This is a genomic window from Levilactobacillus spicheri DSM 15429, from assembly GCF_001435095.1.
In the GTDB taxonomy this organism is placed as follows: Bacteria; Bacillota; Bacilli; order Lactobacillales; family Lactobacillaceae; genus Levilactobacillus; species Levilactobacillus spicheri.
On the sequence record NZ_AZFC01000035.1, the window covers coordinates 57507 to 172489 of the forward strand.

The following is a 114983-nucleotide window of genomic DNA, read 5'->3' on the forward strand; positions in this document are numbered from 1 at the left end:
GTCGGCCCGCATCCCCAAGATACTGTCGGCCGGTCCGGTCATCCCCACCTCGGTCAGAAAGGCTGTCTGATGGTCCAGAACCTGCGCGTCACTGGTCTGCACGTGCGTGTGGGTTCCCACGACCGCCGACACGTCACCGGTGAACCGCATGGCAAAGGCCCGCTTCTCGCTGGTCACTTCGCCGTGGAAGTCCACGAACACGAAGGGCGTGTCCAAGTCGGGTAACAGGTCCTGCATCATGGCAAACGGATCATCGACCAACTGGTTCATGAAGACCCGGCCCTGCAGGTTCACCACGGCCAACGTTTGCTGGTTGACCTTGACCTTCGTCCACCCCTGGCCCGGGGTCTGCCCCGGGAAGTTGGCCGGACGGACCAGGCGATTCGCGTCGTCGATAAAATCGAACAGCTCCGCGTTGTCCCAGGTATGGTTCCCCATGGTGACCACGTCGGCGCCGTCCTTTAGGAGTTGCTTATAGATCTTGTAACTAATGCCTCGACCGACCGGCGTCGAGTTCTCACCGTTGACAATGGTGACCTGCGGTTTTAGGTCCCGCTTCAGTTGCGGGAGGTACTCGTGAATCATGTCCATCCCTAAGTCGCCTACCACGTCACCTACAAAAAGAAGTCGCATCTTCGTTCCCCTATCTTGGCCCGTCCCTTTGTCGCGGACGGCGCCACATAAATACTCTCTATTTTAACATGATTGTTCTGACTTGACGTAAAAAAGCTAGAACCCTAAGGCCTAGCTTCTCTGACTTATTTCGCATATTCAACTGACCGGACTTCCCGAATGACGGAGACCTTGACGTGACCTGGATAATCCAAGTCATCTTCGATCTTCTTCTTGATGTCGCGTGCCAAGACGACGGCATCCGTATCGGAAATCTTCTCGGGCCGCACGATGACTCGAACTTCACGCCCCGCTTGGATGGCAAAGCTGTGGTCGACCCCGTCAAATTCATTGGCGATGGTCTCCAGCTTATCCAACCGGTGAATGTAGCTTTCTAGGGAGTCTGAGCGTGCACCCGGCCGGGTCGCCGAAATCGTATCGGCAGTCCCGACCAGTTCCGCAATCACGGATTGCGAAGCCGTTTGATCTGCTTGCGCGGCAATAGCGTTGACCACGGTGGAACTTTCCCGGTACTTCTTCGCCAGTTCGGTTCCAAGCGTGATGTACGAACTATCATCCTCGTGTTCTGCAGCGCGGCCAATATCATGTAATAATCCTGCACGTTTTGCTAACGTAACATCCTCACCGAGTTCAGCGGCCAAGACCCCAGTGATCTTCGCCACTTCAATTGAATGGGCTAAAGCGTTTTGCCCGTGGGAAATCCGGAAATTCAACCGCCCGACCAACTTGATCAGTTCGGGATGCATCGAATGAATTCCTAAATCGAAGGTTGCTTGTTCGCCAAGTTCGCGGACGTGTTCGTCCAGCTCTTTCTTGGCCTTGGCGACCATCTCTTCAATCCGAGCCGGGTGAATCCGCCCGTCTTGAATCAACTTCTCCAGCGCAATCTTCGCCACTTCCCGCCGTAACGGGTCGAAACCGCTCAAAACGACGGCTTCAGGCGTATCGTCGATAATCAAATCGATTCCGGTCAAGGTTTCCAAGGTCCGAATGTTGCGACCTTCGCGCCCAATGATCCGCCCCTTCATGTCGTCGTTCGGTAACGTGACCACGGTAATCGTGGTTTCGGTCACCATATCGGCGGCACTCCGTTGAATGGCGGACACAATCAGGTCCTTGGCCCGCGCCTGGGCCGTTTTTTGCGCCGTTTCTTCGCTTTCCTTAATCATTTTTGCCCGTTCCCCTGCCAAGGCCGTTTTGGCCTCGGACAAAATCAGGTCCCGTGCATCGTCCTGGGATAGGGCGGCAACGGTTTCCACCGCCGCCTGCCGTTTTTCAATCAGTGAGTCTGCTTGCTGTTGCTTCTTGGTCAGGTTCTGCTCTTCAGCACTCAGCTTCTTGTCCCGCCGATTTAACGAGTTCTCGCGCTTCTCCAAGGAACTGTCCTTGCGATCCAACGTTTCTTCGCGTTGAATTAACCGGTCCTCTTGCTTTTGGACTTCGGCCCGGCGCTGCTTCAGCTCTTGTTCAACCTCGGCACGATACTTGTGGCTATCTTCCTTAGCCCCTAACAGGGCCTCCTTGGTAGCCGTCTCGGCTTGCTTGTGTGCTTCCGCCAGCACACCCTTGGCGGTGTACTTAGCAGCATCTAACTTGCGTTCGTGAACGGATTTACGTAAATAATAACCACCCACGACACCAACAACGATAGCGATGATTGCGAGGATTATAATCGGAACACTCATGATTCCACCTCCGCATCATCAAAAATGACTAATTTAAAATCAGACTTTTCAAGATGTTTGTATGATAACTGACACAAATTCAATTTTAATAGTTGCCATGAAGCCTGTCAACTAAACTCCCCAGAATCACGCGCTAAGTTTCTAATTTGGCGTGCCAAGTGACCCAACTGGGCCCTGACAGAACCACCGTTAATCCCACGATGAAACGCGTGCTGCCCCAACTGTCTGCGGAAGGCCGGTTGCGCCCGCCGTCATTCAGCAAACAAAAGAAGCCCGAGACTTCTGTCCCCGGCTCCTAGCTGTTACGTGTCTTATTTGTGTTGATTGGGTTGGATCACCGTGGTACCCGGCGTGGTATCCTTCGTGCCGGTATCCAGTTCGGTTTGCTTGGCCGTCGTCGCCTTATCAGCGGACTTATCGGTCTTTGCACCCTTGGTGGCCTTGTCGTCACCCTTGGCTTTATCTGGTTTCTTCTCGGCAGCGGCCTGTTCGTCCTCATCGGCCACACCGTAAGCGATCCGGACCCGCCGGTTCACTTCGGCCATCATGTCTGGATGATCCGCCAGGTATTGCTTAGCGTTCTCCCGACCTTGACCAATGCGGTCTTCACCGTAGGAGTACCACGAACCACTCTTGTCAACGATATCCTTTTCAACCGCCATATCGAGCAATTCACCGGTCTGGGAAATCCCGTGACCGTACATGATATCCACTTCCGCCTTCTTGAACGGCGGCGCAACCTTGTTCTTCACGACCTTGATCCGGGTCCGGTTCCCAATGACGTCCGTCCCGTTCTTGATCTGTTCGGCCCGGCGAACTTCCAGCCGAATAGTGGCGTAGAACTTCAGGGCCCGACCACCAGGCGTCACTTCGGGGTTCCCGAACATGACACCGACTTTTTCCCGAATTTGGTTAATAAATAACGCAATCGTCTTGGTCTTGTTAATCGTTCCGGAGAGCTTCCGCAACGCCTGCGACATCAACCGTGCTTGGAGACCCACGTGGGCGTCCCCCATCTCGCCTTCGATTTCTGCTCGCGGTACCAGGGCCGCTACGGAATCGACAACGACAATATCGACCGCACCGGATGAGACCAGTGCATCGGCAATTTGCAGCCCTTGTTCACCGGTATCCGGTTGGGACAACAGCAAGTTATCAATGTCGACACCCAGTGCCGTGGCGTAAGCTGGGTCCAGGGCGTTTTCCGCATCAATATACGCAGCGGTGCCGCCCCGCTTCTGGACTTCTGCGACCGCATGTAATGCGACCGTGGTCTTCCCTGAAGATTCGGGCCCATAAATTTCAACGATTCGACCGCGGGGATACCCCCCTACGCCCAAGGCCACGTCTAGTGCCAACGAGCCGGATGGGACCGTCAGAATCTGCGTCTTGGTATCATCGCCCATCCGCATGATTGATCCCTTACCGAAGTCTTTTTCAATCTTTTTCAGCGCCTTATCCAGCGCCGCTTGTCGTTCGTCAGCCATCTAAATCCTCCTTTAGTTGCTCTCATTTCCAAGTAACACTATACCGATTTAGCGAACAAAAAGCAAGTAAAAATAGAACAAAAGTTCCCCTATTTTTGACCAGCATCCAGCGTCCGCCGGACCCAATCGAGACCGGCCATCACCGAGCGCATCCGAATATCTGCCCGGTTACCGGTCAGGTGCAACAGCTTGGCCTGCGGGGCTTGGCCCCGTTGTGCGAGGCCCAACCAGACGGTGCCTGCCGGGTGACCCTCCAGGCTATCGGGCCCGGCTACCCCGGTGAAGCTCAGGGCTAGGTCGGTATCCAACAGTTGGCGAGAGCGTTCCGCCATCTGCTGCGCGGTGGCCTCGCTCACGACCCCGTCATGGTCAATAATTTCCTGGGGAATCCCCAAAAGCGTGTGCTTCGCGCGATTGGCGTAGGTCACGAAGCCACCCGGAAAGACAGCCGAGACCCCCGGGACCGACCCAATCGTACTTTGAAATTCGCCGGCGGTCAGGCTCTCGGCCCCGGTAATCGTGAGCTGCCGGTCAATCAACTCGTGGACCACCACGCTGGCCAGACTGTTCTCGTCCCCGTAACCGTACAGGTACGCCCCGACCCGTTCTCGAATCGTGGCTTCCAGCTGATTCAACAGCTGGGTCGCCGCCGCGGCCGTCGTGGTCTTGGCCGTTAGCCGCAACGTGACCTCGTAGCGCTTGGCGTACGGCGCAATCGTGGGATTGGTCTGGTGATCGATCAGGTCGCTTAACTGGGTCACCAACTGACTCTCCCCAATGCCGAAGAACCGCAGCACCCGGGACGTCAGGTACTCGTCTCGCTGGTAGGCCGCCCGAATCAGGGGCATCGCCTGGTGCGCCATCATCGGCCGCATCTCACTCGGTGGCCCCGGCAGCAGGACCACGTCAGCCCCACTAGGCGCCCGGTAGAACGAGCCAACGGCCATCCCCGTCTCATTCTTCAAGGGACGGCTTCCCGCCAGGTACAGGGCCTGTAACCGGTTATTCGGCGTCATCTGCCGGCCGGTCGTGGCAAAGAACGCGGTGATTTTGGCCATCGCGGCCGAATCCTCGACCAACTTCACCCCGAGTAAGTGGGCGACCGTCTGCTTGGTCAGGTCATCCTTCGTGGGGCCCAGGCCCCCGCTGATCACGACCAGGTCGCTGCGTGAGCGCGCTTGATTCACCAGCGCCGCCAACCGGGTCGCGTTATCGCCCACCAACGAATGGTAGTAGACCTCGATACCTGCATCCGCTAAACGCCGCGCAATGTACGCCGAGTTGGTATCGGCCACTTGCCCCAGTAATATCTCGGTTCCTACCGCAATCACTTCTGCTTGCACGTTTTTTCCTCCCTTGGACGTCCACCGTTAACTCCGCAAACGTCCGTCTTTATTTTTTATCTTACAATACTTTGTGGTCAGACAACATTATTTTGACCAGGTAACGGCCGACGACCCAAAAAGGCCTGAGACTTTTGTCCCAGACCTCCGTTAATTCCATTTTATTCGGCCGAAGACTCCGCGAAGACCTGCCGGTTCTGGACGAAGTAGTCGATTCCCGAGTAGATCGTGAAGAACAAGCAGATGTAAAAGAAGATCAGCGCCATTGGCACGTGGATTGTCCCAAAGCCGATGTTGTTCAACAACAACAGGATGATCCCCACCATCTGCGTGGTGGTCTTGATCTTCCCTGGCCAGGCCGCCGCCAACACGCGGCCCCCAGTCTCCACAACGATCAGCCGCAAGCCCGTCACGGCCAGTTCCCGGCAGACGATAATGGCCACGCCCCACGCGGGGGCGGCCCCCATCGCAACCAGCAAGATAAAGGCCGTCATCACGATCATCTTATCCGCCAGCGGGTCCGCAAATTTCCCGAAGTTGGTCACCAGGTGTTGCCGCCGGGCAATCTGCCCGTCCAGAAAATCGGTGATCGACGCCACGGCAAAGATTACGGCGCCCAGCACCTGGGTCACCGGGATCTCGGTCCCTAACCAGGTCACCGTGCCCCAATCCAGGGGCAATACCAAAATTAATAAGAAGATGGGAATCAAGATGATTCGCATGATCGTCAAACGATTTGGGACGTTCACAACTAACTCCTCCTTAGACACCATTTATCCAATAAAAAAGCGGTTCGGCCGTCAGGGACCGACCCGCTTAAAGGCTTACTTAAATTCCAACGTCACGTCTTGAACCTGGGTGGACGTGGTCGTACTGCTAGAGCTCGTCCCCGTCGTATCCGTGGTCGAACTGCTGCTGGAAGCACTGCTGGTCGCCGTCGTCGAGTTGAAGTTGAACTTCTTCCCGTCGATCTTGACCGCCGTTGCGGGTGCGTTCCCGAACTTAAAGGTCATGCTGGTCGTACCACTTGGGACCGTCAACGAGTGGGAAGTCGACGAAGACAGCGTCCCTTGCCAAGTCGTGGTTCCACCGATGGTCACCGCGACCCACGCACTACTGGTGGCGGATAACGTGACCTTTGGCTTACTGGAGGCGTTCTTCATTTCCCAAGTCGACCCACTGCTAGTGGTGCTCAGTTGCTTAAAGCTGGCAGTCTTCGAGGACGCCTTCTTGGAAGAGGATTTCTTCGAAGCCGACTGACTCGAGCTAGACGAGCTGCTGGAGCTGCCCGAGACGCTCACGGAACTGCTGTCGACGTTTTGCTTGACCGTTGACCGACTACTGTGCGCCGCAGCGACCCAGATACCGATCAAGACGGCCAGCACCACGACCACGATCCCGGTCAGCGGGATCAACCGGCGTAACTGCAAGGAACGTTCGTCGACCTTGCGTTGTTGCGACCGTGTTTCGGGGTTGGTCTCATTCACCTTATCCACGTATTCTTGGGTCTGGGTACTTGGGAGGGCACTGTCAAATTGCTTTAACAGTTCTGCCCCATCAAGATCGACCATGTCAGCGTATTGTTTGATGAAGGCCCGGACGTAGAAATCTCCCGGAAGTTCGTCAAATTGCTGGTCTTCGATCGCAATCAGGTAGCGCTTTTGAATCTTGGTCGCCTGTTGCAGATCATCCAGCGTAAAGCCCTTCGCGATTCGCGCATCCTTTAATGTTTTTCCCAGCGTAATTTTGTTCTCACTCATTTTTTAACTCTCCACCTATTTAAGATTTCTCTATTGAAGTATAGCATAGGCGCCCCCGCATTTTCAGCCACAGCGTCCAGAATTCTGGATTTAATCGTTTCTTAAACCTTCGGGGAGAATCGTCGCCACCGTTTGCACGCTGTGGTCCCAAAAGGCGTGGGCCACCGGCAACAGGTCCTCGAAGCGCAAGTCTTCCAAAACGGTTAATTCGTCAAACAGCATGGTACCACCAAACAAGGGGCCGGAATACTGATTGGCAATGGCTTCTGGCGAGTTAATTGCCCCAATTAACCGACCAATCGCTTCACGTTTAACCAGGTCAAACTGCGGTTCGGCCGCCTTCAGTTGGGTGAACACGTCGGCCAGGATCGTCTGAAACTCGCTGACGAACAGCTCGGGCTGGTCGGTGTCCCCGGCCAGTTGTCCGAAGTGCGCGCCCCGTTGGACCTGGAAGTCGTACCCAAAGCTGTCGTCGATCACGTTGGCATCGTACAGCCGCAGGTAATTGTCGCTGGTGTCGTTAAACAACAGGTCAAAGATCAACGAGACCGCCACACTGTACGTCAGGGCCGCCCGCCCCGTGGGCACGGTGTCAAAGCCCCGAATTCCCAGGCTGACCTTGGGACGGGTCACGGACAGGTGCCGGGTCGTCTGCCGAATCACCTGATCCGGCTGGGTCGCCGGGCTGGCGATGCGCTGAATGGGCGCACTCGGCGTAAACGTCTTGCGGGCCTGATTGGTCTCAATCCAGTCCAGCGTCTGTTCGGGATCCAGCTTGCCCGTCAATACCAGGCTCATGTTGCTCGGGTGGTAGAAGGTCCGGTACGCCGCGTACAGGTCGTCCGCGGTGATCTGGTCGATCGAGTCGACCGTCCCCGCGATGTCGATCGACAAGGGTTCCTTGGGATACAGGTTGCCGATCATGCCGAAGTAGCTCTGCCAGCCGGGATCATCGTCGTACATCTGGATCTCTTGGCCGATGATGCCCTTTTCCTTATTGACCGTCGCCGACGTAAAGTAGGGGTCCTGCACAAAGTCTAGGAGAATGTCCAGATTTTCGTGCAGGTGGTTGGTCGTGGCGAAGAGGTAACTGGTCTGGGTAAAGCTGGTGAAGGCGTTCGAACTGGCCCCGAACTGGCCAAAGAGATCGAAGGCATCGTGATCCTTTTTTTCAAAGAGTTTATGTTCCAGAAAATGGGCGATGCCGTCGGGAAACCGCACAGCCGCCGTTTGGCCCCGCGGAACGAAGACATTATCGATGGAGCCGTAGTCCGTGGTCATAATGGCAAAGGTCTTGTGGAACCCGGCCTTGGGCACCAGAATCACCTGCAGCCCGTTACTGAGCGTGGTCCGGTAGACGGCCTCCCCCAATTGCGCATAGGTCTGTTTATTCAGCATGGTCAACACCTCCGTGAAGACAGTAAGTTGCTTGGAGCCGCGCCCGTTGCGCCACCCGTTGGACGTCCGCCACCGTGACGGCCTGTAAGGCGTGCGTCCAGTCGTCTAGTGACATGGTGACGTGTGTGAGTTGGGCGCTGAGCCGGGCGTTCAGCAGGCGTTGTGGACTATCCAACGCCGATAAACGGGCGTTCAAAAGGCTCGCCTGGACCTCGGTCAACAGCTGCTCATCGATGTTTCCCGCCTGAACGGCCGCTAGCTGCTCCTGGATAATCGCTTGGACCCGAGCCTGATTTTGGGCCTGAATCCCGGTCTGCACCGTCATGGTCCCGGTAAACGGGCTGTAGTTGCTGCTGGCGTAGTAGGCCAGGCTCGCCTTCTCCCGCACGTTCGTGAAGAGTAAGGAGAGCGGTGTCCCGCCAAACAAGGCGTTGAAGACCACCGCGGCCATAAAGTCCGCATCGTTGCGGTAGACCGGCAGCTGGTACGCGAGGTTCAACTTCGCTTGGACCACCGGTGCCAGGTCATCGCCGACCTGCAACTGGTCTTGGGGCGTCCAGCGGTAGTACGGGTCCTGGTCGGTCACCTGCCGGGGTGCCAACGGCCACTGCGCCAGGGCGGCCGTGACCCGGTCAAGCGTCACATCGCCGATCACGGCCACGTGCACCGCGTCGTGCGCCAGCATATCGTGGTAGGTCGTCAAGATGTCGGCCGCCGTAAGCTCCCCTAACGTGGTGATATCCCCCAGGGCACTCATGGCCTGGGTCGGCTGACCCGCAAACAGGATCTCTTGCAGGCGCCGGTTGGCCAGGTACTGCTTGTCATCGTCCAAGGACTTAATGGCGGTCAACAGGTTCTGGCGTTGTTGGGTAAAGGTCGTCGGGTCGAAACTCCCGTGGGGGAGCAACGGGTCGAATAGGACCGCCCGTAACAGGGCCATCCCGCGCTCAAAGAGCGGCTGGGCGTCCTGATAGGCGTCGAGGGTCTGCTCATCGACCACCGAGCAGGTCAGCCGCACGATGTGTTGGGTTCCGACCTTCAACACGGTGATGCCGAAGCTGGCCCCGTACATCAAGGACAGTTGTCGGGCCAACGCCGTTTGCGTCGGATAGGCCGCCGTACTGGTCTCCAGTACCTGCGCTAACAGGGCCCGGGCCGTAATTGCCGTCGCCCGTAACGGGGTCACAAAGTCCACCTTGATCCCAATAGTTTTAAATTGTTTGGTGGGTAACAGGTCTAGCGTTACCCCATCCTTTATCCGTACGTCCACACGCGTGGCCTCCTTAATAAATGACTAACGGTGTTTAATGATAAGGGAAATTGCCCCCAAATACAAGCCGGGACGCCGTTCACCCGGGGAGCTCTTCGTCAGCTCCGGAGCCCCCTCGTCCGTGACCGGTCAGCCGCTTCGGCCCACCCGTAACGACCCAAAAGGGCCCAGGACTTTCCGGTCCCGGACCCCACTGATTGCTTATTTTAACAGCGGCGTATCCACGTTACTGCCAAACCACTTTTCATTGATTTTCTGCAACGTGCCGTTGGCAGCGAGGCGCTTCAATCCGGCGTTGATCTTTCGCCGCATGGTCACGTCGCCCTTCCGCAGGCCCACGGCAAATTCTTCCTTGGGGAAGCTTCCCGTGATGACCCGGTACGCCCCGGGGTCGGCCTGGTGCTTGATGTAATAGTTGGCGTAGGTACTGTCGATCAGCAACCCCTGGATTCGCCCGGCGTTCAGGTCGATAAAGGCGTTGGTGAACGAATCGTACTGAATCGCGCTGTGATTCTTGATTCGGTTCTTCAGGACCTTGGGGTAGGCATCAATGTCGTTATACCCGGACGACCCGCTTTGGGCCCCCAGGACCTTCCCCTGCATCCCCGCAAAGGACGTCACGTGGTCGGCCTTCTTGGTGACTAAGACCTGGTCATTGTTCAGGTAGGTGTCGGAAAAGGCCACCTTTTTCGCCCGTTCGGGGGTGATCGAGTACCCGTTCCAGATCAGGTCGATGGTTCCGTTGTGCAACTCGGTCGCGTTCATCGACCAGTCGATGGTTTGAAAGTCGACCTTGATGCCGTACAGCTTAAACACGGCGCGGGCCAGGTCGATATCGTAGCCGACCAGCTTGCCGCTCTTTTGGCGGAAGCCCATCGGTACGAAGCTATCGTCCAAGCCGACGACAACGCGCTGGCGCTTCTGGATGGTCGACCACGTGTCCTGAGTATCCGCCCGTTGGGTCACGCTGCTGCACCCCGCCAGGCTACCGCCGAGGACCAGCAGGAACGCCAAGGCGACGCCCCACCGCCACATTCGTTTTAACTTCATCGCTGGTTCTCCCTTCTACGCTTGCTTCGGTTCCACCCGCAGCATCTGATCGGCGATTGCCTTGGCAAACGGCATATCGTGGGTCACGACGATCTGGGTCATGCCCTCCTGCTTCAACGTCAAGATGATCTGCTCAACTTCCTTCCGCAGGTCCGGATCCAGCGCCGAGGTGGGTTCGTCGTAGCACAACAGCTTGGGGTGCATGGCCAGCGCCCGCACGATGGCGACCCGTTGTTTCTGGCCCCCGGAAAGCTCGTAGGGGTACAGGTCCGCCTTGCCGTCCAGGTTCAACCGTTTCAGCAGGGTCCGTGCCTCGCTTTCGGCATCTTGGCCCGACTTCTTCAGCACCATCGTCGGCGCCAGGGTCACGTTCTGTAAGACCGTCAGATTCGGAAATAATTGAAAGTCCTGGAAGACGACCCCGATAACGGCGTCGTTATCCCGGTTGGTGGCGGGGTCAAAGGACTGACCGTCTAATAAAAACTGGCCGCCGTCGACCGTCGCCAAACCGCTGATACACCGCAACAGCGTCGTTTTCCCGGCACCGGACGGCCCAACGATCGTCAGGATCTGCCCATCGGCAACGGTGAGGTTGACGTTATCCAGGATCACCTTGTTACCAAATTTTTTCATAATTCCTTTAAGTTCAAGCATCTGCTTCCCGTCCTTTCATTTACCGCCAGTAACTGTAGTGCTTTTCCAAGCGTCGTAAGGCCACCGTGCAGACCGCCGTGAGCAGCAGGTAGATGATTCCCACTAAGACCAGCGGCAAGAGGGTCACGTCGCGGGCCATTGCCACGTTGCCGGCCCGTAAGAGGTCGCCCAGGCCAATCACGTAGACCAGCGAGGAGTCCTTGATCAGGTTGATGACTTCGTTCCCAATGGACGGTAACACGATCTTGACCACTTGGGGAATCACGATGCGCCGTAACGTCTGCCACTTGGTCAGCCGCAGGACCCGCGCACTTTCGTACTGGCCATTCGGGATGGCCTGCAACCCGCCCCGGAAGATCTCCGCAAAGTAGGCCGTGTAGTTCAGGATAAAGGCAAACAACGCTGCGTCGTACCGTTGGAAGACCACGCCGATGATCGGTAGCCCATAAAACACGAAAATTAATTGCAATAACAATGGCGTGCCCCGCATCAGCCAGACGTAGATGTTGATCACCCAGGTCAGGGGTTTAAAGTTCGTCGTCATGCCCAACCCCACCAAGATACCGAGGGGAATGGAAACGATCACCGTCCAGAAGAAGATGGACAGGGTCATGCCGGTCCCGGAAATCAACGAGGGTAAAATCTCACTCACATAGTGCATCATTATCAGGTTCCTCCTTCTCATTTAAAACCAGTTGTCGAATGATTCTGAAACAAATCGTTCACCCGTGGGAACGCAAAAACGCCCCCTTGGCTCAGTGCCAAGAGGACGTTTACGCGCGGTTCCACCTCAATTTTCGACGGGCTCACGCCACGCCGACTCAGGGAGTTCCCCGCAACCGAAACCCGGCCGATAAAAAAAATCGTCCCCTCAGACCCATTACCGGGTCTAAGAGGACGATCACATCGTGGTTCCACCTCTGTTCGCCAACCTATCACTAGATTGACCTCAGTGAGTTGCAAGCAACTCCAGCGATAACGGGCTAACCCGAGTCATCCTACTGATTTCAGACAACCAACTCACAGATGTGGTTCGATTCATCGAGGCCACCCGCTTCCATCCGCCGGGCTTTCTGTTGACGCTCAATCAATCTACTCTTCCGTTCAACGTTTTGTTTCATTGCCAACATACTACGATTTTTTAGTGGCGCCGTCAAGCGTTAAATTCAACCTTTATCGCCAAGAGCGGTTCCGGTGGCTCCTAGCCCCGGTGAAACCAGTTGCTGACGCGGTGCCAGAACCCGGGTTCTTCCTGGTCTTCCAGCTTCATCAGCGGAACCGTTTCGCCCTCTAAGCGCCGAGCCACGTTCCGGTACCCCTGCGAAGCGGGGTTATCGGTCTGCATGACGATGGGTTCCCCCTGATTCGACGTGGTGATCACCGCGTCGTCATCAAAGATGATGCCCAACAATTCGATGCCCAGGTGGTGCGTGATTTCATCGATGTCCATCATCGACCCATCCTGCATCATGTTCCGGCGAATCCGGTTGATCAATAATCGTGGCGCTTCGGTCAAGGGGTGCTGTTCCAGCAGGCCCACGACCCGGTCAGCGTCCCGCACGGCCGAAATTTCTGGCGTGGTCACGACGATGGCCGCATCGGCGCCGGCTACCGCGTTCATGAAGCCTTGTTCGATGCCGGCTGGGCAATCGATCAGCACGTAGTCGTAGTCCGGCTTGAGCTCATCCACGATGGTCTTGACCTGGTCCGGCTCCAACGCGGTCTTATCCGTGTTTTGCGCCGCGGGCAACAGGTAGAGCTTGTCGTCGAACCGCTTGTCCTTGACCAACGCCTGGGGCAGCTTGGCCCGCCCGCTGGCCACGTCCACGATATCGTAAATGATACGGTTGTCGAGCCCTAAGACGACATCCAGGTTCCGCAACCCGATGTCCAGGTCCATCAGGCAAACCCGCTTGCCCATTAAGGCCAACGCGGTCCCAATGTTGGCACTGGTCGTCGTTTTACCAACGCCACCCTTACCAGAGGTGATCACAATTGCTTTTCCCATTTCTAAATTCCTCCGATCTGGTTATAGAGCTTGGGATTAATCTTTTTAAGTTGATTGAGATTGCCGTAAGACAACACATGCAGGTCGTTTACGTAAGCGACCGTTTGTGCTGAGGCCTCAAGGTCATCCGGGTCAATGATATCAAACTGTTCGGCAATGCGAATCTGCTGAGCAGTTTTCAAATTTCCCATGACTAATTTTGATTCATCATCGGGATAGCCCGCCTGCAAGATACCGGCGACGTTCCCCATCGAGAAGATGTTGCCCGTCGTCTGTAATTTACCGCCTTCGTGAATCGTGCCCAAAAACAGCACGTCCCCCGTCATATCGACCTCTTGCCCGTTCCGGATCACTTTGCTGAGCAGGTGTACGTTCTCCCGCTCCTTCATCTGAACCGCGTCGGCAATGGTCATGACGTTGGCCGCAATCTTATGAATTTCGAACCGCGGGTACTGGCCCACCAGTTGTTCGATCTGTTGCCGTTCCTCGGCCGTTAGGATTCGGTCCTCGGTCAGCACGTCTAACGACACCTTGGTCGCCTCTTGTGCCTGGGGGTCAATCTTCAGATTCTCTAATAATGTTTTTAAGTCAACTAAGATCTGATCCAGACTTGCCGATTGCTTAAGGACCAAATCATAGCCGTTTTGCGTTCCACGTAATACGGCAGCTTGCATAGCGTTCTTTCCCTCCACCTATTTTAACCAATTATACACCCCACGGATGGGGAAGTATAAGACCACAAATAATGCCAGGTTCAAGGCCAGCGTGGGCCCCAGCGTGGTGACTAAAAAGGCGCTCCCCGCCATACTGGTCAGGTGAACCATCCGACTCGCCAGGTAGCTTAATGCCTCGACGAGGGTGATATCGATAAAGTAGATCAGCAACCCACTCAAAAAGTTGGGACTGATGTAATTTACCAATACCCGGGTCAGATAGACCACCAACGGAAAAATAAAGATTTCAATTCCAAAGATCCCCGTGTAGTACAGGTCGAAGACGGCACCGGCCACCGCCGCCCAGCGTGCCACGGGAATGTCGAAGCGGTCTTCAAACAGGACCGCGCAGACCAGCCACAGCACCACTAGATGGCTCACCATGGTGGCCGACGTCCGAAAAAGGTGCGTACTAAAGACCTGACTGATGGACCCGTCCAAAAACAGCATCAGGAAGAGCCCAATCGGGAAGCCAAAACGTAACTTGGATAAGCGATACACGCGACATCCCCCCTACTGCTTCGTCACGGCGACCGTGACGATGTTCAAATCACTGAGGTCCGTTGCGGGTGTGATATACAACTTCGTGGATAGACCGTAGTCGTCCCCACTGGCCTTGGCAACCTTGCCGACGTACAGGCCCTTGGGCGTGACGCCGCCCAGACCACTGGTGACGACCTTGTCGCCCTTGCTGATCTTGGCCTTGGTCGTGATATTGTTCATGGTGATCTGACCACTATCCGCGTTAAAGCCGCTCAAGACCCCGTTGACCGTCTTGCCCGACTTGGTAGTGATGGACACGGCAAAGCGGTTGGCGGAATCGTTGTTATCAGTGATCAGTTCCACCTTGGAGTTGGTCTTGTTAACTTCCGAGATTCGCCCAATCAGGCCGGAGCCGGACATTACGGGCATGTTCTTGATGACCCCTGCCGAAGACCCCTTGTTGATGATGACCTGGTTTTGCCATGAGGATGGTGTCCGGGTGATCACCGCGGCCGAAATGGCGGAATAGTCGGTCAAGGAACTGTTCAGGCCAACTTCCTTCTTCAATTGCTTATTTTCTTTCGCCAGTGTCTGGTCCCGCACTTTCGTTTGGGCCAATTCACTGACTTGTTTCTTTAACTGCTGATTTTCTTGGTAGGTGTTCAGCAATTCCGAGACGGAACTGACGGACCCCTTTAACCCGTTGGCTGGCAGGGCCACGACCCGGTCAGCCAAGCCCACGATGTCGTTGCCGAACTGTTGAATCAACGGTGGCGTCGATCGTTTGTTACGGATGGCGACGGACAACGTCATCAAAGCAAAGCTGACAATCAAGCAGACAATAATGATGACCAGCCGCCGATTGAAAGAAAATTTCTGCATGTTTGACCTCCATCTAGTTCGGTCTGCTAACTTCCCAGACCGCTAAACAATAAAGAAGCGGGAAGCTGCCTTCCCGCTAATCCTTATTTCTTCTTCATGACATCGATACTCTTTAAGGATTCGCCAGTACCAGCCGCGACACAATCCAATGGGTCGTTCGCAATCGAAACCGGCACTTTGGTTGCATCAGCAATCACTTCAGATAAGTTTTTCAGTAACGCGCCACCACCGGTCAAAACGATCCCGTGGTCAATCACGTCGGCGGCAATTTCTGGTGAGGTTTCTTCCAGCGTTTCCTTGATCGCCGTAATCACCGCTTGAACGGGTTCTTGAATGGCCTTGGCCACGTCGATAGCGGAGACTTCGACCGCCTTTGGTAAACCAGTTACCAGGTCACGCCCACGAATCGTGGCGCCTTCGATCTTTTCCGCGTCCTTGATGGAAGCCGAACCGATGTCCATCTTCAACTTTTCAGCCGTCCGTTCCCCAATCAAGAGATTGAAGTTCGACCGTACGTAAGTCGAGATGGCGTCGTCCAGCTTATCACCAGCGATTCGGATGGAGCGGCTCGAAACGATGCCCCCTAAGGAAATCGTGGCAACGTCGGTGGTCCCACCACCCATGTCAACGACCATGCTCCCGGTTGGGTCCATAACGGGCAACCCGGCACCAATCGCTGCGGCAAATGGTTCTTCAATTACATAAGCGTCACGGGCGCCGGCTACCCGGGTCGCATCGATCACGGCCCGCTTTTCAACTTCCGTGACACCGCTTGGGACACAAACCATGACGTAAGGCTTGCCACCTGAACGGCCAACGGTCTTTTCGATGAAGTACTTCATCATGGCAACCGTGGTATCGTAGTCGGCAATGACCCCATCCTTCATCGGCCGAATGGCCACAATACTTGCGGGTGTCCGTCCAATCATCGCGCGTGCGTCTTCACCAACGGACACAATTTCCCCAGACTTTGTGTTCTTGGCGACAACGGAAGGCTCGCGGAGGACGATTCCCTTACCGTCAACGTACACAATCGTATTGGCGGTACCCAAATCGATTCCAATATTTTTCGTTCCTAATCCGAACACTGTGTTTCATCCCTTCATTGTCAACAAAATATTAATGGATTTTTGTCTTATTCATTGATAGACGTATTATAACATACCTATACGTGAGAACACGTCGTCAACGTTAAGAATACCGAACTTTTAGGCAGAAAGAAATACCTAAAGATGATTTTAATTAGATTTTAAGGGTTCCCCCCGGTTACCCGGTCAGGCCACCGGCCGTTAACCGGTCAAATCCCTGTCATACCGGGGATTGTCCCCTTATCACTCAGCCGCGTCGTCCTTAAAGTAGTGCCGGACTTCGGAAATAAAGTAGAGTGACCCAGTTAACAAAAGCAGGTCTTCCGCCGACATGGTGCCTAGGGCCTGCTTGAGCGCGGCCGGCCAATCCGCGGCCATGGTGATCCGGTCGTGCTGGGGAACCGCCTCCTCTAAGGCCAGCGGGGTCGCCGCCGCGCGCTTGCCGGGGCCCGCAAACTGGGTGACGATCAGGTGGACGTTCGGGACCGTTAGCAGGGTCTGCACCATCTGGGTGTACTGCTTGTCTGCCAACACCGCCAGGACGATGTAGACCTCGTTGGTCGCAAAGTGTTGCCGCAACAACTGGGCCATTTCGACCATCGCCGGCTCGTTATGGGCCCCGTCGATGGCAATCAGCGGTTGGTCATTTAACCGTTCAAACCGCCCCGGCCAGGCGGTGTGGGCCAGTCCGTTGCGCACCGTGGCCGCGTCGATGGCGGCGTGCCGCTGGGATTGGTAGGTCACGAAGGCCGTCAGGGCCGTGGCCGCGTTATCGACCTGGTACTGCCCCAGCAGATCTTCTTGCAGATGGGACCAGTGCCACTCTTGGTACCGGTAGTCGAACCGTTCTCCCCACTGATCAGTGGGCTGGCGCGTCACCTGAAAATTCCGGTCTAAAGCCGCGACTTGGGTGGCTTGCCGGGCCGCCGTCTGGTCCATGACGGCCAGCGCATCGGCCGTCAAGCGACCGCAGACCACAGGTACGTGCGGCTTGATGATTCCCGCCTTTTGCGCCGCAATCTCGGGAATCGTGTCCCCCAGTAACCGCATGTGATCCATGCCGATGGTGGTGATGACGGAGACCGCGGGGGTGATGATGTTCGTCGAATCGAACAGTCCCCCGAGGCCGACCTCGACCACGACCGTGTCGACCGGGTGCGCGGCGAAGTAGCAAAACATCAGGGCCGTGTCGATCTCAAATTCCGTCGGTCCCTTCTCCGCCAACTCCTGGTCCAGCTGGGCCACCACCGGTTGGACCTGGTTGACCATGGCGACCAGGTCGTCGTCACTGATGGGGACCCCGTCACGGCTGATGCGCTCGTTAAACCGGGTGATGAACGGCGACGTGAACGTGCCCACGGTCTGTCCATCGGCCATTAACAGGTCGCGCAAGAAGGCCACCGTGGATCCCTTGCCGTTGGTGCCCGCCACGTGGATCATCGACAGGTGTTCCTGCGGGTCACCCAATAATTTCATAAAATAACGCATGCGTTTAAGGGTCGGGGCCTTCTTGAACCGGTCCCGCCCGTGAATAAAGTTTAAAGCTTCGGTATACGTTGCAACCAAGATGCCAACCTCCCGCAATCTTCCGCTGATCCTGGTTAAGTCGGATTCAGCAGAGTTTTTCTAGTATTTACTAAGCACCCTGCCAGTGACCTGTCATGACCACCCATTGACTGCTAAAACCAGTCCCAGCAAGATGTTTTTCCGTCAAAGAGACCGGTCTCCGCAGGCACACACTAGCCTCACAGAGAGCCGCGGCCGCCGAACGAACAAGTCTCGATCCGCGTGCCGATAGCCGTTATGTGAAAATCAGCAGCTACTTAAGCGGAACAGAGACGACTTGATAGCCCTCGTGAAATGGGAGAGTTAGCTAGCGTTTTCTGCTAGCTTACACCCAGGCTTCGGAGTCGTGCCCACTGGGGCTATCTTGCTCGCCGGCGTGGAGCGCCCACTATCGACTGTCTCACCCGCGTCCTAAATTTTAGTGTAGCAGATTTTTTCGTTTTCGGGTAACGCAAAAAGCCGAACCCCTGTGAGGAGGGATTCGGCTTTCCGGGCGTCGTGCATCGGTCAAACACAACGACGAGTCAGGCTTAAAGTTGCGCCTTGATTTCGGCTAACCGTTCTTGCGTAGCGGCCAGCTTCTTTTGGTTGTCTGCTTGTTTTTCACGTTCGCCGGCAACCACGTCTTCGGGGGCGTTTGCCACGAAGCGTTCGTTGCCCAGCTTCTTGGTTGCCCGGGCAACCTCGGCCGTGTATTTAGCGACTTCCTTGTCCAAACGAGCGGCTTCTTCCTTCAGGTCGACCAATTCGGCCAACGGAACGGAAATTTCCGCGGAGGTGATCACCGCCGTCATGGCCAGCTTCGGTGCGACCAGGTCGGCCCCAATCTCCAGGTTCTTCGGGTGCACGAACCGGTCGATGTAGTCCCGGTTGTTCTCGAAGACGGCCTGCAGCTTCGCGTCGCCGGTCTTGATCTGTAAGTCGATCGGCGTGGACATCGGTGCGTTGGCCTCGGCCCGGATGTTCCGGACAGCCTTGATCAGGTCGATCAGGCTAGTCATGTCGCTTTCCGCCGTGGCGTTGTCGAATTCGGGGTGGTCAACCGGGTAAGCTGCCGTGACCAGGGATTGTCCCTCGTGTGGCATGGCTTGCCAGATGGCTTCCGTGACGAACGGCATGATCGGTTGCAAGAGTCGTAACGTCTGGTCTAAGACGTAGGCCAACAGGTCCTGCTTAACGGCCTTAGCGGCTTCGTCGTCACCGGTCAAGACACTCTTACTCATTTCGATGTACCAGTCACAGAAGTCGTTCCAGATGAAGTTGTACAGGGCCCGGCCCGCTTCACCGAAGTCGAACTTGTCGAACATGGTCGTGACGTGCTTGACCGTTTCGTTCAAGCGACTCAGAATCCAGCGGTCAGTCAGGTCCCACTTCTCTTCGGCAGGAACGACCGGCTTCGTGTTGTCTCCCAGGTTCATGATGACGAACCGGCTGGCGTTCCAGATCTTGTTGATGAAGTTCCACGCCGCGTCCATCTTCTTGTAGCTGAACCGGACGTCTTGACCGGCCGTCGAGCCCGTGGACAGGAACCAACGTAGCGCGTCGGCCCCATACTTCTTGATCACGTCCATCGGATCGATCCCGTTGCCCAGGGACTTGCTCATCTTGCGACCCTCTTCGTCCCGAATCAGCCCGTGCAGCAGCACGTGTTTGAACGGCCGCTTGCCGGTAAATTCAAGGCTTTGGAAGATCATCCGGGAAACCCAGAAGAAGATGATGTCATACCCCGTGACCAACGTGTCGGTTGGGAAGTAACGCTTAAAGTCGGCGCTGGATTCGTCCGGCCAGCCCATGGTCCCAAATGGCCACAAGCCACTGGAGAACCAGGTGTCCAAGACATCCGGATCGCGGTCCCAGTTTTCGGGATCCTTCGGGGCCTCTTCACCCACGTAGATTTCGCCGGTGCCCTTGTGGTACCACGCCGGAATCTGGTGACCCCACCAGAGTTGCCGGGAGATGACCCAGTCATGGGCGTTGTCCATCCACTGCATGAAGGTGTGCTCGAAGCGCTTCGGCACAAAGTCCACCGCGTCGTCGCTCTTTTGATTAGCCATCGCCATCTCGGCCAACGGCTTCATCTTCACGAACCATTGGGTGGATAACCGAGCTTCGACCTGCACCCCGGTCCGTTCAGAATGGCCCACGGCGTGCACGATTGGGTCGACCTTCAGGAGCAACCCCAGCTTGTCGAGATCCGCCACCATGGCCTTCCGGGCCTCGAAACGGTCCATGCCGTTGTACTTGCCGGCCTTTTCGTTCATGGTCGCGTCTTCGTTCATGGTGTTGATCCGTTCCAGGTTATGCCGGTTACCGACCTGGAAGTCGTTCGGGTCGTGGGCTGGCGTGATCTTGACCATCCCGGTCCCAAACTCAGGGTCGACGTATTGGTCGGCGATGATCGGAATCTCACGGTTGGCCAACGGCAGGATAACCTTGGTCCCGACCAATTCCTTGTAGCGGTCATCCCCAGGGTTCACGGCCACCGCCGTGTCCCCCATCATGGTTTCTGGCCGGGTCGTCGCGATTTCAATGTAGTGCTTGCCGTTAAAGGTCTGATTCTTGTCGGCAAACGGGTACTTCACGTGGTAGAAGGCCCCCTTGTCATCCTTATGAATGACTTCGATGTCGGACAGCGCGGTCCGGGCTTGCGGATCCCAGTTGATGATGTACTCACCCCGGTAGATCAAGCCCTTCTTGTACAGCGCCACGAAGACCTTCTTGACGGCGTCGGAGAACCCCTTGTCCAGGGTGAACCGTTCGCGTGAGTAGTCTAAGGACAGGCCCATCTTGGCCCATTGCTTGTGAATGGTGTCGGCGTATTCGTCTTTCCATTCCCAGACTTGGTCGATGAACTTCTCGCGGCCCAGGTCGTAACGGGAAATGCCCTGCTCTCTGAGCTTGGCTTCCACCTTGGCCTGCGTGGCGATCCCGGCGTGGTCCATCCCGGGTAACCAGAGCGTATCGTAGCCCTGCATCCGCTTTTGCCGGATCAACATGTCTTGGAGCGTGGTGTCCCAGGCGTGACCTAAATGCAGCTTCCCGGTCACGTTCGGTGGCGGTAACACGATGGAATAGGGTTTTGCTTGGGGATCCCCACTGGGTTTAAAAACCCCTTCGTCGAGCCAAGTCTGATAACGACCCGCTTCGACGGCGGTCGGATCATACTTGGTCGGCATATCAATTTGCTTATCTGCCATGGTTGTTCAAGTCCTTTCTTCTAAAAACGCCGGAACACGGTGAAACAAAAAAGACCTCATCCTAATTACTTAGGACGAAGTCTCTTCGCGGTACCACCTAAATTGGGCGTTCAAGCCCCACTTATCTTCGTTGTTAACGGAGCGTGCTCCGGAATCGACCTACTCCGTTCAGTCGACCAGCTCACAAGTTACCTTCCCGTGAGGACGTCGACCGGCTTCCAGCGACCCGGCTCTCTACGACGACATCCTCACGGTACTCTCTTGCTCACAGCTATTTACTCTGTAGTTTAACCAATTTTGGGTTAAGCGTCAACTCGTGGCACCAACTTTTCGAGTGCCGTCAGGGCTGCCAAGTAATCGGGCTCTTCCGATTGTTCGATCACGACTTGGCGGTAGACGATTTTCCCCGTCTCATCGATGATCCAGATGGACCGTGCCAGGTTGCCGGCGTTCGGCACGTACAGACCGGTCTCGTACCCGAAGGACAGTTCCTCATCGGATAAAAGATCCACGTTTTGGACCCCTTCGGCGGCACACCATCCGGTCTGTTCCGCCACGGAGTTGTTCGATACCGTGTAGAACTTGGCCGCCGGATAATGGTCGGCCTGTTGCGTAAACTTCCGGGTCTGAATCGTGCAAACGGGGGTATCCAAATCGGGCACAACGCTGATCAAGGCGACCTGACCAATCAGGTTGGCCGTCTTCACCTTGTTGTTCTGCTGATCAAATAATTTGAACTTGGGTAATGACTCCCCCACTTCGGGCAACTTGCCCGCCAGTGCCATCTTCTTACCGAGTCTCGTGACTTCCACACCGATCACTCCTTCAAGATTGTCTCGCCGGCCACCGCCGGCTATTCTCTTAATTATGACGCAGACCCCTAGTTAAAAACAAGTAATTTGAAACGAGAATTCAGATAATTTTACCGGAGGTCGTTCATCTCTGCCGTGCCCCCGCTTTGCTAAGGTCACCGCTTGAGGATACCGAGTTGGTACGGGGCCACTAAAAAAAGTGAGTCCGGAAAACATCCCAGGCCCACTCTCGTTAAAATTTATAGTAATTCCGCAAAAACGTCTTCGTTTTGATTCAGGTAATTGTCGTTGGGCCGAATCTCGGTAATCGTGATGCCGTCCAGCGCTTCCTTCATCAAGCCTTCCACGTCGATGTACTGTTCGTACTTCCGCGACTTTTCCAAGTCCGGCCGCGTCTTCGGTGCGGGTGGCGTGAAGATGGTGCAGCAATCCTCGTAAGGCAGGATCGATAAGTCGTAGGTGTCGATGTCCTCGGCAATCTTGATGATTTCCGTCTTATCCATCGACAACAGCGGCCGCAGGATTGGCATGGACGTCACGTCGTTGATGGCTGCCATGCTTTCCAGGGTCTGTGAGGCCACTTGCCCCAGAGATTCCCCGTTAAAGATTCCCTTGGCGTGCCGCATCTCCGCGACCGCCACGGTCAACCGCAACATCATCCGCCGCTGAATCGTCATCAGGTAGCCCTCCGGAACCTTTTCCTTGATGGTCTCCTGAATCTTGGTGAACGGGACCTGGATGAACTGGATGCCGCCCGAGTACTTGGCGAGCTTGGCCGTCAGTTCCTTGGCCTTGGCCAACGCCTGTTCGGACGTGTACGGCGGACTGAAGAAGTGGACCATGTCCAGCTTGACGCCCCGGCGCATCGCGTAGTACGAGGCCACGGGTGAGTCGATTCCACCGGATAACATCATCACGGCCTTGCCCCCGGTTCCCACGGGCAGCCCACCGGCCCCCTGAATGGTTTCCCCGGAGACGAAGACCCCGTTTAACCGAATCTCGACCCGAATCGTCAGGTCGGGTTGCTTCATTTTGACTTGGATGCCGGGCAGGCCCTCGAGGACCACCCCACCCAAGATATCATTTAATTGGTACGTATCGTAGGCGAACTCCTTGTCCTGCCGCCGGGCGTTGATCTTAAAGGTCATCCCCGGTCGGTAGACTTCCTTCGCCAGAGCGAGGACCGTGGCCTTGATGGCGTCCAGGTCCTTGTCCGTCTTCACGGATGGCGAGAAGTTTTCGATGCCGAACACGCCCTTGAGCCGGTTCATGACGGCTTCTGAGTCCGCCCCGTTCAAGGTCACGTGCAGCCGGTCGTGTTGGGCCCGAACCTCCAGGCCGTCAAACTCGTTGAGCGCCTTGCGGACGTTGTGCCCCAACTGCTTAATAAAGTCTTTCTTGTTCTTGCCCTTCGTCGACAGTTCGCCGTACCGGACCATAATTTCGCTATATTCCATGGCGCGACCCCTTTCGTGCGTTAGCGTAATTTTGCAAATTGTTGATAAAGTTGGTCAAAGACCCGATTGAATTCGTCGGCTTCGGCCATGGTATTGTGCTCATCTAACGAGATGCGCACCGCGCTGGTGGCGATGTCACCGTCAACGTGCATGGCTTGCAGCGTACTCGATTCCACGTGCTTCTTGGAGGAGCAGGCACTGGTCGTCGAGATGTAGATGTTGTGCTCTTCGAACGCGTGCACGATGGTCTCTCCCCGGACGCCTTCGATGGCAAAGCACAGGATGTGCGGCGCAAAGACGGGCAGGTCCTTGGAAAAGATCGTCACGTGGTCAAAGGTGGCAATGTGCTTCAGAATGGCCAAACGAATGGCCCGTTGTTGCTGCACCTTGGCGTCCTCATCCGTGAGCAATAGCCGTAAAGCCTTGGCCATGGCGGCGATAGCGGGCAGGTTTTCGGTCCCGGAGCGCAGGTTCCGTTCCTGACCCCCACCAGCCATCAGCGGCGCAATCTTGCGGCCCTGACGCTTGTACATGAAACCAATGCCGCGGGGGGCATGGAACTTGTGGCCGGAGAAGGTCACAAAGTCGACCCGGTCATTAAAGATCAGGTCGTGCAGGCCCTTACCGATGCCCTGAACGGCATCGATGTGCCAGTGAATCTTTGGGAAGTCGCGCATCACGTCGGCAATTTCCGCCAACGGTTGCACGGCCCCGATTTCGTTGTTGACCGCCATGGTCGAGACCAGGATGGTGTCTGGGCGAATCGCGGCCCGTAAATCGGCAGCGGAGACCCGGCCATTGTCGTCCACCGGCAGGTACGTCACGTCATAGCCCAGTTGTTTCAACTGCTCCATGGAGTTGTGCACGGCCGGATGTTCGACCGCCGTCGTGATGAGGTGCTTGCCAAAGGCGCGTTTGGCCATGGCTGTGCCCTTAATGGCCCAGTTATCACCCTCGGTCCCACCGCTGGTGAACAGGATTTCGCTCAGCTTGACGCCAAGCAGATCGGCAATTTGTTGCCGGGATTGTTCGAGGAGGTTGAAGGCCTGTTCCCCAAAGTTGTGCAGACTAGATGGGTTGCCCCAGTAGTTGGCACTGACCTTGGCGTAGGTATCGACAGCTTCCGGTGCGGCCTTAGTCGTCGCACTATTATCAAAATAAATCATGCTGAACCCTCTTATCTCTTTTCTATTGGTTCGACTCCGATAGAAATTCTCACCCATTATAAACGCCTTCTGGCTTTCTCACAAGTCCAGCTACCCGTTTCAGTCGAAAAAGAGTTGGGAACAAAACCCTCAAGCACGCTTGATTCTTCGACTATCCGGTGCCGAAATATGCGCCAAACGGCGGCCGGTTCCGCTTAACCGCTTGGCGCCCTTGGTCCCACTCTCAAGCAAAAAACGCCCGGGATTTTCATCCCAGGCGCTTAACCACTCATTATTTGACTTTGGATGTTTCTGCGGCCGCTTCGTCCTTGGGATTCTTCCGGCCCTTTCGCTCGTAATAGGCGTCCTCAAGGCGTTTGTACGACCCCGGTTCGACCTGGTCCAGGACCGTGGCGATGGTCTCTAAGGCCTGGGCGTACTCGTGTTGGTTCTCGAACAAGTCCGCCGCCGTCTTGCTGGCCTGAGCCACGTCGTCATGGCTGGTCTGGTAGCGGTTGGCGTACTGAATCAGTTGTTCGGCCAACTCGGCACTGTCCATGAGGTCGTTGGTCTTTTCCTCTAAGGTGTCCAGATCCGTCTGAATGATCAACAACTGCTTGGTGATGCGCTCCATATCGATCTGGGGTTGGTCCATGTCGGTCGCCAGTTGTTCCACTTCGTCCCGGACCACGAAGAAGTAATCCAGGTAACTCTGGGGCACCCCGGGCAAATTCAGGTTCTCAATCTGTCGGCGGAGACTATGTAGTTTGAAGTCAAACTGACGGAGCGTTTCGCGGGCCTGGCGCTCCTCGTCGGCCAAACCGGCCACACTCTTCAGGATCTCGCCCTGCTGTTCTTCGATCTGATGCAGGTCCTTTTGCTGCTTTTCCTGGTGCGCCAACACAATGGAGTAGGTCGCCGTCTTGCCGGTCAGGTCCTGCACATCCCGTTGATAAGTGCCATCGATGGCCCGTAACTGCTCGTTTAACTCGCGGGCCGTTTCCAGTTCCTGGTGGTCCAACGTGTAGTTCTGGCTGAGCCGGTTCAGTTCATTTAACAACGTATGGTTCTGATTCTGGGCATGGGCGATGAACTTCGCAACGCCGTCCAGGTTCTTTTCGACCGGTCCCTTGGCGTCGATTTCCGTCTGCATCAGGCCGTACAGAACGTCGATCTGCTTGGCGATGCGGTTGTTGATCACCTGGGCGTCCTGTGGCCGTAAGGCGGCCAGGGTGGCCAGGTTATCCTTCACCTGATCGGTAACTTCTTGGATGGCTCCGGGGATGTCGTGGTCACCGAACTGGAAGTGCTGGGCGGTCAATTGCGCATATCCCGTCTTCAGTTCGGTCAATTGATCGGGATAAATCGCGGTCAGGTCCTTGTACAGTGGGGGAATCGCAGTCAGGAGGTCTTCTAACTGCTTGGTATCCGACTGAAGTTGGCCTAAAACGTCACTGGCCCGTTCGTGGTCCCCCTCCTGGGTCAACTTGGTAAAGGTGTCGAAGTTGTCCTCCAGGTGGCTCAGCTGTTCCTCTAATCCGTCGATGCTGGGGCCAAAGGCGAAATTTTTGGCCAGCAACGTCTTGCGCAGCCCCTGGTACTTCTGTTCGAGGTCGTGCACGGCTTGCCGGTGCTGCTTATCGATAGCCTGTAGTTCGGCCAGCTTCGATTGGACCGTTTGCACAAGTTGGTCCGTCTGGTCAACCAGGGCCGTGGCCTTGGTCAGGTCCTGCCGCAGTTGCAGGAGATTCATCCCCCGCGACGCCTCTTCCAGCTCCTGCAACTGATCATCGATCCGCGGCAGGCGATTTTCGGTAATCTCGCCGTAGTCACTTTGAAGTTGTTCAAATTGTTCCAGGGACTGGCCCGTGAGACTCAATTGCCCCACCAGCTTCAGCTCATCGGCTAAAGGAATCTTCAGCAAAGACGCCTTTTTATCCGCCAACGCTGCGACCTGTCGTCGAATGCGTTGTTGATAAGCGAGAATGCCTAGGTAGACAATAATCGCAATTATAACGATTCCAATTAGCACAACATACATGATTGACCCCATCCTTCATCCACATTTCAACCGTTAACGAGTTGCAAAACAACCCGGTTCATTTTACAATTTAATCTAATTTCGATTATAGCATAAGTCCCACGTGCGCTTCACTAGGTTTTCTGTTTCCGCTTGCATTTTCTACTTATCTTAATCCCTAAAATTTCCTTTCAGGAGGTCTCACAAGATGTCAGAATCGATTAATCCCTTAATTACCGAACAGTTAGATGCTTTACTCCATGGTGAAACCAACTTGATGGCGAACCTCGCGAACGCCTCCGCGCTCCTGATGCAAACGATCCCCGATATCAACTGGGCCGGCTTCTACCTGTATCAACCGGCCAGCGATGACCTGATTCTCGGTCCCTTCCAGGGCAACGTGGCCTGCATGCACATCGAAAATAACCGGGGCGTCTGCGGTACGGCCCTCGCGACCCAAACGGTCCAGCGAGTCGCCGACGTCCACCAGTTCGCCGGCCACATCGCCTGCGATTCGGCCAGCAACGCCGAAATCGTGGTGCCGTTGACCACCGCTCAGGGCAAGCTGGGCGTCCTGGACATCGACTCCCCGTCGACCGACCGGTTTTCCGCCGAAGACCAACGCGTCCTGGAGGAATTTGCCCGGGTTCTGCTCACACATGTTGACAACGCCTAGGGTTTCTGGTTATACTGGTCGTTGTGTAAAATAATGCAGCAATGGGCGGTAAGCTCGTCAACAGATCATTGCGTTTGAAAGCTCAAGGAGTAACCTGCGGCTGCAAGGGTGAAACTTGCAAAATGATCTGCACGAATACTAAACCCATAAATGGCTTATTTTACTCCAAATAATATTTATTGGAGGACATTTATTTATGTCACGTTATACTGGCCCAAGTTGGCGGATTTCTCGTCGTTTAGGGGTTTCCCTTTCCGGCACTGGTAAAGAATTAGCACGGCGTCCTTACGCCCCTGGTGATCACGGTCAAGGCCGTCGCCAAAAGCTTTCCGAATACGGAACGCAATTACGCGAAAAGCAAAAGCTGCGGTTCACCTACGGCTTAACGGAACGTCAATTCTACAACTTGTTCAAGCGCGCTGGTAAGATCAAGGAAGGTACCCACGGGACCAACTTCATGATCTTGCTCGAACGTCGTCTGGACAACGTGGTTTACCGTTTAGGTTTGGCAACGACTCGTCGTCAAGCTCGTCAATTGGTTAACCATGGTCACATCACTGTTGATGGCAAGCGTGTGGACATTCCTTCATACGAAGTCGAAGTTGGCCAAGTGGTCAGCGTTCGCGAAAAGTCCAAGGACTTAGCCGTTATCAAGGGTGCCGTTGAAGCCGTTGTGGGTCGTCCACAATACGTTGACTTCGACGCTGACAAGTTGGAAGGTTCCTTGACGCGTCTTCCTCAACGGGAAGAACTCGATGCAGAACTCGACGACTCCTTAATCGTTGAATACTACAACCGTTAAAAAGACCTTTTACCGGTTATCAAAAAAGCTTGCCGTTATTGGCAAGCTTTTTTGTTGTCCTCAATTAGTTCAGCAGTTCGCGGTAGACCGGCAGTAACGCCCCCACGGTCGCCTGAATCGTCGCCAGTTGATCCGCGGCCGTCCCCGTGAAGAAGGCACTTCCCCGCAAGAAGTCGCGGCCCACCTGCCATTCGGCGTGTTTCCGCCGGTGTTGGTCGGCCAAGAGGGCCTGGTAGGTGGCCGTCGTCAGCGGCTGGGGCGCCCGTTTATCGGTATGGTCGTTAGCACACTGAAAGGCCGCCGGTAATTGCGTCACGGTGCTTAATGCCACCCCATCGGCCAAGGCGACCCGGTTCGTGGCCTCATCCAGCAGGTTCAGCCAGATGTACAGCCGGTCATCCCACAGACCAATTTCCAGGTGTGGCAGGCGTTTATAGCCCCGCTTGGACGTACTCAGCGCGACCCAGGTATCCGGCGGCGGATTCTTCGTGCGCCGCCGATGCAGCGCCACGTGGGGATACAGCGGTTGCCCCAGTTCGGCCAGCGTGGGCTGTAAGGCGGCGACCGTCTCCTCGAACTTAGGATCCAGGATCTGCCGGATCTGGCCCAGACGGCCCGCTAACGTCGGGTCCGCAAAAATATCGAAATCTTGATTGACGTACATGGTCTCACCCCTTTATTCACGGTCGTTTCCATTCCATGTTATACTAATGCCACTACGTTGGAAAGAGGGATTTAAATGACTGAGAAAAGTCCAATGGAAGAACATTTACAGACGGCCATGTACGGAACGCCCAAGATCAATCCGGACGAACAACGTCACTACCTGGGCACCTTCCGGGAACGGGTCTCTTTGACCATGACCATCGCCGAGGTCGTTGACCGGCAGAACCTCTCGCCGTTCATCACCGAGATCACGGCGCACCCCGACTACCAGGTCATCCTGAACGGCCATATCGACCAGGCCGACCTGGGCCCCTACCTGAAGGTCGCCAGCCAGCACAACGTGAAGTTCATCATTCGTCAGGACACCATCTACGGCGTCAACGACAGTGACCTGGGACTCGTGGTCGCCAGCGACACGGCCATCAACGTGGCCCCCGTGGCCCTGAGCAAGAAGTACCCGGCCCCGAGCGCGACCGACGCACCCACCCAGCCTAAAAAGGAAGGGTGGCTCAGCCGCCTCTTCCACGACGAATCCTAAATCTAGAAAGGAGTCTTCACTTTTGGCACAACCCTTAGCCTACCGGATGCGCCCCCAACGGTTGGAAGACATCGTCGGCCAGCAAGACTTGGTCGGCCCCGGCAAGATCATTCGGCGCATGGTGGCGGCTAAACTGCTCTCCTCCATGATCCTCTACGGACCCCCGGGCACCGGCAAGACCAGCATCGCCAGCGCCATCGCCGGCTCCACCAAGTACGCCTTCCGCAAGCTCAACGCCGCGACCGATTCGAAGAAGGATCTGCAGGTCGTGGCCGAAGAAGCCAAGATGAGCGGGACGGTCATCCTCTTGTTGGATGAAATCCACCGGTTGGACAAGACCAAACAGGACTTCCTGTTGCCCCACCTCGAGAGTGGCCGGATCATCTTGATCGGCGCCACCACCGAGAACCCCTACCTGAACATCAACCCGGCCATTCGGAGTCGAACACAGATCTTCGAGGTCCATCCCCTGACTCACGACGACATCATGACCGCCCTCAACCGGGCCATCACCGACGCCGACCGGGGACTGGGCCAATTACCACTGACCGTTGATCCGGACGCCCTGGCCTTCATGGCCGACGCCACCAACGGCGACCTGCGCAGTGCTTTGAACGGCCTCGAACTGGCCGCTCAGTCCACGCCGCCGGACGCCCAAACGGCCGAGATTCACGTCACGCTGGCCGTGGCCGAGGAATGTTTTCAGCGCAAGGCGTTGATGGGTGACAAGAACGGTGACGCCCACTACGACGTCATCTCGGCGTTTCAAAAATCGATTCGGGGCAGCGACACCGACGCCGCCCTCCACTACATGGCCCAGCTCATCGCTGCCGGGGACCTGCCGTCGATCTGTCGACGGCTCCTGGTCATCGCCTACGAGGACGTGGGGATGGCCAACCTACCCGCGGCGGCCCGGACCGTGGAGGCCGTTCAGGCGGCCCAGCAACTGGGGCTGCCCGAGGGGCGAATCCCGCTGGCCGACGCGGTGATCGAACTGTGCCTCTCACCGAAGTCCAATTCGGGCATCGCGGCCATCGACGCGGCCTTGGCCGACGTCACCGGCGGCCACAGCGGCATCGTTCCCGACCACCTCAAGGACGCCCACTATGCGGGAGCTAAGAAGTTGGGGCACGGGACCACCTATAAGTTCCCCCACGACTACCCCAACGACTGGGTCCAGCAACAATACCTGCCCGACACCCTGCGGCACGCGCAGTACTACGAACCCAAGACCAACGGGACGTTTGAGCAACGTCTGGCCGACCAATATCACCGATTACGCCGGGCCAATTATCACGATAATTGATATTTAAAAGTTAATATGCTACGATACAGGTGTTCTAAGGTGTACGCGTTGTCTCACTACAAGTTGCCGATCAAGTAATATTGAAACGGGATTGCTAAACGATGTCGAAGATGACAGGCCTTTTCATTTGGAAGTCAGACGCCTCATCCGGCGATCCCCCCTGCATTGTCATCGCGGGTCAACATGACTAGACAATTAACGGCACCACTTAGATCGACCAAAGCCTTGTGCTTTGCGGGCCATTCCTTTGAATGGCCCTTTTCTTTTGCCCACATTGACCGGTAACCCTACCACATTGACCGGGCATTTGGTAGAATAGAGGGTCATCACCTACCATTCAGTTAAAGACGTTAAGGAGGAACTTTTTCCCATGGCCATCACAATTCTCATGATCATTTACACGCTGCTTTCCTGCGGGATTGGCTGGTACTTCTTCAGTCACCGCCGCAAGCCCTTTTTGCTTTTCCATCCCGAATCTTCCCCCGAACTGAGCCGGGTGCTCACCGTCGGCGGAATCCTGCTGATGGTGATTGGCGTCTTCTCGGCGGCGGCCACCATCGTGAACAACACCATCTTCATTTCCGTGATTTTACTGGTCGGCGTCATCGCCATTATCAGTCTGCAATTGATTCTCCTCCATTGGTTCCCTAAGGGGTAACCGGTTCCAATTTTTCCCTGATTTTTTGCCATTTTACTTTTTATTTCATCAAAAATAACGTATGATGAAAGTATCAAGTAATGAGAGGTGAATAATATGTTACAACAATACAAGCACATTTTAGTTCCCGTTGATGGGTCTTACGAAGCTGAATTAGCCTTCAAGAAGGCCGTGGCGGTAGCTAAGCGTAACGATGCTGATTTACATCTCGTTCACGTTGTCGATACCCGCGCTTTCCAAAACATCTCGAGCTTCGACACCAGCATGGTGGAACAGGTGACCGAGACCGCTAAGAAGACGCTCGACAAGTATGTCGCTGACGCCAAGGCGGATGGCTTAGACAAGATTGACTACGCTATCGAATACGGTGCGCCCAAGACGATTATCGCCCGGGACGTTCCGCGGGATAACGACACGGACCTCATCATGATCGGGGCCACCGGGTTAAACGCGGTCGAACGGCTCTTAATCGGTTCCGTGACCGAATACGTCACGCGCACGGCGGTTTGCGACGTCATCGTTGTTCGGACTGACCTGAACAACCAACCCGCTAAGCTCACCAAACCAGAAAATTAATTTGCTATTATTGAAGAGCCTGGGACAAAAGTCTCAGGCTCTTTATTGTCTCCAAATAGTTGGTGGCGAAACGTGCGCCAAAAGGCAGCTGGTTCCGCTCTCTTTTGGGAGAATGCTTCAGACTAAAGGGCGTTTCCCGCTTGCCTCGGGAAACGCCCTATTTTGACACCAGTTTGAATTAGTCGACCACCGTGGCCTGCGTGGCCAACCGTTGTTGTAACGCCACGTTATGGGTCACCAGTGCCAGCGTCTTCGCGATGCTAAAGCTGCGCTTGGCGGCCGGTGCGGCCAGTAACGCCGTCTCGGCCTCCCCCTTCAACTCGTACAACACGTCGATCAGGTACAGGGAGGCTTGTTGTTTGACCACGCGCAACGCGGCCTCGGCGTTTTCATTCACCAACTGGGGTTGTTCCAGTTGTAAGTACAGTTGGGCAATCCGGTAACGGGCCCAAATCAAGCGGCAAAATTCTTCCTTCTCGTGCCACTCGTAATTGTCTAAGTAGGTCATGGCTTCCCGGAGGTAATAGTGGGCCTTCTCATACTCTTTCCGCTCCAAATAAGCCGCCGCCATCCCCACGTTCCCGACGATGGCGTACAGATCCCACGGCATCCGGTAAGACCGGTGCAGCAACAGGTTAAAGTGAAAGATGGCTTCGTCCGGTTGCTGGTGCGCGCCTAACTCCACGAAGCCCCGGTAATAGTGATACCGTTCCCGGTCAAAGGCGTTCTGAACACTGGCCATGTTCAATTGATCCAACAACCGACTCGCGTCCGCATAGTCCCCGGACCGGACCGCCCGCGAGATGCGGTCAAATTGCTCGTCTAAACTGCTGCCCATCCCCGCCAAGATGTCGCCGAGGGACACGTTCAAACGGCGACAAATCTGAAGGATGATCTTGATACTGGGTACCTTATTCTTCTTTTCCATGAGGCTGACGGTGGCTTGTGTGCAAATCCCCTCGGCCAACTCCTGCTGCGATAAATTCTTTTGCTTGCGGTATTGTTTAACCTTATCCCCTAATAAGCGCATCTAATTTCTCCTTGTCAATAGCCCTGTTGATTTCTGTCAAAACAGATAAAAACCGAACATTGGTCGACGGCGTCTGATTTTTCACTAAACTAACCAGCAACCCAAGTCGCCGATGGCTTCTCCCCAAGCCCTGCCGATATCTTTATCTTTATTTATAATAATAAGTGATTCAACGGGAAACACAAGCAATATGCCGCTTTATTAAGGAACTTTAATCTGTCTATACCATTCTTTCATTTTAATATAACGCTTTTTATCGTCGGAATATTATCATTAAATATTTTAGTATAGTTCGTATTTAACCGGGTTAGGGACTAATCGATAAATTCAAATATAGCTTAAAACAAAGTTCATCACCACGGCCCACCAAGCCTGGCGGGTGGGTTGGGCCACCACCCGCTGAAGCCGGGAAAGTTCATTGGTGATCTGGCCGTCCGCACCCAGGGCCCACAGTCGGGTCATGGCCGCCGACGAATCGGGCGTCCACAGGTAGGCCGGCGCGTGGGCGGCGTGCGCCGCTGCGACGAACTGGTCACTCACGGATAACCGCTGAAACGAGTAAAAGTCCGCGGGCACCGAACTCGGGGCGACCCAGTTGAACGGCGTGATGTAGCCCACCCGCAGCGCGGGCACATCCCGGCGCAGTTGGGCAACGACCCGGTAATCCAGTGAATGCACGGCCGACTGATCCCGGGTCAAGCGGCGTCCGTAAGCCCGCGCAAACCGCCGGACCATCCCCGGTGAATCCTGTGGCGTGGTCTTTAATTCGACCAACAGGGGCTGCCGCAAGGCCTCCGCTGTCCGCAGATAACGGTCCCACCCCACCAGTCGGGCGGATTGCCCGTTCTCCCGGACGGTCAGCCGTTCCAGCTGGCGCAGGGTCAATTGGTGCGGGGTCACGGAACGACCCGCCAACCGTTGCAGGTTTTCATCATGCAGGACTACCCAGCGGTGATCACGGGTCTCGTGGAGGTCCATCTCCACGTAGCGGGGGTGTTCTTGGTGAACGTGCCGCAACGCCCCCAGGGTATTCTGCACGCCAACGCCGTGATCCACGCCCCGGTGGCTGATCGTCACGGTGGCCTGAAAGCGGTCCGGCTGACGGACCGTCTGCGCCACCACCGCACCGCTGATGACTAGCCAGCTCACGACCAGCCCCCAGAAGGGCCACCGTAGGGCCCAGTGCGGATGGATTGGCCGCTGAATCGGTTGACCGCACCAGCTCCAAATCAGCGTCACGGCCCCGAGCAGCGCGGCCAGCGTGAAGCCAGCCAGAATCACCAGGAGCGAGCCGCGCGTTACCCAGCGAACCACCTGGGTGCTAAAACAGCGGTCGGCCAGCCGATTAACGGCCACCACCGCCAGACTCATCGCAAACCAGCTCGCCAGCAGGCCGACCTGAACGCCGAGGCCGCTGAGCATCTGCCACCCCGTCCCCCGGTGTCCCGTCGTCGTGACGGGCAAATGCCGTGGCCCCCAGATCAATCCCCAGAGGACCAGTGCCAGGTAGAGCAAGCCACTCACCACGAGCACCGGCCGCCGGTTCAACGTGACCCAGTTCACCAGCGTGGCCGGCATGGGCAGCCGGACCCAGAAGCGACTGCTGAGGCCCCACAGACCCCACGGCAGGGCCAAGATGCCGCCAGTCAACCCTAAGCCCGCCCAGGCCAAGACCCGGCGGCCACCGTTAGGCGTCGAGCGGAAATCACCAGGCGCCTGGGTCAGTAGTGCTCGGCCGACCCGCCAGAGCTGCCGCCCCATCAACCCAATGACCAGCAGGGCCAGACACCAGCCTACCAACGACTGACCCGGTCGCCGGCCCCACCAGCGCAATGCTCCCAGTCCCAGGATCACCCCGGCCCAACCCGCGGCCAGTCTTGGGGCCAGCAGGCCATGGACCCACGCGCTTCTCAATTGTTGTCCCCATCGTTGCATCCTTTCAACTCTCCTTTTCCCACAAAAAAAGCCGGCGGGTCTCCCCTACCGGCTCACACGAGCGTTATGCTTGTTTCGGCTTGTACGTTGAAGCCGCCGAATTGTCACTCAGCGGAATAAAGTCGTAGGCCAATTGATCCTGGCGCTTGAACTCATCAATTCCTAAGGTGATCAACTCGTCAATCAAGTCCGCGTAGCTCAGACCCGATGCTTCCCACAGTTGCGGGTAGAGGCTGATGTTCGTAAATCCAGGTAAGGTGTTGACCTCCCCCACGTACGGGACGCCATCCTTGGAGACCAGATAGTCGATACGGGCCATCCCGGTCAATCCCAGGGCCGCATAGGTCTGCAGCCCCATCTCGGTGATCTCTTGCGTCAGTTGCTCGTCCAACTTCACGGGCACTTCGAAGGTCACCCCACTGGCGTCCACGAACTTGTTGTTGTAGTCGTAGAAGACATCCTGCTTAGGAACCCGAATGGCCCCCAGCTTAGACGCCTTGGGCTGTTCGTTCCCCAGAATGGAGATTTCCACTTCTTCCGGCCCGGCAATCGTCTCTTCGACCAGCACCTTGTAGTCGTAGCGGAAGGCGTCGGCCATTCCGTCCACGTACTCTTGTTCGTTGCTGGCCTTGTGAATCCCAATGGAAGACCCTTGGTTCGCCGGCTTGATGAAGACATCCGTCCCGAGTTCTTGCTTGATCTTCGCGTAGTCGTACGTTGCCCGGTTAGCGGGCGTTACCACCACGTACTTGGTGTTGCGGATGCCATTTGCGGTCAAGACCTGCTTTGTCCGATCCTTATCAAAGGACGTTGCTGATGCCAAGACGCCACTCCCCACGTAAGGTTTTTTCAATAAGCGGAAAAGCCCCTGGATCGTACCGTCTTCGCCCAAATTACCGTGGATAATTGGGAAGAAGACATCGATGTCCTTTGCCTGGGATAGGTTCCAAATGGGTGCCAATGGATTCGAAGCGTCTACTTTCGCCTGTTCCTCAGCCGCAACGGTCGCTTCGTCTTCGCCGTCGAAGACTCGCCGGGAAGCCGCGTCACTTAACACGAACCCATCACGCGTTAGTAAGAATAAACTGACGTTGTAATGGGACTTGTCCATCGCGTCGTAAATGTTGTGAGCCGAACGCTTAGAAACGTCGTGCTCCGAGGAATTGCCACCGAATAGTAAACCGACGTGTAATTTTTTATTTTCCATGATGTCACTCATCCTATCGTATAGTTTTCGGTTAGCCTTCAGTATACCATTTCTTCTTCAGAATACCTATACAACTAAGCCAAAAAATCAATCGCCGCCGTTAAATAGGCCCGAATCTGCGGTGAAAGATCCCGATGAAGCTGCATGGCGTCCAACAGCCGCTGCCGGTTATAGTAGCGGTTCCACCCGGCGGCCGTCTCGACCGACCGCCGTCGCATGGCGACCTGGTGCCGCCAGCGTTTCAAGGCCTGCAAGCAGGCGTCCTCGTACAGGGGATGCCGGTTCGTCAGGGCCACCAGGTAATTGCCCATCCGGTCGGTCTCCCCGTAGATCAACGGCGTGGTCAGGCGTTTGAACCGCTCAAAGAAGGCCGTCATCAAGAAGAGCTTGTCCGCCCGCGGCAACGCCGGACTATCGTTGAGGGCCGTCAGCAGGGCCGTCACGGACGTAAAGGCGTGCGCCCACCCCTGACCATTGATGAAGCCGCGGGTGTCCGTTTCCAAGCAGAGATAGGTCGCGACCTGTTGGACCAGCCGCGGGTAATCGATGGTCACCCGCTCCGGATGGTCGTTGCCGTAATGGACCAGCGTCGCTAAAAATGAAATGGCCGCTGACCGGCCAAAGACGGCTTGGTTGGCCGGTTCCAAGACGTGGTCGAAGAGCCGCTGATCGCTGAGCAACTGGTCCATCAGCCAATTCAGCTGGTTCGGGGGAAAGACCCCCGCCTCCAACGCATCGTACAGGGTAAAGTGGACCCCCGTGTACCGCACGCGCGGATCGACCGACCGGAGATGTTCCAACAACGTCGCCAATTCCGCCAGGGAGACCGTCGCGGGCTGCGTTCCCGCCAGCCGCTGGTGGATGGCATCCAACAGGTCGTTGACCTGGTCATCTTCCGTGGGCAGGTCGATGGGCGTCCGCCGGTGCCGCCGCACCCCGTCGATGAGTTGCCCCATCCGGGGACCCAGTGACTGGTACACGGTTCCCTGATGCAATTGTTGCTGTAACGCCCGTAAGTTCTGTTGTAACATTCCGATCTGCTCGTCCATCAAAAATCCTCCATGTGTATTATGACTCGACCTTCCCCGTATTGATCACCGGTTGCGAGCCCCGTTCGTTGATAATCGACACCATCATGTTATTGATCAGTTGCAGCTTTTGGTTATCCGTAAGTTCCAGGTCCGTTTCGTCCGCTAGGCGGCTAATGGCGCCCTCGGTGATGGACACGGCCCCCTCGACGATGATCTTCCGCGCCGACAGGATGGCCTGCGACTGTTGCCGCTGCAGCATCGCCGAGGCGATTTCCGTTGCGTAGGCCAGGTGCGTCAGCCGCGTTTCGACGATTTCGACCCCTGCGACGTCCAGCCGTTCCTGCAGCTCCTCGGTCAGGTGGTTCGAGACCTCGGTCGGATTGCTCCGCAGGGTCAGGGCCTTGCCATCCCCGAAGTTATCGTAAGCGTATTCAGAAGCAACGTGCCGAATAGCCGATTCGCTTTGAATCTCCACGAATTGTTCGTAGTCCTCCACCGCAAACAGCGCCTTACTGGTATCCACGACCTTAAACACGATGACCGCGGCGATCTCCACCGGGTTCCCCTGCAGATCGTTGACCTTCAAAATCGCGCTGTTAAAGTTCCGGACCCGTAGCGAGACCGTCGCCTTATTGGTCAGCGGGATGGTCAGGTACAGCCCGGCCTCCCGGATGGTCCCCACGTAACGGCCGAAGAAGGTCAGGACCTTCGACTGGTTGGGGCCGATGATGGTCAGACTACTCCCAGCCAACGCGGCCAAGATGACCAACAAGAGGCCCACGATGAAGAATCCGTTGGCCTGCCACATCATGAACCCCCCGCCGATCAGCAGGGCTAAGACAATCAACAATCCCAAATACCCGTTAATATGAAACACATTTTTCTCCTGCATACGCCCACTCCATTTCTATACACGATTAGCTAAGAGATTCTCTAACTCCCATTATACCCGACAATCCGCCGTGAGCCTAAAAAACCGGCTAAACTCCGCAGAGTTTAGCCGGTTCAGCGGTTACCTTAAGCTTCTTGCACGTCGACGAACCAAGCAGCGTCCGTATCGGTGCCGTTTAAGGCGTCGAAACTGTCGTCTAAGGCTGGGTTGACCGCCGTGACCTTGCCCGTTACGGGGCTCGGAATGTCAGAAACCGCTTTGTCGGCTTCCACGCTCAGCAGGTTGTCACCCTTCTTGACCTCATCGCCGACCGTTGGCAACTTGGCGAACTTGACCGTTCCCAGTTCGTCTTGTCCCTCGGTCGTTAAGCCAATGCGGGTCCCGTCATTGGTAGCCTTCGTCCAGAAATACTTCACCATTTCACTCATGATTCATGATCTCCTTTATTTAAACGACTCGTTACGACTGAACATGTAACTCTTATAATGATACCGCATTGACATGATTAATCCAATTCCAATCAAATTTCCAATCAATGCCGACCCCCCTTGACTCACGAAGGGTAACGGAATCCCCGTCAGCGGTAACAGCCCGATGCTCATCCCGATGTTTTCGAACACGTGGAAGAGGATCATCATGATGACCCCGGTCGAGATGTAGGCGTAAAACACGTTCTTGGTATCGAACGTGACCCGAATCATTTGGTAGATCAACAGGAAGTACAGGAAAATCAGCACACAGCCCCCGATGAACCCGAAGTTTTCCCCGATGACGGAGAAGATCATATCGGATTCCCGCACGGGGACGTACACGTGCGAAACGTTAAAGCCCGTCCCGAAGATGCCCCCGGAACCGACGGCCTTCATACTCTGCCAGAGTTGGTACCCCTGGTTCGACGTATCCGACGCGGGGTGCAACCAGGTGTCGACCCGGGAGAATTGGTAGGCCTGAAAGCCGACCTTCTCCAGGATCTTCCGCCCGCCGGTGGTGGTGACCAGCGCTAGCGCGGTCCCCCCGACGACCCCCACGATGGAGAACGCGGGCACCAGGATCTTCCAGGTAATCCCGGAGACCAGGATGACCCCCCCGGCGATGGCGAAGAACACCAGCATGGTCCCGAAGTCATTTTGCAGCTTCAAGCCCACGGCCACTGGCAGCGTCCAGAGAATGATCTTCCCGATCAGCCGCCAATCGGAGTTCATGGTGTGGACCGGAAAATTGTTGTTGTGGTCGGCCACGACCCGCGCCAACATCAGGATGAAGGCGGGCTTCATGATTTCGGACGGTTGAAACGTCAACGGCCCGATGGCAAACCAACTCCGGGCACCGGTACTGGCGTAGTACGCCCGGCTATAGAAAATCAACACGGACAGCAGCAGGAAGAGCCCAATGCCATACAGCAACGGGGCCACCTTCCACAACTGTTCCGAGTCAAACTGCATAATAATCACAATCGCAACGGTCCCAATCACGTACCAGACCAGCTGCGAAACAACGGCCGACGTCACGCTGGTGGCACTCGAATCGTGGGTCGCCGCCACGTAAATCGACGCAAGGCCAATCAAGGCCAACATTAACACGCAAAAGATGATGCCCCAGTCAATCCGGGAGTCCACCTCATCTTGTTGCCTTGTCGCATTTTTTGCCACAATGATTGCTCCTTAATCAAACTAGATTTTACCCTTATTATAAAGGCCGGAGTGGAATTGAAACGTTCCGCTCCGGCCAACTTTACGAAAAATTATTATCCCCGGTGCAGGTGGTAGTCCCGCAGCAACAATTCGACACCTTCGTCAACGGTCTTGACGCGGTACACGTCGCCGTCCGTGAGTTGGGCCTCAAACCGGTCTTCCACGGGCTTGACCGTTCCGATCGTCGAATCGCCGATCTTCAAGGCTGACACCGTGGTGCCATCGGACTGTTTCTGTTCATCTACGGTCACCTGGACCGCCTTTTCTCGTTTGCTCATGCCAACGCTCCTCGTCTTTATTTAGTCGTCGTGTCTTGCTTATCCAGCTGCATTTCTGCGCGATAAGCCCGTTCGGCCGCCACGTTGCGTCGCAGGGTGAAGTGATCCGGTACCGGATCGACCCCGCCCCGCACGAAGGGGTGACAGCGTAAGATGCGGGCCAGCCCCATCAGGCCGCCCTTCAGCGCCCCATGCTTGGCCAACGCCTGCAGCATGTAGGTCGAACACGTCGGGTAGTACCGACAGGTCGGGGGAAACAGCGGTGAGATCCACCGCTGATACCCGCGAACCAGCTTCATTAATAACCACCGCATGTCCGCACCTCCTTGGGTCTTCGAGTGCCTAGTTGTTTTGCTTAGCAACCTTGGTATTCATGTGTTCCAACAGGACGCCGGCTCCCTTGGCCACGTTATCCAACGGGTCTTCGGAGATGATGACCGGCACCGTCAGCTTCTCAGAGAAGAGCTTGTCGATTCCGTCGAGCAGCGCCCCACCACCGGTCAACATGATGCCCCGGTCAATGATGTCCGCCGCCAATTCGGGTGGCGTCGTTTCCAGTACGGCCATCGCCGCAGCGATGATCTGGTCGACGGAGTCATGGATGGCTTCCTCGACTTCGGCCGCCGTAATCGTGACCTCCGTCGGCATCCCAGAAACGGAATCCCGGCCCCGAACGGCCATGGTCTTCTTCTCGTTACCGGGTTCTGGATAGGCCGTCCCGATCTTGATCTTGATGGTTTCCGCCGTCCGTTCCCCGACGATCAGGTTGTGCTTGTGCTTGAGGTAGTTGACGATCTCGGTGTTCATCCGGTCACCGGCCACGCGAATGGACCGGCTCGAAACGATGTCCCCCAGGGAGAGGATGGCGATGTCACTGGTCCCCCCACCCATGTCGATGACCATGTTGCCGCTTGGCTTGAAGATGTCCATGCCGGCACCTAAGGCCGCTACCTTGGGTTCTTCTTCCAGGTAGACCTTGGCACCTCCGGACTTCTCCGCCGCCTGAATGATGGCCTTGCGCTCAATCTCCGTAATGTTCGTCGGCGCGCAGATCATGATGTTCGGCTTCGAGAGGAATCCCTTCACACTGAGTTTGTTAATGAAGTATGACAACATGGCTTCAGTAATATCAAAATCGGAGATAACGCCGTCCTTCAAGGGACGAATGGCGCGAATATTCCCCGGTGTCCGTCCCACCATGCGGTAGGCTTCGGACCCCACCGCCAATACCTTATCAGTCTTCGTATCAATTGCCACCACGGATGGTTCGTTTAATACGATGCCCTTACCGACCACGTAAATCAAAACGTTCGCGGTCCCCAAATCAATACCAATGTCTTTCGCCATACTCTGGAATCCTCCTGATTTTAAATGCCAATTTTCAACGTTCAATTATACCACAATCGACCCCAACTCTAAACGGTTTGACAGGCCAAATAAAAAGGTGGCCTTACGCCACCTTCATCGTTCTCACTAAACTTCATTATCAACGCGCATGTTCTTTAAGACCACGGCATCGTTGTCGGGAACCGAAATCCGCTTGATCTCGGCACCCAGGGCCGCCAACTTCTTGTGGAAGTCGTAGTAGCCCCGGTCCAGGTACTTCAGGTTCGTGACCTGCGTGTACCCGTCCGCTACCAACCCGGCCAAGACCAGTGCGGCAGCCGCCCGTAAGTCGGTCGCGGCCACTTCGGCACCGTTAAAGTCGGTCGGCCCATGCATGACCACGGTCTGTCCGTTGATCTGGAACTGCGCGTTCATCCGCCGCAGTTCTTCCAGGTGCATGAAGCGGTTTTCGAAGACCGTTTCGGTCATGGTACTGGTCCCCTTGGCAGCCAATTGCAAAATCGTCATTTGGGGTTGCATATCCGTAGGGAAGCCCGGATACGGCAACGTCTTCACGTCCGTCGGTTCGAGTTCGTCCGGACCAATCACCCGGATGCCGGCTGGCTCATCGGTCACCCGGACACCCATCTCTTGCAGCTTGGAAATCAATGGTTTGTTGTGTTCCACGATACCATCCTTGATCAGCACGTTTCCGTGCGTCAGGGCAGCGGCCACCATAAAAGTCCCAGCTTCAATTCGGTCCTGAACCACGTTATGGTCGGTCCCGTGCATGACGGGAACGCCGTCAATGCGCAGCGATTCCGTCCCAGCACCGCGGACATGGGCGCCCATCTTGTTCAAGACGTTGGCCAAGTCTACGATTTCGGGTTCCCGGGCGACGTTATCGATCACCGTGGTCCCCTGGGCCAGGCAGGCCGCCATCATAATGTTCTGGGTCGCCCCCACACTAGGGAAGTCCAAGTAGATGTGGCTTCCGGTCAGGTGGTCAGCGAAGGCTTCGATATAGCCATCGTGCTGTTCGATCCGGGCCCCTAAGGCCTCTAAGCCCTTTAAATGCAGGTCGATTGGCCGCGTCCCGATGGCACAGCCACCCGGTAAGGCAACCCGCGCATGACCCAACCGGGCCAACAGTGGCCCCATGACCACGATTGAGGCCCGCATCTTTGAGACGTACTCAAACGGTGCCTCGCTCGACACCTGCTTCGTGGCATCAATCGTGATTTGCCGCTGCGCTTCATCAAAGTCCACACTCAGGTTCAAGAACCGGAGCACTTTATTCATTGTATAAACGTCGGATAGAACCGGAACATTTGCTAAATGCGTGATTCCTTCGCTAGCCAAAATTGATGCCGCTAAAATTGGTAAAACGGCATTTTTGGCCCCTTCGATTTGGACTTCACCCGTTAAGCGGTTCCCACCATGAACAACGATTTTTTCCATGGGATACCTCCAAAAATTTTATGGGTCTACCGTACTAGGTAGCCTAGATTACGAACGTTGTTAATGAAGTCCAGGAAGAATGAGCTACACCCGAATCCGATAGCAACCGCTAACATGACGATCAACACTCGTGATTGGCGTGGATAAAACGTCATCAACCGTTCAATATGCAGACCAGCGATGGCCCAAAATGCAAGTGCGATAAAGAACAAATGACTGATGATCGTTAAAATACCCTGTATTCCGATGAGTTTCATCGACTCCATCCTTTCTGAACATTCTCATTAACTATAGCATATTTTTTTTGGCTTGTCCCCGAGAATCCCGTAAAATCGGCCGTTGTAATATTACATTTACTAATAAATCACGAACCCATTCAGCTTATTCCAAATCTGACGCCGTTTGCTCAAAGTGGTCAAGCAGTGGTCTACCCATTCATGGTTTCCCCGCTTTAGGAGCTGGGGGACCGTTTAAATATACGTCTCGTCACCCTTTATTCATCGCGTCGCCGCCGTTCGCGAGCGAATGACTTGGCCGCTCAACCATTCACCAATCGACCTCCACCATCGCCGGTCTGGTGCGGTGCGTGAGCGCACAAAAAAAGCGTTTGAGCTTACACCCAAACACCCTTCTGCAATGATTAACTTAACGTTAAATCCTTGATTAGTGCTTTGCGACGTTGATCCGGTTGACCGCTCGCCGTAAAGCGACCTGAGCCCGTGCTAAAGTATCGGCATCGTGGGCCGCTTGGGCCTTTTGAATCGATGCTTCCGCCCGTTGACGAGCACTTTCCGCACGTGCCACGTCAATATCGTCTTGACGTTCCGCACTATCGGCAACAATCGTCGCCGTGTTGTTCGAAAATTCGAGGAAACCACCGTTAACGGCGATTTTATCCTCCGAATCACCATGCTTGACCCGGACCTCATCTACTTCGAGCGAAGTAATGATGGGCACGTGGTTTGGCAAGATCCCGAGTTGTCCCAATTTCGTGGTGACCACTAAAAAGGAACTCTCGTGTTCGTAAACCCGACCATCAGGAGTAACGATACTAACGGATAATACTGATGAATTATCAGCCAATTAGAATCCCTCCCTAGTCGTTGGCGATGGCAGCGTTCATTTCCTTAGCCTTCGCAACCGCGTCTTCGATACTCCCACAGTTCCGGAAAGCATCTTCTGGTAGGTCATCGTACTTACCAGCTAAGATTTCCTTAAAGCTGCGGATCGTATCTTCCAACTTCACGTACTTCCCGTCCATCCCAGTAAATTGAGAAGCAACGGAGAATGGTTGTGATAAGAAGAACTGGATCCGCCGAGCCCGGTTAACGATCACTTGTTCTTCTTCAGACAGTTCGTCCATCCCTAAGATGGAGATGATGTCTTGTAATTCGTGGTACCGTTGCAACACGTGTTGCACTTGGGTCGCCACGTCGTAGTGTTCTTGACCCACGATTTCGGGAGCCAAGGCCGTTGACGTCGAAGCCAATGGGTCCACGGCTGGGTAGATCCCTTGTTGCGTCAAGGAACGTTCCAAGTTGGTCGTGGCATCCAAGTGGGCGAAAGTCGTCGCAGGCGCCGGGTCGGTGTAGTCATCGGCTGGCACATAAACGGCTTGGATCGACGTGATCGAGCCCTTCTTGGTTGACGTGATCCGTTCTTGAAGTTGTCCCATTTCAGTTGCCAGCGTTGGTTGGTAACCAACGGCTGAAGGAATCCGCCCCAGTAAGGCAGATACTTCAGAACCGGCTTGCGTGAACCGGAAGATGTTGTCGATAAACAACAGCACATCTTGGCCCTTAACATCCCGGAAGTATTCCGCGATGGTCAAACCGGTCAAGGCAACCCGCATCCGGGCGCCAGGAGGTTCGTTCATTTGTCCGTAAACCATGGCGGTTTGCTTCAAAACACCGGAACCCTTCATTTCCCAGTACATATCGTTACCTTCACGGGTCCGTTCACCAACACCGGTGAAGACGGAAATCCCGTTGTGGCCTTGCGCGATGTTGTGAATTAGCTCTTGAATCAGAACCGTCTTCCCAACACCGGCACCACCGAACAACCCGATCTTCCCACCACGAACGTAAGGTTCGAGTAAGTCGATAACCTTGATCCCCGTTTCGAGGATTTCAGTCGTTGGGTTCAATTCGTCATACTTTGGTGCGTCGCGGTGAATTGGCATCCGCTCTGCATCCGGACCAAATTCGGCGCCGCCATCGATTGGTTCCCCTAAAACGTTGAACACACGACCTAACGTGTCATCCCCCACGGGAACGGAAATGGAAGCCTTGGTGTTCTCAACTTCCATGCCCCGCCGGAGACCATCAGTCCCGTCCATGGCAATGGTCCGCATAACCCCGTCACCTAATTCCAAGGCGACCTCAGTTACCAGGACACTGCCGTCATCTTTTTTGATGTTAAGGGCGGTGTTAATGTCAGGTAATTCATCGTTTAATGGGAATTCAACGTCAACGACTGGTCCAATAACTTGAACAACTTTACCAGTACTCATTATTCGTTAATTCCTCCCGTCATTAGTTCTTTAAGGCTTCTTGTCCACCGGTAATTTCGGTGATTTCGGTCGTAATCGCGGCTTGACGTGCACGGTTGTAGTGCAGTTGCAGCGTATCGATCAAATCATCGGCATTATCCGTGGCCGACTGCATCGCATTGGTGCTGGATGCATGTTCAGAAGTCTTAGCGTCCAGAATCGCACCGTAAACCAGGCTTTCCGCGTATTGCGGCAACACGACCTGCAACACTTCGGCCTCGGAAGGCTCCGTGTCGTATTCCGCCACCAACTTGTTGGTGGGTGTGTCGTTGGCTGCGTCCGTCGTCAAGGTCTCCTTGTCGACAGGCAGCATCTTCTCAGCCCGAAAACGGGATGAGATCCGGTTTACAAAGTGGTTGTAGCAGACGAACAATTCGTCAAACACCTGATTATTGAACATAGTGGTGACGGTCTTCACGATTTCTCGCACTTCGTTGAACTGCGGCACATCGCTGACCCCACGATATTCGTAAGCGACATTCACTCCACGATGTTTGTAGAAGTCCGCACCGGTTCCCCCGACGGCTAGAATCATGTAGTCGTCTTGGTTCGGCGTCCGTTCCTCGATGAAGCGGTTGGCATCCCGCAGGACACTACTGTTGTAGCTTCCAACCATGCCCCGATCTGAGGTAATGACCAAGTAGGCGGTCTTCTTAACTGGACGGTCTGACTGCAGGTTGCTTGAGGAATTATCCAACAGATGAGACTGCGAAAGGTGCATCACGACTGCCTTTACCTTCGACACGTAGTCTTGGTAGCCGGTCGCGTGTTTCTGAATCTTATTTAACTTCGCCGTCGAGACCATTTGCATGGCCGCCGTAATTTGGCGGGTCGCCTTGGTCGAGTTAATCCGACGTTGAACGTCATGAATCGATTCAGCCATTGTTCCTCACCATCCTTCCTTCAAGCAATCTTAATTTTTAGAGTCGTTTGCTGCTTCAGCGTGCTTGGTCGGTTGGAAGGTTTGGTCGAATTCCTTGATAGCGTCTTCCAGGGCGTTACCTTCTGGTAAGTTCCCGGTCGTCGTGATCGTGTCTTCGAGGTCCTTGTGTGAACCGTCCATAAAGTCAAACAACTCGTTTTGGTAACGTAATACGTCTTCGACAGCAAGCTTGTCGAGGTGGCTGTGGGTCAGCGCGAAGAGGATAATAACTTCCTTCGCCACTGGAACGGATTCATGCAAGCCTTGCTTCAAGACTTCCACGGTCCGTTCCCCACGAGCCAACTTAGCTTGGGTCGCAGCATCCAAATCAGACCCGAATTGGGCGAAGGATTCCAGTTCCTTGTAGGAGGACAAGTCCAACCGCAACGTCCCGGCAACCTTCTTCATGGCCTTGATTTGCGCGTCCCCACCAACCCGGGAAACGGAGGTCCCGGCATCCATGGCTGGCCGAACCCCTGAATAGAAGGAATCACTGTTCAGGAAGATTTGACCATCGGTGATGGAAATCACGTTGGTTGGGATATAAGCCGACACGTCACCGGCCTTGGTTTCAATGACTGGCAAGGCCGTCATCGAACCGCCACCCAGCTTATCATTCAACTTCGCTGCCCGTTCCAATAAACGAGAGTGGGTGTAGAAGATATCCCCTGGGTAGGCTTCACGACCTGGTGGCCGCCGTAAAATCAGAGAAAGTTCACGATAAGCATCGGCTTGCTTGGTTAAATCATCGTAGACGATCAACACGTGCTTGCCGTTAAACATGAACTCTTCACCCATGGCTGCACCGGCGTAAGGCGCGATGTACAGCAATGGCGCTGGGTCAGATGGGCCGGCGGATACAACGATGGTGTAATCCATGGCACCAAACTTTTCCAGGGTGGAAACTTGGGACCGCACGGTGGATTCCTTTTGCCCAATGGCAACGTAGACACAGATCATGTCTTGATCTTTTTGGTTAATGATCGTGTCAATGGCAATGGAACTCTTACCGGTCTTCCGGTCACCAATGATTAATTCACGTTGGCCACGTCCAATTGGAACCAAAGCATCGATGGCCTTAATCCCGGTTTGCAGAGGTTCGCTAACCCCTTGCCGGTCCATAACACCCGGTGCCTTATGTTCAATTGGCCGTGTCTTATCAGTCTTAATGTCCCCCTTGCCATCAATTGGTTGACCTAATGGGTTAACAACCCGGCCAATTAATTGATCTCCAACGGGAACTTCCATGATTCGACCAGTCCGCTTAACGGTGTCGCCTTCGGTAATTCCAGTGAAATCACCTAAGATAACGATACCCACGTCACTGGCTTCAAGGTTTTGGACCAATCCATAAACCCCGTTATCAAACAAAAGCAACTCACCTTGCAAGGCGTTGTCCAGGCCATGGGCCCGAGCAATCCCGTCACCAACGTAAGTTACCGTACCAGTTTCTTCAACTGAGAGTTCATCTTGATAGTTTTCTAATTGTTGTTTAATTAGAGTACTGATTTCCTCAGCTTTAATGCTCATGAAAGTTTCACCTCTTTACCTACAGAATTTTTACGACAACAGTTGCCGCCGCAACTTGTTGATTTTCGTCTTAAGACTCCCATCAAGGATCATCCCGGCAGATTGTACCACGACGCCGCCAATGATCGTTGGGTCGACCTGACTGTCTAAAATAACTTTCTGAGCGCCAACCCGTTGTGCGTAGGCTGCCGCGATCTTATCCTTTTGGTCCGCAGATAAGTCGACCGCGGTCGTCACCTTGGCGTAAACGGTGTGATGCAGTTCGTCATACAGGACTTGGAATTGATCGATGATCGCCACCATCGTATCCATCCGACCGTAGTCGTACACCATTTGAATCAGGTTCTGGATGTACGGCGAAGCCGATTCAGCCAATTGGCTGACCAGCTTTTGCCGATCGGTCGCCTGTAAACTAGCGTCTGAGAGTACAGTACCCAATTGCGGGTTGTCCTGGAAGACACGCCGAAGTTCCTGAAGTTCTGTATAACCAGTCTCCAGTTGGTCTTTTTCGGACAACAACTCGAATAATGCGCGTGCGTAGCGCTTAGCTACGGTTGTCCTATTAAGACTCATGTTGCTTCCCCAACCCTTCAATATAAGAATCAATCAATGCCTTTTGGTCGTCAGCGTTTAATTCTCGTTGAATGATCTTGGAAGCAATCTCAATAGACAAGCTTGCCACATCATCTTTTGCATGAGATAAGGCATCTTCGCGCTCTTGATCGATATCCTTTTGGGCACTGGTCTTCAAGCTCTGAACATCGGCTTGTGCCTGCGCCATGATTTGATCACGTTGTTCTTGTCCATTGCTCTTAGCCGTTTGGACGATTTCGGCTGCTTCCGCGTGGGACGCGTTCAGCGCAGATTGGCGCTTAGCTACTAATGCAGCTGCGTCCGTCCGGGACTTTTCAGCAGAATCGATATCGTTTGAGATCTTGTCGGCCCGGTCACTCATCATCTTCGTAATGGGTTTCCATGCGAAGATTTTGATCAACCACATCAGCAAGATAAAGCAAACAATGTAGAACAGCGAATCACCAAAGTAAAGACTTTGAGCGACTACCAAATGTGAAAGCATCTATTGGCACCTCCTTCTAAAAATAAATGATTGAAAAACCTTAATTACTTGTTCATAACCATCAAAGCAACAACGAAGGAGATGATTGGCATGGCTTCAACTAACCCAACACCAATGAACATGTTCGTCCGTAATTGACCAGATAATTCAGGTTGGCGAACCATTCCTTCAAGCATCTTGGAGATAACGATACCATCACCAATACCACCGCCAAGTGCGGCTCCAAACATCGCAATACCAGCTGCAAGTGCACCCATAATATATGTTTCCTCCTTATATTTGAAAACCTCAGTTTTATTCCTCTTCGATCTTTTGAGAAATATACACTGTCGACAATGTGACGAAAACGAAAGCTTGGATGGCCCCCAAGAATGCTGAGAACCCTTGCCAAATCATTTCGATTGGGACCGCGACGATCATCGTTGCGATTCCATGAGACGTTGCCAAACCCCAAATCACTTTGAGCAACATTTCACCCGAGAAGATTACCCCAAAGATACGAAGACCTAAAGTTAGGAAATTCGTGAACTCTTCGAAAATACTAATTGGTAACCAGAAAACGAACGGTTTGAGGTAGTTAGCAAAGTGCTTCTTGTACCCCAAGCGTTGTACCCCGGAAAATTGTGCGAGCATCATCGTCATCAGCGAGAACGTCAACGTGACGATTGGATCTGACGTTGGACTACGGACGATGGTGGCGCCATGGAACGTTAATTGAAGGAATAACCCCAACTGGTTAGACAAGAACAAGAACAGGAACAGCGTAAACCCGTAAAGGCCGAAGCTGCTGACCTGGTCGGCTGGAATTGAGCCCTTCAAGATTCCGTTGGTAAATTCAATCAGCCATTCCAAGAAGTTCTGTCCTTTAGAAGGTTTCATACTGATATGCCGTGAGGCAAAAAAGATCACCGCGACCGCAATCAGAAAAACAATCGTCCCAGACACGACATTTGCAGTACTAAATGTCAATCCCAGAAATTGGAAGGTTGAAACTGGACCATCATTCACCGAATATCACCTCTTTTCAACACTATATGGACGTAACCGCCAGGAAAACCAACACCACTTGAGGGTCGCCATTCCGGGAAATTACGGAATAGTGAACGAAGCGAGCGCTCCATTCAAATACACTGGAAATGATACCACCAATCACCCTAAAAAACAAAACAATTTTCCCGAAAATTATGGGGATTTACTAAGCGGTTCATTCCCGTTGATTCCTAATAATACCGGGGATGATTGCGTTTTCATACGCTATTTGCGTGCGCATTCAGCCCATTAGTTGACCAATCAAACCACTGAAAATCATCGGTTCACCGGATGGTCACCCCCCACAACGACTTGTCCCGTCGTTGGAGCGGCCTAAGGCAAGCGCTCGCTCGCACCAGACAAGGGGTCATGATAGCACACTCTTCCCCGGGGATGTAACCTTTTTTTGCGTTGAAACACAAAAGAGCCCGGGAATATTCCCGAACCCTTCAATCATTTACTTCGTTCCAAATAACCGGTCACCGGCATCACCGAGACCAGGAACAATGTAGCCATCTTCATTCAGATGGTCATCCAGCGCTGCCGTGTAGATATCAACGTCTGGGTGCTTTTCTTGTAAGGCCTTGACCCCTTCTGGAGCCGAAACCAAACAAACAAACTTAATGTTGCTTGCGCCGCGCTTCTTCAAGGCATCGATGGCCATGATGGCGGAGCCCCCCGTGGCTAACATCGGATCCACCACGAAAACCTGGCGTTGATCGATGTCGGACGGTAACTTCACAAAGTATTCATGAGGCTGTAAGGTCTTTTCATCCCGGTACATCCCGATATGGCCAACCTTGGCTGCTGGAATCAATTCCAAAATCCCGTCGACCATGCCAATTCCGGCACGGAGGATCGGCACGATGGCGACCTTCTTTCCAGCGAGTTCCTTCGCCGTCATATGAGCGACCGGTGTCTCGATTTCCTTGTCTTGTAGCGGCATGTCACGTGAGACTTCATAAGCCATTAAGGTCGAGATTTCATTCACGACCTCGCGGAAACTGCGGGTCCCACAGTTCTTGTTACGAATGATCGTCAGCTTGTGTTGAATCAACGGGTGGTCGAGTACTTGAAACTTCCCCATGAATAAACGCTCCTTTATTATTTCTTACAATTGTACCATCATTTACACCACGATACTGAACTTTTTTAACAATAAAACCGTTTTTACCACAATTTTATGGGAGTGCCGAAAGTGGATGGGCTTGCGTTAACGCCCGGACCCGCTGACGAACGGCCGTCAGCACCGCTTCGTCGGTTGGGTTCAGCACCGTCTTAACGATCAGGTCGGCCACTTCACGCGACTCGTCCGCGTTGAACCCCCGGGTCGTGATAGCGGGCGTTCCCAACCGGATTCCGGACGTCTTGAAGGGACTCAGTTGCTCGTTTGGAATGGATTCCTTGTTGGTCGTGATCATGACGCTGTCGAGCAGGTCCTGGGCCTGTTTCCCGTTCAGGCCGGTCTGTGACAGGTCCAGGGTCATCAGGTGATTATCCGTTCCCCCGGAGACCACCCGGACCTTCGGCGCCTGCTTGAATTCATCGGCCATGGCGTGGGCGTTTTCGATAATGTGCTGGCCGTACGTCTTAAAGTCCGGCTGCAGGTCCTCGAAGAAGGCCGCGGCCTTGCCGGCGATCACGTGCTCCAACGGTCCCCCCTGAGTGCCCGGGAAGACGGCGGAGTTCAAGCGCTTGGCGTTCTCAGCCTGGGAGAGGATCAGTCCCCCACGCGGCCCCCGCAAGGTCTTGTGCGTGGTGGTGGTCACCACGTCCGCGATGCCGACGGGACTCGGGTGCAGCCCGACCGCGACCAGCCCGGCAATGTGGGCCATGTCGACCATCAGGTACGCCCCGACCTCGTCCGCGATTCGCCGGAAAGCCTGCCAGTCAATGATGCGCGAGTAGGCCGACGCCCCGGCAACGATCAGCTGTGGCCGGACCTCTAAGGCCTGTTGCCGAATCGCCGCGTAGTCCAGTTCCTCCGTTTCAGGATCCAGGCCATAGCTAAAGGTCCGGTAGAGCTTCCCGGAGAAGTTGACCTTGGCCCCGTGGGTCAGGTGTCCCCCGGAATCGAGGCCCATCCCCAGGATCGTGTCTCCCGGCTTCAGAAACGCCGCGTAAACGGCCTGGTTGGCCTGGGACCCGGAGTGGGGTTGGACGTTGGCGTACTCGGCCCCAAAGAGCTGTTTGGCCCGGTCGATGGCGAGTTGCTCGACCACGTCGATGTACTGGGTGCCCCCGTAGTAGCGCTTGCCCGGATAGCCCTCGGCGTACTTGTTGGTTAGTACCGACCCCTGGGCGGCCCGGACGGCAGCACTCACGATGTTTTCCGAGGCAATCAACTCAATCGTATCTTCCTGCCGCTGCTCCTCGTGGGCAATGGCGTCCCATAACGCTGGATCTTTTTCTTGATAATTCAATGGCGGTCCCTCCTTGAACGGTTCACTTGGTTTCATTCTACCAAATTTTCCGTTCAAGCGGGGACCGCCATCACTGAATCTACGTTATTTTTGGAAATGGGTTTGTCCGGCCGACTTGTTCAACCGGTTCATATAGGCCGCGCCCAACCCGGTGGCCGCAAAGCCCTGGGTCAGGATGGTCTTCACGGGCGATTCCAGGTCGAAGTGCCGGAGACCATCGAACAACCGGTGACTGGCACTCGCCACGTTTTGGCCCAGCGAAAAGGCCTCGACGTTGGCCGGCAACGAGTTGGCTGCCAAGACGTCGTCGAGCGCCATGGCTCCGACCGGACCGTCTAAGGTCTGAGCCCACGCCAAGGCGGCGGGCCAATCGGTCACCTGATCGACGATGTAGACCTGTGCATTAGGCGCATAGTGCTTATACTTCATGCCCGGCGCCTTAGGGACCTCGGTCGCCCCCACCTTATGGTGGTTCGACCGGACCGTTCCGATCACGGCCGCCAGGTCCTCCTCGGTCACGGCACCCGGCCGCAGAATCGTCGGCACATCGGCCGTCAGGTCCAAGATGGTGGATTCGACGCCCACCGCCGCGGGTCCGTCGTCCACGATGCCCGCGATTTTCCCCTTCAAATCATGGTACACGTGTTCTGCCAGGGTCGGACTCGGCTTCCCCGACGTATTGGCCGAAGGACCCACGATGGGGACCCCAGCCGCCTGAATCAGGTTCAACGTGGTCTGGTTTTGGGGATTCCGAAAGGCCGCCGTGGACAGTCCCCCGGTCACGGCCTTCGACAGGGTTCCCGGCCGCAGGTTCAAGATCAGCGTGAGGGATCCCGGCCAGAAGTGCTGCATCAGTTGCTTCGCCGTTGCCGACAAGGGCTCGGTATACTGAGTGACCATGTCCGGTCCCGTGACCGTCACGATCAACGGGTTGTCGCTGGGCCGTCCCTTGGCGGCGTACACCTGTTTGACGGCGTGTTCATTGGTCGCGTCAGCCCCGAGGCCGTAAACGGTCTCCGTAGGGAACGCCACCAGCTGCCCCGCCTTTAAGAGGGCGGCGGCCGCCGTCACTTCATCTGGTTTAAAAATTTGTGTGTCCATTCCTGTACTCACTTTCTCTAACGCTTATCGTTAAGTCTCTCTTCATGCATCCTGCTTACTGCGGCCATCACAGCTGCACGCGCACCATCCGGTCGTGACCGCTCAGATCCTGGCGAATCGTGACCGTCGCCTGGGGCAGCGCCGCTTGAAAGAGCGCCCGCACCGCCGGCCCCTGGTGATACCCGATCTCGGCAAAAAACTGGCCGCTCGGGGTCAGGTAGTCCGGCAAGACCGCGGCGAATCGCTGGTAAAAGGCCAGGCCGTGATTGGCCGCAAAGAGGGCCTGTTCCGGCTCGTAACGCCGCACCGACTCGTCCATGACTGCCGTTTCCGCGCGGTCAATGTAGGGCGGGTTCGATACGATGGCGGCAACCCGGTGGCCCGTCACCGGGGCCAGCAGGTCCCCCACGGCAAAGTGCACCGCCGGGGCCAGGCGCTGGGCGTTGGCGCGGGCCACCGCCACCGCAGCCGCCGAAATGTCGGTCGCGGTCACCTGCCACGCCGGTCGTTCCGCCTGCAGCGTGACCGCAATCGCCCCGCTGCCGGTCCCAACGTCCACCACCGACTGTTCGGTCGCTGGCAGGCTCGCCAGGACCCACTCGACCAGTTCTTCCGTTTCCTCACGGGGAATCAACGTGGCCGACGTCACCCGAAAATTCCGCCCGTAAAACGGGGCGGAACCCAGGATGTATTGGGCCGGCTCACCCTGACAGACCCGCGTCACCTGATCCGTTAAGACCTGGGACTCGGTGAGTGGCATGGGGTCGCGGTAGTGCTGCACCAGCTGCGTAAAGGTCCACTGGTGGGTCTCCATTAGGAGAAACTGGGCCGCGCTTTCGTCGCGTTGGGCCGCGGCCAACCGCTGTTGGGCAGCCCGTAAGGCCGCAAAATACGTCAGCGGTGGCTTAGCCATTGTTCTTCAAGTCTTCGAGCTTGGCCGCTTGGTCGGAGACGATCAACGCATCGATGATGTCGTCGAGTTCCCCGTTCATGATCCGGTCGAGCTTGTTTAACGTCAAGCCGATACGGTGATCCGTGACCCGGTTCTGCGGGTAGTTGTAGGTCCGAATCCGCTCAGACCGGTCCCCGGTCCCGATGGCCGACTTCCGTTCCGCGTTGTAGGCACTTTCTTCCTGTTGCTTGTAGTAGTCGTAGACCCGGGCCTTTAAGATCTGCATGGCCTTGGCCCGGTTTTGCTGTTGGGACCGTTCGTCTTGCATGGCCACGACGATACCGGTCGGCAAGTGGGTCATCCGCACGGCTGACGACGTCTTGTTGATATGTTGCCCACCGGCACCGGATGACCGGTATACGTCGGTCCGAATGTCCTTCGGGTCGATATCGATGTCGACGTCCTCTTCTTCGGGCATGACCCCGACGGTCGCAGTACTGGTGTGGACCCGGCCCGCCGATTCCGTAACGGGAACCCGTTGGACCCGGTGCGCACCGTTTTCGTACTTCAGCTTGGAGTAGACCTTGTCGCCGGAGATCATCATGACGATTTCCTTGAAACCGCCGACCTCGGTCGCGTTCTCATCGATGATCTCCGTCTTCCAGCCCTGGCGTTCGGCGTACTTGGAGTACATGCTGAACAAGTCCGCGGCGAACAAACTGGCTTCATCCCCACCGGCGGCCCCGTGGATTTCCATGATGATGTTCTTGTCATCGTTGGGGTCCTTCGGCAGCAGTAAGACCTTGATGTCCTCTTCGAGTTGGGCCTTTTGTTCGGTCAGGTCCTTGAGCTCGTCCTTGACCATGGCTTCCATGTCGCCATCGAGCTTTTCGCGCAACAGCTCATCGTCATCCTTGATCTGCTTGGTCACGTCCTGGTATTGGTGATACTTATCGACCGTTTCTCGCAGTTCGCCCTCTTCCTTGGACAGGGCCATGAACTTCTGGGTGTCCGCAATGACTTCGGGGTCACTGATCAATTCATTTAATTCGTCGTAGCGGTCGGCTACGGCCTGTAACTTGTCAAACATTTCATCCATAGAGTGTTAACCTCGTTTCGTTATTTACCGATTTGATCCAATGGTGGATTAAAGTAGTGGCGCCGACAAACGGGATAGTAGGCTTCGTTCCCGCCAATTTGGACCTGCTCCCCCTCGTACACGGGTTGCCCGTCGTGAAAGCGCAGGTTCATGATGGCCTTCTTGGTGCAGAACCAACAAATGGTCTTCATTTCCTCAATCTTATCCGCATACAATAGAAGGTATTTGGACCCTTCGAACAACTCGTTGCGAAAGTCGTTCTTCAGCCCAAAGGTCATGACCGGGATCTTCAACTCGTCGACGATCTTGGCCAACTGCAACACGTGGGCCTTGGTCAAAAACTGAGCCTCGTCGATCAGCACACAGTTTGCGTGCGCGTCGAGGCGCTTGACCTCCTGATAAACGTCGGTCGTTTTGAAGATGGCGTGCGCGGGGCGTTTCAACCCGATGCGACTCGCAATGGACCCCACCCCATCACGGGTATCCAACCCACTGGTCATAATAATGACCCGCTTGTTCTGTTCCTCATAGTTGTGGGCGACCTTTAGGATTTCTATGGTCTTCCCGCTGTTCATTGCGCCGTACCGAAAAAAGAGCTGCGCCACGTTTCTCCCACCTTTTTGACAGTTTTCAATCTATTATAGCCGATTCTAGTGGAAAATTCGACCAACCGTCCCGAAAGTTTCTTTGCTTTTTCGCAAAGTTCAAGTCGTCGGCTCCCCTATTAGCGGAAAAAATGCTAGAATTAAGGCTTGAGTAAGAACCTAGTTTTATTTAAGGAGCGAAATCATCCATGTCATTGCGAAGCGGCGTTGCGACCTTTGCGGGGAAATCGTCCTATTGGTTTCTCCACACCTTTCTACACGGTGGCAGTTCTCTGCCAGGTAAAATCACGCTCAAGTTAGACCCGCACATTCTGCGGTCGCTGGGCGCTAAGTACGACGTGATCGTTATCACCGGGACCAACGGTAAAACGTTGACCACCGCCTTAACGGTGTCCGTCTTGCACGAGAAATATCCGTCGATTCTGACCAACCCCACGGGATCAAACATGGAGCAAGGAATCGTCACGACCTTCTTAAACGCCCAACGGCCCAAGACCGGCCGGCCCCTAGCAGTCTTAGAGGTCGACGAGGCGAACGTGATCAAGGTCACCAAATACATTCAACCCAAGGCGTTCGTGTTCACCAACATCTTCCGGGACCAAATGGACCGGTACGGTGAAATCTACACGACCTACCAAAAAATTCTTGACGGTGTCGCCCTGGCACCTGATGCCACCATCATTGCCAACGGGGACTCCCCCATCTTTAACTCCAAACAGTTACCCAACCCGATTCAGTACTACGGGTTCGATAATCAGCCTGACCGGGACTTCAAGGCCAAGCCCAATACGGACGGGGTCCTGTGCCCGCACTGTCAGCACATCCTGCACTACCACTCGTTGACCTACAGCAACCAGGGTAAGTACTTCTGCCCGAACTGCGGCTTCGAACGACCGGAGTTGACCTACCGCCTGACCAAGCTCGGCGAACAGACCCCGACCTCGTCCCAATTTGACGTCGACGGCCACGCCTTCGAGATCCACGTGGGGGGCACCTACAATATCTACAACGCCCTGGCCGCTTATTCGGTCGGTCGTTTCCTTGGGGTCGAACCCCAGCAGATTGCCCACGCCTTTACGGCCAACGAACGGGTCTTCGGCCGCCAAGAGGTCATCGACGTGGACGGCAAGCAGGTCACCATCATCCTGGTCAAGAACCCCGTGGGCCTCGACCAAGTCCTGCACATGATTGGGACCGACAAGCAGGCCTTCTCCTTTGTGGGGCTGCTCAACGCCAACTATGCCGACGGAATCGATACCAGCTGGATTTGGGACGGTGACTTCGAGCAGTTGGCCGACCTGAACATCCCGACCTTCATTACCGGGGGCGAACGGTACAAGGATATCACGTTCCGGTTGAAGGTCGCCGGCGTGCCGGACGACAAGCACATCGTGGAGCCCAGCTTAGAAAAGGTGGTCGACCGCATCAAGGAAGTGCCGACCGACCGGGTCTACGTGCTCGCGACCTACACGGCAATGCTGCAATTACGCAAGATTTTAGCTAGCAAAGGCTATATCAAGGAGGGACTCGGCGTATGACCTACACCTTAAACGTCGCCCATCTGTACGGTGACCTGATGAATACCTACGGGGATGTCGGCAACATCCTCGCCCTCAACTACTATGCCAAGCAAATGGACGTGAAGCTGAACGTCAAAATCGTCAGCCTGGAAGAGGACTTCCGGGCCGCGGACTTTGACTTGGCCTTCTTCGGCGGGGGGCAGGACTTCGAACAGACCATCGTCGCCAAGGACATCCAGACCAAGAAGGCGGAGCTGATCAAGTTCATCGAGTCCGGCGGTCCCCTGCTCGCCATCTGTGGGGGCTACCAACTGCTGGGGCACTACTACATCGGGGCCGACGGGGAAAAACTGCCCGGCATCGGCGCCCTCGACCACTACACCCTGGCGCAGGACAACCACCGGTTCATCGGCGACATCGTCATCAAGAACCAGGAGACCGGTGAGACCTACCACGGCTTCGAGAACCACCAAGGACGGACCTTCATTGGCAAGGGCGAACGGCCCCTAGGCAACGTGGTCTCCGGTAAGGGGAATAACGGCGAGGACGGAACGGAAGGCGCCATCTACAAGAACGTCTACTGCTCCTACTTCCACGGCCCGATCCTGACCCGCAACGGCGACATCGCCAAGCACCTGCTGGTCGCCGCCTTAAAACGCAAGTTCCCGCAGGACGACTTCAGTCAACAGGAAGCCTTACCGATTCCGGCAACCTTCTAAAAAATCAGTTCAACCACAATAGCCGCGCAAGGGCCCTTCTCGGGTCGCCTGCGCGGCTATTTTTTTAATAAATTGATGGGTTCATGGGTGATTCGCGGCTCTTCTCGGCCAGGTAGGTGCCAATCACGGCGTTGCGCTGGTCCAGGTACGGCAGGTTCGGCGCCACCGGGTGGACCCGGTTGGTCAAGAAGACCATCGCCTGGCGGGTCAGCGGATCGATCACCAGGTACGTCCCGGTAAAGCCGGAATGCCAGATAACCCGGTGTGCCGTGGGCCACTGCGTCGCGGTCAACGCCCACCCCAACGACCGGCCGGCGTGGCCATTGGGCGTCCAATCAGCCACCAGCCGCCGGACCCAGTCAGCCGGCAACACCCCGGCCGAGGCCTCCGGCTGACAGTACGCCTGGCAGAAGCGGACCAGGTCATCCACGGTGGTAAAGAGCCCCGCCGAGCCGCAGCGTCGTTGAAGCACGTAGCCCTTGGGGTCGTGGACGACGCCCCGCAGCAACCCGCGGTCCACGGTCACCGCCGTGGGGACACAGTCGGCAGGCTGAGCGGGCGTAAAGGTGCTGTGGGTCATCCCCAAGGGCGTCAGCACCCGTTTTTGCACGGCGACCTGGACCGGCTCGCCCAGAATCGCCTCGATGATCCAGCCCATGAAGATGTAGTTCACGTCGGCATACACCATCCGCCGGTTAAAGGTCGGCCCCACGTGCAGGCCAAGTAAGGCGCGGGTCAGGTCCGCGGCCCCGAGCTGGTTACGGTTGGGGATGTACCCCGTGATGCCCGACGTGTGGGTCAGCAGATGCCGCACCGTCACGCGCGCATCCGGCCAAGCCGGCAGCCACCGGGTAATCGGCGCGTCCAGCGTGAGGCGCCCCTCGGCGAGTAACTGCAGCGTCACCGTCAACGTCCCGACCACCTTGGTCAGCGAGGCGACGTCGTAGGTCATCCCCGCCCGGAGGGGTTCGGTGTGGGGCACGATAGCGGCGACGCCCAGTTCCCCCGTTTCGACCCGGTCACCATCGATCAATGCGTAGCTGACGCCCGGAACGGTCCCGTCCGTGACCAACCGCTGTAGCGCGGCCTTGGTTGCTTGATACGCCATCTAATCCCTTCTTTCCTCTGGTCTCCATTTAACCGCAATCGCGGGGGAAACACAACTCACCACCCGCGGCTGATTCGGTGACCGGGGTTGCTGCGACGTCCTCAGCGCTTCCGGGGACGGCAAAAAGGGGGCTGGAACGGGGGGCACGGCCCAGCTGAGTGCCAGCATACCCTAGCCTCCTGATAACGCCAAAAGAGCCCGGTTGCCCGGACTCTTTTATTCACGCTATTCAATTTCAGTTACGCGAGATTATTCCCCGCAAACTGACTGTTGTAGAGGTCGGCGTAGAAGCCGTTGGCCGCTAACAGCGTCTGGTGGTTCCCCGTCTCGACGATGTGCCCGTGGTTCATCACCACGATGTTTTCGGCATTCTGAATCGTCGATAACCGGTGGGCTACCACGAAGCTGGTCCGGCCCGCCAACAACCGCTGCATCGCGTGTTGAATCAACATTTCGGTCCGGGTATCGACGGAACTCGTCGCCTCATCCAGGATCAACACGTCCGGATCAGCCACGAAGGCCCGGGCAATCGTCAGCAATTGCCGTTGCCCCTGCGAAATGTTCGTCGCGGCTTCGTTCAGGACCGTGTCGTACCCGTCCGGCAATTGCCGGATGAAGGTGTCCGCGTGGGCCGCCTTGGCCGCCGCGTACACGTCCTCGTCGGTCGCGTCTTCGCGGCCGTACTTGATGTTATCGAAGATCGACCCGGTAAATAGCCAGGTGTCTTGCAGCACCATCGCGAAGTGCTTTCGCAAATCGGTCCGTGAGACCGCGTGCGTGTCCTGTCCCCGGTACTGGATTTCCCCAGCGTCGAGGTCGTAGAAGCGCTCCAGCAGGTTAATGATGGTCGTCTTCCCGGCCCCGGTCGGGCCAACGATGGCCACCATCTCACCCGGCTTCACCTGCAGATTGAAGTTCTCAATCAGCGGCTTGTCCGGCACGTACTGGAAGCTCACGTCATTAAAGGCGATGACGTTGCCATCGGCGCCGACCTGTGCGGGCACCGTCGTGTTGGCCGTGGCCGGCATATCGTCCTCGTCCAACACCGCGAACACCCGCTCAGCCGACGCAATCGTCGCCTGAATCGTGTTGGTCAGGTTGGCCATCTGGGTAATTGGCTGGGAGAACTGGTTGGTATACTGCAGGAAGGCCTGCACGTTCCCCAAGCTGACCGTTCCGTTGGCCACCTGGATGCCCCCGATAACGGCGACGGCCAGGTAGTCCAGGTTCTTCACGAAGTTCATTAATGGGAAAATCAGGCTGGAGACGAATTGGGCCTTCCAAGCCGATTTGTAGTACTTTTGGTTATGCTCTTCGAATTGGTCCTGCGCGTTCTTTTCTTGGTTAAACGTCTTGACCACGGTGTGCCCGGCGAAGGTTTCCTCGACCGTGTTGTTCAACAGCCCCAGGTTCTTTTGCTGACTGGCAAAGAACTTCTGTGACCGCGGCGCCACGATCATGACCACCAAGAGACTCAGTGGCACGGAGATCAACGCGACCAGGGTCAGCCACCCACTAATGGTCAGCATCATGTACAAGACCCCGAAGAAGGTCAGAACACTGGTCACCATTTGGGAGAGCGTCTGTTGCAGCGTTCCCCCGATGTTATCCATATCGTTGGCCATCCGGGACATCAGGTCCCCGTTACTATGGGTATCGTAATAACCGATCGGCAGGTGTTGCATCTTGTCCTTCAGGTCCCGCCGCAGTTGGTACACGACCTTCTGGGCAATGTAGTTCATGACGACCTGCTGGACGATCCCAAAGAGCGCCGACCCGGCATACAGGATGCCGACGACCACCAGGATGTGGCCGATCTTACCGAAGTCGACCGGCAGGCCCGTCAGGTGAATCCCCGCCTTGAGCTCGGCGGTCCCCTTCATGACCCCCTTAAACAGTTCGGTGGTGGCTTCCCCCAGAATCTTAGGGGTTCTAATCTGCAGGATCACGGAAGCCGCGGCAAATACCAAGACCACCGCGATACCGGGAATCCAGCGACGCATGTAGCGGAACAAGCGCCCGGTCGTTTTCCAAAAACTTTGGGGCCGTTGAATCGTTGCTGAACCACGTCCATTACGCATTCGTCGCATCCCCCTTCCGTAATTGTGAATCCAGAATTTCTTGATACGTCTGGTTCGTTTGTTTCAATTCGTCGTGCGTCCCTTGACCCACGATCTTCCCGCCATCGATCACCAGAATCAGATCGGCATCGGCGACGGTCGAGACCCGTTGCGCCACGATGACGGTCACCCCGGCCTGAACCTGTTGGTCCTGGCGCAGGTGTTCCCGTAACTGGGCGTCGGTCTTAAAGTCCAGCGCGGAGAACGAATCGTCAAAGACGTAGACGCTCGCCGGCTTCAGAATGGTCCGGGCAATCACTAAGCGTTGCCGTTGGCCCCCGGAGAAGTTATCCCCGTTCTGTTCGACCACGGCGTCCAGCCCCCCGGCTTCACGAATAAAGTCGCTGGCCTGGGCCACGTCTAGGGCGTGCCAGATCTGGTCGTCCGTGGCGTCGGCCATGCCGTAGACCATGTTGCTCCGGACGGTCCCGGAGAACAGGACGGCCTTTTGCTGCGTGATGGAGACGGCGGCGTGCAGGGCCTGCTGACTAATCGCCGTCAGCCCGACACCGTTCAGGCGGATCTGACCGCTTTCGGGGTCAAATAACCGTGGAATCAGGTTGACCAGGGTCGATTTCCCAGACCCGGTCCCCCCGATAATCGCGACCGTTTGTCCCGCCGTAGCGGTGAAGTTCACGTCGGCCAGGGCCAGTTTTTCGGCCCCGGTATACCGGAAGTCCACGTGGTCAAACGCCAGGCTGGCCGGTTGGTCGGTGGGCACATCCACGGGCTGGTCGGCGTCGTTGATCTTCGACTTGAGGTCCATGACCTCATTGATCCGCGCCGCTGAGGCCTGAGCCCGCGGGACGAAGACGAAGACCATGGAGACCATCATGAAACTGATCAGAATCTGCATGGCGTACGTCATGAACGCGACCAGGTTTCCGACTTCCATGGCTTGGTGGGCAATTAATTGACCCCCATACCAAACGATCCCAATGTTCGTTCCACTGATGATCAACGTGATCACGGGGAACATCAGGGACACGATCATGAAGACCTTGATCCCCGTTTTGGTGTAGTCCTGGTTGGCCCCTTCGAAGCGGTCCTGTTCGAACTGATCCTGGTTAAAGGAGCGGATGACCCGCACCCCCGTCAAGCCTTCCCGGAAAATCAGGTTGATGCGGTCAATCTTCTTTTGGAGGCTCTTGAATAATGGCACCGCAAAGAACATAATGGCCCCGACAAAAATGGCGAGGACGGGTAAGGCCACCAAGAAGACCAAGGTCAACCGGGGACTCTTGAGGTAGGCTAAGATGCCGGCCCCAATCAGCATGATTGGCGCCATCAGCATCATCCGCAGCATCTGCACCATGACGTTTTGAATTTGCACCACGTCGTTGGTGGTCCGCGTAATCAGTGACGCGTTCCCGATCGTTTCAAATTCCTCGGTCGATGAGAACGTCACCTTCTTGAAGATGCCGGTGCGGATTCGTTGTCCCATCTTTTGCGATTGGGTCGCCGCAAAGTAAACGTTCCCGGCAGCCCCCAACACCCCAATAAAACTCAGGAGCAGCATTTGGCCACCGGTGCGCCAGATGTAACCGATGTCGTTGTTCGCGATCCCCTTGTCAATGATGTTCGAGGTTAGCGTCGGCAACGACAAGTCACAGGCGACCTGAATGATCATGAATCCAACTGCGAGGATCACTGCCCACCAATCTAGGTGTTTTCGGGCAAGTCGCATCATAAGATTTTGGCCTTCTTTCTTTCGTATACTCTATAAAAATTTGCAAAACTGCATATGCAACAATTATACTCATCTACTAACCTTTTGCAATTAGGAGCTCATGTGGAAAACTGGTAATCCTCACAAAATTTGTTACAATATAACCACCGAAGGGAGTAAGACAATCGTGGCGAGCAATTCAGATTCCATCTACAACGTGCTGACGTATATCCACCGACACACCCAGCACGTTCGCTTCATTCAACAACGCAACAGCAACCTCGTGACCGTGAGCGTTCCGGACAGTGTTCCCGTCGCCAACGTTGACCTCTATTTTCCAGTGGGCCACCTGGTCGTGAACCGCATGAGTGACGACTTTCTGGCGATGCACGGCGACCTGCTCAACGATTTCTTCGAGCGGACGCACAGCTCCAAACTCGATTACCGGGAAGTCTGGATCACGACGGGCCACGTTCCCGCCGAACACGCCTACCTCGTCGAGATCTCGTTCGAATAGTTTCCGATAAGAAAAGGATTCAGGGCCGCGGCCTTGAATCCTTATTTTTGTCAATTTTTGGCTATCCGGGTAACGCTGGCGCCACTAACTAAAGATGGCGCGGGACGCCCAGACACCGGCGATGACCACCACGGCCACCAGGAAAAACTTAAACAATGCGGCAAAGGCCACCAACACGATGGCCCCCACGATCAACGTCCCGACCAAGCCGAGGAGCCACCCCGCCAGGCCGAAAACTAACCGCAAGATGGGAAAAAGTAAGAGCAATAACAATAATCCCAAAATCACGCGCTGTCCCCCCTTTGTATGCTTACGCGTTCATCTATTATACCGACTTTGCGGGCAAAAGACACGCGATTCAGCGGTCAAGAAACGCCCGCCTAACTCACCGTGATCTGCATCCGTCCGTTCTTCTTCGAGTGGTACAGGTTGGCGTCGACCCGCTTGTAGAAGTCCAGTGGGTTGCGATCCTTCACGGTCAGGGTCGAGACCCCGATCGACAACGTCACGTGAATCGTCGCTTCATTATAAGTGACCTCGGTATCCGCCACTGCATCGAAGACCTCCTGCGCAATGACTTGGGCTTCCTCGACCGTTCCGTCGGGCACGATGATGTTGAACTCCTCGCCCCCGGTTCGGTACAGGGTGATGCCGGCACCGTGCTTCTTCAGGATATCGGTCACCGTCGAAGCCACCTTCTTCAGGACTTCATCCCCGGCCAAGTGCCCGTAGGTATCGTTGACGTGCTTGAAGTGGTCGATATCGAACATGATCATCGCCAAGTCCTGGTGGTGCGCCACGCTATGGTGGAACTGGTACCCGATCTCGCGGTCATACGCCGCGTAGTTCTTCACCCGGGTCAGCGCATCCCAGTTGGCCGCCTGGAACAGGCGGTCCTTGATGCGTCGGTCCTTGTCCTGAATGTTGAAGTACCCGTACATCAGGGCGGCCAAAATCAGGTAGTTGATAATTTCCTCGGCGTAGGTCGTCCAGGCCAGGGCAAAGCGAAACTTGACGAAGCCCCACAGCACCAGGGCGAACAACAACGCCGTGACGAAGTACCGCAGGAACGGCCGTGGCCACATCCGGACGCTTTGAACGTACGAGACCGCGTAGAACACGCCAAAGATGGCGGTGTACAGCCAGGAGAGCGGCTGATTAATGTTGCCGTTCACCAGCATGAAGGCAATCCCGGTCACGATGATCAACCAGTAAGGAATGTGCACCTGCAGGAAGTAGGCGACGAAGATTAGAATGAGCAATTGAAAACTGGTAAAGGTCCAGGAAAGATGGCTATCCCGCACCAACAGCTGAAGACCGAAGATGGACACGACCGCACACGCAGCCCCCACCATAATCTGCACCTTCTTGATATCAACGGGCTTTTTTTGCGATTCGACCTTGACCGTGACCCAATTAAAGATTGACCAGTAGAGGGTGATCACGCCCAACACAAAAAAGATACTGGTTGCAAAGGGTGGTACTAGCCACATTGACCAAGTCATTTCATCAGGCTCCTCATCTATCATTTGTTTAAATCCGTGTTTATTTAACCTTTAGGTCAACCAGCAGTTAAAATTATTCCCAGTTGGTAAGGTTAACGACTACCCTTACTATAAAGCAAAACATATGATAAAACCATAAAATTTTATATAATATATTATATTAGGCGGTTGATGACTTCCGGAAAAGTCGCAGAAAGCTGACATTTTCCCCAACTTCCCCTACATTCCGTGCTGGAAATACAGTATGATGAAGACAAAGCTTCTTGATTAAGGGGGAATTGGTTCCATGTACCGCTACTTTTTACAACCACAGCTAGATGCCTCCAACAATTCACTCATCGGTTACGAACTGTTGATTCGGCAACGGGTGGATGGTAAGTGGGTGCTGCCCCACGACTTCGCTTCCATCCCCATCGACGTGCAGGCCGATCTGATTCGCCGAACCGCGCAGAAACTGCTCTTAAAGATTGGCTCCGTGTCGTTTAACACCAACCAGAGTCAGTTCATCGATGAGCGCATCGCCGAGGCCATCATCACCGCGCAAAAGCAGATTTATCCAATTAATCTGGTGTTGGAAGTGACCGAGGAAAAAACCGACGAGCACATCACCAACCGTCAAATCATCGACCAGGTCCACTACTTTGACGAACACGGGATTCAGCTTAGCCTGGACGACATCGGCACGGGAATCAACACCTACGGCCACCTCAAGCCGATCCTGCCCTACGCCAGCGAAATCAAATTCGCCATGCAAAACTTTCGACAGGAAGGCCGCGCCGATCAAATCCCCGAAAACCTCAAGTTCTGGAAGGACGTGGCCGACCAGCACCACCTCCGCCTGATCCTAGAAGGGGTCGAAAACGAAGCGGAACACGAGATGGCCAACGACTTGGGCATCGACTTCCGCCAGGGCTGGTACTACGGTAAGCCCCACCTCTTTAAACTCGACGGCGATTAAGCCACCTGACACGCAAAAACGGGTATCTCATTTTTTGAGATGCCCGTTTATTTTGCCATTTTTTAGAAGTTTCCGCCACCGTTATTCTGGTCATTTTGGGTAGAATCCGCCGTCGTGGTGGTACCGTCGGTAGTGGTGCCATCCGACCCCGTCATGATCGCGATTTTCCCGGTCGTGGCGTGGCTTAGGCTCAAGCCCTTGCGAATAAAGTTCGTGACCCGCTGAAGCTCGGACTTGCTGGCCACCTCCATGCTCTGGGCATCGATGGTCTGACTGGTCCCCTGCAGGTGAGTGGTCTTGATGTGCTTCGTCGCCGCGCGGTAGTTCTGGGCCAGCGCCGTCAGGTCGTTAAACGTCAGGTCGGTCTGGGTCTGCTTCGACAGTGACGACACGAAGTCCTGGTTCAGTAACGTGGAAATCGAGTTGCTCTTGTTCAAGAGCGCCATGATGACCTTGCGTTGCCGGGTCTGCCGGCCGTAGTCCCCCAGGGGATCGTCGTCCCGCATCCGGGCGTAGGCCAGGGCCTTCTTCCCGTTCATGTGGGTGGTGACGCCCTTCTTAAAGGTGTACCCGCCGTAGCTGAAGCTCAGGGTCGGCTTGAGGGTCACGCCGCCCACTTCGTTGATGATTTTTTCCATGCCACCCATGTTAATGATGGCGTAGAAGTCGATGGGGACGTTCAACATCTTCTGGACCGTGGTAATGGCCGTCTTCGACTGGCCCCACGCGTACGCCGCGTTGATTTTGGCCGGCGACTGACTCTCGTAGCCCGGAATGTTGACCGCCGTATCCCGCGGAATACTGGTGATCGTGGTCTTATTAGTCTTCGGATTGATGGTCACCACCATCATGCTGTCCGTCCGGCCCTGGAAGGTCCGCCCCAAGGCCCCGGTATCGGTCCCCATCAAGAGGATCGAGACGGGCTTCTTTTGGGCCAACTGCTGGTCCACGTTACGGATCTTGGTGACCCCCGAGGCCTTAAAGGATTGCTTGACGGTGTTCTGTAAGCTTTGGTAACGGTGAACCCCGTAAGCCACGCCTCCAAGAAGTCCCACGAATAGAATTAAAAGTAGTATGTTGCGCACTGGGTGGCGCCGTTTTCTTTGCCGTTGCATCGGGTCATAGCCGTCCTTTCATCCGCACGGCCCTTCACCGGCGGTGGTTATTCAATTTGTGACTCGTCCATTATAGGCGGCGGGCCTTAACCATTTCTAAGTCAACCGAAATCTTAATCAAATCCCAACTATCTAGCCGTGGGTTGGTGCGCCAGTAAGGCGACCAGGTCAGCCGCGGGGATCTTGCCGAAGTAGCTCGGCACGTCCAGTTGGTCAAAGACCGCCTGAATCGCCGCGGGCGTGTAGGGAATCCCGGTGAGCCGATCCGTGACGTCTCGAATCGGGCGCTGGCCGAAGAAGTCGCCGTGAATCTGAATCGCCCGGATGTGCCCTTCGGCGACGTTGAGGTCAAACTCGACGGTCCCAGCTGGGAAATGCTGCCGCCGCGTCAGGTCGTAGGCGGGATCCTTGCCGTAGATCCAGTCCCAATTATTAAAGTACTGGTCGGCGAGCGCTTGAATGCCCGCCCGGTCCTGAGCCGTCAAGTCGTAGCGGTGTGCCTGCGCCAAATCATCCAGTCCCAAGATCTCCTTGGCCAGGGTGTCCCGAAACTCTTCAATGGTCAGGTGCTGGTATTCGGGCGCACAGTACGGGCGCAGGTTGGTGACCCGGCTCTTGACCGAGCGAATGCCCTTCGTCGCCAGTTTATCGGCCGGCACGTTCAGGGCCTTGGCAATCTGGGTCTGGTCGACGTCGTACATCAGCGTGCCGTGCGAGAACATCCGGCCGTTTTCCACGTGCATCGCGTTGCCCGAGAACTTCTTGCCGTCGATGGTCAGGTCATTGCGCCCGGTCATCGCCGCGCCGGTCGCTCCCATCTGGTAAAGGGCCTTAATCACCGGATCCGTGAAGCGCTTGAAGTTGCCCACGGCATCCCCGTCATCCCGGGTGATGAAGCTGAAGCTGACGTTGCCGAGGTCGTCGTAGACCGCCCCACCCCCGGAGGTCCGCCGGGTCAAAATGATCTGGTGATCCTGCACGTATTGCTGGTTGATCTCCGCCAAGACGTTTTGGTACCGCCCCACGATGATGCAGGGTGAATTAATGTAGAAATAAAGAATCGGTTCCGTCAGGTCGGCGTGTTCCATCAAATAGGTCTCCACGGCCAGGTTCTGGCGAATATCCGTACTGTCACTGGTTAAATAACGCAAGGTGTCATCCCCTTAAATTGTCTAGGGTTATCATACCACGAAATGAAACCGCTACCGGCCAAATTAACCGGCGTTCGCAAGCGCCTGAGCGGTGTTTTCATCTCGTTATCGTTAAATGAGAATAAGATTAAATCAATTACTATATTTTAATTTTATCCACCGGCCTTGTCAATAGCCGGTTGGCGCCCATTAAAAAAGGAACTCGCGGTCGTGACCAACCGGAATTCCTTGGGGTTACTTCTTTAAGGCCTCGTCCAGGGCCTCGACGCTTTTCACGGGGCCCACCACGGTCAAGACGTCGTGCAACCGGACGACCGCCGTGGGTTGGGGCGAGATATCGATGTCCGCGCCCCGCTGAATGGCGATGACGTTTAAGTCAAACCGCTGCCGCAGGTTCAGCTTGACCAGGTCCTGATCGACGAAGGTGGGATCGGTGATGACCACCTCGGCCAACGTGTAGTCCTGACTCAAATCAATAAAGTTCAGGATGTGATTGGACAAGAGCTTGCGGGCGATGCCCTGGCCCATATCCCGTTCGGGGAAGACCACCTGATCGGCCCCGACCCGCTTTAAGACGCGCCCGTGGTCGCTGGTTTCTGCCTTGGCGATGACCTGTTTGGCCCCCTGCTCCTTGGCCAACAACGTGGTCAGGATGCTGGCTTCCATGTTGTTCCCGATTCCCACGATCACGTAGTCGAAGGTATCGATGTTGAGCCGGCGCAAGACCTCCTCGTCACGCGTATCCGCGATCAGCGTCTGCGTCGCCACGTCCATCAGCTCGTTGACCCGGTCTTCCCGGCAGTCCACGGCGAGGACCTCCTGCTGCATCTCGGCCAGGGTCCGGACGACCGCTTCGCCAAACCGCCCCAGGCCCAACACAGCAAAATTCTTTTTCACGTTCAACCACTCCTAACCGATTAAAATATTTTCTTCAGGGTACCGTAACCGACTGACCTTCGGCTGCCGCTTCGACAGGGCGTACAGCGACGTGAAGATGCCGACCCGACCGACGAACATCAAGATCATGATGATGACCTTGCCGATCACGGTCAAATGCGGGGTCAACCCCAGGCTCAGGCCCACGGTCCCAAAGGCGGATAAAACTTCAAAAACGATGTATTCCAGGCCGTACCCCTGCGGAATCTTCTCCGTTTGGGTCAGGACCAGTGTCGCCAGGGTAATCACGATGCTCGCCAGAAAGACCAGCAACAACGCGCGGCTGATGTTGGCCTGACTGAACCGCCGGTGACTGAACTCCACGTCCTCGCGTCCCCGTAGCTGGGCAATGCTCTGAAGCATCAGGACCCCAAACGTGGTGGTCTTGATTCCCCCGGCGGTCGACCCAGGCGTCCCCCCGACGAACATCAGAATCATGATCAGAAAGATACTGCCGGAGTGCAACGAGTTGGTCGGCAGCGTCACGATGCCCGCGGTCCGGGGCGTGACGCTCAGAAACAGGGTGTTGATGGTCCGGTTGACCCACGACATGTGATCGCCCAACAACCCGGACAAGTTGCCCTCGGTCACCAGCAAGATCACGAAGCCCAAGACGAACAGCGTCCCGGTGGTGGTCAGCGTCAGCTTGGAGTTCAAACTCAACCGCTTGCGTTCATGGTACAAGAGTAGGTCCCGCCAGACCAGAAAGCCTAGCCCCCCACCCACGATCAGCACAATCGTGACCAGGAGAACGTAGCTGTCGTTGCGAAAGCGCATCAGGCTGTCGCCGAAGACGTCGAACCCCGCGTTACAAAACGACATAACGGAGTGGTAGACCGACACGTAGAGGCCGCGTTTCCACCCAAAGCGCGGGATGAAATCGACGGCGAGCAGGCCCACGCCCCCCAGCTGAAAGACCGCCGAAAGACCGATCACGTACTTCATGACGCTTTTTGTGTCGCTCAAGTTCTCGAGGTTGAGCGATTCCTTGACCATCAGCTGCGTCGACAGGCCCATGCTCCGGTGCCGCCGAATGATGTTGAACAGCAGCACGGCAAAGGTCATGTACCCCAGAGCGCCGATCTCCGCCATGCCCAGGATGACCACCTGACCAAACAACGACCAGTGCGTGGCCGTGTTGACCACCGTCAACCCCGTAATACAGGTCGCGGAGGCCGCCGTGAAGAGAATATCGATCAGCGCGGTCCCCTGTTGGTGGCTGGTGGCGATGGGCAGGCTCAACAAGAGGCTCCCCAAAAAGATGATCAGGATAAAGCCCCAGACCATCTTCTTGGACAGCGTATTAAAAATACTGAGTTTCGCTAGTTTTTTCATGGTTTCCTTTTCTCTTTGCATTTTCATTACCTCACCAGCTTAAGCCTTGCCACCGGGGGAACGCAAGGGGATTTTGTGTTTCCAGGCAAATTCCATCACGCCACTTTTGAGACCAGATTGCAACCCCCATTTCCCGTTGACTTTCCCCCGTGACGGGGCTACCGTTGACCCCAACGAACTGGTAAAGGAGTGCTCAGAAATGTCTCAATTTGATCGTCAGAGTTTTTCGTTAACGGGTAAGGTCGCCCTCATCACCGGGGGTGCCAGCGGCTTAGGCCAAAACTACGCGGTGGCCCTCTCCCTGTACGGCGCCGACGTGTTCGTTGTGAGCCGGACGCAAAAGGGCTGGGCGGAGACCCGGCAACGCGTCGAGGAAAACGGGCAACGCATTGGCTTTTTGGAACAGGACATCACGGCCCCCGACTGTGCGGCGGCCATCGTCCAACACGTCATCGACCACTTTGGTCACCTGGACATCCTGGTGAATAACGCCGGCATGCAGTTGCGCAACGACGTGCTGGACTACCAGGATGCCGACTGGCGCCGGGTCATCGACCTGAACCTCAACGCCCTGTATTACCTCTCCCACGAGGCCGCCATGGTCATGGCGGCTCAGGGCCACGGTAAAATCATCAATATCGGCTCGATGCAGTCCTACCGGGCGGGGAAGAACATCTTCCCCTACACCGCCAGCAAACACGCCGTCTGGGGGCTCACCAAGGCCTACGCGGACGCCCTGGCCCCGGACAACATCCAGGTCAACGGCATCGCGCCCGGCTACATTAGCACCGACATGACCCGCTCGCTGCAGGAGGACCCCGTTCGTGGGCCGGAGATCAAGGCCCACATTCCGTCGGGTGACTGGGGCGTCCCCGAGCAACTGATGGGACCCGTGGTCTTCCTGGCCAGTCAGGCCGCCGATTACGTCACCGGGGTGATGCTGCCGGTCGATGGCGGGTATTTACTGCGGTGATCTGCGCGTGCTATCGATTGCGGCAGCAGCGATTCGAAGAACAAAAAAAGTCTGGGACAAGTTGTCTCAGGCTTTTTCGTTATCCAAATTCCCCACAATCAGTTGCAGGGTCAAAACGGTCACCGCGACCAGACCCCAGGCCTACTGAGAGTCAGCCACGGCGCACGGCATTATTTTTGATAAGTCGCCGTATCGTCCCACTCGGAGACGAAGTCCTTCATGGCCTGCGGGTTGGTCGGGTTGTGCCAAGCGAAGTCGTCATACCACAGCCCCCGCTTCTCCTGATCGAGGTTACGCAACGCCACGACGTCTTCCGGCGCCAGGGTGAAGTCCGCCAATTGACTGTTTTCCACGATGCGTTGCTCGTGCACGGACTTGGGAATGGTGATGATGTTTTCCTGGTAGTCCCACCGCAAGATGATCTGGGCCGCCGAACGGTGATACTTCGCGGCTAACCGGGTGACGACGGGGTTATTCAGTGCGGCGCCCCCACCCAAAGGTGACCACGCCTCCAGCTGAATCCCCGCGAGTTGCATGGTCTGGCGCAGGTCCTTTTCCTGGTTCAACGGGTTGAACTCCATCTGGTTGATGACCGGCGTCACGGTTGTCTTATCCAGCAGGTCGTTCAACCGGTCGCTGTCAAAGTTCGAGACCCCGATGGCCCGGACCTGACCGTTCCGGTACAGTTGCTCCAGAGCCCGCCAAGTGTCGATGTAGTGTCCGTCTACGGGCCAGTGGATCAGGTACAGATCCACGTAATGCAGCTGTAACTGCTTTAGGGTCTGGTCGAAGGCCCGCAACGTGCTGTCGTAGCCCTGATCGCCGTTATAGACCTTGGTGGTCACAAAGAGGTCCTTGCGGTTTAGGCCGGTCTTCAAGAGCCCCGTCCGGATGCCGGCGCCGACCCCGGCCTGGTTACCATACTGCTTAGCGGTATCGATCAACCGGTACCCGTGCTGGATGGCCTGGGTCACGGCGTGGTCGGCGTCGGTATTGGACGCCTTCCAGACCCCTAAGCCCACTCGGGGCATGCTGACCCCGTTATTCAGCGTTAACCGCTGTGTCAAAACAGATTCTGTCATAAGTGTCTTCCTCCCTCAGATGTTTTCACATCGTCTCTAGTGTACGGCTGGTCGCCGGCCTTGCCCAACCAGGGCGTCCGCCACGAATGCCCACTAAACCAACCAAGCCCTTTCATTTCGGCCACAAAAAAAACACCCACATCGCTGTGAGTGTTTTCCAATAATCCAGAGATAATCCGCAGATTAACGCTTGGAGAATTGTGAAGCCTTCCGGGCCTTCTTGAGACCTGGCTTCTTCCGTTCCTTCATCCGGGCGTCACGGGTCAACAGACCAGCGCGCTTCAGCGGACCACGGAAGTCAGGGTCAACTTCGAGCAATGCCCGAGCGATCCCGTGACGAGTAGCGCCGGCTTGGCCGGAGAAACCGCCACCACGAACAGTAACTAATGCATCGTAGTTACCAAGCGTTTCCGTTACGTTGAATGGTTGTAAAACCACTTCACGGATACTTGCAAATGGAATGTAATCTTCGATTGCCTTGTTGTTCATGACAATCTTACCAGAGCCAGGTACTAAACGTACACGGGCAGAGGAGTTTTTACGACGGCCAGTGCCGCGATATTGAACTTGTGCCAATTGGGTTTCCTCCTTAAATTAGGTTCGTAATGTCTAAGACTTCTGGCTTTTGTGCTTCATGCTTGTGGTCTGCACCAGCATAAACGTGAAGCTTCAAGGCCATTTGGTGACCTAATGAGTTCTTCGGAAGCATGCCTTGGACAGAAGTTTCGATTAACTTTTCAGGGTTTTCATCCCGGAAGTTACCGGCAGTCCGTGACTTCAAACCACCAGCGAAGTGAGTATGGTGGTAGTAGATCTTGTTGGCTGCCTTACGGCCAGTCAGAGCGATCTTGCTGGCGTTGATAACGATCACGTTATCACCAGTGTCCACGTTAGGGGTGAACGTTGGCTTGTTCTTGCCGCGCAGGATAGTTGCAACGACGGAAGCAAGACGACCTAAACTAACATCGGTTGCGTCAACGATGTACCATTTACGGTCAACGTTGTTTGGTTTTGCCATATAAGTTGTACGCACGTTAAATTCCTCCATAAATCTGTGTTTGTCTGACACCAAGTAAACTTTCCGGGGCTTATCGTGGGGCAAACAATACCAATGACCATAATACAAAGTTTTCCTAATAAAGTCAATGACTGTTTCCCCATCCCCCAAAATTTCACCCACTTATCGTTGATGGGGCGGTAACTTGGTGGGATGTGCCGGATCTTCTCCCATGTAATACACGTGTTTCAGATACAGCCCCGCGGCCGGCGCGGTCCGGCGAGCCTGTTTGCGGTCCTTGACCTGATACAACCGTAAGATATCGTGGACCGGCCGCGTCCCCGAGCCGATTTCGACCAGGACCCCGACCATGATCCGAATCTGGTTATACATGAAGCCGTTCCCGTAGAACTCGAAGACCAGTTCGTTGTTCGTGGTGTCCTTGTGGCAGGTGGCCTCGTAAATGGTCCGCACGAAGGTCCGCGTCTGGGCCCCGGAGGCCACGAAGCTGGTGTAATCGTGCTCCCCGACCAGGTCGGCTAAGGCCACCTGGATCTTGTCCAGGTCGACCGGAAACTTCCAGTGTCCCGTGTAATTGCGTTTAAAGGGATTCCGAAACTCCCCTAGGTCCATGCGGTACAGGTAGCGCTTGCCCGACACGTCGTACCGCGCGTGAAAATCGGGCGCCGCTAGTTCGACCTTCACGACCTCCATGTCGAGGGGCAGCATACTGTTGAGCCCCTTATGCATGTTCTCGGCGGGAATCGTAAACGGCAGGTCAAAGTGCACGACCTGGGCCAGGGCGTGGACCCCGGCATCCGTCCGGCCAGAACCGTAGACCACGATGGCGGGGTCCGGCTGCTTGGCCATCTTGTTGACCACCTGGGTCAGGACCCCCTCCACCGTGCGCTTATTGGGCTGGCGTTGGAAGCCCGCGAAGGCCGTTCCATCATACATTAATATTACTTTATAGCGTTGCATACTCCATCCTCTCTTACCAACGACGGCTGATCAGAATCAGGGCCAGTCCCACCCCGAAGATCAGCCAAGTAACCGTATCCCGGCGTTGCCAGGTCAAAACACGATAGTGGCTCCGGTGTTCGCTATCCTGATAGCCCCGCGTCTCCATCGCCGTCGACAGATCCTCGGCACGGTTAAAGGCGCTCATAAACAGCGGCACCATCAGGGGGATCAGGGATTTGGCCTGCTTGATCAGACCCCCCTCACCGAAATCCACGCCCCGGGCGCGCTGGGCGTTCATGATCTTTTGGGCCTCGTCCATCAGGGTCGGGACGAAGCGTAGCGCGATCGACAACATCATCGCCAGTGTGTCCACGGGGACCCGGACCCAGCGCAACGGCGTCATCAGTGACGCCAGGCCGGTGGCGATGTCCAGCGGCTGCGTCGACAGGGTCAAGAGCGTGGACATCATAATGATCAGCATAAACCGAATAAAGATGTAGCCGGCGTTGATCAGGCCAAACTGGGTCACGTTGATAAAGGCCCAGTGCCAATAGACGTGGCCCCCCGCGGGACTGAAGAGCAACTGCAACAGGACGGTGAAGATGATCAGCCAGATCAGCGGGCGAATCCCCCGCAAGAAGAACCCCAGCTTGATATGCGAGGCCTTGATGGCCCCCAGGGTCAACGCGATCAAAATCAGGTAGCTAAGCAAGCTATTGGCCAGGAACACCAGAATGATGTAGCAAAAGCTGATGGCCAATTTGTTTCGCGGATCCAAGCGGTGCACCACCGAATTCAGGGGCAGATACCGCCCAAAGATGAACTTAGACATCGGCAGCACCCCCCTGGGGCCACTGTGCGGCCAACTGAGCGGCTAATTCGTCCGCCGTCAGTGGGAGACCCTGGGGCCAGTGAACGCCCTGTTGCGCCAATTTCTGGGCGAATTTCGTTGCCCGGGGCACGTCCAGGTCATTGGCCCGTAACCAGTCGGGGTCGCCAAAGATCTCCCGGGGGGTGCCGGTCTTCAGGAGCCGCCCCTGCCGCATAACGGCGACCTGATCGGCGTACTGGGCAACGTCTTCCATCTGGTGGGTCACCAGGACGATGGTCAGCCCCTGCTCCCGGTGTAACCGGTCAAACAAGGCCATCATCTCCTGCCGTCCCTGGGGGTCCAGCCCTGCCGTGGGTTCATCGAGCACCAGGACCTGCGGGTGCATGGCCAGGACCCCGGCAATGGCGACCCGCCGCATCTGGCCCCCGGAGAGATCAAACGGCGACCGCTGCGCATAGCTGGGGTCGAGCCCCACCGTGGTCAGCATCTCATCGGCTAATTGCCGGGCCGCGTCCGGGGCCATGCCAAAGTTTTGGGGCCCAAAGGCGATATCCTGTTGAATCGTCTCCTCGAACAGTTGGCTTTCCGGAAATTGAAACACCATGCCCACGTGTTGCCGCAGCGGCTTGAGGTCCGCGTTGGTCGTGGTCGGCGTGACGGTGAACGCATCAATGGTCAGTTCACCCCGGGTGGGCTTGAGCAACGCGTTCAGTTGCTGAATCAGCGTCGATTTGCCGCTCCCGGTATGACCGATGATGGCCAGGTAGCCGTGATCCGGCACGTGCAGGTTGATGTCCTGCAGGGCGGGCGTGGCGAGGGGCGTGCCCGCTTGATAAGTATAGTCTACGTGTTTAAAAGTGATCGACACAACCACGCCTCCATTTCTGCGGTGGTCTGGTAACCATCCGGCGGGGTAATCCCCCGCTGACGCAGGGCATCCGCTAGCTTAGTGGTAAAGGGCACGTCCAGTCCCAGGGCCACCAACCGGCTGCCCTGGGCAAAGATGGTCGCCGGCGGGGCCTCCTGAACCAGGTGACCATCGTCGATCACCAGGACCCGGTCGGCCTGCGCTGCCTCATCAATATCGTGAGTAATCGAGATGACCGTCAGGTGCTGCTGTTGATGCAACTGCCGTACCAACGCCAGCATGTCTTGCCGGCCCCGGGGATCCAGCATACTGGTGGCCTCATCCAAAATCAGAATTTGGGGGGCGATGGCCACGATCCCCGCCAACGCGACCCGCTGCTTCTGGCCCCCCGAGAGCGAACTGGGCTCCCGGTGCGCAAAGTCCTGCATGCCCACCGCCTGTAAGGCCTGCTGAACCCGGGGCACCATTTCCTCCCGCGAAAGTTGCCGGTTTTCCAGGCCAAAGGCGACGTCGTCTTCGACCGTGGCACCAACGAACTGGTTATCGGGATTCTGGAAAATCATGCCGATCTGCTCCCGGACGGTCCAGACGGTGGCCGGCGTCAAGGCAACGCCGCCGACCGTGATGCTCCCCTGCTTAAAGGGTAATAAGCCATCAATCGCCCGGGCGAGGGTCGATTTACCGCTCCCGTTATGGCCGACGATTGCCAACCACTCCCCCTGTTCCACGTCAAAACTGACCTGATCCAAGGCAGCGTGGCCGGTACTCTCGGGATATTCGTATGAAAGTTGTTGTACTTGAATGATCTGTGCCACCCGTATCGCGACCCCCTTAAAAAGTCACCGCTAATTATACCAAAGAAACCCGGTTCCGCGTAGTCCTCCACCCAAAATCCGGGAAGTCCCGCAGAAAAAAAGGGTACAAAAAAATCACTAACGAATCAGCGGCGCTGAGGCTTTCGCCCCCATTCAAGCTAGACTCGGGGAAATCCCATCATCATAACGCTCTATACCACATGACCCTAGTGATTTATGTGTTACCTATTGCCGCACGCTACGGAGGCGCGACCAGCCCGAAAACGTTCCCTAATCAGAGATTAGTCAACGAATTCCAAGATTGCCATTGCAGCACCATCACCGCGACGAGGCATCGTCTTTAAGATCCGCGTGTAACCACCGTTACGATCCGCGTACTTCGGTGCTAATTCGCTGAACAACTTTTGCAGTGCAGAAGTAACCTTGATGTCATCGCCGTCTTCCTTAACATCTGCAACCACGTTCCGGACGAAGCCAGCAGCTTGCCGCCGGGCGTGTAAGTCGCCTTGCTTACCCAAGGTAATCATCTTATCCGCAGTCTTGCGAACTTCCTTGGCGCGTGCTTCGGTCGTTTCGATGCGACCGTTTAAGATCAAACTAGTGGTCAAGTCGCGCAGTAACGCCTTACGTTGAGAACTAGTCCGTTGTAATTTACGGTAACTCATAACCAGAAACCCTCCTTTGAGTGTCTAAAATTAGTCTTCTTTCCGAAGTGACAAACCGAGATCGGCTAACTTTGCCTTAACTTCTTCCAGGGACTTGCGACCCAAGTTACGAACCTTCATCATGTCTGCTTCGGTCTTGTTAGTCAATTCTTGAACCGTGTTGATACCAGCACGCTTCAAACAGTTGTAAGAACGAACGGACAAGTCGAGCTCTTCGATAGTCATCTCAAGCATCTTTTCCTTGTGCGTCTCTTCTTTTTCAACCATGATTTCAGCATTCTTCGCTTCATCCGTTAAGTCAACGAACATCGCTAAGTGCTCAGTCAAGATCTTGGCAGCCAATGAGATGGCCTCGCTAGGATTGATTGAACCGTTCGTCCAAACATCCAGGGTCAATTTATCGTAGTCAGCCCGTTGGCCAACCCGTGCATTCTCTACTTGGTAGTTAACCCGTTCGATTGGGGTGTAGATCGAATCAACAGCTAAAACACCAATTGGCATTTCCGTGTTCCGGGCTTTGTTTTCATCAGCGGAAACATAGCCCCGGCCCTTATCTGCTGTCATTCGCATGTGGAAGGTTGCCCCGTCAGCGACCGTAGCAATGTACAGGTCTGGGTTCAACACATCAACATCCGCCCCTGCGACGATATCACCGGCAGTGACCTGTGCAGGCCCCTTAACGTTGATCTCCATCGTTTCTTCCTGATCATCGGCGCCATTAAGCTTCAACGCAATCTTCTTGACGTTCAAGATAATCTGCGTAACGTCTTCAACGACGCCTTCGATAGTCGAAAACTCGTGCAGAACCCCGTCGATTTGAATGCTGGTGACGGCTGCACCAGGTAATGACGAAAGTAGAATCCGACGTAATGAGTTCCCTAAGGTAGTCCCATAACCCCGTTCCAGCGGTTCAACAACGAACTTGCCGTAATTGCTGCTTTCATCAATTTTATGAATGTTAGGCTTTTCAAATTCAATCATTCTTATCGTTTACCCCTTTCAAACCGCGTTGAGCTCCCATAAGTCAATCCCATCATGAAGGAGACCTTCATAAATGAAACGCTCATTTAGACCCGACGACGCTTTGGAGGACGAGTACCGTTATGAGGCACTGGCGTCACGTCACGAATTGCCGTAACTTCGATACCAGTTGCTTGGATAGCACGGATAGCAGCTTCACGTCCTGAACCAGGACCCTTAACAGCAACTTCAACGGACTTAACACCGTGTTCCATAGATGCCTTAGCAGCAGCTTCGGCAGCCATTTGTGCGGCGAATGGCGTTGACTTCCGACTACCCTTGAAACCCAAGGCACCGGCGGATGACCACGCAATAGCGTTCCCTTGAACGTCGGTGATCATTACTAAAGTATTGTTAAACGTAGCATGAATGTGCGCAACACCGGATTCAATATTCTTCTTGACCCGACGCTTGCGACTAGTTCTTCTAGTAGCCATAAAAGTTTGTAACCTCCCTTACTTAATTACTTCTTCTTCCCGGCAATCGATACGGCTTTACCCTTACGAGTGCGGGCGTTGTTCTTGGTATGTTGACCGCGAACTGGTAAACCGCGACGGTGACGCATTCCACGGTAAGAACCCATTTCTTGCAGACCCTTGATGTTTAAGCTGACTTCACGACGTAAGTCACCTTCAACTTTGTACTTATCAACTTCTGCACGAATCTTGTCTTCTTGGTCTGGCGTTAAATCGCGAACCCGAACGTCTTCGGAAACACCGGCATCGGCAACGATCTTGTGCGCCGTGTTGATACCAATTCCGAAAATGTAGGTCAAACCATAAGCGATACGCTTATCACGTGGTAAATCCACTCCAGCAATACGTGGCATTACTTGCACCTCCTGTTAAATTAAATTACTTACCCTGGCGTTGTTTGTGCTTAGGGTTGGCAGAGCAAATGATCATTACTCGACCCTTACGCTTGATAACCTTGCAGTGTTCGCACATTGGCTTAACTGATGGTCTTACTTTCATGATAACCCTCCTACTTCTGTCGCCAACCGGTTACTTGAAACGATACGTAATCCGGCCTTTAGACAAGTCATACGGTGACATTTCAACAGTTACTCGATCACCAGGCAGAATCCGAATGTAGTGCATCCGGATCTTACCAGAAACGTGAGCGAGAATCTCATGACCGTTTTCTAATTCGACTCGAAACATCGCGTTTGGTAAAGTTTCGGTAACTTTACCTTCAACTTCAATGACATCGCTTTTCGCCACGAAAGTACCTCCCTTTTGATTGCGTAAAACTACGCGGAAAAGCGGTGGGAACACGGTTGTCTTCCCACCGAGCACCTGCGAATTGCGACAGCGCGCCATTTACAGGCTAAACCTGAATAAGCTTACCATAATTCCCTTGACAAGGCAAGAAGAGTGTTGGCTTAACAGCTTAGAGGCTCTTGAGGATCTTTTCGATGTCGACGTAAACGTCATCGATGTCCCGATCGCCATCAACGGTGTACAACAGGTGCTTCTGGGTGTAGTAATCAACCAATGGCGTGTTCATCTTCAGATTAACCGCCAGCCGATTCTTCACCGTTTCCGGCTTGTCGTCTTCCCGTTGGTAGAAGTCATGGCCGCCACAGACATCACAGGTGCCTGCGACTTTAGGATTATTGTAGAGCTTGTGGTAGGTTGCCCCACAAGTCCGGCAGATGTACCGCCCGGATAACCGTTCTACCAATACGTCTGGCTCAACATGAATGTTGATCACGGCATTGATCGTCCGGTCCAATTCGGGGCCAAAGCTGTCCAATGCTTCAGCTTGGGCCAGTGAACGAGGGAACCCGTCCAACATGAAACCGTCCTTGGTGTCATCCTGCGCTAAGCGATCCTTCACGATTCCGTTGGTCACTTCGTCGGGAACCAATTCACCTTTGTCGATGAACTTCTTCGCGGCAACGCCCATTTCGGTTTCGTTCTTCATCGCGTCACGGAAGATGTCCCCCGTGGAGATGTGTGGTAAGTGGAACTCTTCAATAATCTTTTGAGCCTGGGTCCCTTTACCGGCACCTGGCAGACCCATGAGAATCAAGTTCATTGCTGTCATGTTCAAACTCCTCGTTTCGTAAACTTCGCCTGAAATACACAAGCAGGTGTGCCAAAAGGATTCAACACACCCGCTGGAAACTCATTAAGCTGGTTCTGGATCTTGGATAAAGCCAACGTATTCGCGCTTCATCATTAATCCGTCAACTTGACGCATCGTTTCGATGGCCACACCAACCACGATTAAGAGGCTAGTTCCCCCTAACCCGATCGACTCATCTAAGTCCCACAGGTTTTGGGCTAACAACGGAATCAAGGATACGAATCCTAGGAAGAGGGCCCCAACCGTGCTGAGGCGCATCAACAAGCTAGAAACGTATGACTGCGTTTCGTGACCAGGCCAGACACCCGGAATGTAGCTCCCCTGCTTTTGCAGGTTCTCGGCTAACTTTTCGGGGTTCACTTGGACGAACGCGTAGAAGAACGTGAACACAATGATCAGAACGGTGTACAAAATGGCGCCGTCGAGCGTTTGCATATTGAAAATATCCGATAAGGTTTGGTACCACGCATCTTGCGAGTGCGAGTTTTGGAACGCCATCAAAATAGTTTGTGGCGTCGCAATAAACGAACTAGCGAAGATGACTGGGATAACCCCAGCGACGTTCACCTTTAATGGTAAGTAGCTGCTATCTGGCGAACCAGATACCCGCCGCGTGTACTGAATCGGTACCCGCCGTTCGGCTTGTTGGACCCACGTTACGAACGTAACGATGATCAAAACAACCACGATCAGCGCGATAATGAACAGGACACTTTGCCATAAAGTACCCTTATCCGCATCAACAAAATAAGTTTGGTAGAGTTGGTAAACCGACTTCGGTGTCCGGGCAATAATCCCGGCAAAGATAATCATCGAAATCCCGTTACCTAATCCGCGGTCGGTAATCATATCACCCATCCAGGTGGTCAACATCGTCCCACCGGTCAGGATTAACCCGATCGCTAAGTACGTTTGCACACTTGGGTTTTGAACCAGCTTCAATGAACTTAAGGCACTGAAACCAGCCGTGATCCCGATGGATTGAACGAAAGCCAAAACAATCGCGAGATACCGCGTTGCTTGATTCAACTTCCGACGACCAACGTCACCTTGCTTACTCCATTCCACGAAACGAGGAACGATGTCCATTTGTAGCAATTGAATAACGATTTGTGCAGTGATGTAGGGTGACACCCCCATCGCAAAGATGGAGTAGTTGGTCAACCCACCACCACTAAAGGTATCTAAAATACTAACCAATCCAGAAGACGCGACGCTTTGAAGGGCCTTCGCGTTAATGCCCGGAACCGTAATGTACGTTCCGAGACGAAAGACGATCAAAACCAATAGAGTAAAGAGAATCTTATTACGAATGTCTTTAATCTTAAAGGCGTTTTTCAAGCTTGATAGCATTAAATCACCTCAGTCTTACCACCGGCAGCTTCGATTGCTTGACTAGCGGACTTGGAGAACTTAGCGGCCTTGACCGTCAATTTCTTCGTCAATTCGCCATTACCCAAGATCTTAATACCAGCCTTTTCGTTCTTCACGATACCAGCTTCAACTAAGGCAGCTGGCGTAACCTCTGCACCGTCATCAAAGACGTTCAAAGCAGATAAGTTTACAACAGCAAATTCCTTACGGTTAATGTTGGTAAACCCACGCTTTGGAATCCGACGGTACAATGGCATTTGGCCACCTTCAAAGCCCAAACGGGTCTTGCTACGTGCCTTTTGACCCTTTTGGCCACGACCAGCAGTCTTACCGTTACCAGAAGAGTCACCACGACCAACCCGGTTACGGACCTTACGTGAGCCTTCAGCAGGTTTCAATTCATTCAACTTCATGCTATTGCGCACCTCCTTATTTAATGATATGAGTACTACTTAACTTCTTCAACCTTGATCAAGTGGGCGATTTGGAAAAGCGCACCACGAGTAGCTTCGTTGTCGGGTTGTAAAACAGAGCTGTTAACCCGCTTTAAGCCCATTGCTTCAACGATTTTACGCTGTTTAGGGAGACGGTGAGCAGCACTATGAATTAAAGTAACTTTCAATTGAGCCATCTTAGAACTCCTCCTTATTCAGCTAAGTGTTGAAGTGAGACACCACGGAGGGCGGCAACTTCTTCAGCACGCTTTAATTGTTCAAGACCAGCAAAAGTGGCCCGAACAGCGTTAACAGGCGTGTTGGAACCTAAACGCTTCGAGGTAACATCGGCAACACCGGCTAATTCCATGACGGAACGAACGGCACCACCCGCAGTAACCCCAGAACCTTCAGCAGCGGGCTTCAACAAGATCTTCCCACCACCGTAGTTTCCAATAGTTTCGTGAGGAATGGTCGTTCCCACGATTGGAACTTCAATCAGGTTCTTCCGAGCGGCTTCAACGGCCTTACGGATAGCTTCGGGAACTTCTTGTGCTTTACCAGTACCGAAGCCAACGTGACCGTTCTTATCGCCGACAATGACAAGAGCAGCAAATCGCAGACGACGACCACCTTTAACAACCTTCGTAATCCGGTTGATAGCAACGACGTTGTCTTCTAGTTCCAACTTGTCGGGATCAATAAACTTTGCCATGTGTGGTTATTCCTCCTTACTATTAAAATTTAAGCCCGTTTTCACGAGCAGCTTCCGCAAGCGCTTGAACACGGCCATGGTACAAGTACCCGCCACGGTCAAACACAACATTTTCAATCTTCTTTTCAACGGCACGCTTGGCAACTAAAGCACCGACAGCCTTGGCTTGTTCGGTCTTGTTGTCACCATTAACGCCATCGTCTAACGTCGAGGCACTAACAAGCGTTACACCCGCTACGTCATCAATTACTTGAGCGTAGATGTTTTTGTTAGAGCGGAATACGTTTAAGCGTGGGCGTTCTGCATTACCAGAAATTTTGTTCCGGACACGTCCATGACGCTTTTGACGCGTCTTGTTTTTATCTGGTTTCGTAATCAAAATAGTCACCTCTTTGAAAAATTTCAGCTGTTAGGCTGCTTTAAGTTTACTTACCGGTCTTACCTTCACGAATACGAACAAATTCGTTTTCGTAACGGATACCCTTACCCTTGTAAGGTTCTGGGGAACGAACGGCACGGACTTCAGCAGCGAAGTCGCCGACTTCTTGCTTGCTGATACCAGCAATGTTGATGGTGGTGTTGTCTGGGACCTTGACTTCAAGGTCTTCAGGAACATCCATGTGAACGGGGTTGGAGTAACCAACGCTCAAGATCAGGTCTTTACCCTTCAATTGAACACGGTAACCAACACCGACAAGCTTCAAGGTCTTCGCAAAACCACTGACAACCCCTTCAACCATGTTGTTAAGGTTGGCACGTTGCGTCCCATGTAAAGCCCGCATTTTGTTGTTATCGTTAGGACGATCGAAATCAACCGCACCGTCGCTAATCTTCATAGTAATGTCGGATGCAAAAGTCCGCGTTAAGGAACCCTTAGGACCCTTGACCGTAACTTGGTCCCCGTCGCGCTTAACTTCAACGCCGGCAGGAACAACAACCGTTTTATAACCAATACGACTCACTGTAAGGCACCTCCTGTCTTTTTAAAGTTTTACCAAACGTAGGCGAGAACTTCGCCACCGATTTTCTTGGCCCGCGCTTCTTTATCAGTAATAACCCCTTCAGAGGTGGAGATAATGGCGATACCTAAACCGTTCAATACCTTTGGTACAGCGTCGGCCTTTACGTAAGAACGTAAGCCGGGCTTTGAAATACGCTTCAAACCACTGATGACACGTTGGTTATCCTTACCGTACTTCAAGAATACGCGGATAATGCCTTGCTTGTCGTCATCGATGTATTCAACGTTCCGGATAAATCCTTCACGCTTCAAGATTTCAGCGATGTCACGCTTAATTTTAGATGCAGGTACTTCGAGTGATTCGTGACGCACCATGTTGGCGTTACGGATACGCGTCAGGAAGTCTGCAATAGGATCAGTCATGGACATTAACGTTTTCCCTCCCTTTGTTTAAAATTCGGTTTACCAGCTAGCCTTCTTCATGCCAGGAATTTGACCCTTGTGAGCCAATTCGCGGAGGCAGATACGGCAAAGGTGGAACTTTTGATAAACAGAGTGTGGACGTCCACAACGTTCGCAACGAGTATATGCTTGAGTAGAAAACTTCGCGGGACGCTTGTTCTTAGCAATTTGTGATTTCTTAGCCAATTTGTGTGAACCTCCTTCTATTAGTGTGCAAACGGCATACCGAATTGAGCCAGTAATTCATGAGACTCTTCATCGGTGTTCGCCGTCGTAACGATCACGATGTCCAAACCACGGACACGGTTAACGTTATCAAAGTTGATTTCTGGGAAGATCAATTGTTCCTTAACCCCCAGCGTGTAGTTCCCGCGTCCATCAAAGGAACGGGTGCTAACACCGTGGAAGTCACGAACACGTGGCAATGACACGTTGATCAACTTGTCCAGGAATTCGTACATCCGGTCACCGCGAAGGGTAACCTTGGCCCCAATGGACATACCTTCACGAAGACGGAAGGTCGCGATTGACTTCTTGGCCTTAGTAACCAATGGCTTTTGACCAGAAATCAAACCGAGTTCTTCAACAGCTTCGTCCAGGTTCTTAGCGTTGGAGACAGCGTCACCAACACCCATGTTCAACACGATCTTGTCGATCTTTGGGGTTTGCATAACAGAACTGTAACTGAACTTTTCCATCATGGATGGCGTAATTTCATTTACGAACTTTTCTTTTAAACGAGTAGACATGAAATGTTATTCCTCCTTTCGCGGATTATTTATCGATGGTTTCGCCGGACTTTTTCGCGAACCGGACTTTGTGACCATCTTCGATACGAACGCCAAGCCGGGTTGGTTCGTTGTTCGAAGGATCGATAAGCATAACGTTGGATGCGTGAATTGGTGCTTCAACATCAAGGATGCCACCTTGAGGGTTCGATTGCGAAGCCTTTTGGTGTTTCTTGATCATGTTGACGCCTTTGACAATCACGCGGTTCTTAGCAGCCAAGACTTTGGAAACAGTACCTTCCTTGCCTTTGTCCTTGCCAGCGATCACGCGGACCTTGTCACCAGTTTTAATGAGCATTCCTGTGGGCACCTCCTTGTTAAAAACGATTCTTGATTACAGTACTTCGGGTGCTAATGAGATGATCTTCATGTAGTCGTTGTCACGCAATTCACGTGCAACGGGTCCAAAGATCCGAGTCCCTTGAGGGCTCTTGTCGTCCTTGATCAGCACTGCGGCATTTTCATCAAAGCTAATGTATGAACCGTCATTCCGACGGACCCGTGACTTCGTACGAACGATGACTGCCTTAACGACATCACCCTTTTTGACAACGCCACCTGGTGTTGCTTGTTTGACAGTAGCAACGATAATATCACCGATTCCAGCGTAGCGACGCTTTGAGCCACCCAGAACCTTGATCGTCAGAATTTCCCGGGCGCCGGAGTTATCGGCAACCTTTAAGCGACTTTCTTGTTGGATCACAGCTAGTGTCCTCCCTTCAGTTCTAGTTCAGAATACGATAAAAACGACACTTAAATAATGACTGCTTTTTCAACAATGTCGACTAAGCGGAACCGCTTGGTAGCAGACAATGGCCGTGTTTCCATGATTTCGACAAGATCGCCGGTGTGGGCTTCGTTGTTTTCGTCATGTGCCTTGTACTTCTTGGAGTACTTGACCCGCTTGCCATACCGTGCATCCGTCTTCGTCGTATTGACTTCGACGGTGATCGTCTTTTCCATCTTATCAGAAACAACCCGACCGCGATATACCTTACGGTGATTACGTGCATCACTCATGTAATAGTGACCTCCTTTTTATCGTATTCTACTTGTTCAGTTCTTGCTGGCGAAGAGCGGTCTTAATCCGCGCAATGTTCTTCCGAACCTGCTTCAACCGAGCGGTGTTTTCCAATTGACCAGTGGCTAATTGGAACCGCAAGTTGAATAATTCGTCCTTGTAGCTCTTTTCTTTATCGAGCATTTCAGCAGTGGTTAATTCATTGATGTCTTTAGTCTTCATTAGATTCGCCACCTACTTCCTCTCGGGTCAAAATCTTGGTACGAACGGGAAGCTTCATGGCAGCAAGACGTAAGGCTTCGCGGGCGGTTGCTTCATCAACACCACCGACTTCGAACATGACCTTACCACGCTTGACTGGGGCTACCCAGCCATCAGGCGTACCTTTACCATTACCCATCCGAACCCCAACACCTTTAGCGGTGTAGGATTTGTGAGGGAAAATCTTAATCCAAACTTTCCCACCACGCTTCATGTAACGCGTGATTGCAATACGAGCAGCTTCGATTTGACGGTTAGAGATCCAATGTGAATCTAACGCCTGCAAACCAAAGTCACCGAAAGCCACGCTCTTGCCACCCTTAGCTTCACCACGAAGCTTACCACGGTGGACACGACGGAACTTTACTCGCTTAGGTACCAGCATGCTTATTTCCCTCCTTGTCCGTTATTTTTCTTTTCAGGCAGGATTTCACCACGGTAGATCCAGGTCTTAACACCCAAAGAACCGTAAGTCGTGTGAGCTTCTACCCATGCGTAATCGATGTCAGCACGTAACGTGTGCAATGGAACCGTCCCGTCAGCATAGCTTTCGACACGGGACATGTCAGCACCGTTCAACCGACCAGCGACTTGCGTCTTGATACCCTTGGCACCAGAACGCATCGTCCGTTGCATCGTCTGACGCATTGCCCGACGGAAAGCGACACGGCCTTCCAATTGACGAGCGATGTTTTCGCCGACTAACTTAGCGTCTAAGTCTGGCTTCTTGATTTCCACAATGTTGATGTGTACTCGCTTGCCAGTTAAAGCGTTAAGTTCTTTCCGTAAGTTTTCAACTTCGGAACCACCCTTACCAATAACCATCCCTGGCTTGGCAGTGTGGATTGAGATGTTGACGCGGTTTGCAGCCCGTTCAATCTCAACAGTTGAAACAGAAGCGTCAACCAGACGCTTTTCGATGAATTTACGGATTTGAAGGTCTTCTCGTAAGTAAGCAGCAAAATCTTTTTCAGCATACCACTTTGCTTCCCAGTCACGAATAATACCGACCCGTAATCCGGTTGGATTTACTTTTTGACCCACGCGTTATCCCTCCTCTTTTTCAGATACAACAACCGTAATGTGACTCGTACGCTTGTTGATTGGTGAAGCGGAACCCTTGGCACGAGGACGGAACCGCTTGAGGGTTGGTCCTTCGTTGACGTAGGCTTCGCTAACAACTAAGTCTTGACGATCTAAGTCAAAATTGTTTTCTGCGTTAGCAATTGCAGAGTTTAATACCTTAGCCACAACCGGTGAAGCACCACGCGGTGTGAACTTTAAGATAGCCAATGCTTCTGCGACGCTCTTACCGCGAATAAGGTCGATAACCAGACGGACCTTACGAGCAGCAATCCGAACCGTCTTAGCAGTCGCTTGTGCTGATGTAACTTGTTCAGCCATTAGTTATTCCTCCTTATCGTGTCTTTTTGTCGTCGCCACCATGGCCACGGAACGTCCGCGTTGGGACAAATTCGCCTAACTTATGACCCACCATGTCTTCTTGGATGTAAACTGGGACATGCTTCCGTCCGTCATAAACAGCAATGGTGTAACCAATGAAGCTAGGGAAAATAGTAGACCGGCGGGACCAGGTCTTAATGACGGCCTTTTTTTCTTGATCCTTTTGCGCATCGATCTTCTTCAGCAAGTGCGCATCGGCAAAAGGTCCCTTTTTCAAACTACGACCCATTATGAAACCTCCTCTACTTGTGGCGCATCGTTTCGCACGATGATCACCAGGTATCGAATTATCCGTTTAAACGGATAATTACATCTTAGAACCCTTACGACGACGAACAATAAACTTGTCAGTCCGGTTCTTCTTCTTCCGCGTCTTCTTACCAACGGTCTTCTTACCCCATGGGGACAGAGGAGATGGTAATCCGACAGGTGCTTTACCTTCACCACCACCATGTGGGTGATCGTTAGGGTTCATAACAGAACCACGAACGTGAGGACGTTGACCAGCCCAACGGTTCCGGCCGGCTTTACCAACGTTAACTAATTCATGTTCTTCGTTACCAACGGCACCAATCGTTGCCCGATTAACGCTCAGGATCATCCGAACTTCACCAGAAGATAAACGAACTAAGACGTACTTGTCGTCGTTAGCCTTACCTAAAAGTTGTGCGGAAGTCCCAGCAGAGCGGACCAATTGGCCACCCTTACCTGGCTTCAATTCGATGTTGTGAATCACAGTCCCAAATGGAATGTTCTTCAATGGTAATGTGTTCCCAACCTTGATATCAGCATCTGGACCGGATTGAACTTGCGTTCCAACCTTTAAGCCCTTAGGTGCGATAATGTAAGACTTCGTCCCATCGGCGTAAACTAATAAGGCAATGTTGGCAGTCCGGTTAGGATCGTATTCGATGGCCTTAACCGTTGCGGGAACATCATCCTTAATCCGCTTGAAGTCGATGATCCGGTATTGGCGCTTGTTACCACCGCCACGGTGACGCACAGTCATATGACCGGCGTTGTTCCGTCCAGCGGTGTGGCTTTGTGAATCAAGCAGTGATTTTTCAGGAGTCGTCTTAGTGATGACGTCTTTGTAAACCAAGCTCGTCATGTTACGACGACCGTTGCTTGTTGGTTTGTATTTCTTAATCGCCACGTTATTTCCCTCCTATATTTATTAGGATATTATTCTTCGTTGAATAATTTGATTTCTTTTGAGTCGGCAGATAAGCTGACAATGGCCTTACGACGCTTCTTAGTGTAGCCTTCGTAACGTCCTTGACGCTTCTTCTTACCCTTTAAGTTCATGATGTTGACCTTAACAACCTTCACGTCGAAGATTTCTTCGATAGCGTGCTTGACTTGCGTCTTGGTTGCTCGTACGTCAACGTCAAAGGTGTAACGCTTGTCATCCATCGTTGCCATTGAAGCTTCAGTGACAACTGGACGTAAGATAATGTCGCGTGCTTCCATTATGCGAGCACCTCCTCTACCTGAGAAAGGGCTGGTTGGGTAATCACTAACTTGTCGGCATCAACGACGTCGAGGACATTCAAGCTCTTGGCTGGAATTACCTTAACGTTCGCTAAGTTCCGGGCTGCTAAAGCGGCCGTAACGTTGTCGTCTTCAAGAACGACTAACGTCTTCGTCGTGACATTCAAGCCAGCCAACACAGCGGCGAATTCCTTCGTCTTAGGAGCATCGAATGCTAAGCCGTCAACAACGACTAAGCCTTCGTCCAAGACCTTTTGGGAAAGCGCGGACTTGATAGCTAAGCGACCGACCTTCTTAGGAAGACGGTAACTGTAGGAACGAGGGGTTGGTCCAAAGACCACACCACCACCGACCCATTGTGGGGAACGGATGGAACCTTGACGGGCCCGACCAGTACCCTTTTGACGCCATGGCTTCTTACCACCACCACGAACGGCACTCCGGTTCTTAACGGCGTGGGTTCCTTGGCGCATGGAAGCTCGTTGCATCAAAATCGTATCAAAGATAACGTTGTCGTTAGGTTCGATACCAAAGATATCGGCATTCAAAGTGACGTCGCCGTTTTGGCTACCGTCTTGTTTGTATAATGCTACGCTTGTCATTTAATTATCCTCCCTTCCGATTTATTTTTCAGATTGCTTAGGACGTGGTGGGCGAACAGCACTCTTAACAACAACGAGTGACTTGTTAGCACCAGGCACGTTGCCCTTGATCAGCAGAACGTTGTTATCAACGTCCGCCTTCACGATTTGCAGGTTTTGGATCGTAACTTGCTTGTTACCCATCCGACCTGGGAGCTTCTTACCAGGGAATACCCGGTTGATGATGGCACCCAGAGAACCTGGACGACGGTGGTAACGAGAACCATGGGCCATAGGGCCACGGCTTTGACCGTCTTTATGAATGTTACCTTGGTATCCATGACCTTTAGTGACACCAGTGACATCCACGATGTCGCCTGCTGCGAAGACGTCTACCTTGACTTCATCAGCCACCTTGTAATCTCCCAGCTCAACATCTCTGAATTCACGAATGAAGCGCTTAGGAGTCGTGTTTGCTTTTGCTACATGACCTTGTTCGGGCTTGTTGCTAAGTACTTCACGCTTGTCTTGGTAACCAAGTTGGATGGCTTCGTAACCGTCGTTTTCCATCGTCTTAACTTGCAACACAACGTTTGGCGTTGCTTCGACAACAGTAACGGGGATTAATTCGCCAGCATCAGTGAAGACTTGCGTCATCCCGACCTTTTTCCCTAAGATTCCTTTTGTGGTCATGAGTACACCTCCGATTTAATGTTTTATAGTTGGTACACGAGAATTATAACTTGATTTCGATGTCCACACCGCTAGGCAGGTCGAGCTTCATTAATGAGTCAACCGTCTTTGGCGTTGGGTTTACGATATCAATCAGACGCTTGTGCGTCCGCATTTCGAATTGTTCACGCGAGTCCTTGAACTTGTGTGGTGAACGTAAAACCGTGTAGATCGTCCGTTCAGTTGGCAATGGAATTGGACCAGAAATGCTAGCACCAGTTCTCTTTGCCGTTTCAACGATCTTGTCTGCGGATTGGTCGAGGATACGATGTTCGTATGCCTTTAACCGGATCCGAATCTTTTGTTTTGCCATTGTGTTCCCTCCTTCGTCTATTTTAAAAATAAGACTAACTCCGTGTGAATTCCCGCCACGCCCTCATGGCAAAGCGGCCGGGCGTGTCGCAATCTCCCACATCATCGCTTAAACTTTTGAGCTCCCATCAGGAGAGCAAAATACTCCCCTGAAAATCAGCACTTAACTATCATACTAAATAAAACGCCGTATGACAAGGGTTTTCGCTGAATTCCTTAAAATTCCTTGAATAAGAACCGGCAACTTGACGCCGATCAAATAAAAAACCTTATTGAAAACTCGCGTATTAGAATACCGCGAATCCCTGACCCCTGTCAATTATTTTGATACTTTAATTTAGTAAGTAACTCGTGCGGCTTGACAGGGACCGCTACCTCCCCGCGTAACGACTGCCATAATAATAGTAGAAGTCGCCCCCATTTATCGGTCCCCTAGCGGCCACCGCCTTAGTCCCCCATGGGTTTGCCCTGAAGCGTCTCTGTTTCGGAAGGACCCGCAGCAGTTTCTTTCGTCGTTGGCGTCCCTCATCATGACTCCCAACGGCCACCAGGGGACTCAAGGTGGTCCCGGTAATCTCACGACAACATGGGCGCCATTTTTGCTTTCAACGGTGCTTCATGCCCACCCAAAACGGGTTCCTTCGTTCGCAGTCCGTTGCATCGATCGGCAACCTCGACTGCTCACGCCCAATCAACCCCATAAAAAAAGCAACCCACTCTTGCGAGTAGGTTGCTTTGATGAAAATCGGTTAGACGACTAGTCTTCGACTGGAGTCCCACCGTTCTTCTTGATAATGTCAGCTTGAACACTCTTAGGCGTTGGTTCGTAGTGGTCGAACGTCATGGTAAACGTCCCACGACCTTGAGAAGCGGACCGCAGCGTGGTTGCGTAGCCGAACATTTCGGCTAACGGAACGTAAGAGTGAATCATTTGTGCGTTCCCACGAGCTTCCATACCATCGACCTTACCACGACGTGCGGTAACTTGGCCCATGATATCACCCATGTATTCTTCAGGAACTTGGATATCAACCTTCATGATTGGTTCCAAGATCACTGGACCGGCACTCTTAACGGCATTCCGTAAAGCCAAGGAAGCGGCAACCTTGAAGGCTGCTTCACTGGAATCGACTTCGTGGTAACTACCATCGTAGAGCTTAGCCTTAACGTCAACTAATGGGTAGCCGGCAAGGACACCGTTGGCCATGGCTTCTTGCAGCCCTTGGTCAACTGAAGGGATAAATTCACGAGGAACAACCCCACCAACGATGGCGTCTTCGAATTCGTAACCCTTCCCACGTTCGTTAGGGGTAAATTCGATCCATACGTCACCATATTGACCCTTACCACCGGATTGACGAACGAACTTACCTTGAACCTTGGTTGACTTCGTGAAGGCTTCACGGTAGGCAACTTGAGGTGCACCAATGTTGGCTTCAACCTTGAATTCACGCTTCATCCGGTCAATGATGATGTCCAAGTGAAGTTCACCCATTCCGGCGATCAGAGTTTCACCAGTTTCAGGGTTGGTTTCAGCCTTGAAAGTTGGGTCTTCTTCAGAAAGCTTTTGTAAGGCGGTGTTCATCTTGTCTTGGTCAGCCTTGGTCTTAGGTTCTACGGCAACCTGGATAACTGGATCTGGGAAGTCCATGGATTCCAAGTGCAGTGGGTGGTCAGTGGCCGTCAAAGAGTCACCAGTCGTGGTGTTCTTCAACCCAATGGCACCGGCGATATCCCCGGAGAAGACTTCTGGGATTTCTTGACGGTGATTGGAGTGCATTTGCAGTAAACGACCAACCCGTTCACGCTTGTCCTTCGTGGAGTTCAGCACGTAAGAACCGGCTTCCAAGGTACCCGAGTAAACCCGGATGTAAGTCAAACGACCAACGAATGGGTCGGTGGCAACCTTAAAGGCCAACGCAGCGAATGGGGCGTCATCGTCGGCCCGCAGTTCAACGGCTTCGTCAGTTTCAGGATCAGTGGCGTTGTAAGGCTTAACATCCAATGGAGATGGTAAGTAGTCCACAACGGCGTCCATCAACATTTGAACACCCTTATCCTTGAAGGCAGAACCTGCGAAGACTGGGAACATTTCCAGCTTCAAGGTTGCCCGCCGGATAGCGGCCTTCAATTCGGCCTTGGAGATTTCTTCACCTTCAAGGTACTTTTCCATGATTTCGTCATCGACGTCAGCAACGGCTTCGATGATGCCTTCATGGCGCTTTTCAGCTTCATCCTTCATGTCGGCAGGAATGTCAACCGTGTCCCACTTGGAACCCAGGTCATCCATGTCGTAGATGTAAGCCTTCATTTCGATTAAGTCCACAACACCGGAGAAGTCGTCTTCAGCACCGATAGGCATCTGTAAGGCAACCGCGTTAGCGTCGAGACGTTCGTGTAAGGACTTAACGGAGAAGTCGAAGTTGGCCCCCAACTTATCCATCTTGTTAACGAACACGATACGAGGAACGTCGAAGTCGGAAGCTTGACGCCAAACCGTTTCGGTTTGAGGTTCAACACCGGCTTGGGCATCCAGAACGGCAACGGCCCCATCTAAGACCCGTAAGGAACGTTCAACTTCAACCGTGAAGTCAACGTGTCCTGGGGTATCGATGATGTTGATCCGGTGCTTCTTCCATTCCGCAGTCGTTGCGGCAGAAGTGATCGTAATTCCCCGTTCTTGTTCTTGTTCCATCCAGTCCATTTGGGAAGCCCCATCATGGGTTTCACCAATCTTATGGATTTTACCAGTATAATACAGGATACGCTCAGTAGTCGTCGTCTTACCGGCATCGATGTGAGCCATGATACCGATGTTACGGGTCTTCTCAAGCGGAAATTCACGAGTATTAGCCATGATTAATGTGTAACTCCTCTCAATTTGATCGTTGATTGAACAAAAGGTGACTACCATCATCAACATTGATTGAGTAGCCACCCCTAATTAAAGGATTTCTCCTTTAAACTAGAGACATGAACGCTGTAGCAGTGTTCCGCTCTAGTATTTTAGCACACTGATGGTCCAGCAGTGTAAAAACTGCCTGATTACCAGCGGTAGTGTGCGAAGGCACGGTTGGCATCTGCCATCCGGTGCGTATCTTCACGCTTCTTAACTGCCGCACCAGTGTTGTTAGCAGCATCCATGATTTCACGAGCAAGCCGTTCAACCATGGTGTGTTCCCCACGTAACCGTGAGTATTGCACGATCCAACGCAGACCTAACGTGGTCCGACGGTCTGGCCGAACTTCGATAGGAACTTGGTAGTTAGACCCACCAACCCGGCGTGCCTTAACTTCCAATACTGGCATAACGTTCTTCATTGCTTCTTCAAACGTTTCAACCGGGTCGTTACCGGTTTCGTTCTTAATGATGTCAAATGCACCATAAATGATCTTCGTAGAAGTTCCACGTTTCCCATCCATCATCGTGTGGTTAATCAAACGAGTAACCAGCTTTGAGTTGTAGATTGGATCAGGAAGGACTTCACGCTTTTGTACGTTTCCTTTTCTAGGCATTGTTCAAATATCCTCCTTGAAGTTGCTTATCTGGAATAGCTGACGGAAACCGTGCGGCTATTCGTTCGTTTCTTGTTAGTCCTTAGGCTTCTTAGTACCGTACTTGGAACGGCCTTGACGACGGTCGGTCACACCGGCAGTATCAAGCGCACCACGGATGATGTGGTAACGAACCCCAGGTAAATCCTTTACCCGGCCACCACGAATTAACACAACACTATGTTCTTGCAGGTTGTGACCAATTCCTGGAATGTAAGCAGTCACTTCAATTAAGTTGGACAACCGCACACGTGCATACTTCCGTAAGGCTGAGTTAGGCTTCTTTGGCGTCATCGTACCAACACGAGTCGCCACGCCCCGCTTTTGAGGAGCTGGATTCTTAACTTGAACCTTCTTAAAACTGTTATACCCGTAGTTTAAAGCTGGGGCATCTGATTTTGAACTATTAGATTTACGACCTTTACGCACCAATTGGTTGATAGTAGGCATCTAACTAGTCCTCCTTCCTGTTTGCTTTCTAGAATTTTTAAGTCCACACATCCAGGTGGTTCATTTTTTCTTAAAGAAAAAAGCCACCGAGATGGGTGTCAATTGAAGTGTCCTCCTCGCCGTCCAGTCAGCATGTCCGGTAAAGTACCAAAGACCTGTCTGCGAAAAGCACCTTGAATAGAATACCATGCTCACCACGCACTGTCAACTCGGTCTCCCAAATTCTCCCACAAACATCCGCCCGAGTTTTACGGAAATACTACTGAGGTGATCACACATGACAGTCATTCTATTCATCTACGGCAGCTGCTGGGGGTCCTTTCTCATGGCGGCCGCCGACCGGTACCGGACCGACCAATCGCTTCTCTTTCCAGCTTCCCACTGTGCCACCTGTCAGACGCCCCTGCCCCCCTGGCAGCTGGTGCCGGTCCTCAGTTACCTGTGTCTGCGCGGCCGGTGTCTGACCTGCCACACCTCGATTCCACCGGTCACGCTCGCCATGGAAGTCGGCGTGGGGCTCCTGGCCACGCACGTCTACGACTGGCCCAGCGGCCTCACCTACCTCGAATTAACGCTCTGGTTGCTGGCAGCGTTGTGCGACCACACCACCCAGACCTTCCCCGGTTGGATCAGCCTGGTGAGTCTGCTCTTGACCAGCTGGGGACATTCGATGCTGCTCGTGCTCCTCATCAGTTCCTTGTTACTCGTGGTCCGCTGGTGTTGGCCCCGCTGGCCCCGCCCCCTCATCGGCGACGGTGACCTGGAGGTGATGTTGTGTTACGGACTCGGTCACTCACTGACCGCCAGCGCCACTTGGTTATTGACGGCTTGCACCGGGGCACTCCTCCTCACCCGGCATTCGGCGTTGCCCGGCCGCATCGCGTTTATCCCCTACCTCACGGCCAGTGCTGTCTGGTGGTGGCTGTGGCCCTAGCACACGTAGCATTGACGTTTTGGGACCATGCAAAAAACAGGTCCGCCCCGCAAGGCGAACCTGTTTTTGTGTGCTCAAGTCAATGACTGGCTTTAAGCTTGGGAGTCTTCTTGCATCTGCTTTTCGAGGTCGCTGATTGAGTAAACGCCCTCGGTCGAAGCACTGCCGACTTCCTTTGGTTTGATTTGCCGGTAATCTGGCATCCCAGTTCCGGCAGGAATAATCTTCCCGATGATAACATTTTCCTTCAGACCAACTAACGGGTCGTTCTTGCCGCGGATAGCCGCGTCGGTCAGAACCCGTGTCGTTTCTTGGAAGGAAGCGGCGGATAAGAAACTGTTGGTTTCCAAAGCCGCCTTGGTAATCCCGAGGATCACCGGACGGGCCGTCGCAGCGATGCCACCAGAAATCAACGTCTGGTAGTTAGCACGGCGGAAGTCTTGGATGTCCATCAAGGTTCCTGGCAAGACGTCCGTGTCACCTGGGTCCATGATCCGGACCTTCCGTAACATCTGACGAACCATGATTTCCACGTGCTTATCACTGATGGCCACACCTTGCATCCGGTAAACCCGTTGAACTTCACCTAAAATGTAGGTTTCAGTCGACAGGACATCCCGCACCCGCAAGAGTTCCTTTGGATCCACAGACCCGTAGTTCAACGCAGCCCCACGGTGAATGAAGTCCCCTTCGGTAACCCGCATCCGAGCCGTGATTGGCAACGTGTAGCTCCGCGTATCAGCTTCACCCTTAATGGTGATTTCCTTGGTCCGTTCGGCTGGGTTTTCCTCAATAGATTCCACAGTCCCCGTAACTTCAGTAATCTCCGCTTTACCTTTAGGGTTCCGAGATTCAAATAATTCTTGAACCCGGGGAAGCCCTTGGGTGATATCTTCGTTCCCGGCAACACCACCGGTATGGAAGTTCCGCATGGTCAGCTGCGTCCCTGGTTCACCGATTGATTGAGCGGCAACCGTTCCGACAGCTTCCCCAACTTCAACTTCGTCCCCAGTCGCCATGTTTCGACCGTAACAGTGTTCGCAAACCCCGTGTTCCGTGTTGCAAGTGAAGGCCGACCGAATGGTGACTTCTTGAACACCTGCATCCACGATCTTTTGAGCCGTGTCTTCCACGATCATCTGGTTCCGTGGCACGATGACTTCACCGGTCTTTGGATCCATGACCGACTTTTGCGTGTAACGACCCAGAATCCGGTCGTACAGCGGTTCGATCATTTCGTTCCCGTCCGTGATGGCCCGAATCTTCAGGCCACGGTCGGTCCCACAATCCTTTTCCCGAATGATAACGTCTTGCGCAACATCGACCAACCGCCGCGTCAGGTAACCTGAGTTGGCAGTCTTCAGGGCCGTATCGGTCATCCCTTTACGAGCACCGTGGGTCGAAATGAACATTTCCATCACAGTCAGCCCTTCACGGAAGTTAGACGTGATCGGCAGTTCCATGATTTCACCGTTAGGAGCGGCCATCAGACCACGCATCCCGGCTAATTGCGTAAAGTTAGAAATGTTCCCCCGGGCACCAGAATCACTCATCATAAAGATTGGGTTCTGTTGCTCGAAACTGTGAATCAAGGCGTTTTGAATGTCGTCCTTGGCATCGTTCCAGATACCAATGACCCGTTCGTAACGTTCGTGGTCGGTAATCAACCCACGCCGGAATTGCTTCGTCACCGTCTTGACCTTCTTGTGGGCCTCATCGATGATCACTGGCTTTTCCTTCAGGTCGGTGATGTCAGAAATTCCGACCGTCAACCCAGACTTGGTGGATTCGTCATACCCTAAGTCCTTGATCCGGTCCAACAGCTTGGACGTTGCCGTCACCTTGTACTGTTGGTAGACCGCCGCAATGATGTCAGACAGGAAGCCCTTCTTGAAAGGCCCAATCAAATCGGCATTTTGCAGGTAGTCATGAATATCTTCACCGGGTTCCAGGAAGTACTTGTCCGGGACGTACCCGTTCAAGTTCGTGCTGGTCGGTTCGTTCAAGTATGGGAACGACTTCGGCAGGATGTTGTTGAAAATCAACTTCCCGACGGTCGTCACCATGATCTTGTGCCGTTGTTCATCGGTAAATGGCTTGTCAGGCATGGAAGCCACTTGGACCCCGACCCGCGTGTGCCAGTGAACCAGACCGTTCCGGTAAGCCAACGTGGCTTCGTTCAGGTCCGTGAAGATCATGCCTTCACCTTCCCGACCGGATTCTTCCATGGTCAGGTAGTAGTTCCCGATAACCATATCTTGAGATGGCGCAACCACTGGTTTCCCAGAGGCTGGGGCCAAGATATGGTGAGCCGCCAACATCAGCAACCGTGCTTCGGCTTGGGCTTCGTCAGACAACGGCACGTGGATGGCCATTTGGTCCCCATCGAAATCGGCGTTGTAGGCTTCACAAGCCAGTGGGTGCAGCCGCATGGCCTTCCCACTTACCAGCACAGGTTCAAAGGCTTGAATCCCTAACCGGTGAAGCGTTGGGGCCCGGTTCAACAGAACAGGGTGTTCCTTGATGACGTCTTCCAGAACGTTGAACACGTCGTCTTCCTCGCGGTCGATTTGGCGCTTAGCGTTCTTGATGTTGGAAGCCAATCCGCGGGCAACCAATTCCTTCATGATGAACGGCCGGAATAATTCCAGCGCCATCGGAACTGGCAGACCCATTTGGTTGAACTTCAACGAAGGGCCGACATCGATAACGGAACGACCAGAGTAGTCGACCCGCTTACCCAGTAAGTTTTGACGGAACCGCCCTTGCTTCCCTTTCAACATGTGTGACAGGGACTTCAGTGGCCGGTTACCAGGACCAGCAACCGGACGACCCCGCCGCCCATTATCGATCAAAGCATCGACGGCTTCTTGTAACATCCGCTTTTCGTTTTGTACGATGATGCCTGGCGCATTTAAGTCAAGCAACCGCTTGAGCCGGCTGTTCCGGTTGATAACCCGTCGATACAGGTCGTTCAGGTCGGACGTTGCGAAACGTCCCCCTTCCAACTGGACCATCGGCCGCAAGTCAGGTGGAATCACCGGAATCGCATCCATGACCATCCATTCCGGACGGTTACCCGATGTGACGAAGGCTTCCAAGATGTCCAAACGACGAACGGCCCGCGTCCGCTTTTGGCCAGTGGCTTCCTTCAATTCTTCCTTTAATTCCTTAACTTCTTTATCCAGGTCCACGGCCATCAATAACTTCTTGATGGCTTCGGCACCCATTTCAGCCTTGAAGGCCTTTGAGCCATACTCGGCTAACTTGTCCCGGTAATCCCGTTCGGACAGCAATTGCTTGCGTTCCAAAGCGGTATCGCCTGGATCCAAGACCACGTAGGAAGCGAAGTAGATAATTTCTTCCAACGCCCGTGGACTCATGTCGAGGACCAAGCCCATCCGACTTGGGATCCCCTTGAAGTACCAGATATGTGTCACTGGTGCGGCCAATTCGATATGGCCCATCCGTTCCCGGCGAACCTTCGAACGGGTAACTTCGACCCCACAACGGTCACAAACGACACCCTTGTAACGGATTCGTTTGTACTTCCCACAAGCACATTCCCAGTCCTTGGTAGGACCGAAGATGCGTTCGTCGAACAGACCGTCTTTTTCTGGTTTCAGCGTCCGGTAGTTGATGGTTTCTGGCTTTTTGACTTCACCATAGGACCAACTCCGGATCTTATCTGGTGAGGCGAGTCCGATTTGCATGCTTTCGAACTTATTGACATCGACCAAAGAAGCGACCTCCCTTATGAATTAATCTTGCGTATTCGGTTGACTTTCGTTATGACTGGCGGTTGGCGCCGGCTTGGCGTCCTTGGCATCCGTCGTTTGTGACTGTGCCTTACGTTGTTCTTCCTGTTGTTGGGCGTACTTGCTCAGCGCGTCAACGTTCACAACGTCATCGTCGTCATCATCCATGTCACGTAATTCGATTTCTTCGTTGTTCCCGTTCAGAACCTTCATGTCCAGACCCAAGGATTGTAATTCCTTGACCAGCACCCGGAAGGATTCAGGAACACCCGGCTTTGGAATCGGATCGCCCTTGACAATCGCTTCGTACGTCTTGACCCGGCCGACAACGTCATCGGACTTGTAGGTTAAGATTTCTTGCAGCGTGTAGGCTGCCCCGTAGGCTTCCAAGGCCCAAACTTCCATTTCACCAAACCGTTGGCCCCCAAATTGCGCTTTCCCACCAAGTGGTTGTTGCGTAACCAAGGAGTAAGGTCCGATGGAACGGGCGTGCATCTTGTCGTCGACCATGTGGGCCAACTTCAGGTAGTTCATGACCCCAACGGCGATTCGCTTGTCGAATGGCTCACCAGTCCGACCATCGTAAAGGACGGTCTTGGCATCGGAGGCCATGCCGGCTTCCTTAACAGCGTCCCAGATATCAGAATCTTGGGCCCCATCAAAGACCGGCGTTGCCACGTGGATGCCCAACTTCCGAGCAGCCATCCCTAAATGCAATTCGAGCACTTGCCCGATGTTCATCCGGGAAGGCACACCCATGGGACTCAGCATGATGTCGATTGGCGTTCCGTCAGGCATGTACGGCATGTCTTCTTGAGGAACTACGACGGAGACCGTCCCTTTGTTCCCGTGACGACCGGACATCTTGTCCCCAACTTGGATCTTCCGCTTTTGCGCGATGTAGACCCGGACCATCATGTTGACACCTGGCGAGAGTTCATCCCCGTTTTCACGGGTAAAGATCTTCACGTCCTGGATAATTCCGCCACCACCATGAGGAACCTTGAGTGACGTATCCCGAACTTCACGCGCCTTTTCACCAAAGATGGCGTGTAACAGCCGTTCTTCGGCGGACAACTCGGTCACACCCTTCGGCGTCACCTTCCCAACCAAGATGTCGCCGTCTTGAACTTCGGCACCGACACGGATAATCCCGTCTTCGTCCAAGTTCTTCAAGGCGTCTTCACCCACGTTAGGGATTTCACGCGTCATTTCTTCCGGTCCGAGCTTGGTGTCCCGGGCTTCGGATTCATACTCTTCAATATGAATGGACGTGTAAACGTCATCGCGTACCAACCGTTCGTTGATTGCGATGGCATCTTCGAAGTTGTACCCTTGCCAAGTCATGAAGGCAACCAATGGGTTTTGCCCTAAGGCTAATTCCCCATTTTCCATGGAAGGCCCATCGGCAATGACTTCGTCGTTATCGACGTGGTCGCCGACCTTTACGATTGGCCGTTGGTTGTAGTTCTTACCACCGTTTGACCGGCGGAACTTCATTAATTTGTAAGTGTCCAAGGCACCGTCGTCACGCCGAACGCGAATCTCACGCGCATCCACGTATTCAACGGTCCCATCGTGTTCACTGATCAAGGCGACCCCAGAGTCATGGGCAGCCTTGTATTCGATCCCAGTTCCGACTAATGGTGCGTGTGGGTTCAGCAATGGCACAGCTTGCCGTTGCATGTTGGCCCCCATCAGCGCCCGGTTGGAGTCATCGTTTTCCAAGAAAGGAATGCAGGCCGTGGCCACGGCAACAACTTGCTTAGGCGAAACGTCCATGTAGTCGATGCGGTCAGCCGTGGTTTCGATGTTTTCGGACTTCGCCCGCGCCATGATGGTGTCGGTCGCAAAGGACCCGTCATCGTTCAACGGCGTGTTGGCTTGTGCGACCACGTAGTTATCTTCTTCGTCGGCCGTCAGGTAGTCGATCTTGTCGGTTACCTTGTGCGTGCCCCATGAAACCCGCCGGTAAGGCGTTTCGATGAACCCGTACTTGTTGACCCGGGCGTAACTGGACAGACTGTTGATCAGTCCAATGTTCGGGCCTTCAGGCGTTTCAATCGGGCACATCCGACCATAGTGGGTGTAGTGCACGTCCCGGACTTCATAACCGGCCCGGTCACGCGTCAACCCACCAGGTCCCAAGGCGGACAAACGACGCTTATGCGTTAATTCGCCCAATGGGTTGGTTTGGTCCATGAATTGTGACAGTTGTGATGATCCAAAGAATTCCTTGATGGAAGCAACCACTGGCCGAATGTTGATCAGTTGTTGTGGCGTCACCGTCGCAGCATCCTGAATGGACATCCGTTCCCGCACAACCCGTTCCATCCGGGATAACCCGATCCGGAATTGGTTCTGCAACAGTTCCCCAACGGAACGAATCCGCCGGTTCCCCAAGTGGTCGATGTCATCGGTGTTCCCGATACCGATCTGCAGGTCGAAGAAGTAGTTCATCGAAGCGATGATGTCGGCTGGACGAATGTGCTTCAACTTCAGGTCGATGTTGCCGTTTCCGATAACGGGAACTTCTTGTTCGGGGTCATCCGGTGATTGGACCTTAATGATTTGTAATTTCAGCGGTTCCGTAACAACCGCTTCGTCGGATGGTTGGAAAGTGACCATCTTGAAGTCGTCACGATCCAGGTAAGGCGCCAGGTTCTTCATGACGTCCTTGTCCACCGTCGTGCCCTTTTGAACGATGACTTCACCGGTATCCGGATCAGCCAGCGTCTCGGCCAAGGTCAGGCCCAACAGACGGGTCTTTAAGCTCAGCTTCTTGTTGGTCTTGTAACGGCCAACGGGGGCCATGTCGTAACGCTTCGGGTCAAAGAACCGCGCCGTCAACAGACTCCGTGAAGAGTCGGCCGTCTTCGGTTCACCTGGCCGCAAGCGTTCGTAGATATCCTTCAAGGATTCCTCGACCCGTGAGTCGTCGGTGTTCTTGTGGATGTCCTTTTCCAACGTCGCCATCAGGCTTTCGTTGTCGCCCAAGATGTCCAAGATCTCATCGTCAGAACCGAACCCTAAGGCCCGCACTAACTCGGTCATTGGAATCTTCCGCGTCCGGTCGATCCGCACGTAGGAAATGTTCTTCGCGTCGGTTTCGAATTCCAACCAAGCACCCCGGTTAGGAATGACCGTGGCACCAAAGATGGTCCGGCCGTTCTTATCGGTATCTTCATTGAAGTAAACCCCTGGCGAACGAACTAATTGGGAAACAATAACCCGTTCAGCCCCATTGATAATGAACGTCCCTTGGTGCGTCATTAATGGGAAGTCGCCGAAGAAGACATCTTGTGACTTGATTTCGCCCGTCTCGTGGTTCGTTAGCCGTAAGGTGACGTGCAACGGTGCTGAGTAGTTCGCGTCATGTTCCCGCGCTTCGTCCACCGTGTACTTTGGTTCTAGTAATTGATAATCAACAAACTCTAACGAAAGGTTTCCTTGAAAATCCTCGATTGGCATGATGTCATCGAACATATCACGTAACCCTTCATCGAGGAACCAATTATAGGAATTGGTTTGAATCTCGATCAAGTTTGGTAAGTCTAAAACTTCCTTGATCCGTGAATAGCTGCGACGTGTACGGTGTTTCCCGTATTTCACTAAGTGTCCTGCCAAGTTGTTCACCTCTCCTATTTATTCTGTGACCGGCCAAACCAAATATTACATTTAGATTACAAATGCGTTTTTTCTTGGTTTTTTGGCAAAAAAAATCCAAAAACAAATCAATATTTGCTTTTGGCTTCTTATAATGGATGGCGCCGGACAATAGATCGGCCCTTCCAATTTCAGTTCACAGTTGCATACAAATGATATAGTACTAAAAACCATCTAACTTGTCAATGAATGACGCTTATTTTTTGACGGCAATTCCAAAAAGAATCAGGCGGAGGAGCGTCACGACCTGTTGGTGCGGGGACGCATCCGCCGGTCCTACATGGTGGAAGTTGTTAAAGAGCGGACTCAGACTGGTGAGATAGAAGTTCGCAGCCTCCTGAGCGTTCATCCCCGGCTGCAGGGTCACCACGTCCAGCGTAAAGAACGCCTGGAGCGGCTGCAGGTAATCGGCCATGAAGAGTCGGCCCAACTGCCCCTGGTTATCCGGCTGGAGGAACCGAAAGCTGCCGTGCAGAACGGTGAAGACGTCGCGCGGATGGACCTTCAACAGAACCTCCGTCATCGCGGCCAACGCCTCGACCCCGTCGGTCTGTTCGCCGGCCCGCACCTGGGCAATGACCTGTTCCATCCCGGTCTTGGCCTCCTGCCCCACTTCGTTCACAACAGCTAAGAAGATGGCCTCCTTATCACTAAAGTGATGATACAACGCTGGTTGCGTAATGCCGACCTCCCGGGCAATCTCGCGCGTCGAGGTCGCTTGGTACCCCTGCGTGAGAAAGGCCTTCCGAGCGGCCGCCAAGATCGCCGTATGCGTATGGGTCAGCTGTTCTTTTCTCTTCATCCTGTCCGTTCCCTTCCTATTAAAAACTGTTGTCAGTGTACCACAGTTTGTGGGGTGACTCAACGCAAAACGACGCCGCAACCCCGGTCAGCCGGGATTGCGACGTCATTTTCATGAGTCTTTCAAGCACTTTTTATTGGTTCGTAACGGGTTTCGGTGTCGCCAGGGGTTTCACGTTGATTGTGATCTTCCCCCGGGTGGCCCCAATGGTCACCTGGTCGTGGGTCTTGACCTCACCCGACAGCATGGCCTCGCTCAACTGGTCTTCCACCTGCGTTTGCAGGGCCCGCCGGAGTGGCCGGGCACCGTACTCGGGATCATACCCATCCTTGGCAACCGCATCGATGGCGGCCGGCGTGAACTTCAACTTAATGTCTTGGTCCGCGACGCGCTTCACGATCTTTTGGGCCATTAACTTCACGATTTGGTGAAGTTCTGGCTTCTTCAGTGCGTGGAAGATCACCGTCTCATCGATTCGGTTCAAGAACTCTGGCCGGAACGATTGCTTCAGGGTCTGCCGGATGGTATCCGCCATCGCCCGGTAATCGTTGGCCATGTCCTCGGCCCCGAACCCAACGGTCTTTTCGTCCCGCAGCTTCGTGGCTCCCAGGTTGGACGTCATGATCAGGATGGTGTTGCGGAAGTCGACCTTCCGCCCCTTCGAGTCCGTCAGGTATCCGTCGTCTAAGACCTGCAATAGGAGGTTGAAGACATCGGGGTGCGCCTTTTCCACTTCATCAAAGAGCACCACGGAGTATGGCTTTTGCCGCACCTTTTCGGTCAGCTGACCCCCTTCGTCGTAACCGACGTACCCGGGCGCCGAACCAATCAACCGACTGGTGGAGTACTTTTCCATGTACTCGCTCATGTCGACCCGAATCATGTTGTCTTCGGAACCAAACATTGCGTTGGCGAGGGCCTTCGCTAACTCGGTCTTCCCGACCCCGGTTGGGCCCAGGAACATGAATGACCCGATCGGCCGGTTAGGATCCTTCAAACCGGAACGCGCCCGCCGAATCGCCCGTGACACCGCGGAAACGGCCTCTTCTTGGCCAATGACCCGTTGGTGCAGGATCTTTTCTAAGTTCACGAGCCGATCCGCATCGGTCTGCTTCAGCTGGGTCAACGGTACCCCGGTCCACTCGGCCACGACCTTGGCCACGTCTTCACCCGTGACGTCCGTCGTGTAGTGGTGGTCGTCCGGTTTAGCCGCTGCCTTGGCCTTGCGGGCCGCAACCTTATCGCGCAATTGGATCTCTTGGGTCCGCAGTTGGGCGGCCTTTTCGAAGTCCTGTTGCTCGATGGCGGCGTCCTTATCGGCAGCCAATTGGGCTAATTCCTTATCCTGCTTGGAAGCCGCCGTCGGCTTGTCCATCTGGTCGATGCGCACCATGGCGGACGCTTCATCCATCAGGTCGATGGCCTTATCCGGCAGGAACCGGTCACTGATGTAGCGCACGGAGAGCTTCACGGCCTGTTCCAGCGCCTCATCGGTGATGTTCACGTGATGGTGGTCCTCATACCGTGGCCGTAAGCCCTGAAGAATCTGGAGGGCTTCGTCACTCGTCGGTTCGTCCACCTGAACGGTCGCAAACCGTCGTTCGAGCGCCGCATCGGATTCAATGTACTTTTGGTACTCGTCCAACGTGGTGGCCCCGATGGTTTGGAGTTCTCCCCGTGCCAGGGCGGGCTTCAAGATGTTCGACGCATCGATCGCCCCTTCGGCCCCACCGGCACCGATCAAGGTGTGCAGTTCGTCGATAAAGAGGATCACGTGCCCGTCGTTGTAGATTTCTTCGATGACCTTCTTCAGCCGGTCTTCGAATTCACCCCGGTACTTGGTGCCAGCGACTAACGAGCCCATGTCGAGCATCATCAGGCGCTTCTGTTGCATGTCTTCCGGCACGTCCCCGGCAATGATCCGTTGAGCCAGGCCTTCCGCGATGGCGGTCTTCCCGACACCGGGTTCCCCGATCAAAACGGGGTTGTTCTTGGTCCGCCGACTCAAAATCTGGATGACCCGCTTGACTTCCTTATCGCGGCCCACCGTTGGATCCATCTTGCCGTCCTTCGCCGCCTGGGTCAGATCCCGGGCTAACGAATCCAGGGTCGGTGTCCCGCCTTGAGGCGCGTTGCGGCGGTTACGAGCGTCTCCGCGCCGCTTCGGCGTATCCGCGATGCCTAACTTCCGCAGAACCACTTTGCGCGCACTGTTCAAATCAACGTTTAAATTCTTCAAAATGCGGGATGACAGGATCGTCTCGTCGCTTAACAGGGCCAGTAACAGGTGCTCCGTCCCAATCTTCGTGGCGCCTAAGCGCTTGGCCTCGTCGCCCGCAATGGCCAGCATGGCCTTGGCTTTGGGCGAATATGGCAGGTAGGTGTCCTGACTCGTGTTGTCCAGGGTGCCGTACCCCGTGAAGCGTTCGATCTCCTCCCGCACGTCGTCGTCCGTGACGGAGAACTGTTGTAAGACTTTATTGGCAATCCCGTTCTTTTCAATGGTGAGGGCCAGCAGCAGGTGTTCTGTCCCCACCGCTTGATGCTTAAAATACTTTGCCTGTTCCTGTGCTAAGACTAAAACACTCTTGGCACTTGGCGTAAATAGGTTATCCATTGCAACTCCTCACTTTCTTAACTCTCGTAACGTAAATGATCCAGGATGGAAATTAACACCTGGGCGCGAATCTGCTGATCCAGGTCCCGGTCGCCGGTATTAATGGCACTCTTATCGATTGCCGCCAACATGATGTTGGCTTCCCGGCGGTTAATGGACCCCGCCTCAAACAGGCTGCGGACGATGGCCAGACCGTCGTGCCGGGTAATATGGTCGCCCACCGCCGTGACCAGCGAATCGATGAAATCAAGGTTATCCAGTAACTTCACCTTTTCGATCCGGATATAGCCACCACCGCCGCGCTTACTGCGTACCACGTAGCCGTCTTGAATCGTAAACCGCGTCTTGATGACGTAATTGATCTGCGACGGGACCACGTTGAACTGGTCGGCAATCTCCGAGCGGCGAATCTCAACCTCCTGGGAGTCAGCCAGAATCTGCTTGAGGTAAGCTTCAATAATATCCGAAATATTTTGGTTCTCCATTATCGTCACCCCTTTGCGCAGTTTTCTTGACTAATGTTGACTAATATTATACGAACTTCCAGCGAAAATGCAATTTATTCGCCTTTTTGACCGGAAATTGGTCGTTAGCGTGGGCGCGCCAGCAACGGCACGCCCACCCTGTCTATATAATAGTAGTTTTATAGGGTGGTCGTCACGTCAAACCTTCCCCCGCTTCTCGATTCCCTGGGGGTGGTGCCGGCTGCATTGGCCTGTTAACAAACGATGCTGCCCGTTGAGCCGGCCGCCGGCTTACGACCACCCACGATTCGCCAGTGCCTTTCAGCAAGCCCCGGTCTTTCATCATACCAAAAAAGGCCTCAGCTTCCAACCGATGACGGTGAAAACCAAGACCTGACCTTGTTTTAGCTATCTGCAGGGTCTAAAAAATCGGGAAGACAAGATTTGAACTTGCGACCCCCACGTCCCGAACGTGGTGCTCTACCAAGCTGAGCTACTTCCCGATAAGAACCTGTACCTATTATATAACACTGACCTAAAAACGGTCAAATCGGGAAGACAGGATTCGAACCTGCGACCCCCTGGTCCCAAACCAGGTGCTCTACCAAGCTGAGCTACTTCCCGATAGTCTCCGTGATGAAATCACGAGAAACAAAAATGCACCCAGTAGGAGTCGAACCTACAACCTTCTGATTCGTAGTCAGACACTCTATCCAATTGCGCTATGGGTGCATAATAAATATTAAGTTAAATGCCGAGGACCGGGATCGAACCGGTACGGTCATCACTGACCGCAGGATTTTAAGTCCTGTGCGTCTGCCAATTCCGCCACCCCGGCAAGGGATGTTAAAGCGGAAGACGGGATTCGAACCCGCGACCCCCACCATGGCAAGGTGATGTTCTACCACTGAACTACTTCCGCATTGGCTATTGAATTAATGGAACCATGCCGACTAGAGGATTCGAACCTCCGACCTCCTCATTACTAGTGAGATGCTCTGCCAACTGAGCTAAGTCGGCAAAATATTATTAGAATATTTTGCATATTAAGTTGAAAATGCAGGTGAAGGGACTCGAACCCCCACGTCATAAGACACTAGAACCTAAATCTAGCGCGTCTGCCAGTTCCGCCACACCTGCGTGATGACGTCAGTTTCAGACTAGGAACCGGAGTCCCGATGGAGGATACAGGGCTCGAACCTGTGACCCTCTGCTTGTAAGGCAGACGCTCTCCCAACTGAGCTAATCCTCCATATCGTTCAATCAAGTTACTTGATAACTCGTTTGAAACAACTATTATAATTTAACATTTCTAAGAAAAACTGTCAAGAAGTTTTTTGAAAACTTTTTGAATAAATATTCGCTTTGCTGAATAATTACTCCCTCAACAACGTATATAATCATATCGTAATTCATTTCAAAAAGCTACCCCTTTTCGCAACTTTTTTGAAAAAAGTGCAAAAAAATTGCCAGTCCGCAGACTGACAACTTGGATAAAGCTTGATTTACCGGGGGTTCAGCCCCCTTGAGAATCGCAATGCTAATTTCTACTTGGTGATCTTCGTGACGCCACCCATGTACGGAACCAGCACTTCGGGAACCGTGACGGAGCCGTCCGCGTTTTGATAATTTTCCAAAATAGCGGCCACCGTCCGGCCAACGGCTAATCCGGAACCGTTCAGCGCGTGGACGTACTGTAACTTGCCGTTATCGTCCCGGTATTGAATGTGGGCCCGCCGTGCTTGGAAGTCCGTGGTGTTCGAGCAGCTGGAGATTTCCCGGTACGTGTCTTGTTCGGGGAACCAGACCTCCAGATCATGCGTCATCGCCGCCGTAAAGCTCATGTCACTGGTCGTTAACGTAATCACGTGGTAAGCCAGTCCCAGCTTCTGTAAGAGGTCCTCAGCGTGCTTAGTGAGGGATTCCAGTTCGTTCCAGGAATCTTCTGGCTTACAGAACTTCACCATTTCGACCTTGTTGAACTGGTGCAACCGGATCAACCCCCGGGTGTCCCGGCCGGCACTCCCGGCTTCGGACCGGAAGGCAGGCGTCAAGGCGGTGAACCAGACTGGCAGATCCTCTTCTGGGATCACGTTGTCCCGGTAGTAGTTGACCAATGGAACCTCGGCCGTTGGGATCAGGGTCATTTCTTCGTTCTTTAATTGGTAAACGTCTTGCTTGAACTTCGGGAATTGGCCCGTTCCGTACATCGAGTCATCGTTCACGATGTACGGTGGTAAGACTTCCTTGAAGCCTGCGGCCGTGTTTTGGTCCAAGAAGAAGTTATAGACGGCGCGTTCCAACCGTGCCCCTAAGCCTAGGTAGTACACGTACCGGCTACCAGAGACCTTGGCTCCCCGTTCGAAGTCCAGGATGCCCAGGTCTTCCCCAATTTGCCAGTGTGGCTTCGGCGTGAAGTCCAGGTTCGGCTTTTCGCCCCACTTCCGCAGTTCAACACTGCCGTCTTCCGTCAGGCCGACCGGCACGTTGTCGTTCGGAATGTTCGGTAAGTGGGCCGCCGCATCGTGGACCTGGGCCTTTAACGTGTCGAGGTCGGCATCCACGGTCTTGATGTCGGCACTGACCTGCCGCATCTCCTTGATCTTGTCGTCCGCATCCTGCTTGTTGCGCTTCAATTGAGAAATTTCGTCGGACACAGTGTTGCGTTGGGCCTTCATGGTCTCGCTCTTCACGATCAGGTCCCGCCGCTTGGCGTCTAAGGCCAACAGGTCGTCGATGTCTTGGGGATCAACGCCCCGAGTAGCCAGTTTTTCCTTCACGAAGTCCGGTTCTTGGCGAATCAATTTCAAATCTAACATAGTTGTTGCTCCCTTCTCTTAGTCGGTGAGACCAAAAAAGGCCTCCGTCACATGGGACGAAGACCTTCGCGGTACCACCCAAGTTCACCGTTGGCTGACCCAACGATACCCTTGAACATGATAACGGTTTGCACCGTGCAGCATTACCTGCCCACTATTCTTGTGCTGGAATGTTCGATGTCGTGGTTCGCAGCTTGCCCCACTTCTCTGACCATCTACTTGATAGGCACACGTGTTTAATAAGTTGCCATCATCATACCGCATTTCCGCCGGCGCCGCAATACTAGAGCGTCGCGATTTTTTCATCAATTAATTGTAAGACCTGTTGGCGCGCCGCAGGGTCTTCCACAAAGTCCAACTCATCCCCGTTGATCTGCATCTTCGGTGACTTGTCGTAGTGGGCGTACCAGTCGGTGTACCGCTGGTCGAGCTGTTGGTAGTAATCGTAGAGGCTCGGGTCGTTGGCAATCTGCTCGTACGACCGGCCCCGTTTCTTGATCCGTTCCAACATGGTCTCGAAGGAGATGTTGATGTGGATCAACAGGTCCGGGTTCTTCTTGTAGGTGGCCTCTGGCAACTCCTGCATCATATTTTGCAGCAAGGAATCGTAGATGTCCACTTCCGTATTAGTCGCCCGACCCAGGTCAGCGTTCAAGTGAAAGAGCAGGGAGTCTTCGAAAATCGACCGGTCCATGACACTCTCATCGTCCGCGTTGGCCGCCTTGATGCTGTCGAGGCGCTTGTTTAAAAAGTAAATTTGTAATAGGAACGCATACTTCTGGGGATCCTTGTAGAATAACGGCAGGATTTTGTTATCATCCACCGATTCATAATACGCTGGTTTGTGTAAATGTTCAGCCAATAAACTCGTTAGGCTCGTTTTGCCAGCCCCGATAGTACCCGATAATACAAGCATGCGATCTCTCCTTTAATTCTTTCCCAATCGGGATGCCCCGTGGCACCCCGTCAAAAACAACACCACATATTGTACCAACCTGCTGGGTAAAAGACAATATGTCGTAGCGACTTTTCACCCCATCATTTCACCTCAACTGGTGGGTCCGGGGGACACAAAGAGTGACCGGCTAGGCTTCGACCCCACCGGTCACTCTTCAAGTTCTTTTAAAAAATTTCACTTAGTTCTTTTCGGCAGCGGCGTCGTCCTTCAACGTCCCATCCTTGTGGACTGGTGAGACATCCACCTTGTCCAGCGGAATCAGCTTCGTGTGCTTCTTCAGCTTGTAACCGAAGTACAGGACCAAGACCAGTGGCACACTCATGTAAGTGACCAGCACTTGTTCCCAGTTCCCCGTGAAGAGGGACTGTGGGTCTTGCCCGATGATTACGGCGATACACAAGATCAACGCCAGCAGCGGCCCAATTGGGAACCACTTTGCGTGATACTTCAGTTCGGACAACTGGTGTCCTTGCTTGATGAAGGCGCGACGGAACCGGAAGTGTGACAGGGCAATTCCGACCCAGGCGATGAACCCGGTCAACCCACTAGCGGCCACTAACCACATGTAGATCTGTGGGCCGGCAATGCTGCTGACGAAGGTCAACGCTGCCACGATGGTCGTGGCAATCAATGAGAAGTACGGAATCCCGTTCTTACCGGTCCGTTCCAAGAAGTGTGGTGCGTACCCTTCCTTGGCCAGGGAGTACAGCATCCGCGTCGACGCGTACATCCCAGAGTTGGCAGCGGAGATAACGGACGTCAGGATAACGGCGTTCATGACACTGGCGGCAGCGGCCAACCCGGCCCGCCGGAAGACCAGCGTGAAGGGACTGATGGCCACGTCACTCGCGGAAGAACCCAGCAAGTCCTTGCTGGTGTAAGGCAAGATAGCGGCGATAACAAAGATAGCTAAAATGTAGAATAAAATGATTCGCCAGAAGACTTCCTTGATGGCCTTAGGAACACTGTGCGATGGATCTTCCGATTCACCGGCGGTAATCCCGACCAGCTCCGTTCCTTGGAACGAGAACCCGGCGACCACGAACACACTCAGAATGGCTGGGAAGCCACCCACAAAGGGTGCTTGCTTGTAGGTAAAGTTGCTGAGGCCGGGACCCTTGCCGCCCATGATGCCGACGATGGTCAATAACCCGACGGCCAAGAAGACGAAGATGGTGACGACCTTGATCAGTGACATCCAGAATTCGGTCTCCCCGAAAGCCTGGACGGAAAAGGCGTTAATCGTCACAATCAAGAGTAAGGCAATCAGGCTCCAGATCCAACCGGGCACCCCGGGAAGCCAAAACTTCATGACCAAAGCAGCGGTCGAAATGTCGACGGCCACGGTAATGGCCCAGTTAAACCAATAGTTCCAGCCCATCGCGAACCCTAATGCGGGGTCCACGTACTTCGCGGAGTACGCGGCGAATGACCCGGAGATTGGCATGTTGGTGGCCATTTCTCCCAGACTGGTCATCAGGAAGTACACCATCAGCCCCATGCCGATATAAGCGACTAACGCCCCACCAGGCCCGGCCGTCGAAATCGCCGACCCACTGGCGACGAATAACCCGGTTCCAATACATCCCCCTAACGCGATCATTGAAACGTGCCGCGTCTTCAGGCCACGCTTAACGGTATCGTTCGCGGCCTTACTCGTTGTTGCGTTTGTCATGCTCTGTTCCATAAAAAATTCCTCCTTCTGTTGATAGAAGGACCTTCTCGAAACGACTAGGGGTACTAAAAAAGGGCACTCACGCAAATCGCTTTGCGAGAGTGCCCTGGAAGTTTTAGATCCAAGTCAATATCGTTGAAAGCGCCCCGCGACCATATCGGTTGCGACAGTCCCTGATTTATTCAACCAGGCCCCAACCCACTGATTAGGCATCTCTCAGCGAGTTTCGGCAATCGCCCCTTTCACTTTCCCTCATCGGCGGTACCCGCCTTAAGAAAGCTACTCATGTTGATTGCGCCTCTTCTATTCGATACTTCGTAGTATACCCATCCCTTCTGGCCATTGCAAGGGTAAAATCTTGGTTCACTCATGATTTTCTCATAAAATCGGTTCAGCACAACCGTTGGCACGAGCCAAAAACGCCCATTCATCAAGGATTCAGCCCATTATTTAATCATTAATTGGTTCGAATGCTAATTTAATTAAAGGCCGCTGTGAAAGTGCCGTTCCCGCTCACCGCTGACGTCGCCGCCGCCCTCCGTAACGGAAAACTGCGTTACAATAATGATATTGACTGGTTCCGGCCGTGCTGTTCGCGGCCAGTCCCACCACTTATAGGAGGTTATGTCATGCAAATCATCACTGAATCACTGGGGCCCCAGACGCACGCCACCCTACACGGATACTTACGCCGCGATGCGCCCGCGGCGACCTATCCAGCCATCATCATCGTCCCCGGGGGCTCCTACACCCACATTCCGGAGCAGCAGGCCGAAGACTTAGCCCTCGCCTGGTCCGCTCGGGGGTACCAGGCGTTCTTCCTGCGGTACAGCTTCGCGGGCGAGCGGCAACCCCTGCTGCCCGCGCCCGTGATCGAACTCGCCCAGAGCGTCGCCCTATTGCGCCAACACGCGACCGACTGGCAGATCAACCCCGCCCAGCTGATCGTCGCGGGCTTCTCCGTGGGCGGTCACATCGTCGCCCTCTTTAACGACCTATGGGCCGATGCCGCCTTCAACGCGCAGGCCCACACCACACCGGAACAGGTACACCCGACCGCGGTCATCCTGGGCTATCCGGTCATCACGCCCAAGGCCGGCTTCCCGCAGGACGCGGCCACGCTGGCCACTTGGACCGACCACCCCGCCCAGATTGAAGCCGACCAGCGGGTGACCAACCAAAACGCCCCGACGTTCATCTGGGTCACCGCCAACGATCCGCTGGTGCCCGTGCAAAATGCACTGGCCTATGCACAGGCGTCCATCGCCCACCACGTTGACACCGAGCTGCACGTCTTCCATAACGGTCCCCACGGCCTGGCCCTGGCAAATCCCGTCACGGCCTGGAAGCCGGCCAGCGACCAGCCACACGTGGCCCACTGGCTAGACTTAGCGGCTGAATGGCTGACCGAGATCCACGCCTCTTCGAAACGCTAAACGACGCCACTCAATTTAACCATTCAAAAACAGGAAGGAAATTCTCAATCCGAGAACTTCCTCCCTGTTTTGTTTTGTCTCCACAGATATCCGGAGGTTGGTTAAATTTCAGAATGGGTTAGCAACGGCCAGTGTTTCATCACCGGTGCTAAGCGAATGTAAAGGCCTTGTGCCGCTTGGACCCACAGGTAGGCCAATAGAACGGCCCCAATCGTGTCGGTCGGGTAATGGGCGTTTAAGTACACCCGTGAGATCATCAGCAGAATCAGCCAAACGATCAGGATGATCCGAACCAACCAAGCCCGCCATGGCGTGGCGATCATCGGTACTAAGA

Annotated in this window: 119 protein-coding genes, 8 tRNA genes, 1 riboswitch and 2 other annotated features (2 of these 130 cut by a window edge); of the genes, 13 read left to right on the forward strand and 114 right to left on the reverse strand. The window is 54.2% G+C overall.

Annotation, left to right across the window (positions count from 1 at the left end; all coding sequences use genetic code 11):
* The 22 genes from FD37_RS09065 to ezrA all read right to left on the reverse strand — a co-directional run.
* Positions 1 to 633 carry the 5' portion of a TIGR00282 family metallophosphoesterase gene (locus FD37_RS09065; RefSeq protein WP_045808299.1) on the reverse strand. It extends 165 nt beyond the left edge of the window, so 633 of the gene's 798 nt are visible here — the first part of the coding sequence; its start codon is at positions 631 to 633; its stop codon lies off the left edge, out of view.
* 125 nt (positions 634 to 758) lie between these two features.
* The gene (gene rny, locus FD37_RS09070) at positions 759 to 2318 is read right to left on the reverse strand and encodes a ribonuclease Y (RefSeq protein ID WP_045808298.1); all 1560 of its coding nucleotides are present in this window, start codon (positions 2316 to 2318) and stop codon (positions 759 to 761) included.
* A 311-nt stretch (positions 2319 to 2629) separates the two neighbouring features.
* Positions 2630 to 3805, reverse strand: coding sequence for a recombinase RecA (gene recA, locus FD37_RS09075; protein WP_045808297.1), 1176 nt, complete (start codon positions 3803 to 3805; stop codon positions 2630 to 2632).
* 89 nt (positions 3806 to 3894) lie between these two features.
* Entirely contained in the window at positions 3895 to 5148 is a 1254-nt protein-coding gene (locus FD37_RS09080; RefSeq protein WP_056964929.1) for a competence/damage-inducible protein A, read from the reverse strand.
* Between the two features lie 161 nt (positions 5149 to 5309).
* Positions 5310 to 5897 (reverse strand): CDP-diacylglycerol--glycerol-3-phosphate 3-phosphatidyltransferase, encoded by a 588-nt coding sequence (gene pgsA, locus FD37_RS09085; RefSeq protein ID WP_056964931.1) that lies wholly within the window; start codon positions 5895 to 5897, stop codon positions 5310 to 5312.
* 75 nt (positions 5898 to 5972) lie between these two features.
* A complete protein-coding gene (locus FD37_RS09090) occupies positions 5973 to 6908 on the reverse strand; it encodes a helix-turn-helix domain-containing protein (protein ID WP_056964933.1) in 936 nt (311 codons plus the stop codon).
* Between the two features lie 90 nt (positions 6909 to 6998).
* Positions 6999 to 8303, reverse strand: a complete 1305-nt coding sequence (yfmH, locus tag FD37_RS09095; RefSeq protein WP_056965377.1) for an EF-P 5-aminopentanol modification-associated protein YfmH — start codon at positions 8301 to 8303, stop codon at positions 6999 to 7001.
* Positions 8296 to 9576: an EF-P 5-aminopentanol modification-associated protein YfmF gene (gene yfmF / locus FD37_RS09100; protein WP_056964935.1), complete on the reverse strand. Its 1281-nt coding sequence runs from the start codon at positions 9574 to 9576 to the stop codon at positions 8296 to 8298. The genes yfmH and yfmF overlap by 8 nt, the downstream gene beginning before the upstream one ends.
* A 201-nt stretch (positions 9577 to 9777) precedes the next feature.
* On the reverse strand, positions 9778 to 10626 hold the full coding sequence (locus FD37_RS09105) for an amino acid ABC transporter substrate-binding protein (RefSeq protein WP_056964937.1): 849 nt from the start codon (positions 10624 to 10626) through the stop codon (positions 9778 to 9780).
* A 15-nt stretch (positions 10627 to 10641) separates the two neighbouring features.
* Positions 10642 to 11280 carry an amino acid ABC transporter ATP-binding protein gene (locus FD37_RS09110; RefSeq protein ID WP_056964939.1) on the reverse strand — a complete coding sequence of 213 codons (639 nt, stop codon included), beginning with the start codon at positions 11278 to 11280 and terminating at the stop codon, positions 10642 to 10644.
* Between the two features lie 19 nt (positions 11281 to 11299).
* Entirely contained in the window at positions 11300 to 11941 is a 642-nt protein-coding gene (locus tag FD37_RS09115) for an amino acid ABC transporter permease (RefSeq protein WP_045808361.1), read from the reverse strand.
* 229 nt (positions 11942 to 12170) lie between these two features.
* Positions 12171 to 12397, reverse strand: a binding site (T-box leader).
* An 84-nt stretch (positions 12398 to 12481) separates the two neighbouring features.
* Positions 12482 to 13288: a septum site-determining protein MinD gene (minD, locus tag FD37_RS09120; RefSeq protein WP_045808290.1), complete on the reverse strand. Its 807-nt coding sequence runs from the start codon at positions 13286 to 13288 to the stop codon at positions 12482 to 12484.
* Positions 13289 to 13290: 2 nt separating this feature from the next.
* Complete coding sequence (locus FD37_RS09125; RefSeq protein WP_045808289.1) at positions 13291 to 13962, reverse strand: septum site-determining protein MinC; 672 nt, start codon at positions 13960 to 13962, stop codon at positions 13291 to 13293.
* Positions 13963 to 13980: 18 nt separating this feature from the next.
* Positions 13981 to 14502 carry a rod shape-determining protein MreD gene (gene mreD / locus FD37_RS09130; protein ID WP_056964941.1) on the reverse strand — a complete coding sequence of 174 codons (522 nt, stop codon included), beginning with the start codon at positions 14500 to 14502 and terminating at the stop codon, positions 13981 to 13983.
* A gap of 12 nt (positions 14503 to 14514) precedes the next feature.
* Positions 14515 to 15366 carry a rod shape-determining protein MreC gene (mreC, locus tag FD37_RS09135; RefSeq protein WP_045808287.1) on the reverse strand — a complete coding sequence of 284 codons (852 nt, stop codon included), beginning with the start codon at positions 15364 to 15366 and terminating at the stop codon, positions 14515 to 14517.
* 83 nt (positions 15367 to 15449) lie between these two features.
* Positions 15450 to 16454 carry a rod shape-determining protein gene (locus FD37_RS09140; protein WP_045808286.1) on the reverse strand — a complete coding sequence of 335 codons (1005 nt, stop codon included), beginning with the start codon at positions 16452 to 16454 and terminating at the stop codon, positions 15450 to 15452.
* 243 nt (positions 16455 to 16697) lie between these two features.
* Positions 16698 to 18020, reverse strand: coding sequence for a bifunctional folylpolyglutamate synthase/dihydrofolate synthase (locus FD37_RS09145; RefSeq protein WP_056964943.1), 1323 nt, complete (start codon positions 18018 to 18020; stop codon positions 16698 to 16700).
* 530 nt (positions 18021 to 18550) lie between these two features.
* Positions 18551 to 21217 (reverse strand): valine--tRNA ligase, encoded by a 2667-nt coding sequence (locus FD37_RS09150; protein WP_056964945.1) that lies wholly within the window; start codon positions 21215 to 21217, stop codon positions 18551 to 18553.
* Between the two features lie 67 nt (positions 21218 to 21284).
* Positions 21285 to 21495 (reverse strand) — a binding site (T-box leader).
* Positions 21496 to 21519: 24 nt separating this feature from the next.
* Entirely contained in the window at positions 21520 to 22029 is a 510-nt protein-coding gene (locus FD37_RS09155) for a thiol peroxidase (RefSeq protein WP_045808283.1), read from the reverse strand.
* A 239-nt stretch (positions 22030 to 22268) separates the two neighbouring features.
* Positions 22269 to 23486 (reverse strand): tRNA uracil 4-sulfurtransferase ThiI, encoded by a 1218-nt coding sequence (gene thiI, locus FD37_RS09160; RefSeq protein ID WP_056964947.1) that lies wholly within the window; start codon positions 23484 to 23486, stop codon positions 22269 to 22271.
* 20 nt (positions 23487 to 23506) lie between these two features.
* Complete coding sequence (locus FD37_RS09165; RefSeq protein WP_045808281.1) at positions 23507 to 24652, reverse strand: cysteine desulfurase family protein; 1146 nt, start codon at positions 24650 to 24652, stop codon at positions 23507 to 23509.
* Positions 24653 to 24923: 271 nt separating this feature from the next.
* Complete coding sequence (ezrA, locus tag FD37_RS09170) at positions 24924 to 26672, reverse strand: septation ring formation regulator EzrA (RefSeq protein ID WP_056964949.1); 1749 nt, start codon at positions 26670 to 26672, stop codon at positions 24924 to 24926.
* 187 nt (positions 26673 to 26859) lie between these two features.
* On the opposite strand from ezrA, the gene FD37_RS09175 reads away from it, so the two are divergent.
* On the forward strand, positions 26860 to 27327 hold the full coding sequence (locus FD37_RS09175; protein ID WP_045808279.1) for a GAF domain-containing protein: 468 nt from the start codon (positions 26860 to 26862) through the stop codon (positions 27325 to 27327).
* Positions 27328 to 27523: 196 nt separating this feature from the next.
* Entirely contained in the window at positions 27524 to 28129 is a 606-nt protein-coding gene (rpsD, locus tag FD37_RS09180) for a 30S ribosomal protein S4 (RefSeq protein ID WP_024746946.1), read from the forward strand.
* A 64-nt stretch (positions 28130 to 28193) separates the two neighbouring features.
* Here the strand turns inward: rpsD and FD37_RS09185 are convergent, their stop codons facing one another.
* Positions 28194 to 28793: a DUF1054 family protein gene (locus FD37_RS09185; protein WP_056964951.1), complete on the reverse strand. Its 600-nt coding sequence runs from the start codon at positions 28791 to 28793 to the stop codon at positions 28194 to 28196.
* Positions 28794 to 28868: 75 nt separating this feature from the next.
* Here FD37_RS09185 and FD37_RS09190 point away from each other — a divergent pair, with 75 nt between their 5' ends.
* The 4 genes from FD37_RS09190 to FD37_RS09205 all read left to right on the forward strand — a co-directional run bounded on the left by FD37_RS09190 (position 28869) and on the right by FD37_RS09205 (position 31873).
* Positions 28869 to 29333, forward strand: coding sequence for a YueI family protein (locus tag FD37_RS09190; RefSeq protein ID WP_045808277.1), 465 nt, complete (start codon positions 28869 to 28871; stop codon positions 29331 to 29333).
* A gap of 22 nt (positions 29334 to 29355) precedes the next feature.
* A complete protein-coding gene (locus tag FD37_RS09195) occupies positions 29356 to 30639 on the forward strand; it encodes a replication-associated recombination protein A (protein WP_056964952.1) in 1284 nt (427 codons plus the stop codon).
* 370 nt (positions 30640 to 31009) lie between these two features.
* Entirely contained in the window at positions 31010 to 31297 is a 288-nt protein-coding gene (locus tag FD37_RS09200) for a hypothetical protein (RefSeq protein WP_045808274.1), read from the forward strand.
* Between the two features lie 96 nt (positions 31298 to 31393).
* Positions 31394 to 31873, forward strand: a complete 480-nt coding sequence (locus FD37_RS09205) for a universal stress protein (RefSeq protein WP_045808273.1) — start codon at positions 31394 to 31396, stop codon at positions 31871 to 31873.
* Between the two features lie 178 nt (positions 31874 to 32051).
* On the opposite strand, the gene FD37_RS09210 is transcribed toward FD37_RS09205, so the two are convergent.
* The 26 genes from FD37_RS09210 to FD37_RS09335 all read right to left on the reverse strand — a co-directional run bounded on the left by FD37_RS09210 (position 32052) and on the right by FD37_RS09335 (position 55954).
* Positions 32052 to 32903, reverse strand: a complete 852-nt coding sequence (locus tag FD37_RS09210) for a helix-turn-helix domain-containing protein (RefSeq protein ID WP_045808272.1) — start codon at positions 32901 to 32903, stop codon at positions 32052 to 32054.
* A 327-nt stretch (positions 32904 to 33230) separates the two neighbouring features.
* A complete protein-coding gene (locus FD37_RS09215; protein ID WP_056964954.1) occupies positions 33231 to 34838 on the reverse strand; it encodes a glycerophosphodiester phosphodiesterase in 1608 nt (535 codons plus the stop codon).
* A 64-nt stretch (positions 34839 to 34902) separates the two neighbouring features.
* Positions 34903 to 36045 carry a D-alanine--D-alanine ligase family protein gene (locus tag FD37_RS09220; RefSeq protein WP_056965378.1) on the reverse strand — a complete coding sequence of 381 codons (1143 nt, stop codon included), beginning with the start codon at positions 36043 to 36045 and terminating at the stop codon, positions 34903 to 34905.
* Positions 36046 to 36119: 74 nt separating this feature from the next.
* Positions 36120 to 37094 carry a DUF2785 domain-containing protein gene (locus FD37_RS09225; RefSeq protein ID WP_056964957.1) on the reverse strand — a complete coding sequence of 325 codons (975 nt, stop codon included), beginning with the start codon at positions 37092 to 37094 and terminating at the stop codon, positions 36120 to 36122.
* A gap of 19 nt (positions 37095 to 37113) precedes the next feature.
* Positions 37114 to 37968 carry an SPFH domain-containing protein gene (locus FD37_RS09230; protein WP_056964959.1) on the reverse strand — a complete coding sequence of 285 codons (855 nt, stop codon included), beginning with the start codon at positions 37966 to 37968 and terminating at the stop codon, positions 37114 to 37116.
* A 125-nt stretch (positions 37969 to 38093) separates the two neighbouring features.
* Positions 38094 to 38396, reverse strand: a complete 303-nt coding sequence (locus FD37_RS09235) for a glycine cleavage system H family protein (protein WP_045808267.1) — start codon at positions 38394 to 38396, stop codon at positions 38094 to 38096.
* Between the two features lie 15 nt (positions 38397 to 38411).
* Positions 38412 to 39617: an FtsW/RodA/SpoVE family cell cycle protein gene (locus FD37_RS09240; RefSeq protein WP_045808266.1), complete on the reverse strand. Its 1206-nt coding sequence runs from the start codon at positions 39615 to 39617 to the stop codon at positions 38412 to 38414.
* Between the two features lie 95 nt (positions 39618 to 39712).
* Entirely contained in the window at positions 39713 to 39937 is a 225-nt protein-coding gene (locus FD37_RS09245) for a DUF2969 domain-containing protein (RefSeq protein WP_045808265.1), read from the reverse strand.
* A 17-nt stretch (positions 39938 to 39954) separates the two neighbouring features.
* Positions 39955 to 40251: a membrane protein insertion efficiency factor YidD gene (gene yidD, locus FD37_RS09250; RefSeq protein WP_045808264.1), complete on the reverse strand. Its 297-nt coding sequence runs from the start codon at positions 40249 to 40251 to the stop codon at positions 39955 to 39957.
* A 28-nt stretch (positions 40252 to 40279) separates the two neighbouring features.
* A complete protein-coding gene (gene mreB, locus FD37_RS09255) occupies positions 40280 to 41284 on the reverse strand; it encodes a rod shape-determining protein (RefSeq protein ID WP_045808263.1) in 1005 nt (334 codons plus the stop codon).
* 126 nt (positions 41285 to 41410) lie between these two features.
* A complete protein-coding gene (murA, locus tag FD37_RS09260; RefSeq protein WP_056964961.1) occupies positions 41411 to 42724 on the reverse strand; it encodes a UDP-N-acetylglucosamine 1-carboxyvinyltransferase in 1314 nt (437 codons plus the stop codon).
* Positions 42725 to 42750: 26 nt separating this feature from the next.
* Positions 42751 to 42990: a DUF1146 family protein gene (locus tag FD37_RS09265; protein ID WP_307725082.1), complete on the reverse strand. Its 240-nt coding sequence runs from the start codon at positions 42988 to 42990 to the stop codon at positions 42751 to 42753.
* Between the two features lie 397 nt (positions 42991 to 43387).
* The gene (locus FD37_RS09270; RefSeq protein WP_045808260.1) at positions 43388 to 43807 is read right to left on the reverse strand and encodes a F0F1 ATP synthase subunit epsilon; all 420 of its coding nucleotides are present in this window, start codon (positions 43805 to 43807) and stop codon (positions 43388 to 43390) included.
* Between the two features lie 13 nt (positions 43808 to 43820).
* Positions 43821 to 45236: a F0F1 ATP synthase subunit beta gene (atpD, locus tag FD37_RS09275; protein WP_056964962.1), complete on the reverse strand. Its 1416-nt coding sequence runs from the start codon at positions 45234 to 45236 to the stop codon at positions 43821 to 43823.
* 22 nt (positions 45237 to 45258) lie between these two features.
* Positions 45259 to 46158, reverse strand: coding sequence for a F0F1 ATP synthase subunit gamma (locus FD37_RS09280; protein WP_056964963.1), 900 nt, complete (start codon positions 46156 to 46158; stop codon positions 45259 to 45261).
* Between the two features lie 30 nt (positions 46159 to 46188).
* Positions 46189 to 47727 (reverse strand): F0F1 ATP synthase subunit alpha, encoded by a 1539-nt coding sequence (gene atpA, locus FD37_RS09285; protein WP_045808257.1) that lies wholly within the window; start codon positions 47725 to 47727, stop codon positions 46189 to 46191.
* Positions 47728 to 47757: 30 nt separating this feature from the next.
* Entirely contained in the window at positions 47758 to 48300 is a 543-nt protein-coding gene (gene atpH / locus FD37_RS09290; RefSeq protein WP_045808256.1) for an ATP synthase F1 subunit delta, read from the reverse strand.
* Positions 48290 to 48805 (reverse strand): F0F1 ATP synthase subunit B, encoded by a 516-nt coding sequence (gene atpF / locus FD37_RS09295; RefSeq protein ID WP_045808255.1) that lies wholly within the window; start codon positions 48803 to 48805, stop codon positions 48290 to 48292. The genes atpH and atpF overlap by 11 nt, the downstream gene beginning before the upstream one ends.
* A 44-nt stretch (positions 48806 to 48849) precedes the next feature.
* Positions 48850 to 49062 (reverse strand): F0F1 ATP synthase subunit C, encoded by a 213-nt coding sequence (gene atpE, locus FD37_RS09300; protein WP_045808254.1) that lies wholly within the window; start codon positions 49060 to 49062, stop codon positions 48850 to 48852.
* Between the two features lie 37 nt (positions 49063 to 49099).
* Entirely contained in the window at positions 49100 to 49813 is a 714-nt protein-coding gene (gene atpB / locus FD37_RS09305; RefSeq protein WP_045808253.1) for a F0F1 ATP synthase subunit A, read from the reverse strand.
* A 478-nt stretch (positions 49814 to 50291) separates the two neighbouring features.
* The gene (upp, locus tag FD37_RS09310; RefSeq protein WP_045808252.1) at positions 50292 to 50921 is read right to left on the reverse strand and encodes a uracil phosphoribosyltransferase; all 630 of its coding nucleotides are present in this window, start codon (positions 50919 to 50921) and stop codon (positions 50292 to 50294) included.
* Positions 50922 to 51015: 94 nt separating this feature from the next.
* A complete protein-coding gene (glyA, locus tag FD37_RS09315) occupies positions 51016 to 52257 on the reverse strand; it encodes a serine hydroxymethyltransferase (protein ID WP_045808251.1) in 1242 nt (413 codons plus the stop codon).
* 84 nt (positions 52258 to 52341) lie between these two features.
* The gene (locus FD37_RS09320; protein WP_056964964.1) at positions 52342 to 53358 is read right to left on the reverse strand and encodes an L-threonylcarbamoyladenylate synthase; all 1017 of its coding nucleotides are present in this window, start codon (positions 53356 to 53358) and stop codon (positions 52342 to 52344) included.
* A 67-nt stretch (positions 53359 to 53425) separates the two neighbouring features.
* The gene (gene prmC / locus FD37_RS09325) at positions 53426 to 54271 is read right to left on the reverse strand and encodes a peptide chain release factor N(5)-glutamine methyltransferase (protein ID WP_056964965.1); all 846 of its coding nucleotides are present in this window, start codon (positions 54269 to 54271) and stop codon (positions 53426 to 53428) included.
* Positions 54264 to 55349 carry a peptide chain release factor 1 gene (prfA, locus tag FD37_RS09330; protein WP_045808248.1) on the reverse strand — a complete coding sequence of 362 codons (1086 nt, stop codon included), beginning with the start codon at positions 55347 to 55349 and terminating at the stop codon, positions 54264 to 54266. The genes prmC and prfA overlap by 8 nt, the downstream gene beginning before the upstream one ends.
* Positions 55350 to 55369: 20 nt before the next feature.
* Complete coding sequence (locus FD37_RS09335; RefSeq protein ID WP_045808247.1) at positions 55370 to 55954, reverse strand: thymidine kinase; 585 nt, start codon at positions 55952 to 55954, stop codon at positions 55370 to 55372.
* Between the two features lie 188 nt (positions 55955 to 56142).
* Here FD37_RS09335 and FD37_RS09340 point away from each other — a divergent pair, with 188 nt between their 5' ends.
* Complete coding sequence (locus tag FD37_RS09340; protein WP_056964966.1) at positions 56143 to 57492, forward strand: Mur ligase family protein; 1350 nt, start codon at positions 56143 to 56145, stop codon at positions 57490 to 57492.
* Positions 57489 to 58193 carry a type 1 glutamine amidotransferase gene (locus FD37_RS09345; RefSeq protein WP_045808245.1) on the forward strand — a complete coding sequence of 235 codons (705 nt, stop codon included), beginning with the start codon at positions 57489 to 57491 and terminating at the stop codon, positions 58191 to 58193. The genes FD37_RS09340 and FD37_RS09345 overlap by 4 nt, the downstream gene beginning before the upstream one ends.
* A gap of 64 nt (positions 58194 to 58257) precedes the next feature.
* Here FD37_RS09345 and FD37_RS09350 read toward each other — a convergent pair whose 3' ends face one another.
* The 3 genes from FD37_RS09350 to FD37_RS09360 form a co-directional block, all read right to left on the reverse strand.
* The gene (locus FD37_RS09350) at positions 58258 to 59301 is read right to left on the reverse strand and encodes a serine hydrolase domain-containing protein (RefSeq protein WP_056964971.1); all 1044 of its coding nucleotides are present in this window, start codon (positions 59299 to 59301) and stop codon (positions 58258 to 58260) included.
* Between the two features lie 239 nt (positions 59302 to 59540).
* The gene (locus tag FD37_RS09355; RefSeq protein WP_045808243.1) at positions 59541 to 61382 is read right to left on the reverse strand and encodes an ABC transporter ATP-binding protein; all 1842 of its coding nucleotides are present in this window, start codon (positions 61380 to 61382) and stop codon (positions 59541 to 59543) included.
* Positions 61375 to 63111, reverse strand: a complete 1737-nt coding sequence (locus FD37_RS09360; protein WP_056964974.1) for an ABC transporter ATP-binding protein — start codon at positions 63109 to 63111, stop codon at positions 61375 to 61377. Before FD37_RS09360 ends, FD37_RS09355 begins: the two co-directional genes overlap by 8 nt.
* A 166-nt stretch (positions 63112 to 63277) precedes the next feature.
* On the opposite strand from FD37_RS09360, the gene FD37_RS09365 reads away from it, so the two are divergent.
* Positions 63278 to 63607: a hypothetical protein gene (locus FD37_RS09365; protein WP_045808241.1), complete on the forward strand. Its 330-nt coding sequence runs from the start codon at positions 63278 to 63280 to the stop codon at positions 63605 to 63607.
* Positions 63608 to 63691: 84 nt separating this feature from the next.
* Here the strand turns inward: FD37_RS09365 and FD37_RS09370 are convergent, their stop codons facing one another.
* Entirely contained in the window at positions 63692 to 63895 is a 204-nt protein-coding gene (locus FD37_RS09370) for a hypothetical protein (protein WP_045808240.1), read from the reverse strand.
* Positions 63896 to 63987: 92 nt separating this feature from the next.
* Entirely contained in the window at positions 63988 to 65112 is a 1125-nt protein-coding gene (locus tag FD37_RS09375; RefSeq protein ID WP_056964975.1) for a GGDEF domain-containing protein, read from the reverse strand.
* 286 nt (positions 65113 to 65398) lie between these two features.
* On the opposite strand from FD37_RS09375, the gene FD37_RS09380 reads away from it, so the two are divergent.
* Complete coding sequence (locus FD37_RS09380) at positions 65399 to 66070, forward strand: EAL domain-containing protein (RefSeq protein WP_056964977.1); 672 nt, start codon at positions 65399 to 65401, stop codon at positions 66068 to 66070.
* A 62-nt stretch (positions 66071 to 66132) separates the two neighbouring features.
* Here the strand turns inward: FD37_RS09380 and FD37_RS09385 are convergent, their stop codons facing one another.
* From FD37_RS09385 to FD37_RS09400, 4 genes are all read right to left on the reverse strand, one after another.
* Complete coding sequence (locus tag FD37_RS09385; protein WP_056964979.1) at positions 66133 to 67185, reverse strand: LCP family protein; 1053 nt, start codon at positions 67183 to 67185, stop codon at positions 66133 to 66135.
* A gap of 128 nt (positions 67186 to 67313) precedes the next feature.
* Positions 67314 to 68336 (reverse strand): lipoate--protein ligase, encoded by a 1023-nt coding sequence (locus FD37_RS09390; RefSeq protein ID WP_056964981.1) that lies wholly within the window; start codon positions 68334 to 68336, stop codon positions 67314 to 67316.
* A gap of 234 nt (positions 68337 to 68570) precedes the next feature.
* Complete coding sequence (locus FD37_RS09395; protein ID WP_045808235.1) at positions 68571 to 69233, reverse strand: potassium channel family protein; 663 nt, start codon at positions 69231 to 69233, stop codon at positions 68571 to 68573.
* A 12-nt stretch (positions 69234 to 69245) separates the two neighbouring features.
* The gene (locus FD37_RS09400) at positions 69246 to 70607 is read right to left on the reverse strand and encodes a TrkH family potassium uptake protein (protein WP_045808234.1); all 1362 of its coding nucleotides are present in this window, start codon (positions 70605 to 70607) and stop codon (positions 69246 to 69248) included.
* A gap of 199 nt (positions 70608 to 70806) precedes the next feature.
* Here FD37_RS09400 and FD37_RS09405 point away from each other — a divergent pair, with 199 nt between their 5' ends.
* The gene (locus FD37_RS09405) at positions 70807 to 71580 is read left to right on the forward strand and encodes a glucose 1-dehydrogenase (RefSeq protein WP_056964983.1); all 774 of its coding nucleotides are present in this window, start codon (positions 70807 to 70809) and stop codon (positions 71578 to 71580) included.
* A 170-nt stretch (positions 71581 to 71750) separates the two neighbouring features.
* Here the strand turns inward: FD37_RS09405 and FD37_RS09410 are convergent, their stop codons facing one another.
* The 39 genes from FD37_RS09410 to rpsL all read right to left on the reverse strand — a co-directional run bounded on the left by FD37_RS09410 (position 71751) and on the right by rpsL (position 95520).
* Complete coding sequence (locus tag FD37_RS09410; RefSeq protein WP_045808232.1) at positions 71751 to 72662, reverse strand: aldo/keto reductase; 912 nt, start codon at positions 72660 to 72662, stop codon at positions 71751 to 71753.
* A gap of 183 nt (positions 72663 to 72845) precedes the next feature.
* On the reverse strand, positions 72846 to 73238 hold the full coding sequence (gene rpsI, locus FD37_RS09415) for a 30S ribosomal protein S9 (RefSeq protein WP_011668466.1): 393 nt from the start codon (positions 73236 to 73238) through the stop codon (positions 72846 to 72848).
* 13 nt (positions 73239 to 73251) lie between these two features.
* The gene (gene rplM / locus FD37_RS09420) at positions 73252 to 73695 is read right to left on the reverse strand and encodes a 50S ribosomal protein L13 (RefSeq protein ID WP_045808231.1); all 444 of its coding nucleotides are present in this window, start codon (positions 73693 to 73695) and stop codon (positions 73252 to 73254) included.
* Positions 73696 to 73842: 147 nt separating this feature from the next.
* Entirely contained in the window at positions 73843 to 74640 is a 798-nt protein-coding gene (gene truA, locus FD37_RS09425; protein ID WP_056964986.1) for a tRNA pseudouridine(38-40) synthase TruA, read from the reverse strand.
* A 13-nt stretch (positions 74641 to 74653) separates the two neighbouring features.
* Positions 74654 to 75454 carry an energy-coupling factor transporter transmembrane component T family protein gene (locus tag FD37_RS09430; protein ID WP_056964988.1) on the reverse strand — a complete coding sequence of 267 codons (801 nt, stop codon included), beginning with the start codon at positions 75452 to 75454 and terminating at the stop codon, positions 74654 to 74656.
* Complete coding sequence (locus FD37_RS09435) at positions 75447 to 76322, reverse strand: energy-coupling factor ABC transporter ATP-binding protein (RefSeq protein ID WP_045808228.1); 876 nt, start codon at positions 76320 to 76322, stop codon at positions 75447 to 75449. The genes FD37_RS09430 and FD37_RS09435 overlap by 8 nt, the downstream gene beginning before the upstream one ends.
* A complete protein-coding gene (locus FD37_RS09440; RefSeq protein ID WP_082605169.1) occupies positions 76298 to 77137 on the reverse strand; it encodes an energy-coupling factor ABC transporter ATP-binding protein in 840 nt (279 codons plus the stop codon). The genes FD37_RS09435 and FD37_RS09440 overlap by 25 nt, the downstream gene beginning before the upstream one ends.
* Positions 77138 to 77418: 281 nt before the next feature.
* Complete coding sequence (rplQ, locus tag FD37_RS09445; RefSeq protein ID WP_045808227.1) at positions 77419 to 77802, reverse strand: 50S ribosomal protein L17; 384 nt, start codon at positions 77800 to 77802, stop codon at positions 77419 to 77421.
* Between the two features lie 30 nt (positions 77803 to 77832).
* On the reverse strand, positions 77833 to 78783 hold the full coding sequence (locus FD37_RS09450; protein ID WP_045808226.1) for a DNA-directed RNA polymerase subunit alpha: 951 nt from the start codon (positions 78781 to 78783) through the stop codon (positions 77833 to 77835).
* Between the two features lie 86 nt (positions 78784 to 78869).
* Positions 78870 to 79259 carry a 30S ribosomal protein S11 gene (gene rpsK / locus FD37_RS09455; protein ID WP_045808225.1) on the reverse strand — a complete coding sequence of 130 codons (390 nt, stop codon included), beginning with the start codon at positions 79257 to 79259 and terminating at the stop codon, positions 78870 to 78872.
* Positions 79260 to 79285: 26 nt separating this feature from the next.
* Complete coding sequence (rpsM, locus tag FD37_RS09460) at positions 79286 to 79651, reverse strand: 30S ribosomal protein S13 (RefSeq protein ID WP_045808224.1); 366 nt, start codon at positions 79649 to 79651, stop codon at positions 79286 to 79288.
* 25 nt (positions 79652 to 79676) lie between these two features.
* On the reverse strand, positions 79677 to 79796 hold the full coding sequence (gene rpmJ, locus FD37_RS12655) for a 50S ribosomal protein L36 (RefSeq protein ID WP_008855781.1): 120 nt from the start codon (positions 79794 to 79796) through the stop codon (positions 79677 to 79679).
* Between the two features lie 30 nt (positions 79797 to 79826).
* Positions 79827 to 80045 (reverse strand): translation initiation factor IF-1, encoded by a 219-nt coding sequence (gene infA, locus FD37_RS09465; RefSeq protein WP_011668477.1) that lies wholly within the window; start codon positions 80043 to 80045, stop codon positions 79827 to 79829.
* 169 nt (positions 80046 to 80214) lie between these two features.
* Positions 80215 to 80865, reverse strand: coding sequence for an adenylate kinase (locus FD37_RS09470; protein WP_307725083.1), 651 nt, complete (start codon positions 80863 to 80865; stop codon positions 80215 to 80217).
* A 93-nt stretch (positions 80866 to 80958) separates the two neighbouring features.
* Complete coding sequence (gene secY, locus FD37_RS09475) at positions 80959 to 82269, reverse strand: preprotein translocase subunit SecY (protein ID WP_045808222.1); 1311 nt, start codon at positions 82267 to 82269, stop codon at positions 80959 to 80961.
* On the reverse strand, positions 82269 to 82703 hold the full coding sequence (gene rplO, locus FD37_RS09480; RefSeq protein ID WP_045808221.1) for a 50S ribosomal protein L15: 435 nt from the start codon (positions 82701 to 82703) through the stop codon (positions 82269 to 82271). Before rplO ends, secY begins: the two co-directional genes overlap by 1 nt.
* A 35-nt stretch (positions 82704 to 82738) precedes the next feature.
* The gene (gene rpmD, locus FD37_RS09485; RefSeq protein ID WP_024746884.1) at positions 82739 to 82921 is read right to left on the reverse strand and encodes a 50S ribosomal protein L30; all 183 of its coding nucleotides are present in this window, start codon (positions 82919 to 82921) and stop codon (positions 82739 to 82741) included.
* A 14-nt stretch (positions 82922 to 82935) separates the two neighbouring features.
* A complete protein-coding gene (gene rpsE / locus FD37_RS09490; RefSeq protein WP_045808220.1) occupies positions 82936 to 83439 on the reverse strand; it encodes a 30S ribosomal protein S5 in 504 nt (167 codons plus the stop codon).
* A 22-nt stretch (positions 83440 to 83461) separates the two neighbouring features.
* A complete protein-coding gene (gene rplR / locus FD37_RS09495) occupies positions 83462 to 83827 on the reverse strand; it encodes a 50S ribosomal protein L18 (RefSeq protein ID WP_045808219.1) in 366 nt (121 codons plus the stop codon).
* Between the two features lie 37 nt (positions 83828 to 83864).
* Positions 83865 to 84401, reverse strand: coding sequence for a 50S ribosomal protein L6 (gene rplF, locus FD37_RS09500; RefSeq protein ID WP_045808218.1), 537 nt, complete (start codon positions 84399 to 84401; stop codon positions 83865 to 83867).
* 29 nt (positions 84402 to 84430) lie between these two features.
* Positions 84431 to 84829, reverse strand: a complete 399-nt coding sequence (gene rpsH, locus FD37_RS09505) for a 30S ribosomal protein S8 (RefSeq protein WP_024746880.1) — start codon at positions 84827 to 84829, stop codon at positions 84431 to 84433.
* A 33-nt stretch (positions 84830 to 84862) separates the two neighbouring features.
* A complete protein-coding gene (locus FD37_RS12660) occupies positions 84863 to 85048 on the reverse strand; it encodes a type Z 30S ribosomal protein S14 (RefSeq protein WP_011668486.1) in 186 nt (61 codons plus the stop codon).
* A 20-nt stretch (positions 85049 to 85068) separates the two neighbouring features.
* Positions 85069 to 85611 carry a 50S ribosomal protein L5 gene (rplE, locus tag FD37_RS09510; protein ID WP_045808217.1) on the reverse strand — a complete coding sequence of 181 codons (543 nt, stop codon included), beginning with the start codon at positions 85609 to 85611 and terminating at the stop codon, positions 85069 to 85071.
* A 25-nt stretch (positions 85612 to 85636) separates the two neighbouring features.
* Complete coding sequence (gene rplX / locus FD37_RS09515; protein ID WP_045808216.1) at positions 85637 to 85948, reverse strand: 50S ribosomal protein L24; 312 nt, start codon at positions 85946 to 85948, stop codon at positions 85637 to 85639.
* Between the two features lie 36 nt (positions 85949 to 85984).
* Complete coding sequence (gene rplN / locus FD37_RS09520) at positions 85985 to 86353, reverse strand: 50S ribosomal protein L14 (RefSeq protein WP_045808215.1); 369 nt, start codon at positions 86351 to 86353, stop codon at positions 85985 to 85987.
* Positions 86354 to 86403: 50 nt separating this feature from the next.
* A complete protein-coding gene (gene rpsQ / locus FD37_RS09525) occupies positions 86404 to 86670 on the reverse strand; it encodes a 30S ribosomal protein S17 (RefSeq protein ID WP_045808214.1) in 267 nt (88 codons plus the stop codon).
* Between the two features lie 28 nt (positions 86671 to 86698).
* Complete coding sequence (gene rpmC, locus FD37_RS09530) at positions 86699 to 86893, reverse strand: 50S ribosomal protein L29 (protein ID WP_024746875.1); 195 nt, start codon at positions 86891 to 86893, stop codon at positions 86699 to 86701.
* The gene (rplP, locus tag FD37_RS09535; RefSeq protein ID WP_045808213.1) at positions 86883 to 87317 is read right to left on the reverse strand and encodes a 50S ribosomal protein L16; all 435 of its coding nucleotides are present in this window, start codon (positions 87315 to 87317) and stop codon (positions 86883 to 86885) included. The genes rpmC and rplP overlap by 11 nt, the downstream gene beginning before the upstream one ends.
* Before the next feature lie 2 nt (positions 87318 to 87319).
* A complete protein-coding gene (rpsC, locus tag FD37_RS09540; RefSeq protein ID WP_045808212.1) occupies positions 87320 to 87976 on the reverse strand; it encodes a 30S ribosomal protein S3 in 657 nt (218 codons plus the stop codon).
* 3 nt (positions 87977 to 87979) lie between these two features.
* Positions 87980 to 88336 (reverse strand): 50S ribosomal protein L22, encoded by a 357-nt coding sequence (gene rplV, locus FD37_RS09545; RefSeq protein ID WP_024746872.1) that lies wholly within the window; start codon positions 88334 to 88336, stop codon positions 87980 to 87982.
* Between the two features lie 13 nt (positions 88337 to 88349).
* On the reverse strand, positions 88350 to 88625 hold the full coding sequence (gene rpsS / locus FD37_RS09550; RefSeq protein WP_045808211.1) for a 30S ribosomal protein S19: 276 nt from the start codon (positions 88623 to 88625) through the stop codon (positions 88350 to 88352).
* A 78-nt stretch (positions 88626 to 88703) separates the two neighbouring features.
* Positions 88704 to 89552 (reverse strand): 50S ribosomal protein L2, encoded by an 849-nt coding sequence (rplB, locus tag FD37_RS09555; protein WP_045808210.1) that lies wholly within the window; start codon positions 89550 to 89552, stop codon positions 88704 to 88706.
* Between the two features lie 29 nt (positions 89553 to 89581).
* A complete protein-coding gene (gene rplW, locus FD37_RS09560) occupies positions 89582 to 89869 on the reverse strand; it encodes a 50S ribosomal protein L23 (RefSeq protein WP_045808209.1) in 288 nt (95 codons plus the stop codon).
* Positions 89869 to 90492 (reverse strand): 50S ribosomal protein L4, encoded by a 624-nt coding sequence (gene rplD, locus FD37_RS09565; RefSeq protein ID WP_045808208.1) that lies wholly within the window; start codon positions 90490 to 90492, stop codon positions 89869 to 89871. The genes rplW and rplD overlap by 1 nt, the downstream gene beginning before the upstream one ends.
* 21 nt (positions 90493 to 90513) lie before the next feature.
* Positions 90514 to 91164, reverse strand: coding sequence for a 50S ribosomal protein L3 (rplC, locus tag FD37_RS09570; RefSeq protein ID WP_024746867.1), 651 nt, complete (start codon positions 91162 to 91164; stop codon positions 90514 to 90516).
* Between the two features lie 43 nt (positions 91165 to 91207).
* Positions 91208 to 91516, reverse strand: a complete 309-nt coding sequence (rpsJ, locus tag FD37_RS09575) for a 30S ribosomal protein S10 (protein WP_045808207.1) — start codon at positions 91514 to 91516, stop codon at positions 91208 to 91210.
* A 756-nt stretch (positions 91517 to 92272) separates the two neighbouring features.
* Entirely contained in the window at positions 92273 to 94372 is a 2100-nt protein-coding gene (fusA, locus tag FD37_RS09580; RefSeq protein ID WP_045808359.1) for an elongation factor G, read from the reverse strand.
* A 188-nt stretch (positions 94373 to 94560) separates the two neighbouring features.
* A complete protein-coding gene (rpsG, locus tag FD37_RS09585) occupies positions 94561 to 95031 on the reverse strand; it encodes a 30S ribosomal protein S7 (protein WP_024746865.1) in 471 nt (156 codons plus the stop codon).
* Between the two features lie 75 nt (positions 95032 to 95106).
* Positions 95107 to 95520, reverse strand: coding sequence for a 30S ribosomal protein S12 (gene rpsL, locus FD37_RS09590; RefSeq protein WP_024746864.1), 414 nt, complete (start codon positions 95518 to 95520; stop codon positions 95107 to 95109).
* 277 nt (positions 95521 to 95797) lie between these two features.
* Here rpsL and FD37_RS09595 point away from each other — a divergent pair, with 277 nt between their 5' ends.
* Positions 95798 to 96454 (forward strand): prepilin peptidase, encoded by a 657-nt coding sequence (locus FD37_RS09595; protein ID WP_056964993.1) that lies wholly within the window; start codon positions 95798 to 95800, stop codon positions 96452 to 96454.
* Positions 96455 to 96546: 92 nt separating this feature from the next.
* Here the strand turns inward: FD37_RS09595 and rpoC are convergent, their stop codons facing one another.
* From rpoC to FD37_RS09675, 16 genes are all read right to left on the reverse strand, one after another.
* Positions 96547 to 100194 carry a DNA-directed RNA polymerase subunit beta' gene (gene rpoC, locus FD37_RS09600; protein WP_045808205.1) on the reverse strand — a complete coding sequence of 1216 codons (3648 nt, stop codon included), beginning with the start codon at positions 100192 to 100194 and terminating at the stop codon, positions 96547 to 96549.
* Between the two features lie 21 nt (positions 100195 to 100215).
* Entirely contained in the window at positions 100216 to 103839 is a 3624-nt protein-coding gene (gene rpoB, locus FD37_RS09605) for a DNA-directed RNA polymerase subunit beta (RefSeq protein WP_045808358.1), read from the reverse strand.
* Positions 103840 to 104074: 235 nt separating this feature from the next.
* Complete coding sequence (locus FD37_RS09610) at positions 104075 to 104680, reverse strand: TetR/AcrR family transcriptional regulator (RefSeq protein WP_045808204.1); 606 nt, start codon at positions 104678 to 104680, stop codon at positions 104075 to 104077.
* Positions 104681 to 104813: 133 nt separating this feature from the next.
* Complete coding sequence (locus FD37_RS09615; RefSeq protein ID WP_045808203.1) at positions 104814 to 107297, reverse strand: ATP-dependent Clp protease ATP-binding subunit; 2484 nt, start codon at positions 107295 to 107297, stop codon at positions 104814 to 104816.
* 17 nt (positions 107298 to 107314) lie between these two features.
* Positions 107315 to 107782, reverse strand: coding sequence for a CtsR family transcriptional regulator (locus FD37_RS09620; protein WP_045808202.1), 468 nt, complete (start codon positions 107780 to 107782; stop codon positions 107315 to 107317).
* 408 nt (positions 107783 to 108190) lie between these two features.
* Positions 108191 to 108264, reverse strand: a tRNA-Pro gene (locus FD37_RS09625).
* 47 nt (positions 108265 to 108311) lie between these two features.
* Positions 108312 to 108385 (reverse strand) — tRNA-Pro (locus FD37_RS09630).
* Positions 108386 to 108419: 34 nt separating this feature from the next.
* Positions 108420 to 108493: transfer RNA gene (locus FD37_RS09635), tRNA-Arg, on the reverse strand.
* Positions 108494 to 108513: 20 nt separating this feature from the next.
* Positions 108514 to 108599, reverse strand: a tRNA-Leu gene (locus tag FD37_RS09640).
* 12 nt (positions 108600 to 108611) lie between these two features.
* A tRNA-Gly gene (locus tag FD37_RS09645) sits at positions 108612 to 108683 on the reverse strand.
* A gap of 25 nt (positions 108684 to 108708) precedes the next feature.
* Positions 108709 to 108781, reverse strand: a tRNA-Thr gene (locus tag FD37_RS09650).
* A 38-nt stretch (positions 108782 to 108819) separates the two neighbouring features.
* A tRNA-Leu gene (locus tag FD37_RS09655) sits at positions 108820 to 108901 on the reverse strand.
* A gap of 39 nt (positions 108902 to 108940) precedes the next feature.
* Positions 108941 to 109013 (reverse strand) — tRNA-Val (locus FD37_RS09660).
* Between the two features lie 295 nt (positions 109014 to 109308).
* Entirely contained in the window at positions 109309 to 110580 is a 1272-nt protein-coding gene (gene serS, locus FD37_RS09665; RefSeq protein WP_045808201.1) for a serine--tRNA ligase, read from the reverse strand.
* Between the two features lie 283 nt (positions 110581 to 110863).
* Positions 110864 to 111496: a deoxynucleoside kinase gene (locus FD37_RS09670; RefSeq protein ID WP_045808200.1), complete on the reverse strand. Its 633-nt coding sequence runs from the start codon at positions 111494 to 111496 to the stop codon at positions 110864 to 110866.
* Between the two features lie 220 nt (positions 111497 to 111716).
* On the reverse strand, positions 111717 to 113225 hold the full coding sequence (locus FD37_RS09675; RefSeq protein ID WP_082605170.1) for an amino acid permease: 1509 nt from the start codon (positions 113223 to 113225) through the stop codon (positions 111717 to 111719).
* A gap of 119 nt (positions 113226 to 113344) precedes the next feature.
* Positions 113345 to 113524, reverse strand: a riboswitch (Lysine riboswitch).
* A 318-nt stretch (positions 113525 to 113842) separates the two neighbouring features.
* Here FD37_RS09675 and FD37_RS09680 point away from each other — a divergent pair.
* Entirely contained in the window at positions 113843 to 114649 is an 807-nt protein-coding gene (locus tag FD37_RS09680) for a lp_1002 family arylesterase (protein ID WP_056964995.1), read from the forward strand.
* 101 nt (positions 114650 to 114750) lie between these two features.
* Here the strand turns inward: FD37_RS09680 and FD37_RS09685 are convergent, their stop codons facing one another.
* Positions 114751 to 114983, reverse strand: the 3' portion of a protein-coding gene (locus FD37_RS09685; RefSeq protein WP_056964997.1) for a phosphatase PAP2 family protein. Its footprint extends 436 nt past the window's final position; only the last 233 of its 669 coding nucleotides appear in the window; its start codon lies off the right edge, out of view; it ends in the stop codon at positions 114751 to 114753.

Bases quoted from the DNA above. Each gene is read 5' to 3' on its own strand.
- rny (WP_045808298.1), bottom strand. From the start codon at position 2,318: ATGAGTGTTCCGATTATAATCCTCGCAATCATCGCTATCGTTGTTGGT.
- recA (WP_045808297.1), bottom strand. From the start codon at position 3,805: ATGGCTGACGAACGACAAGCGGCGCTGGATAAGGCGCTGAAAAAGATT.
- FD37_RS09090 (WP_056964933.1), bottom strand. From the start codon at position 6,908: ATGAGTGAGAACAAAATTACGCTGGGAAAAACATTAAAGGATGCGCGA.
- FD37_RS09105 (WP_056964937.1), bottom strand. From the start codon at position 10,626: ATGAAGTTAAAACGAATGTGGCGGTGGGGCGTCGCCTTGGCGTTCCTG.
- FD37_RS09110 (WP_056964939.1), bottom strand. From the start codon at position 11,280: ATGCTTGAACTTAAAGGAATTATGAAAAAATTTGGTAACAAGGTGATC.
- FD37_RS09115 (WP_045808361.1), bottom strand. From the start codon at position 11,941: ATGCACTATGTGAGTGAGATTTTACCCTCGTTGATTTCCGGGACCGGC.
- minD (WP_045808290.1), bottom strand. From the start codon at position 13,288: ATGGGAAAAGCAATTGTGATCACCTCTGGTAAGGGTGGCGTTGGTAAA.
- FD37_RS09125 (WP_045808289.1), bottom strand. From the start codon at position 13,962: ATGCAAGCTGCCGTATTACGTGGAACGCAAAACGGCTATGATTTGGTC.
- mreC (WP_045808287.1), bottom strand. From the start codon at position 15,366: ATGCAGAAATTTTCTTTCAATCGGCGGCTGGTCATCATTATTGTCTGC.
- FD37_RS09150 (WP_056964945.1), bottom strand. From the start codon at position 21,217: ATGGCAGATAAGCAAATTGATATGCCGACCAAGTATGATCCGACCGCC.
- thiI (WP_056964947.1), bottom strand. From the start codon at position 23,486: ATGGAATATAGCGAAATTATGGTCCGGTACGGCGAACTGTCGACGAAG.
- FD37_RS09165 (WP_045808281.1), bottom strand. From the start codon at position 24,652: ATGATTTATTTTGATAATAGTGCGACGACTAAGGCCGCACCGGAAGCT.
- ezrA (WP_056964949.1), bottom strand. From the start codon at position 26,672: ATGTATGTTGTGCTAATTGGAATCGTTATAATTGCGATTATTGTCTAC.
- FD37_RS09175 (WP_045808279.1), top strand. From the start codon at position 26,860: ATGTCAGAATCGATTAATCCCTTAATTACCGAACAGTTAGATGCTTTA.
- rpsD (WP_024746946.1), top strand. From the start codon at position 27,524: ATGTCACGTTATACTGGCCCAAGTTGGCGGATTTCTCGTCGTTTAGGG.
- FD37_RS09185 (WP_056964951.1), bottom strand. From the start codon at position 28,793: ATGTACGTCAATCAAGATTTCGATATTTTTGCGGACCCGACGTTAGCG.
- FD37_RS09190 (WP_045808277.1), top strand. From the start codon at position 28,869: ATGACTGAGAAAAGTCCAATGGAAGAACATTTACAGACGGCCATGTAC.
- FD37_RS09200 (WP_045808274.1), top strand. From the start codon at position 31,010: ATGGCCATCACAATTCTCATGATCATTTACACGCTGCTTTCCTGCGGG.
- FD37_RS09205 (WP_045808273.1), top strand. From the start codon at position 31,394: ATGTTACAACAATACAAGCACATTTTAGTTCCCGTTGATGGGTCTTAC.
- FD37_RS09210 (WP_045808272.1), bottom strand. From the start codon at position 32,903: ATGCGCTTATTAGGGGATAAGGTTAAACAATACCGCAAGCAAAAGAAT.
- FD37_RS09215 (WP_056964954.1), bottom strand. From the start codon at position 34,838: ATGCAACGATGGGGACAACAATTGAGAAGCGCGTGGGTCCATGGCCTG.
- FD37_RS09220 (WP_056965378.1), bottom strand. From the start codon at position 36,045: ATGGAAAATAAAAAATTACACGTCGGTTTACTATTCGGTGGCAATTCC.
- FD37_RS09225 (WP_056964957.1), bottom strand. From the start codon at position 37,094: ATGGACGAGCAGATCGGAATGTTACAACAGAACTTACGGGCGTTACAG.
- FD37_RS09230 (WP_056964959.1), bottom strand. From the start codon at position 37,968: ATGCAGGAGAAAAATGTGTTTCATATTAACGGGTATTTGGGATTGTTG.
- FD37_RS09235 (WP_045808267.1), bottom strand. From the start codon at position 38,396: ATGAGTGAAATGGTGAAGTATTTCTGGACGAAGGCTACCAATGACGGG.
- FD37_RS09245 (WP_045808265.1), bottom strand. From the start codon at position 39,937: ATGAGCAAACGAGAAAAGGCGGTCCAGGTGACCGTAGATGAACAGAAA.
- yidD (WP_045808264.1), bottom strand. From the start codon at position 40,251: ATGCGGTGGTTATTAATGAAGCTGGTTCGCGGGTATCAGCGGTGGATC.
- mreB (WP_045808263.1), bottom strand. From the start codon at position 41,284: ATGGCGAAAGACATTGGTATTGATTTGGGGACCGCGAACGTTTTGATT.
- murA (WP_056964961.1), bottom strand. From the start codon at position 42,724: ATGGAAAAAATCGTTGTTCATGGTGGGAACCGCTTAACGGGTGAAGTC.
- FD37_RS09265 (WP_307725082.1), bottom strand. From the start codon at position 42,990: ATGGAGTCGATGAAACTCATCGGAATACAGGGTATTTTAACGATCATC.
- atpD (WP_056964962.1), bottom strand. From the start codon at position 45,236: ATGAGTACTGGTAAAGTTGTTCAAGTTATTGGACCAGTCGTTGACGTT.
- FD37_RS09280 (WP_056964963.1), bottom strand. From the start codon at position 46,158: ATGGCTGAATCGATTCATGACGTTCAACGTCGGATTAACTCGACCAAG.
- atpA (WP_045808257.1), bottom strand. From the start codon at position 47,727: ATGAGCATTAAAGCTGAGGAAATCAGTACTCTAATTAAACAACAATTA.
- atpH (WP_045808256.1), bottom strand. From the start codon at position 48,300: ATGAGTCTTAATAGGACAACCGTAGCTAAGCGCTACGCACGCGCATTA.
- atpF (WP_045808255.1), bottom strand. From the start codon at position 48,805: ATGCTTTCACATTTGGTAGTCGCTCAAAGTCTTTACTTTGGTGATTCG.
- atpE (WP_045808254.1), bottom strand. From the start codon at position 49,062: ATGGGTGCACTTGCAGCTGGTATTGCGATGTTTGGAGCCGCACTTGGC.
- upp (WP_045808252.1), bottom strand. From the start codon at position 50,921: ATGGGGAAGTTTCAAGTACTCGACCACCCGTTGATTCAACACAAGCTG.
- FD37_RS09320 (WP_056964964.1), bottom strand. From the start codon at position 53,358: ATGGACACACAAATTTTTAAACCAGATGAAGTGACGGCGGCCGCCGCC.
- prmC (WP_056964965.1), bottom strand. From the start codon at position 54,271: ATGGCTAAGCCACCGCTGACGTATTTTGCGGCCTTACGGGCTGCCCAA.
- prfA (WP_045808248.1), bottom strand. From the start codon at position 55,349: ATGGATGAAATGTTTGACAAGTTACAGGCCGTAGCCGACCGCTACGAC.
- FD37_RS09340 (WP_056964966.1), top strand. From the start codon at position 56,143: ATGTCATTGCGAAGCGGCGTTGCGACCTTTGCGGGGAAATCGTCCTAT.
- FD37_RS09345 (WP_045808245.1), top strand. From the start codon at position 57,489: ATGACCTACACCTTAAACGTCGCCCATCTGTACGGTGACCTGATGAAT.
- FD37_RS09350 (WP_056964971.1), bottom strand. From the start codon at position 59,301: ATGGCGTATCAAGCAACCAAGGCCGCGCTACAGCGGTTGGTCACGGAC.
- FD37_RS09355 (WP_045808243.1), bottom strand. From the start codon at position 61,382: ATGCGTAATGGACGTGGTTCAGCAACGATTCAACGGCCCCAAAGTTTT.
- FD37_RS09360 (WP_056964974.1), bottom strand. From the start codon at position 63,111: ATGATGCGACTTGCCCGAAAACACCTAGATTGGTGGGCAGTGATCCTC.
- FD37_RS09375 (WP_056964975.1), bottom strand. From the start codon at position 65,112: ATGACTTGGTCAATGTGGCTAGTACCACCCTTTGCAACCAGTATCTTT.
- FD37_RS09380 (WP_056964977.1), top strand. From the start codon at position 65,399: ATGTACCGCTACTTTTTACAACCACAGCTAGATGCCTCCAACAATTCA.
- FD37_RS09385 (WP_056964979.1), bottom strand. From the start codon at position 67,185: ATGCAACGGCAAAGAAAACGGCGCCACCCAGTGCGCAACATACTACTT.
- FD37_RS09400 (WP_045808234.1), bottom strand. From the start codon at position 70,607: ATGAAAAAACTAGCGAAACTCAGTATTTTTAATACGCTGTCCAAGAAG.
- FD37_RS09405 (WP_056964983.1), top strand. From the start codon at position 70,807: ATGTCTCAATTTGATCGTCAGAGTTTTTCGTTAACGGGTAAGGTCGCC.
- FD37_RS09410 (WP_045808232.1), bottom strand. From the start codon at position 72,662: ATGACAGAATCTGTTTTGACACAGCGGTTAACGCTGAATAACGGGGTC.
- truA (WP_056964986.1), bottom strand. From the start codon at position 74,640: ATGCAACGCTATAAAGTAATATTAATGTATGATGGAACGGCCTTCGCG.
- FD37_RS09430 (WP_056964988.1), bottom strand. From the start codon at position 75,454: ATGTCTAAGTTCATCTTTGGGCGGTATCTGCCCCTGAATTCGGTGGTG.
- rplQ (WP_045808227.1), bottom strand. From the start codon at position 77,802: ATGAGTTACCGTAAATTACAACGGACTAGTTCTCAACGTAAGGCGTTA.
- FD37_RS09450 (WP_045808226.1), bottom strand. From the start codon at position 78,783: ATGATTGAATTTGAAAAGCCTAACATTCATAAAATTGATGAAAGCAGC.
- rpsK (WP_045808225.1), bottom strand. From the start codon at position 79,259: ATGGCTACTAGAAGAACTAGTCGCAAGCGTCGGGTCAAGAAGAATATT.
- rpsM (WP_045808224.1), bottom strand. From the start codon at position 79,651: ATGCCACGTATTGCTGGAGTGGATTTACCACGTGATAAGCGTATCGCT.
- rpmJ (WP_008855781.1), bottom strand. From the start codon at position 79,796: ATGAAAGTAAGACCATCAGTTAAGCCAATGTGCGAACACTGCAAGGTT.
- FD37_RS09470 (WP_307725083.1), bottom strand. From the start codon at position 80,865: ATGAACTTGATTCTCATGGGTCTGCCAGGTGCCGGTAAAGGGACCCAG.
- secY (WP_045808222.1), bottom strand. From the start codon at position 82,269: ATGCTATCAAGCTTGAAAAACGCCTTTAAGATTAAAGACATTCGTAAT.
- rplO (WP_045808221.1), bottom strand. From the start codon at position 82,703: ATGAAGTTGAATGAATTGAAACCTGCTGAAGGCTCACGTAAGGTCCGT.
- rpmD (WP_024746884.1), bottom strand. From the start codon at position 82,921: ATGGCTCAATTGAAAGTTACTTTAATTCATAGTGCTGCTCACCGTCTC.
- rpsE (WP_045808220.1), bottom strand. From the start codon at position 83,439: ATGGCAAAGTTTATTGATCCCGACAAGTTGGAACTAGAAGACAACGTC.
- rpsH (WP_024746880.1), bottom strand. From the start codon at position 84,829: ATGTCCATGACTGATCCTATTGCAGACTTCCTGACGCGTATCCGTAAC.
- rplE (WP_045808217.1), bottom strand. From the start codon at position 85,611: ATGTCTACTCGTTTAAAAGAAAAGTTCGTAAATGAAATTACGCCATCC.
- rplX (WP_045808216.1), bottom strand. From the start codon at position 85,948: ATGCTCATTAAAACTGGTGACAAGGTCCGCGTGATCGCTGGCAAGGAC.
- rpsQ (WP_045808214.1), bottom strand. From the start codon at position 86,670: ATGAGTGATGCACGTAATCACCGTAAGGTATATCGCGGTCGGGTTGTT.
- rpmC (WP_024746875.1), bottom strand. From the start codon at position 86,893: ATGAAGACTAAAGACATCAATGAATTAACCACTGCTGAAATGCTCGAT.
- rplP (WP_045808213.1), bottom strand. From the start codon at position 87,317: ATGCTGGTACCTAAGCGAGTAAAGTTCCGTCGTGTCCACCGTGGTAAG.
- rplV (WP_024746872.1), bottom strand. From the start codon at position 88,336: ATGGCTGAACAAGTTACATCAGCACAAGCGACTGCTAAGACGGTTCGG.
- rpsS (WP_045808211.1), bottom strand. From the start codon at position 88,625: ATGGGTCGTAGTTTGAAAAAGGGACCTTTTGCCGATGCGCACTTGCTG.
- rplW (WP_045808209.1), bottom strand. From the start codon at position 89,869: ATGGAAGCACGCGACATTATCTTACGTCCAGTTGTCACTGAAGCTTCA.
- rplD (WP_045808208.1), bottom strand. From the start codon at position 90,492: ATGACAAGCGTAGCATTATACAAACAAGACGGTAGCCAAAACGGCGAC.
- rplC (WP_024746867.1), bottom strand. From the start codon at position 91,164: ATGACCACAAAAGGAATCTTAGGGAAAAAGGTCGGGATGACGCAAGTC.
- rpsJ (WP_045808207.1), bottom strand. From the start codon at position 91,516: ATGGCAAAACAAAAGATTCGGATCCGGTTAAAGGCATACGAACATCGT.
- fusA (WP_045808359.1), bottom strand. From the start codon at position 94,372: ATGGCTAATACTCGTGAATTTCCGCTTGAGAAGACCCGTAACATCGGT.
- rpsG (WP_024746865.1), bottom strand. From the start codon at position 95,031: ATGCCTAGAAAAGGAAACGTACAAAAGCGTGAAGTCCTTCCTGATCCA.
- rpsL (WP_024746864.1), bottom strand. From the start codon at position 95,520: ATGCCTACTATCAACCAATTGGTGCGTAAAGGTCGTAAATCTAATAGT.
- FD37_RS09595 (WP_056964993.1), top strand. From the start codon at position 95,798: ATGACAGTCATTCTATTCATCTACGGCAGCTGCTGGGGGTCCTTTCTC.
- FD37_RS09610 (WP_045808204.1), bottom strand. From the start codon at position 104,680: ATGAAGAGAAAAGAACAGCTGACCCATACGCATACGGCGATCTTGGCG.
- FD37_RS09615 (WP_045808203.1), bottom strand. From the start codon at position 107,297: ATGGATAACCTATTTACGCCAAGTGCCAAGAGTGTTTTAGTCTTAGCA.
- FD37_RS09620 (WP_045808202.1), bottom strand. From the start codon at position 107,782: ATGGAGAACCAAAATATTTCGGATATTATTGAAGCTTACCTCAAGCAG.
- serS (WP_045808201.1), bottom strand. From the start codon at position 110,580: ATGTTAGATTTGAAATTGATTCGCCAAGAACCGGACTTCGTGAAGGAA.
- FD37_RS09670 (WP_045808200.1), bottom strand. From the start codon at position 111,496: ATGCTTGTATTATCGGGTACTATCGGGGCTGGCAAAACGAGCCTAACG.
- FD37_RS09675 (WP_082605170.1), bottom strand. From the start codon at position 113,225: ATGGAACAGAGCATGACAAACGCAACAACGAGTAAGGCCGCGAACGAT.
- FD37_RS09680 (WP_056964995.1), top strand. From the start codon at position 113,843: ATGCAAATCATCACTGAATCACTGGGGCCCCAGACGCACGCCACCCTA.